We start from the raw sequence: 111,489 nt of genomic DNA on the forward strand, positions 1-111,489 counted from the left end.
TGTTCCATGCGCTGTTCGCCACCCAGGACCAGAAGGAAGGCATGGACGCGTTCATGAACAAACGCCCCGCGAACTTTACGCACCAATAAATTCTGTTCTATAATTTGCGGCTTCGGTGGTATAGCTCAGTTGGTTAGAGCGCAGCATTCATAATGCTGATGTCCCAGGTTCAAGTCCCGGTACCACCACCAGCTTCCAACCCACAGTGTCTGCACACTGTGGGTTTTTTTATTGGCCAACCTGTCAAAATTCATAGCTGGTAGCGCTCTTATCCATTGGCTTTGACTGCATAAACACTGTCAAAGTCAATAACAGCAAGCGCTGGCAGCTATCGTTTTTCAGCTCTTCTGCAGATACACGTACTTTCCAGGCACACCCGTGTCCTGGTCCCAGCGCAGCGGGGCGCTGTGGACGTGGGCCACCTGAAAGCCGTGCCGATCGGCCAGCGCGTCCACATAGCCAAGCGGGTGCGCATAGCGCAGGCTGGGCAACAACTGCGGCTCTCCGCCGCTGGCATGCGCTTCCTCGATGGTGAAGGCCAGCCAGCCGCCCAGGCGCATGCGCTGGGCCAACTGCGCAAACGCATCGTCCAGATGGCCCACGTAGATGAACACGTCCGCAGCCAGCACCAGGTCAAACCGGGCGGTCTCGCCGCGCAGCGCGTCCACCAGGTCGCCCTCGATCAGGCGGTCGTACACGCCGCGGGCACGGGCTTTGTCCAACATGGCGGGCGACAGGTCCAGGCCCACCAGTTGGTCAGCGCGCGGCCGGATGTAGGGGCCGCACAGGCCGGTCCCGCAGCCCAGGTCCAACACGTGGTCGAACCGGGGTGGGCAGGCGGCGGGCAGCTGCTCCACCAGCACCCGGTGCCCCTGGTAGCGCAACTGGCCCACCAGGTGGTCCTCAAACTCTTCGGCGTACTGGTCGAACAGGGTTTGCACGTACTGACGCGGCGCGTGCGCCACTGGTGCGCCGTGCTGCAAGGCCGCGAGATAGTAGCGGTGCAGCTCCGCATCCGCGCCTCTCTCCAGCGCGTTCTGATAACAGCGCGCGGCCTCGGCCGGCTGCTGCAGGTCGCGCCGCAGATGGCCCAGCTGGCTCCACGCCTCGGCCAGGTTGGCGTCCAGCGCCACGGCGGTCTCCAGCGCGGCCAGCGCCTCAGTGGTACGCCCTGCACGCGCCAGGCACTGGCCCAGGCGCATGTGGACGGCGGCGGTGCCGGCACCGCGTTCCACCGCGTTTTCATGGCTGCGCAGCGCGACCTCCCACCGCCCCAGCTCCATTTGGGACAGTCCCAGCGCCGCCCAGCCGTCTGCGAGCGAGTCGTCGGCCGCCAGGGCCTCCTGCAGCACAGGTTCCGCTTCTGCAAAAAGCTGCCGGTGCACCTTGGTCACCCCCAGGTTCAGCAGCACGGACGCCCGCCCCGGTGCCAGCGCCAGGGCCTCTGCAAACGCCCCGTCGGCGGCGTCGTACTGCCCGCCCTCGAACAGCGCTACGCCGCGCAAAAAGGCCTCCCGGGCCTGCTCCAATGCTGTGCTCATGAACGGTGCCTTGCGTGGTGGTTTGCCGCGCATCTTAGGGACCCCCGTAGAATCGCCCCTCCAGCCCCTGGATATAAACCAAGAACCGCTGCCCCATGAACGCTGCACACACACCCTCACCCTCCCGGTTTCTGAAGCATGCCCTCGCCCTTGGCCTGGGCTGCGCTCTGCTTGGCGGCATGCTGCCGGCCAGTGCCCAGGTGCAATCGGCCCTGGGCGGCATGCGCACCTTCCCCGACGCCGCACTGCGCGGCACGCTGACCATCACAGCCGCGTCGGACGCCACGCTCAATGGCCGCGCCATCCGCATGGCCCCCGGCATGCGGCTTTTCAGCCCGCAGAACACATTGGTCATGGCCCACACGGTGCTGGGCCAGAGCTTCCGGGTCAACTACCTGATCGAGCCCAGCACGGGCATGCTCCAGACCGCCTGGATCCTGAGCCAGGGCGAAGCCGACCAGCCCCGCAAGGGCAGCGACACGGTGGATCGCAACTACCGCTCCGAGTACGACGCGGTCCAGAAGTAACCCACCCCGTTCGAGCCGCTGAGCGCGGCCCGGCCTTTGCAACGTGCGGCGCCGCCTCGGGCGCGCCGCCGCATCCTTTTTCCGACAGCGACAGACCGCCATGGCCAAAAAAGTCTTCATCAAAACCTTCGGCTGCCAGATGAACGAGTACGACTCGGACAAGATGGCCGACGTGCTCAACGCCGCCCAAGGCTACGAGCCCACGCAGAACGTGGACGAGGCCGACCTCATCCTCTTCAACACCTGCTCGGTGCGCGAGAAGGCGCAAGAAAAAGTCTTCAGCGACCTGGGCCGCATCAAGCACCTGAAGGCGCGCGGCGTGAAGATTGGCGTGGGCGGCTGCGTGGCCAGCCAGGAAGGCGCCGAGATCATCAAGCGCGCCCCCTATGTGGACGTGGTGTTTGGCCCGCAAACCTTGCACCGTCTGCCCGAGATGCTGAATCAGCGCGAGCGCCTGGACAAGCCACAGGTGGACATCAGCTTCCCCGAGATTGAAAAGTTCGACCACCTGCCGCCCGCGCGGGTCGAAGGGGCTTCGGCCTTTGTGTCAATCATGGAAGGCTGCAGCAAATACTGCAGCTACTGCGTGGTGCCCTACACCCGGGGCGAAGAGGTGAGCCGCCCGTTTGACGACGTGTTGGTGGAAGTGGCCGGCCTGGCCGACCAGGGCGTGAAGGAAATTACCCTGCTGGGCCAGAACGTGAACGCCTACCTGGGCAAGATGGGCGGCACGGCCGAGATTGCCGACTTTGCCCTGCTGCTCGAATACGTGTCAGACATCCCCGGAATCGAACGCATTCGCTACACCACCAGCCACCCCAACGAGTTCACGCCACGGCTGATCGAGGCCTACGCCAAGCTGCCCAAGCTGGCCAGCCACCTGCACCTGCCGGTGCAGCACGGCAGCGACCGCATCCTGATGGCCATGAAGCGCGGCTACACGGCCATGGAATACAAGAGCACCATCCGCAAGCTGCGCGCCATCCGACCCGACCTGGCCATGAGCAGCGATTTCATCGTGGGCTTCCCCGGCGAGACCGAGGACGACTTCAACAAGATGATGAAGCTTATCGACGACATCCACTTCGACAACAGCTTCAGCTTCATCTTCAGCCCCCGCCCCGGCACGCCCGCAGCAGGCCTGCACGACGACACGCCGCACGACGTGAAGCTGCGCCGCCTGCAGCACCTGCAGGGCGTCATCAACGCGAACATCAAGTCCATCAGCGAAAGCCGCGTGGGCACGGTGCAACGCATTCTGGTGGAGGGCGCCTCCAAGCGCGACTCCACCGAGCTGATGGGCCGCACCGAGTGCAACCGCGTCGTCAATTTTGTGGGCCAGCCCCGCTTGGTGGGCCAGATGGTGGATGTGACCATCACCGAAGCCAAGGCCTATACCCTGCGCGGCGAGGTGGTCACGCGGGAACCAGCCCTGGCAGCCTGACGACTGACCACCTTACGACGTCTTTCTCCACGCAACCCACCGCATGTCGGCTGACAGCCTCCCACGCTCCCGCTCGCTGCCCGAAGGCGCCCTGCACGGGCTCTCTTTCCAGCAGCTGCTGCTGCTCGCCTTTTTGATGATCGCCGGGCTGCTGGGTGTGAGTTCGTTGCGGGCCCTGCACACGCTGGAACAGCTGATGGTGCAGAGCCGACTGGGCGCTACCCAGGCCACGGCGTTGAATGCCGCCGCGCAGTCGCTGAACCAGCGAGGGCAGGCGCTGGAGCGTTCGGCCCGCCAGTCTCTGGTGCTGCGCGACGCCACCTTGCGCCGGAGTTTCAACGACATGACGGGCGAAGCGCAGGCACTTCTGGAAAAACTGCAAGGCGGAGGCCTGCCACAGGATTTGGCCGACCAGTGGACGCGCCGCCTGGAGACGGTGAAGGCCCTGCTGGATGCGCCCCCCGAGCGCGCGCTGGAAAACGAGCGCCGTGTCGCCGATGAGTTTGCGGCGCTGGAAGTGCTCCATACGGTGATTGCCCAGGCCGTGCAGGACGTGAACGACCAGCGCAACAAGGCCCTGGAGGCTCGCGTGGAGGACAGCCGCCGCAGCGTGACGCACCAGGTGGTGGGCGCCATCGTGCTGGCGCTCACGCTGGCCCTGGCGCTGGGCATCTGGCTTGCGCGGCCATTCAAGCGGCTGGAGAACGCCATCCGCCGGCTTGGCGAGAACCAGCTCGACGAGGCCGTTGTCGTGAGCGGCCCCGACGACATGCGCCGCGTGGGCCAGCAGCTGGAATGGCTGCGGCTGCGGCTGCTGGAGCTGGATGCCGACAAGGCCCGCTTCTTGCGCCATGTCTCGCATGAACTCAAGACCCCGCTGGCCGCCCTGCGCGAAGGCGTGGCCCTGCTGCAGGATGGCGTTACCGGCGAGCTGACCGCCGGGCAGCGGGAGATTGCGCAGATCCTGCACCACAACACGCTGGTACTGCAAAACGAGATCGAGGCGCTGCTGCGCTTCAATGCAGCGGCCTTTGAGGCCCGCCAGCTGCAGCGGCGCGACACCCCGCTGCTGGCCTTGCTGGAGTCGCAAGTCGAAGCCCAGCGCCTGCAGTGGCAGGCCCGCGGGCTGCGCGTGCTTGCCGAAGGCCCCGAGCTGACGGTGGCGGTCGACCCGGACAAGATCGCGTCCGCCGTCAGCAACCTGCTGTCCAACGCGATCCGGTTCTCGCCCAAAGGCGGCACGGTGCGCCTCTTGCTATCTCGGCACCCGGGCACGGTGCGCATCGACGTGACCGACCAGGGGCCGGGCGTGGCCAGCGCCGACCGTGACCTGATTTTTGAGCCCTTTTACCGGGGCGAACGCCAGCCCGACGACGCCGTGCGCGGCACGGGGATCGGGCTGTCCATCGTGCACGAATACATCGTCGCCCACGGCGGCCGCGTGCAACTGGTGGACGAGGGCGTCCACTCCTTTTTTCGCATTGAACTACCGCATGCCTCCTAGCCCTCTGCAACCCTCCCCCGTGCTGCGTCGCCCTCCCGCCCTGTGGGCGGTCACGGGCTTGATGGCGTGCGCGCTGGGGGCGTGCAGCACCCCTCCGCCCGCACCCATGCCGCCGCCCGAGCCTCCTCGGCCTGCCCCGACAGAGGTGGTACAGCCGCCCGAGCCGCCCCGTGCAGACAGCGCCGAGGCCCCGGACGCCAAGCCAGGCAAGGTGGAAGCGGCAGACCCGGTCACCACCGTGCTCGCCCAGATGGATGCCACCCTGCGTCTGGCGCCGCCCGACCTGGCCCGGGAGATCGCGCGGCTTGCCGAGGCCGAGGAGGCGGCGGTAGAAAACCCGCTGCTGCTGGCCAGCGCCCTGGTGCAGACCCGCCAGCCTGTGGACACCGCCCGCGCCCTTGGCTTGGTGCAGCGCGTGCTGGGCAACAAGGGCCCGCAGGCGCAGCCGCTGCACCCGCTCGCACGCGTGCTGGAAGCCCGGCTGCTGCAACAGCGGCGGCTGGAAGAGCAACTGGAGCGGCAGAACCAGCAGCTGCGCGACGCGCAGCGCCGCAACGACCAGCTCAACGAACGCCTGGAGGCCGTGCGCGCCATTGAGCGCAGCCTGACCACCCGTCCTGCCCCAGCGCCCACCCCGCCCACCTCGGCCAACGGTGGCAGCAACAACGCCCCGCGGCCCTCGCCCTGATCGATGCCACCTTCCAAGCTTTCCATGGCCACGCAGACTTCTTCTTCCTCCCGCCCCCACGCTGGCGCCCGCATCCTGGTGGTGGACGACGATGCCGACATGCTGAGGCTGCTGTCCCTGCGGCTTCAGGGCGCGGGCTACGAGGTGGTGGCCGTGGGCTCGGCCGAGGCAGCCCTTGCGCAGCTGGACGTCGCACGGCCACAGTTGGTGCTGAGCGACGTGCGCCTGCCCGGCCGCGATGGCCTGGCCCTGTTCGACGACGTTCGGGCGCGCCACCCATCGCTGCCGGTGATCCTGCTCACGGCGCACGGCACCATTCCGGACGCGGTCGAGGCCACGTCCCGCGGCGTGTTCACCTACCTCACCAAACCGTACGACGGCCGCGACCTGTTGGAGAAGATTGCGCAGGCGCTTGCGCTGAGCGCTCCGGCCGTGACCCACGCCCATGCCAACGAGGCCTGGCGCGCCAGCATCGTGAGCCGGTCCACGCGCATGACCGACCTGCTGGCCGAGGCCTACATGGTGGCCCAGTCGGATGCCAGCGTGCTGCTGCAGGGCGAGAGCGGCGCCGGCAAGGAGTTGCTGGCCCAGGCCATCCACCGCGCCAGCCCGCGCGCGGCCAAACCGTTTGTAGCGGTCAACTGCGGGGCCATCCCGGAGGCGCTGCTGGAGTCCGAACTGTTCGGCCACGTCAAGGGCGCATTTACCGACGCGGTCAGCAACCACAAGGGCCTGTTCCAGGCGGCCGATGGCGGCACGCTGCTGCTGGATGAAATCGGAGACATGCCACCGGCCCTGCAGGTCAAGCTGCTGCGCGTGCTGCAGGAGCGCGCCGTGCGCCCCGTTGGGGCGAGCCAGTCGATTCCCGTGGATGTGCGCATCGTCTCCGCCACGCACCGCGACCTGGAAAGCGCCATGGGCACGGGGCAGTTCCGCGAAGACCTGTACTACCGGCTGAACGTGGTGACCCTGGTGCTGCCCACGCTGGCCGAGCGACGCGAAGACATTCCCCTGCTGGCGAACCACTTCCTCGACAAGTTGGCGCGCAAATACGACAAGCGCCTGTCGGGGTTTGCGCCCGAAGCCTTGCGCGCTTTGACCACCGCCGCCTGGCCCGGCAACGTGCGCCAGCTGTTCAACGTGGTGGAGCAAGTCTGCGCCCTGTCCACCACGCCCCTGGTGCCGCTGACGCTGGTGCAGCGCGCGCTGCGCACCCCGTCCACACAGGTGCTGAGCTTTGCCGAGGCACGCCAGCGCTTCGAACACGAGTACCTGGTGGGTCTGCTCAAGATGACGGACGGCAATGTGGCAGACGCTGCGCGCCTGGCCCAGCGCAACCGCACGGAGTTCTATCGCCTGCTGCAAAAACACGCCCTGACCCCGGGCAATTTCAAGGCCGACGGTGCGCCCGGCGACGACGTCGCCGATGAGCGACACGAGTAAGTGATTGATTTAAAAGGCGTTTCCAAATCGCCTACAAGGCCTCGTCGCTAAACCACGACAAAAAAGCCTTGTTTGAGGTGTTTGCCGCAGCCCGGCACAAAAACTTACAAGGCAAATGGCGCATAAGTCTTTGATTTAATTGGATTTTTTTATGCTGGCACAGGGTTTGCCCTAGATGTCGGCATGGACGCCTTTTTCCCTCGTTTTTCGACTACAGCCCGCTGTGCCCGGCAGGCTGTGGCAGCGCTTGCAGCCATGCTGCTCGCTGGCGCTGCCCAGGCCCAAGCACCTGTTCAGGCGCGGCTGGAGCCAGGCTTTGATTTCGAAAGCCTGACCCGCTTGGCCAGCGAGCGGGCCGCCAAGCCGTATCGCGCCGCCAACGACAAGCTGCCCGCAGACCTCGCCCAGCTCAACTACGACCAAGTGCGCGACATCCGCTGGCGGCCGGACCGCGCGCTGTGGCGCAACGAGAAGCTGCCGTTCGAGGCCATGTTCTTCCACCTTGGCCTGTACCAGACCGAGCCTGTGCTGCTGAACGAAGTGACGCCACAGGGCGCGCGCCACATCAGCTACAGCCGCGCCGATTTCGACTATGGCAAGAACCGGGTCAACCCGCAGGCCTGGGGCGATCTGGGTTTTGCGGGCTTTCGCCTGCACAACCACGTGAACTCGCCCGACTACAAGGACGAACTGGTGGTGTTCCAGGGCGCCAGTTACTTCCGGGCGCTGGGCAAGGGGCAGCAATACGGCCTCTCCGCGCGTGGTTTGGCGATCGACACCGTGGGCGGCGCGGGCGAGGAGTTTCCGCGCTTCACCGAGTTCTGGCTGGTCAAGCCCGAGCCGCAGGCCACGCAGGTGCGGGTGTACGCGCTGATGGATTCCCCCCGCGCCACGGGCGCGTACCAGTTCGACATCACGCCAGGCACCAGCACCACGACCACCGTGCGCAGCCGCGTCTTCCTGCGTGCCGGCACGGGCAAGCCGCCCGTCGCCACGCTGGGCATTGCGCCGCTGACCAGCATGTTCTTTTTTGGCGAGAACCAGCCCCGCAAGGAAGACTTCCGCCCCGAGGTGCATGACTCCGATGGCCTGATGGTGGCCACGGGCGAAGGCGAATGGCTGTGGCGCCCGCTGCAGAACCCCAAGCAGACGGTCGTCACCTCGTTTGCCACCAAGAACCCCAAGGGCTTCGGCCTGATGCAGCGTGACCGCCAGTGGGCCAGCTACGAAGACGTGGAAGCCCGCTATGAGCGGCGCCCCAGTGCCTGGGTGCGCCCCTTGCACGACTGGGGCGCGGGCCGGGTCGAGCTGGTGCAACTGAACACCCCAGACGAGACCCACGACAACATCGTCGCGTACTGGGTGCCCGCGCAGCTGCCACCGCCTGGGCAGCCCCTGGAGTTTGCCTACGAGCTGAGTTGGCAGGGCGATGAGCAGCAGCGCCCGCCCGGAGCCTGGGCCACGCAGTCGCGCCGGGGCATGGGCTACACCAAGCTGTCTGCCGACGCGCTGCGCCGCCAGACGCAGTACGTGGTCGATTTCGAGGGCCCGGCCTTGAAGGCCTTGCCCGACAACGCCGCCGTGAAGGCCGTGGTCACCAGCGATGCCAACGGCAAGGTGCTGGAAAACCTCGTCTACCGCAATCCGGCCACCAACCAATGGCGCATGACCGTGCGCATCGAGCGCCTGAAGGCCGATCGCCCGATCGAGCTGCGCGCATTTCTTCAACACGATAACCACGCAGTGAGTGAAACATGGACGCACATCAGTCTTCCCGAGTAAACCCTTCGGGCCCCCACCGCTCACACGCCACGGCAGCCCCTGCCGTGGTGGCGCGGCGTGGCGCCGCCTACCCACGCCCGGTGGAAAGCCGCCGCAGCCCGCTGCGTGAAGAGCGCCACCCCAGCGCCGTCACGGCACCGCCCATCAACCGCGGCTCCATGCCGCAGGTGCCGTGGCGCGGCTTCTGGAACAGCATTGGCACGGCGGTGCTGATGCGCCTGACGGGGCGCACCAAGTTGCCCGCTGCTGCATCACCCGCCGCCGGCCTGCCGAACGACCAGGCCTGGCAGGGGGCAGCCCAGCGCCGCCGCTGGACCTTTGCGCTGCTGACGGTGCTGACCACCGCCTTTGCCAGCACGCTGTTTGCCGGGGTGCAGCCCGACTACGACAGCGCTTGGCTGGGATACGGCCAGATCGCGCTGTTTGCGCTGCTCTCGGCCTGGGTCGTCACCGGGTTTCTGACCGGCCTCATGGGCTTCTGGGTGATGGTGCGCGGGGACAAACATGCGCTCTCGGTGCGCAGCGTAGCCGGGCACACGCTGGCGCCCGACGCGCGCACGGCCATCATCATGCCCATCTGCAATGAGGATGTGAACACTGTGTTCGCAGGCCTGCGCGCCACCTGTGAATCGGTCGCAGCGACCGGGCACGGCGCCACCTTCGACGTGTTCGTGCTGTCCGACAGCTACGACCCCGAGATCGCCCGCGCCGAGCGCGCTGCATGGGAGGAACTGCGCACCGCACTGGCCGGGCACAGCCAGCAGCCCCAGGTGCAGGTGTATTACCGCCTGCGCACGCGGCGCACACACCGCAAGGCAGGCAATGTGGCCGACTTCTGCCGCCGCTGGGGCAAGGACTACCGCTACATGGTGGTACTGGATGCCGACAGCGTGATGAGCGGCGACTGCATCGTCTCCATGGCCAAGCTGATGGAGGCCAACCCCAGCGCCGGCATAATCCAGACCGCCACGCAAGCCATCGGCCACGTCACGCTGCACGCGCGTGCGCAGCAGTTTGCATCCCGCGTTACCGGTCGCCTGTTCACGCTGGGCATGCAGTACTGGCAGCTGGGCGAGTCGCACTACTGGGGCCACAACGCCATCATCCGCGTCGCGCCCTTCATGCAGCACTGCGCGCTGGCCCCCATCAAGGGCAAGGGCGGCTTGGCGGGCGGAATCATGTCGCACGACTTTGTCGAAGCCGCACTGATGCGCCGCGCTGGCTACCACGTGTGGCTGGTGTCCGACCTGATCGGCAGCTACGAGCAGCAACCCCCCGACTTGCTGGCCGAGCTGCAGCGCGACCGCCGCTGGTGCCAGGGCAACCTGCAGAACGCGCGCCTCATGGCCGAGCCCGGCATCCATCCCGTGCACCGCTCGATGTTCGTGACGGGTGCCATGGCCTACCTGTCGGCCCCGCTGTGGCTCGCATTTCTGACCCTGGGCACCGCGCTGTGGCTGTCGGGCGCCAAGCTGGTGGCCGACTGGAACATTCTTCCCAGCGAGCTGATCGCGCTGTGGTCGTGGACGCTGTGCATGCTGTTCCTGCCGCGTATCCTGGGGGTGGCCGCCGTCTTCATGCGACGCGAGCAGCAGCAGTACGGCGGCGCCGCCAGCCTGCTCAAGAGCGCAGTCGTCGAAAGCGTAATGGCCGTTTTGCAGGCGCCCGTGCGTATGCTGGCCCACTCGCTGTTTGTGCTGATCGCTCTTACGGGCCTGAAGCTGGAATGGAAGTCGCCTCCGCGCGAAGCGCACGCGGTGCCTTGGAGCCATGCCATGCGCCAGCTTGCGCCCATGAGCGCCATCATTGCCCTGCTGGCTCTGGGCGTTTCGCTGATCGACAGCGGCGCGCTGCTGTGGCTGCTGCCCGTAGGCCTGCCGCTGGCACTGGCCATCCCCATGGCCGTGATCACCAGCCAGATCGCCCTGGGCAAGTCAGCGCGCGATCAGCGAATCCTGCTGATCCCCGAAGAGGCTTGGTCGCCGCCAGTGCTGCGCCGCGCCTGGCTGCATGCGCGCCAGTTGGCGAGCCCCGCGGCATTGTGACAATCTGAAAGAGCGTTCACAAAATGGGAGCCGGTGCATGCACCGGCTTCGTCTTATCTGCTTCTGTTTTGATAGCTATTAGCGCTTTCCAGATAAGCGCTAGACGGCAAAAACGCTTGAAATTTTGCAGCGAGCAACGGTCCACCACGCCTTCGGAGCACCTTTAGGATAGGGACCCTTTGCACACCCGCACCCAGTGTGCGGATCCTCTTGCTGCCCCGCCAGCACCGATCCTCCCGCGCAGCGCTGCGCGCCGACATTGATGCCACCGTTATCCATTGTCCCTGCCGCCGGTCGGCGGCTGCTGGTCCAGTCCAGCGCCATCGTTGCCCTGACCTCCCTGCTAGCAGGTTGTGGCATGTTCACCCCGCAGCCCCCTGCCCAGCCCCCCGTGGCCGAGGCCCCTGCCGCGCCGCCGCCGCCACCCGAGCCGCCGGGCCGCATCATTTTTGCGGGCCTGGCCATGCACTCGCAGGCCAAGGCGTTCCGCAACGACGTGGAGCTGGCCGAGAAATGGGTGAAGGACATCGACCCCAACGCGCTGTTGGTCAAGCTGGCGAATCCGGCGCGCGACCAGAGCAGCGACTGGCCCCAGGTCACGGTGGAGAACTTTGCGTTGGTGATGTCCAAAACCGCCGAAGTGGCCCAGCCGCGCGACCGGGTGCTGCTGTTCATCTCGACCCACGCCAATCCCGGTTTGCTGAACATCAATGCCGCCGGCAAGCACCTGCAGCCCCTCACGCCTCGCATGCTGAGTGAAGCGCTCGCGCCGCTCAAGGACGTGCCCACGCTCGTCGTGCTGTCCGCCTGCTACAGCGGCGCTTTCATCGAGCCCCTCAAGGCCGCCAACCGCGTCGTGCTGACGGCGACGGACGTACGGCGCACCAGCTTCAACTGCCGCTATCCCGGCAACCACACGCCGTTTGCCGAGGCGCTGTTCGGCCAGCCCGAGGCGGGCAGCCGCTCGGCCACGGAGTGGATGGAGGAGGCCCAGAAGGCCATCGCCGCGCAGGAGAAGCGCCGCAAGCTCCCGCCCTCACGCCCGCGCATCTTTGTGGGCGACGAGGCCAAGGCCTGGGCGGAGCAGCCGCTGGGCCAGTGGCTGCAACCGATCCCCAGTCCCTGAGCGCGCGGAGCTGGGGCCGCCCGGCGTGCCGGGCATGTGGCGTGCAGTGCGCCCCGCACCGGAGAAGGCAAAAGCCCCAGGAGAAGAGAACTCCGCCTGGGGCTTTTGGGGGTTGGCGGGGCCGCACTGTCCGGCCGCCGTGCTGAGGAGTTGACGGTCTTCAGAACGGCATCTTGGGCATGCCGCCGCCCAGGCCCTTCATGCCGCCCATGCGCTTCATCATTTTCATCAGGCCGCCACCCTTCATCTTCTTCATCATCTCCTGCATCTGCTCAAACTCCTTGAGCAGGCGGTTGACCTCCTGCACCTGAACGCCCGCGCCGCCAGCAATGCGCTTCTTGCGTGTGGCCTTGATGAGCTCAGGCTTGCGGCGCTCCAGCGGGGTCATGCTCTGGATAATGCCTTCCTTGCGCTTGATGTCCTTCTCGGCCTTGTCCATGTCCAGTGCGCCCGCTTTAGCAGTCAGCTGGGACGGCAGCTTGTCCATCAGGCTGGAGAGGCCGCCCATCTGCTTCATTTGCTGGATCTGCGCAAGAAAGTCGTTCAGGTCAAAGCCGTCGCCGCTCTTCACCTTGGCGGCCAGCTTCTGGGCTGCCTCCATGTCCACACCGGCAGTGACCTGCTCCACCAGCGCCACAATGTCGCCCATGCCCAGGATGCGGCCCGCGTGGCGCTCCGCATCGAACACCTCCAGGCCGTCGATCTTTTCGGATACGCCCGCAAACTTGATGGGCGCGCCCGTGATCTGCCGCACCGACAGCGCAGCGCCGCCGCGCGAGTCGCCGTCCAGTTTGGTCAGCACGATGCCGGTGAGCGGCAGCGCCTCCTTGAACGCCTTGGCGGTGTTGATCGCGTCCTGGCCCTGCATGGCATCGACCACGAACAAGGTCTCGACGGGGTTCAGCGCGGCGTGCAGGTCCTTGATTTCCTTCATCAAGGCTTCGTCGATGGCCAGGCGCCCGGCCGTGTCCACCAGCAGCACGTCGAAGAAGTGCTTCTTCGCATAGTCGATGGCAGCGCGGGCAATGTCCAGCGGCTTCTGGTCGGCCGTGCTCGGGAACCACTCGGCGCCGGCCTGCTTGGTCACGGTCTTGAGCTGCTCGATGGCGGCCGGGCGGTACACGTCGCCCGACACGGTCAGCACCTTCTTCTTGCGCTTTTCGATCAGATGCTTGGCCAGCTTGGCTGTGGTGGTGGTCTTGCCCGCACCTTGCAGGCCGGCCATCAGGATGACGGCGGGCGGCTGGGCGGCCAGGTTGATGTCGGCAACGCCCTCGCCCATGGTGGCAGCCAACTCGCGGTTGACGATGCTGACCAGCGTCTGCCCGGGCTTGAGCGAGCCCAGCACCTCCTGGCCCAGGGCCTTTTCCTTCACGCGGGCGATGAAGTCGCGCACCACGGGCAGGGCCACGTCGGCCTCCAGCAGGGCCATGCGCACCTCGCGCAGCATGTCCTGCACATTGGATTCGGTGATGCGGGCCTGGCCACGCATCTCCTTGACTAGGCGCGTGAGTTTGTCGGTAAGGGCGGAGGCCATAGAGAGATGTTCCGGTGTTGCCTGCGCGGCATCAACGCTGGGCGGAGCGCGCAAGCCCGCCAGGGCGCTGGCGGTGGGGCGAAAGGCTAAACTGTATCCATGATTTTAGCGAGTAGCTCCCCTGCCAGCTGGCTTCTTGCCCTGGCAGCTGCCATGGCCTACGCCGTTCCAGCTGCTGCGGCGTCCCGCCTGAGTGCCGCGGCATCCCGCAACGCGCTGCTGCTGGCCTGGACGCTGCACGGTGCCGTGCTGGTATGGGGCCTGTGGGGCGAGGCGCCCCGCTTTGGCTTTGCACCCGCGCTGTCGATGACAGCCTGGCTGGTGCTGACGGTTTATGCGGTGGAGCGGCAGCTGTTCCCGCAGATGCAGGCCCGCTGGGTGCTGGCCGCACTGGGCGCCGCAGCCATCGTGCTGGCCATGCTGTTCCCCGGCCAACCCCTGCATGTCGCAGCATCCGCCTGGTTGCCTCTTCACCTCGCGCTGGGCATCGCGTGTTATGGCCTGTTTGCCGCCGCAGTGGTGCACGCCTGGCTCATGACGCGCGCCGAGCGACACATCCGTCAGGCCGAGGATCCCCACAGCGGCATTCCGCTGCTCACGCTGGAGCGGCTGACCTTTCGCTTCGTGACGGCCGGCTTCGTGCTGCTCACGGCCACGCTGCTGGCGGGCTGGCTGTTTGGCGACACGCTCTACGGCCGCGCCTGGCGCTGGGACCACAAGGCCATCTTCTCGCTGCTGTCGTGGCTGACTTTTGCCACGCTGCTGCTGGGCCGAGCGCGATTTGGCTGGCGCGGCCGCAATGCCGTGCGCGTGCTGTATGCGGGCTCGACGCTGCTGCTGCTGGCCTATGTGGGCTCACGATTTGTGATGGAAGTCGTGCTGGGACGCGCCCCATGAAGTACCTGCTCCTGCTGGTGGTTCTGCTGGTGGCGTTCGGCATCTGGCGCAGCCGTAGGCCTTCGGACACTGCCGCCCCTCGGCAACATCCCCAGACGCCGGCCCTGCCGCAAGACATGCTGGCTTGCGCCCATTGCGGCGTGCACGTCCCCCGGTCCGACGCCTTGATGCTGGGCAGCGACGCCTACTGCTGCGCCGAGCACCAGCGCCTGGGCCCGGCCTGAGAACCATGCAGACACCGACGCCTGGACCCCTTTGGTCTGCGGCAGACGCATCATTCGTGCGCCTGTGGCGGGGATTCCTGAGCGCCCGGGTGATGGTGGCGCTGGCACTGCTGGTCCTGCAAGGCGTGGGGCAGATGGTGAACCAGGTGGCCGAACAGGGAGTGCTGGCGGTGTGCTTGGCCTACCTGGTGGCCACGGTGCTGCTGCGCGTGCTGGCGCGACACGCCCCGCCGTCGCCCAGTGCCGGCCCGCAATGGCTGCCCTCCATCGGTGTGGACTTGGCTGCGATTTCCGCCCTGCAGTTGCTGCAGGTGGGGGCCATGAACTTCACGCCCCTGTTCGGCCTGCCCATTCTTATGGCGGCCGTGCTGGGCACACTCACACTGGCTCTGGGCACCACCGCCGGCGTGACCCTGCTGTTGCTGGCCTGGGCTTGGTGGCTGGGTACGCGAGCCGGTGGTGACGACGCCCAACGGTACCTGCAGAGCGCGCTCACCGGCACGGGTTACTTTATCGTGAGCTACTTGGTGCACCAGTTGGCCACCCGCCTCACGCGGGAGCAGGAACTGGCCCAGCAAAGCCAGGTGGCAGCGCAGGTGCAGGCCCAGGTGGCCGCTCTTGTCATACAGAACCTGACCGACGGGGTCTTGGTGGTGGACGAGAACGACACGGTGCGCCTGGCCAACCCCGCAGGACTGCAACTGCTGGGCAGCGCCGCGCTGCCCGTACCCCCCTTTGCCCTGGCATCCGAAGCCCCGTGGCACCCGCTGGTGCTGCTGGCGCGCCGCACTTTCCGCCAGGAGCAGCCCCAGACAGCGGACGTGGATTTGCTGCATCCTGGGCAAAGCCCCACCGGCCTGCACGTGCGCACCTGGCTCACCTCCACCCGAGAAGCCGCCAATCACACCCGCAGCGAACGTCTGTGCGTGATGTTTCTGCACGACCTGCGCGAAATGGAAGCCCGCCTGCGCACGGAGAAGCTGGCCGCCATGGGCCGCATGTCGGCCGCCGTGGCCCATGAGATCCGCAACCCGCTCGCCGCCATCGTGCAAGCCAACGCACTTCTGGAAGAAGACCTGCACGACCCCGCCCAGAAGCGGCTAGCAGCCATGGTGCAGCAGAACGCGGACCGCCTTGCCCGCATTGCTGAGGAAGTGCTGGACATTGCCCGCGTGCAGCACCAAATCAGCCACGCCCCCGCGTCCGCCCTGGCGCTGGACGACACCGTGGCCCAGATATGGAACGACTGGCAAGCCCACGATACGTCCCGCCGCCGCGCTCAAGTGCAGCTCGACGCCGCTGGCGCCCACGTGGAGTTTGATGCCGAGCATCTACGCCGGGTGCTGGTCAACCTGCTGGACAACGCGTTGCGCTACATGGGCCCGGAGCCGGACTCCCTCGCCATCACCACCCGCACCACGCCCAATGGACAGGTGAGCCTGCAGGTCTGGAGCGATGGTGCCCCCATGGACAAATCCGTGGAACGCCATCTTTTCGAGCCCTTCTTTTCATCCGAGAGCCGCTCCAGCGGCCTGGGCCTGTATATCTGCCGTGAATTGTGCCAGCGCCACGGCGCCTCCATCAGCTACCAGCGGTTGAACCGCAGCACCACGCGCGGCGACACGGGCGGCAACGCCTTCACCGTCGCGTTCCGGCGCATCACCCGGCCCAGCGAGTCGGCCACGCTGTTTGACACCATTGTGGTGTAGGGATGCGCCCTGTGAGTCGCATTGCACCCTGGCCCTGTGTTTCAGGCTTGTCGCGGGACGATGGCACCGCCGTCGCCGCGCACGCCTGGGACGCACCGATCACATGCGCAACGCAATAGACAACTGATATGAGTACGTCCCCTTCTTCTCCAGCCTCCATTCTCGTCGTGGACGACGAGCCCGACCTGCGAACGCTGTACGAGCTGACCTTGCTGCGCGAAGGCTACCGCGTGGACACGGCTTCTACGGTGCAAGAGGCGCGCGAGCAACTCAAGGCACACCGGTTTGATGCCGTGATCACGGACATGCGCCTTCCCGATGGTTTTGGCATGGAGCTGCTGCAGGATCTGCGCGACCAGCAGCGCCGCGAGCGCTGCGTGGTGATGACGGCCTACGGCTCCGCCGAAAACGCCGTGGAAGCCCTGCGTGCAGGCGCTTTTGACTACCTCACCAAACCGGTGGATCTGAAGCAGTTCCGGCTGGTGGTGGCCTCCGCCGTACAGGGCACCGGGGGCGTTCCCGCGCCGCGCAGCGGGCGCGGCAACACCGCAGGACGCGCGGGCGCCGCCGCTACCTTAGAGCCCCTCGGCAGCAACCATGCGCTTGACCGCCTGGTGGGAGAGTCCGACGCCATGCGCAATGTCAAACAGCGTGTCGCGAAAGTGGCCCGGGGCATGGCACCCGTGCTGATCCACGGCGAATCCGGTACCGGCAAGGAGTTGGTGGCCCGCGCGCTGCACGCCAGCAGCCAGCGCGCCGACGGCCCGCTGGTCGCCGTGAACTGCGGGGCGATCCCTGAAAACCTGCTGGAGGCCGAGTTCTTCGGCGCTCGCAAGGGCTCATACACCGGCGCCGCACAGGACCGGGACGGCTACTTTCAGGCTGCGCGCGGAGGCACGCTCTTCCTCGACGAAATCGGAGACCTGCCCCTGGCCATGCAGTCCAAACTGCTGCGCGCCATCCAAGAACGCAGTGTGCGACCGCTGGGCTCCACGCAGGAAGAAACCGTGGACGTGCGCATCGTCAGCGCGACCCACCGCGACCTGGCGGCCGATGTTCAGTCCGGCCGGTTCCGGCAGGACCTGTACTACCGGCTCAACGTGATCGAGATCGTGATCCCACCGCTGCGAGAGCGGCGCGAGGACTTGCCCTCGCTGTGCAATGCGTTGCTGGTCCGCATCGCCCAGGAATCCGCCATCCCGGTACCCGCCCTGACCACGGCCGCGCTGGACGCCATTGCCGCGCACCCGCTGACCGGCAATGTGCGCGAACTTGAAAACCTGCTGCACCGTGCCGTGGCGCTGAGCGACGGAGAAGAACTTCATGTCGACCCGCCGCATGGCAGCGCAGATCCCACAATGCCGCGCTCACCCACAGCCGCGGCCGCGTCTGCGCAGGGAAGCACTGCTCCCCCGCCCCCATTGGCCCCATCCGCATCGCACGCGCCCTTCACGTTGGGCAGTACCGTGCCACTGCCCAGCGATCTGCAGGCCTGGCTGGACCAGCAGGAGCGCGACATCCTCATCCGCGCGCTGCGCGAGGCGGGATTCAACCGCACCGCCACCGCGGCGCGCCTGGGCATCAGCCTGCGGCAGATCCGCTACCGCATCGCGCGCCTGAACATTGCCGCACCGACCGATTCCGACGCCCATGAAGACATCGGCTGACGCGTGGGAAGGTGGTTGGCACCGGCGCGCCCACCGGCTTGTGTCACCCAACCAGGGCCCGCGCCCTGGCGGGGATACTGCGGTCGTCGATCTTGTCGTGATCCACTCGATCAGCCTGCCCCCGGGCCAGTACGGGACTGGCGCCGTGCAGCAGTTGTTCACCAACATGCTGGACTGGGACGACCATCCTTATTTTCAGAGCATTCGTGGGCTGCAGGTGTCAGCGCATTTTTTCATTGACCGCGGGGGGGTGCTTTGGCAGTTCGTGGACTGCGACCAACGGGCCTGGCATGCGGGGCAGTCCCACTACCGCGGGCGCAGCCAGTGCAACGATGACTCCGTGGGCATTGAGCTGGAGGGGCTGGAGGGCCAGCACTTCGAGCACGCGCAATACACCACGCTCATCGCGCTGTGCCAGGACCTCGCGCAGCGCTACCCCATACGCCACATTGCCGGCCATGAACACATCGCCCCCGGCCGCAAACAGGACCCTGGTGCTGGATTTGACTGGCAGCACCTGCAAAGTACCCTCGGCTGGCCGGCCGACCGTTTTCCGAGCAGCGTGCTGGTGCGGCCCTGAGCGAGAGCGTGCGTGGCCTGTAGTTGCGGCGCTGCATCTAAAAATCTTCGAAAAATCTTTGTGCGGATGCACAAAAATTCGGACGCGAGATACCACGCGGGTTCCCGGGCAAAACCCGCTGGCATCGCCCGCGATTGCGAGTCGCGCCGCGACTTTTCCAAGCGCCGACACGCTGTCCGCAGAGCGACGACCTCACCACATAGTCGCTTACATACCAGCTGTTTCATTTTTGCTGGCGTCTACGGCGGTACACTACCGGTAGTGTCTTGAACCGCCTCGACACACCATATATAGTGTGCGCCAGACTGAAGTCCGGTGCAGCACCCACACATTGCGGCGGCACTCCAGGCCGCACGCCCACCCAGACAGCCCACAGAAGAGGACACCCATGCAAGCTGCTTTGAACACGCCTTCCACATCGCCAACCGCCTCTGCGGATGTCGCCACGCACGCTGCGGCGGCCGCAACTTCCGGGCACCCGCTCACGCATTACCAGATCATTCGCCGCAACGGCGCGGTGGTGCCGTTCGAGCCCCAGAAAATTGCGGTGGCGATGATGAAGGCGTTTCTGGCAGTGCACGGCACGCAGGGCGCGGCCTCTGCCAGCGTGCGTGAGGTGGTGGACACGCTCACCCAGAACGTGGTCCGTGCCCTCATGCGCTCGCGTCCTGGCGGCGGAACCTTCCATATTGAAGATGTGCAGGACCAGGTCGAGCTGGGCCTGATGCGCGGCGAGCACCACGAAGTCGCCCGCGCCTACGTGCTGTACCGCGAGCGCCGGACGCAGGAGCGCGCTCACCACCAGGAACAGCTCGCCCCCGCCACCCCGGTGATGCACGTGATCGACAACGGTCAACGGGTGCAGCTGGACATCCTGCGCCTGCACGCATTGATCGAGTCGGCCTGCGCCAACCTGGGCGCCGACATCCAGGCTGCCCCCATCGTCGCCGAGACCATGCGCAACCTGTATGACGGCGTTCCCATGGACGAGGTCTACAAGGCATCCATTCTGGCCGCCCGCACCCTGATCGAAAAAGATCCCGACTACACCTACGCCACGGCCCGCCTGCTGCTGCACACCATCGTGCGCGAGGTGCTGGGACGCGATGTGGCCCAGAGCAACATGGGCCAGGCCTACAAGGACTATTTCCCCACCTTCATCCAAAAGGGGGTAGACAACGAGCTGCTGGACGAGCGCCTGCTCAAGCAATACGACCTGAACCGCCTGGGCGCTGCGCTCAAGGCCGAACGCGACCTGCAGTTCGACTACCTGGGCCTGCAGACGCTGTACGACCGCTACTTCCTGCACGTCAAGAAGACACGCATCGAGCTGCCCCAGGCCTTCTTCATGCGCGTGGCCATGGGCCTGGCACTCAACGAAACCGACCGCGAGGCACGGGCCATCGAGTTCTACGAAGTGTTGTCCAGCTTCGACTTTATGTCCAGCACGCCCACGCTGTTCAACAGCGGCACGCTGCGCTCGCAATTGTCAAGCTGCTACCTGACCACCGTGCCGGACGACCTGGACGGCATCTACGAGTCCATCAAGGAAAACGCCCTGCTTTCCAAGTTTGCGGGCGGCCTGGGCAATGACTGGACGCGCGTGCGCGCCCTAGGCTCGCACATCAAGGGCACCAACGGCGAATCGCAAGGCGTGGTGCCTTTCCTCAAGGTCGTGAACGACACGGCCGTGGCCGTGAACCAGGGCGGCAAGCGCAAGGGCGCCGTCTGCACGTACCTGGAAACCTGGCACCTGGACATCGAAGAGTTCCTGGAACTGCGCAAGAACACCGGCGACGACCGCCGCCGCACGCACGACATGAACACGGCCAACTGGATTCCCGACCTGTTCATGCGCCGCGTGATGGAGAAGGGCACCTGGACCCTGTTCTCGCCCTCCAACGTGCCGGATCTGCACGATCTGTTCGGCGCCGACTTTGAGAAGGCCTATGTGGCCTACGAAGAAAAGGCGGCACGTGGTGAGATCAAGCCCGCCAAGACCATCCAGGCCACGGACCTGTGGCGCAAGATTCTCACCATGCTGTTCGAGACCGGCCATCCCTGGATCACGTTCAAGGATGCCTGCAACGTGCGCTCGCCCCAGCAGCACGCTGGCGTGGTGCACTCGTCCAACCTTTGCACCGAGATCACGCTGAACACCAGCGACACCGAGACCGCCGTTTGCAACCTGGGTTCCGTCAACCTGCTGCAGCACATCAAAGACGGCAAGATCGACCACGAGAAACTCAAGAAAACCATCACCGTGGCCATGCGCATGCTGGACAACGTGATCGACATCAACTACTACGCCGTGAACAAGGCCCGCGACTCCAACCTGCGCCACCGCCCCGTGGGCCTGGGCGTGATGGCCTTCCAGGACAGCCTGTATGCGCTGCGGATTCCTTACGCCTCGCAGGAAGCGGTGGAATTCGCCGACAAGTCGATGGAAGCCATCTGCTACTACGCTTATTGGGCATCCACCGAACTCGCAAAGGAGCGCGGCCAGTACTCCAGCTACAAGGGTTCGCTCTGGGACCGTGGCATCCTGCCGTTTGACACGCTGGACATGCTTGCCAAGGCCCGTGGCGGTTATGTGGAAGTGGATCGCTCGTCCACGATGGACTGGGATGCGCTGCGCAAGAAGATTGCTCAGGACGGCATGCGCAACTCCAACTGCGTGGCCATTGCGCCCACCGCCACCATCTCCAACATCATCGGCGTGGATGCATCGATCGAGCCCTCGTTTGGCAACCTGTCGGTCAAGTCCAACCTGTCGGGCGAGTTCACCGTGATCAACGGCGGGCTGGTGCGTGACCTCAAGCGCCTCGGCCTGTGGGATGACGTGATGATCATGGACCTCAAGCACTTCAAAGGCTCGCTGCACCCCATCGACCGGGTGCCCGCCGACATCAAGGCGCTGTATTCCACCGCCTTCGAGGTCGAGCCGAAGTGGCTGGTGGAGGCTGCATCGCGCCGCCAGAAGTGGATCGATCAGGCACAGAGCCTGAACATCTACATGGCCGGCGCATCGGGCAAGAAGCTGGACGACACTTACAAGCTCGCGTGGATCCGTGGCCTCAAGACCACGTACTACCTGCGCACGCAAAGCGCCACTCACGTCGAGATGAGCACCGTGAACACGCGCCAGCTCAACGCCGTGTCTTCGGGTAGCGAAGGCGGCGCGCCCGTTGCATCGGCGCCTGCACAGGCCGCGCCGGCTGCACGCGAAGCGGTGGCCGCAGCAGCCGTTGCGCAGTCCTCCGTGCTCCCTGCCACGGATGTGCAATTCAGCGCAATCGACGATCCTGGTTGCGAAGCCTGCCAATAAGGACTTCGCGCGCAACACCGCGGATGCGTTCGAGGTGTTGCGCATGTGCTGTGAAGCAACAAAACGTTGCTGCACAACGCTGCAGTGCTTTCCTTTTTGCAGCACTGCTTTCATAATCCGAACACTGGAAAATCTATGTTGTCCTGGGACGAAGAAGTCAAGCCCTCATCGCAAAATCAACTGGACGGTGGACTGAACACGAGCCACCCGGCGGGACAGCCGCCCCTGCCTTTCCAAGCGCCTTCCTTGCAAGCCGTGCACGCAACGACGACGGCCTCTGCCACAACCCCCGCTTCCACATCCTCCCCCGCTGCAGCCACGCACCGTCGCGTCAACGCAGCCGACAAGCGCATCATCAACGGCCAGACCGACGTCAACCAGCTGGTGCCCTTCAAGTACAAGTGGGCGTGGGAAAAATACCTGGCTACTTGCGCCAACCACTGGATGCCCCAAGAGGTGAACATGACGCGCGACATCGCGTTGTGGAAGGACCCCAACGGCCTGACCGATGACGAGCGCCGCATCATCAAGCGCAACCTCGGCTTCTTCGTCACCGCCGACTCGCTGGCCGCCAACAACATCGTGCTGGGCACTTACCGGCACATCACCGCCCCCGAGTGCCGCCAGTTCTTGCTGCGCCAGGCGTTTGAAGAAGCGATCCACACCCACGCCTACCAGTACATCGTCGAGTCGCTGGGCCTCGATGAGAGCGAGATCTTCAACGCCTACAACGAAGTCCAGTCGATCCGCGACAAGGACGAGTTCCTGATCCCCTTCATCGAAGCGATCATGGATCCTTCCTTCAAAACCGGTACTCCCGAAACCGACCAGACCCTGCTCAAGTCGCTGATCGTTTTTGCATGCCTGATGGAAGGCCTGTTCTTCTACGTGGGCTTCACGCAAATCCTGGCACTGGGTCGGCAGAACAAGATGACGGGCGCTGCCGAGCAGTACCAGTACATCCTGCGCGACGAGTCCATGCACTGCAACTTCGGCATCGACCTGATCAACCAGCTCAAGCTGGAGAACCCGCACCTGTGGACGGCCGAGTTCAAGGCCGAGATCAAGGCGCTGTTCCTGAAGGCCGTGGAACTGGAATACCGCTATGCCGAGGACACCATGCCCCGTGGCGTGCTGGGCATGAACGCGTCCATGTTCAAGGGTTACCTGCGCTATATCGCCAACCGGCGCGCCACACAGATCGGGCTGGAAACGCTCTTCCCCAATGAAGAGAACCCTTTCCCGTGGATGAGCGAAATGATCGACTTGAAGAAGGAACGTAACTTCTTCGAGACCCGGGTTATTGAATACCAGTCTGGTGGTGCGCTGTCCTGGGACTAGCGCCGTTTCTTTGCAGGCCCACACCACCATGGATTTCTACACCACGCCCGACACACTGAGCGCCGCAACGGCGGCCGTGTGGGGCGTTCCCGTGTTCATGGAGATGGAGTTCTTCTCCATCTCCATGGATCGCTTCCTGCCCACTGCAGACAGGGAGTGCTCTTTGCATGCAAATTGACCCAAGGAGAACATGATGGCAACTGCGAAAAAACCAGCCGCTAAAAAAGCGACCCCAGCGAAGAAGGCTGCACCCGCCAAGAAGGCCGTAGCAGCGAAGAAGGCTGCACCTGCCAAGAAGGCAGCAGCACCGGCAAAGAAAGCCGCTCCCGCCAAGAAGGCCGTAGCAGCGAAGAAGGCCGCACCTGCCAAGAAGGCAGCAGCACCGGCAAAGAAAGCCGCTCCCGCCAAGAAGGCTGTAGCAGCGAAGAAGGCCGCACCGGCAAAGAAGGCAGCAGCACCGGCAAAGAAAGCCGCTCCCGCCAAGAAGGCAGTAGCAGCGAAGAAGGCCGCACCTGCCAAGAAGGCAGCAGCACCGGCAAAGAAGGCCGCTCCCGCCAAGAAGGCTGCAGCTGCCAAGAAGGCCGCACCTGCAAAGGCGCCAGCCAAGAAGGCAGCCCCTGCCAAGAAGGCCGCCAAGGCCCCTGCCCCTGCGGCCGCTGCTGCAGCACCCGCAGCGCAAACCACGCTCAACCCCCAGGCAGCGTGGCCTTTCCCCACAGGCAACAAGCCCTGATCGCGGCGCCCTTGTTGGCGCCCCAGCCCGGCATTTCGATGCCGGGCTTTTTTTATGGGCACACGCCGGGAACCGCTATCAATTGTGGAGCGCGCAGCGCAAGCCCACCCTTGATTTCAAGCAAAAATCCGCTGAAACTCTTATAAAACAAGCGCTAGCCGCTCTCATTTCGAGAGCGGTCGCCTCTATTCCGGGGTGAAGTCCAGCGTGTAGTTCTGGGGTCCTCGCTGGGCGATTTTGAGCGCACCTACCCGGTTGCCCAACGCCGCACAGCGCTCCAGCGGCCAGCCCTTTTCCAGGCCGTACAGCAGCGCACCGCGCCATGCGTCTCCGCAACCGGTGGGGTCCACCACGGCGGCGGGCACGGCGGGGGGAATGTGCGTTTTCTGGCCGTCCACCCAGACCTCGCAACCTTCTGCGCCCAGGGTGACCACGAGGCCGCGCACCTTGCGCGAGATGGCTTCGAGCGTCCAGCCGGTGCGGTCGCACAGCATCTTGCCTTCGTAGTCGTTCACAGCCACCCACGAGGCCTGCTCCACAAATGCCGCCAGTTCTTCGCCATTGAACATCGGCAGGCCCTGGCCCGGGTCGAACACAAACGGAATGCCCGCTGCCACGAACTGCGCGGCATGCTGGAGCATGGCGTCGCGCCCGTCCGGCGCGATGATGCCCACGGCCACAGAAGCCGCATCGCCTGCGGTAATCTGGTTCGCATGTGCCTGCATCATGGCGCCGGGATGGAAGGCGGTAATCTGGTTGTTGTCCCGGTCCGTCATGATCATGGCCTGGGCGGTGTAGGTGTCCTGCACCTGTCCGACGTGGCGGGCGCTGATGCCCAGCGCTTCCAGGCGCTGCAGGTAGTCTGCTCCGTCGCTGCCCAGCATGGCCATGGGCAGAGGCTCGCCGCCCAGCAGCTTCAGGCTGTAGGCAATGTTGCCCGCGCAGCCGCCAAAATCGCGGCGCAGCGATGGCACCAGGAATGACACATTCAGGATGTGCAGCTGGTCCGGCAGGATCTGCTCCGCGAACCGGCCCTCGAAGGTCATGATGGTGTCGAACGCCAGGGATCCGCAAATGATGGCAGCCATATGAATTGGATAGAAGTTAGGAAGTTGGAAAGTGGGCGTGGCCATGCGCAGCCCGCTGAGGCGCAGCCCCTGCGGTAGCGCAGCCCTGGCACCAGCTCATGGATAGAAGGCCAGCAGCCGGTAGCCCGCCACGCGTGCGCCCCCGGTGGTGACGATGACAGCGGCCGACGCGCTCCACTCGCCCCGCGCCGGCAGTTCTGCGGGTGCGGCCAGATCGGTGGGCAGCAGCACACGGCGCAGCACAGGCTGGTCCTGCGCATCGGTCAGCGTGAGCTCCACTGCGGGCATGGCCAGCGGAATGCTTGCCTGGTTCTTCATGGTGAGCGCCAACTGGTAGCTGTCGCCCCGGGCCTTGTTGAAGGATGAGCTGTCGATCACCACGTCCGCAATCTGGCGCGGCGGGGCAATCTCGCAGCGCAAAGGCTCGCACAGCTTCACCAGCCAGGGCCGCGCGCGCGGGTCCATTGCCGCGATGCGGTCACGCTCCTGTACCGCCACCTGCAAGGCCAGTGCCGCCAGCGACACCAGGACCACGAGCAGCAGCACACCGCGCACCCACCGCTGGCGCCAGAAGGCCTGGCGCCGCGCCGCGCGCACGAAGCTGACCTCGCTGGCGGGGTCCAGCTCCGCATCTTCATGATCAGCGTCCTGCGCAGACGCGGCCCGGCGCGGGTCCGCCCGAAGCACTGCAGCCGCCGAGTCGTCGGCCACCAGGCTCAGCGCATCCGGACTGAGCACGTCTGCCGCAGGGCTGGCATCGAGGGCGGGCACGGGGTGGCCTTCCACGGCCTCAGGCGAATTTCCAGTTGCGGCGGCCGTAGCCACACCCCGCATGCGGCGCGGGCGCATGGAGCCATCGACGGGCGCGGTGGACTTGGCAGTCGGCAACGCCACGTCGAGCGCGGGGAAGGAAATGTCCGGAATCTCGGCAGGCGGCGTCGCCAAAGCCGACACACCACCTGCATTGAGCACACCAGCCCCCGCTGTTGCGGTGTCCGGCTCCAGCAGGTCCGCAGGCCAGTCGGAATCCGGCAGGTCTGCCACCGGCAGTTCGTACCCTCCTGGCACGGAAGGTACCGAAGGCGAGGGAAATGATTCGTTCGCCAGGTTCTGGCCCGATGCGGTCGCGGTCTGCTGCGGCTTCGGCGCAGAGCGGGGCAGCTCCAGCGGTTCATAGGGCTCCAGCGCCTCCAACGCGTCCAGCGACGCGGGCACGGTGTCCATGAAGTTGGGCGGAGCGTCTTCCTCGTCATCGTCCGTGCGGCCCGCGACTGTCCCTTGCACCTGTGGCGCGGGCACTGCTGCAGCTGCAGGCGGTTCCTCCGGCCAGGGGCGTGGAGATGGGGGCGAGCGCCATGCGAAGGGCGTGTCAGGCTCCAGGCTCAGACCATCGGCCAGACCCGATTGCGCGCCGGTGGTAAGAAAGGCCGGCACCGCGGGGGTGGGCACTTCCATGACCGGGGGGTGGGCCACCTCGGGTAGCGCCGGCACGGCGGGCGGCGTCCACGGCGCGGGGGCGACGGTGGCTGCCGGCAAAGGCAGGGGCGGCGCCGCCGCGCGGGAGCCGGAAGGAGTCAGAGCCAGCGGCGCCGCACCCTGCTGGTCCTGGGATGCCACGCGCGCTGCCGCAGGTGGCGGCGCCCCCCAAGCGCGCCCCTCGTCGGACGCGCGCGCCACGGGCGCGGGCGGGGGTTTCACATCCGTGAGCGACACATCCGGCAGCAACGCAGGGGGCGCGGACGGCAGTAGGTGGGCCGCAGCGTCGAACACTTCCTTGCATTGGCCGCAGCGCACCCATCCTTCGGATATGCGCAATTGGTCGGCCACCACCTTGAACGAGGTGGCGCAGGCCGGGCAGCGGGTGATCTGGCTCATCAGCGGGCGATTGTAGGGGCCGCGGCGCAGGTGCTCGCGTGCGGACGCCGGTCTGGCTGCCCAGATGCGGGCGCCTTCCGGCCGACTGTAGTCAGCGCTGCGCCGTCATCAGGATCCAGCCGTCCTCGGTGTCGGCCACCTCCAGCCGAACCCAGGGCGCATAGGCCTCTTTCAGCTCATCCGCCTGGCGCTCCAGGATGCCGGCCAACACCAGATGGCCGCCCTGCGCCACGTGGGCGCACAACAACGGTGCCAGCACACGCAGCGGCGTGGCCAGGATGTTGGCCAGCACGGTCTGGTACTCGCCCTTCGCCTTGTCGGGCAGGCCCGCACGCAGCTGCACGTCATTGGCCTGCGCGTTCTGGGCGGTGGACTCCACTGCCGCCGGATCGATGTCCACAGCGTCAATGTCGGTCGCGCCAAACTTGGCGGCGCCAATGGCCAGGATGCCAGAGCCGCACCCATAGTCCAGAACGCGACCCAGCGGATTGCCCTGCGCCGGGTCGGTGGCGCCGTTGCGCGCAATCCAGCGCAGGCACATGCGGGTAGTGGGGTGCGTGCCGGTCCCAAAGGCCAGGCCTGGGTCGAGGCGGATGCTGCGCACGGCCTGCGCAGGCAGCTCGTGCCAGGTGGGCACGATCCAGAAATCGGGCGTGATGTCCACCGGCGCAAACTGCGATTGGGTGAGCCGAACCCAGTCCTGCTCTGCCACCTGAGCCACGCCCAGCACCTGGCAGCCCACAAAAAAGTCCTGCACCACCAGCAATTGCTGCGCTTCGCGGGCCGCCACTTCGCTGGGGAACAAAGCCACCACACGGCTGCGCTGCCAGCCATCCTTGGGGGGCGGCATGCCGGGCTCACCAAACAGCGCCTGCTCAGCATCGGTCTGGGCGTCGGCATCTTCGACCGACACGCTCAATGCATCGAGCGCATCCAGCGCGTCGCTGACCGGTTCGATACAGTCCTCGGGGCACATCAGACTCAGCTCAAACATGGAACGCCTCTCAGAAAAATGAAAATGCTGGTCCCTGTTGCCAAGGGCCAGCATGTGAATCAACGGCTGCCGTACCCACAAAGGTCCGACACAAATCCGCAGCCCGCAAAAACGCACCGCTCTGTGCCAGCGACCGCCGCGCAAGGGCCGCCCCGCCGCGCTGGCGGTGTCCCCCTTCCCGAACTACACAGTAGTTCGAGAGAAGGGGGATGGCGCGAAGCGACTCAGGGGGTTGTGCCCGGCCTAGCGCTTGTGCTGCGACAGCCACTCTTCCAAGTAGTGGATGTTCGTGCCGCCGGCCATAAATTTGGCGTCCACCATCAGCTCGCGGTGCAGCGGCACATTGGTGTTGATGCCTTCGATCACCGTCTCGGACAGCGCCGTGCGCATGCGGGCCAGAGCCTGCTCGCGTGTGTCGCCGTGCACGATGATCTTGCCGATCATGGAGTCGTAGTTGGGTGGCACAAAGTAGTTGGTATACGCATGCGAGTCCACGCGCACGCCCGGACCGCCCGGCGGATGCCACGTGGTGATGCGCCCCGGCGACGGGATGAACTTGTACGGGTCTTCCGCGTTCACCCGGCACTCGATGGCGTGGCCACGGATCTCGATTTGGCGCTGTGTGAAGGGCAGCTTCTCGCCCGCCGCCACCATGATCTGCGTCTTCACGATGTCCACGCCGGTGATCCATTCGGTCACGGGGTGCTCCACCTGCACGCGGGTGTTCATCTCGATGAAGTAGAACTCGCCGTTTTCGTACAGGAACTCGAACGTGCCCGCGCCGCGGTAGCCAATCTTCTTGCAGGCGGCCACGCAGCGCTCGCCGATCTTTTCGATCAGCTTGCGGGGGATGCCGGGGGCCGGCGCCTCTTCGATCACCTTCTGGTGGCGGCGCTGCATGGAGCAGTCGCGCTCGCCCAGGTAGACGGCGTTGCGGTGCTTGTCGGCCAGCACCTGGATCTCGATGTGGCGCGGGTTCTGGAGAAACTTCTCCATGTACACCGCCGGGTTGCCGAAGGCGGCGCCCGCTTCGGCCTTGGTCATCTGCACGGCATTGACCAGCGCCGCCTCGGTGTGCACCACGCGCATGCCACGGCCGCCGCCGCCGCCAGCGGCCTTGATGATCACGGGGTAGCCGATGGCCTTGGCGATGCGGCGAATCTGCACCGGGTCGTCGGGCAACTCGCCCTCGGAGCCGGGCACGCAGGGCACGCCCGCGCGGATCATGGCCTGCTTGGCCGACACCTTGTCGCCCATGATGCGGATCGACTCGGGCGTGGGGCCGATGAACTGAAAGCCGCTCTTTTCGACGCGCTCGGCGAAATCAGCGTTCTCGGACAGGAAGCCGTAGCCGGGGTGGATGGCCTCGGCGTCGGTCACCTCGGCCGCCGAGATGATGGCTGGCATGTTGAGGTACGACAGCGGCGAGGGCGCGGGGCCAATGCAGACGGCCTCTTCAGCCAGCTTGACGTATTTGGCGTCGCGGTCGGCCTCGGAATAGACCATCACGGCCTTGATGCCCAGCTCGCTGCAGGCGCGCTGTATCCGCAGGGCGATCTCCCCCCGGTTGGCGACCAGAATCTTTTTAAACATATTGTTTTTCCACAATGCGACGCAATGCACGCGGCGCGTGAAACCGACGCGGCGTCCACGCGCGACCACCACGCAAGGGCCGTCCCGTCGCGCTGGCGGTGCCCCCCTTTCCGCAGCGCGCGGCAATGCGAGAGAAGGGGGAAGCGCCGCAGGCGCTCAGGGGGTTGTTCTCTGTCATTCGATGACGAACAAAGGCTGTCCGTATTCAACGGCCTGGCCGTTTTCGCCCAGGATGCGGGTCACCGTGCCCGACTTGTCAGCCTCGATCTCGTTCAGGATCTTCATGGCCTCAATGATGCAGATGGTCTCGCCTTCCTTGACCTGGCTGCCCACTTCCACAAAAGGCTTGGCACCGGGGCTGGACGAACGGTAGAACGTGCCCACCATGGGCGACTTGACGATGTGGCCAGCAGGCGCTGCGGGCGCGGAGGGCGCGGGCAGTTCGGCCATCTGGGCAGCGGCAGCTGCCGGCGCAGCAGCGACAGGCGCTTGGGCCGGTGCGGGCACATACTGCTGCACGACGCCCGCCACACTCTTCACGATGCGGACTTTGCCTTCGGCCTCGGTGATTTCAAGTTCGGAAACGTTGGACTCGGAAACGAGATCGATGAGGGTTTTGAGTTTTCGCAGATCCATGGAAGCTCCAACGGCTATAAAACTGAATAGGGCGCGAATTTACTCCAATTTCGCCCTATCGCAGCCATCGATCATCAATTTTCATGAACTTCAACAAGGCCTGCGCACCGACAGGCGGCAGCTTTTAGAAGCATTTGGCTACAGATGATGCTCCGAACTTCACCGGAGAGCGGCCCACTGCTGGAGATCCTGGGGCGTGATCTGGCCCATTTTACGATGCAGCACTTTTCCGGCCCCGCCCAGCACCACGGTAAAAGGCAGGCCGCCTGTGAGGTTGCCCAGCGACCGCCCCAGGTCCGTGCCCCCCAGTCCCGCCAGCCCCACCGGAAAATCCAGCGGAATGCGCTGCAGGAACTTGCGCACGGCCGAGGGCTGGTCAATGGCCAGGCCCAGCACCTGCCAGCCGTTCGGCGACTGCTCGCGGTAGAAGGCATTGAGCATTGGCAGCTCGTCCACACAGGGTGGGCACCAGGTGGCCCAGAAGTTGAGCAACAGCGGCTTGCCCGCAAACGACTGCAGCGCCAGAGCACCGCCTTCGGGTTTGTCAAACTCCATGCCCCACAGCGCCTGCTCGGCACCGGGCTCCATGGCGTGGGGTTGGAACTTCCACCACGCTAGGCCTGCGCCGCCTAGCGCCGCAGCGCCCGCCACCCCCGCATACAACACGCGGCGGCGCGCGGTCAAAGGCGGCGCAACGGCGGTAGCCTCTGGAGCCTCGGTTGCGCGAGTTGAACCAGAAGGATCAGCGGGATTCGTCATGGGGGTCCGTATCGGTCTCTTGTAGAAGCAGGCGGCGCACTGCAGCCAAGTCACCCCGGGGGGTGCGGCCCTGGCTGTCGGGCCGCAGCGCGCCGCGCAAGTCGTCCAGGTCGTAGATGAGCAAGTGCACGCCGATCATCTCGGAAAGCTCTGGGCTCAGGCTGCTCAGGCTCAACGCCTCCACCGGCTGGCCGTTGAAACCGGTCACCGTGCGGGGCTCATAGTCCACACGGTGATCGATAAGCGCTATCTCGGCGGATTTGGGGTCATCACAAAACAACTGCACGTATATATCCGACAGCCGCGTGGCGGTGCCGTGCCAGACGGCGCCCGCCAGGTGTGGCCGGAAGTCCGCCATGCGCTCCATCCACACCAGCGCCAGCTGCCGCAGGGCGCGCAATTCGCGCGGCTGGGTGTCGGCACAAAAAATCTGGATGTATTCGCGCACCGCGGCTTCGACTTGGTCGTTGTCGGGCAGCGGGGTGCGGGCGGGCAAACCCAACTCGCGCACGGCACGGCGCTTGGCCGGGCCCCATTCCAGGCCCTCCTCCACCACCAAGCGTGCGGTGGTGTGGGCGATTTCGTCGCTCAGAGGTGTGTGCATGGGAATGGTGGGAAACGACGCGGAGGCAGAGGCAGCATTGTGGCCCCAGTCCTTGAACAAGGGTCGCAGCATCCCCCCATGGTCCCGCGGGTTGCTGGGTAACAGAAAGGCAAATGGTCAAATTTGATAGCTGTCAGCGCTTTCTGGTAAAGCGCTAGAGGCCATTTTTATTCAAAGTATTGCCCACAGGATGCCCGCTTAGAATCTGCGCCCATGCACATACACATACTGGGGATCTGCGGCACGTTCATGGGCGGGCTGGCGGCGCTGGCGCGCGAGGCGGGCCACCGCGTGACGGGCTGCGATGCCGGGGTCTATCCCCCCATGAGCGACCAGTTGCGTGCGCTGGGCATCGACCTCATCGAGGGTTACGGCGCCGACCAGATGGCGCTGAAGCCAGACATGTTCGTCATCGGCAACGTGGTCAGCCGCGCCCGGCTGGCGGACGGAGCGCCCAAATTTCCGCTGATGGAAGCCATCCTGGATGCCGGAGCGCCCTACACCAGCGGCCCGCAGTGGCTGGCCGAGCACGTGCTGCAGGGTCGACATGTACTCGCAGTGGCCGGCACGCACGGCAAGACCACCACCACGTCGATGCTGGCATGGATTCTGGAGAGCGCCGGCCAGCAGCCGGGTTTCCTGATCGGCGGCGTGCCGCTGAACTTCGGCGTGTCGGCGCGCCTGGGAGTCAGCGCCCCCACGCTCCCTGCTGCGCATGGTTCGCTGCCCCCTGAGGCGGCCCTCACCGCCTTGGGGCGGCCCGGCGGCGGTTCGACCGTGCAGGGGGCCGACGCAGCGCGGCCGCTCTTCGTGATTGAGGCCGACGAATACGACACCGCGTTTTTCGACAAGCGCAGCAAGTTTGTGCACTACCGGCCCCGCACCGCCGTGCTCAACAACCTGGAGTTTGACCACGCCGATATCTTTGACGACCTGGCAGCCATCGAGCGCCAGTTCCATCATCTGGTGCGCACCGTTCCCCCGACAGGGCGCGTTGTGGTCAATGGACTGGAAGAAAGCCTGGCGCGGGTGCTGCACACCGGCTGCTGGAGCGAGGTGACCAGCTTTGGCGCCACAGTGAGCGACTTCAGCGCCGAGGGCACGCACCAGGCGTTTGATGTGCTGCACCACGGCCAGGCTGTGGCGCGCGTGGAATGGGCGCTGACGGGCCAGCACAATCAGCTCAACGCGCTGGCTGCCATTGCCGCCGCGCACCATGTGGGCGTGAGCCCGGCGCAAGCTGCGGCAGCTCTCGGCACATTTCAGAACGTGAAGCGGCGCATGGAACTGCGCGGCACCGTGGCGGGCGTGGCGGTGTATGACGACTTTGCCCACCACCCTACCGCCCTGCGCACCACGCTAGATGGCCTGCGCCGCAGCCTGGGCAACGGAGTGCGCATCCTGGCGGTGTTCGAGCCCCGCAGTAACACCATGAAGCTGGGCTCCATGAAGAGCCAGTTGCCCTGGGCGCTTGAGCCTGCGGATCTGGTTTTCTGCCACACGGCCGGACTGGACTGGGATGCCGCCCAGGCGCTTGCGCCGCTGGGCGTGGGCCCGGGCCAGCGCGCGCAGACCGCCGCGGACATCGACACGCTCGTGGCCCAGGTGGCACAGGCCGCACGCCCCGGCGACCACGTGGTGTGCATGAGCAACGGCGGCTTTGGCGGCATCCACACCAAGCTGCTGCAGGCACTTCATAAATAATAGCTATCAGCGCTTACTGGATAAGCGCTAGAGCCATTTTTTATTGATATTTTGTCTTAGAAAGAGACAGTCATGGCCTCGACATCCACCCGCACGACGGGCTTGGCCAAGGCAGCACTGGCGGCGCGCGCAAAGTTGCGGGACCAGTCCGGATCGCCCAGCAGCGGCGCTCCGGCGGCACGCGCCACCGTCAGCACCTTGTCGGCCAGCAGCACCTTGCCGCTGGCGCGCAGGGGCTCGCAGTCCAGCGTGGTGAACTGGTCGTCCAGCCAGCGCCGCCCCTCCTCGTGCCCCATGGGCTCGGCGCCCTGCAGGTCAAAACGGAACTCCTGATGCCCGGCCAGCCGGACCGACACTTCGCTGTGCATGAGATGCCTTTCTGTGTGCTAGCGGGCCCGACCGCGCTGTAGTCAGCGAGCAAGCCCTTGATCAAACAAACAGGAGCTTACACGCCGGCGCCACCCACCATCGAACCACGCGCCGCGGCGAAAAGCGCGCGGCTCAGACCAGCGCACCCGCGCAAGGGCCGCCCCGCCGCGCTGGGGGCGTCCCCCTCCCGCATGGCGCAGCAATGCGAGAGAGGGGTAAAGCGCGAAGCGACTCGGGGGGGCTTCACATTCCACGGCGTGCCTTGACGGCGTTGGACAACTCGGCCAGCGCCACCAGCGACGGGTCCCAGCCCAGGCAGGCGTCGGTGATGCTTTTGCCATATTCCAGCGCGCTGGGGTCGTCCTTGCCGGGCGTGAACTTCTGCGCGCCTTCCGTCAGGTGGCTCTCGATCATCAGGCCGAACACGCTGCGCGAGCCGCCTGCAATCTGCGCCGCCACATCGCGGGCCACGTCCAGCTGCTTTGCGTGCTGCTTGCTGCTGTTGGCGTGGCTGCAATCCACCATCAAGGTGGCGGGAAGATTGGCCGCCTCCAGGTCCTTACAGGCAGCGGCCACGCTGGCCGCGTCGTAGTTGGGTGCCTTGCCGCCGCGCAGGATCACGTGGCAGTCCTTGTTGCCGCTGGTGTTGACGATGGCAACCTGGCCGTTCTTGTGCACCGACAGGAAATGGTGGCCGCGGCTGGCGGACTGGATGGCGTCGGTGGCAATGCGGATGTTGCCGTCCGTGCCGTTCTTGAAGCCGATGGGCGCTGACAGGCCCGAAGCCAGCTCGCGGTGCACCTGGCTTTCGGTGGTGCGCGCGCCGATGGCGCCCCAGGCGATCAGGTCGCCGATGTACTGGGGCGAAATAACGTCCAGGAACTCGCTGCCGGCGGGCATGCCCAGCCGGTTGATGTCGATGAGCAACTGGCGCGCAATGCGCAAGCCTTCGTCGATGCGGTAGCTCTCGTCCAGGTAGGGATCGTTGATGAGGCCCTTCCAGCCCACGGTGGTACGCGGCTTTTCGAAGTACACGCGCATCACGATCTCCAGCGTGTCCTTGTACTGCTCGCGCACAGCCTTGAGGCGGCGGGCGTACTCCAGCGCGGCGGCCGGGTCGTGGATGGAGCAGGGGCCGATGACCACCAGCAGGCGGTCGTCCTGCCCGGCCATGATGTTGTGGATGTTCTTGCGGGTCTGCGTGATCAGCGTCTCGACCGGCGTGCCGCCGATGGGGAAGAAGCGGATCAGGTGCTCGGGAGGAGGCAACACGGTGATGTCCTTGATACGTTCGTCGTCGGTTTCGCTGGTTTTGTCGACGCTGCGGTACCAGGCATCGCTGGTGGGGGTGTTGGGGACCGTCATGGTTGCTTCCTCGTGGTGTGAGTGATGAATTGAAGAATGGGAAAACGGGAGGGCAGAAAAACAAAAACCGCCGGGCTTTGCAGCGTCGGCGGTTGGTATGGGGAGGTTGTGTGTGCTTGCGCGTTTTCCTCTCATCCGCCGGGGACCGAGATAAAAAACCAAAAATAAAACGCGCTGCGAACTTGCATGGCAGGCAATGTAGCACAGGAGTGCGGCAGTGCAGCAAGCCGGAACTGTTGCGATTGCACTACAAAAAGAGGGCCACACGGGCATCCAAAGCGCGCAGCGGTGCGCCTTGTGAGGCCGGTTCAGCCCCTGCCGATCCCCAGCCAAGCGCGGATGCGCTGCAGCACCGAGCGCTTATTTCGCGGGGTCGAATCCGGCAGCTCACTGACGGGTTCACTCTGGTGCTCGTACATGTCGATGAGCAAAAGCGCCTCGCCCAGCGTGCGCCAGGCCAGAAGCTCGAACTGGTCGAAGCTGGCGCTCTCGCCCGGGCTGCGCTGCTCCAGCATCTGCTGCCACACGGCAATGGCGTTGCGCAGTTCGCGCAGCGCGCGCTGGTAGGCGCCAAACTCGTACAGCGCATGCCAGGCCGAGCCCAAGCCGGTGAGCAACAGCTGGTGCTCGCGCGCGCAGTGGGACAGGCTGACCACGCGGCGCGCGATGGCCGACGTGTCGGTACTGGTGCGGCGCACACGCACGGCCTCGTCGATCTGGGTAGACAGTGCGCTGAGACTGTCGCGCAGCTGGCGCGAGTCCTCGTCGGCCACGCCTTCGCGCAAAAAACGGCTGATGTCGCCAAACGACTGGAGCGTCATCAATTGGCTGGGGCGCGTAACAGGCATGGTGTCACCCATTGTGCGCCGGCTCGGGCCGGGTGCAAGTGTGGAAAAGGGGGGTAAAACGCGGACACCGCGCCTTCATGCGGGCCGCGCATGCCAGGATCCCCGCACCGGGGCCCAGCCGCCGGGGGGTCAGGCCGTGCCGCCCACCGTGAGGCCTTCGATGCGCAGCGTGGGCTGGCCCACGCCCACGGGCACGCTCTGGCCTTCCTTGCCGCAGGTGCCCACGCCGCTGTCCAGGCGCATGTCGTTGCCGATCATCATGACCTTCTTGAGCGATTCCGGCCCGCTGCCGATGATGGTGGCGCCCTTCACGGGGTACTGGATCTTGCCGTTCTCCACCCAGTAGGCTTCGCTGGCCGAGAACACGAACTTGCCAGAGGTAATGTCCACCTGCCCGCCGCCAAAATTGCTGGCGTACAGTCCCTTCTTGATGCTGGCGATGATCTCCTGCGGGTCCTTGTCGCCGCCCAGCATGTAGGTGTTGGTCATGCGCGGCATGGGGATGTGGGCATAGCTTTCGCGCCGGCCGTTGCCAGTGGGGGCGACACCCATCAGGCGCGCGTTCAGCGAGTCCTGGATATAGCCCTTCAGGATGCCGTCTTCGATGAGCACGTTGCGCTGGCTGGCGTGGCCTTCGTCGTCCACGTTGAGCGAGCCGCGCCGGTCGGCGATGGTGCCGTCGTCCAGCACCGTGACCCCCTTGGCCGCCACGCGCTGGCCGATGCGGCCGCTGAACGCACTGGAGCCTTTGCGGTTGAAGTCACCCTCCAGCCCGTGGCCGATAGCCTCGTGCAGCAGGATGCCCGGCCAGCCCGAGCCCAGCACGACGGTCATCTCGCCCGCCGGGGCCGGACGCGATTCGAGGTTGACCAGGGCGGCATTCACAGCCTCGTCCACGTACTTGCCCATCTGCTCGTCGTCGAAGTATGCCAGGCCAAAGCGGCCGCCGCCGCCGGCCGAGCCCATCTCGCGGCGGCCGTTCTGCTCAGCGATCACCGTGACCGACAGGCGCACCAGCGGGCGCACGTCGGCCGCCAGGGTGCCGTCGGCACGCGCCACCAGCACCACGTCGTATTCGCTGGCCAGCCCGGCCATCACTTGCGCCACACGCGGGTCTTTGGCGCGGGCCCGCTGTTCCAGTTTTTCAAGCAGGGCCACCTTGGCCGTGCTGTCCAGCGAGGCAATCGGGTCCACACCGGGATACAGGCTGCGGCCTGCCGCTACCTTTTTAGGAGCTACTCGCGCTTTACCCGCCTGCGCTGCGGCCGAAATTGACCTTACTGTACGGGCAGCATCCAGCAAGGACGCCTCGGAGATGTCGTCGGAATACGCAAACGCCGTCTTTTCACCGCTGACCGCGCGCACACCCACACCCTGGTCGATGCTGAAGGAGCCCGTCTTAACGATGCCTTCCTCCAAACTCCAGCCCTCGCTGCGGGTGTACTGGAAGTACAGGTCGGCGTCGTCCACCTGGTGGGCGCGGATCTCGCCCAGCGCGCGCGCCAGGTGGCTTTCGTCCAGGCCAAACGGGGTCAACAACAGTTCGCGAGCGACATCGATGCGCTGGCTGGTGGCCGCGCGCTGGGGCGCGGCGGTGGTGGGGCGGAAAGTCATCCAGGCATTTTAGGCGGGCGCCCTCGCCCTGGCAGGCGCAGGGGCACCCGCCCCGGCGCGGCTGTGCCCGCGCTACAGGGCCGCCCGCGCGTCCTTGCTGTCCTGCTTCTGGGCCCGGGCGACGGACATGAGGATGCCCAGCGCCAGCCCCAGCGTCACCATGGCCGTGCCGCCATAGCTGATGAAGGGCAGCGGCACCCCCACCACGGGCAGGATGCCGCTGACCATGCCCATGTTCACGAAGGCGTAGGTGAAGAAGATCATGGACACCGCGCCCGCCATCAGGCGGCCAAAAAGGCTGTTGGCGCCTGCGGCAATCGCCAGCCCGCGCCAGACCAGCAGAATGAACGACGCCACGAGAAAGAGGTTGCCCGCCAGCCCGAACTCTTCGGAGTACGCCGCGAAGATGAAGTCGGTGGTGCGCTCAGGGATGAACTCCAGATGGGTTTGCGTGCCGGCCATGAATCCCTTGCCCCACACGCCACCGGAGCCGATGGCGATCATGCCCTGGATGATGTGGAAACCCTTGCCCAGCGGGTCGCGCGTGGGGTCCAGCAGGGTGCACACCCGCTGCTGCTGGTATTCGTGCAGCACCACCCAGCGCACGCCGTCGGCGCACCACTGGTCGCCCATCAGCACCAGGGTGAGGATGCCGGCCCCGCCGATGAGCACGGGCGGCAGCACCAGCCTCCACGACAGGCCCGCAAAGAAGATCACCGACAGGCCCGCCGCCAGCACCAGCAGCGAGGTTCCCAGGTCGGGCTGCTTCATGATGAGGCCCACAGGGATGGCCAGCAGCAGCCCCGCGGCCACAAAATCGAGCGGGCGCAGCGTGCCCTCGCGCTTCTGGAACCACCAGGCCAGCATGAGCGGCGTGGCGATCTTCAGAATCTCGCTGGGCTGGATGACGATGCCGAGGTTGATCCAGCGCTGCGCGCCCTTCTTGGTGATGCCAAACAGCGCCACGGCCACCAGCAGCGCCACCCCGGCGGCGTACAGCGGCACCGCAAAGACCATGATCTTCTGCGGCGGCACCTGGGCCACCATGAACAGGATGGCGCCGGCAATCAGCACGTTGCGACCATGGTCCATGAAGCGCGTTCCATGGTCGTACCCGGAGGAATACATCGCCACCAGCCCGGCGCCGGCCAGCAGCAGCACCACCAACAGCAGCGGCAGGTCAAACCCGCGGAACAACGGGACAAAGCGCTGTGCAAGAGTGGGCTTTTCAAATACGACGGCCATCCCCCGATTATCGGGCCCCGCCGCGCCACGCCGCAGGCGGTCAACCCGCCTGGCGGAAGGCCATCACGGCCTGATTGCGCAGGGTGCGAAGCAGGCCCAGGGCCTTGTCGTCGACCACGATCCCTCCGGCGCTCGCCTGATCGGCGTAGATGAGCGCAAAAGTCTGCCCCTTGATCTGCAGCGGCAGCAGCAGAAAGGCGGGTGCATTGAGTCCCGTGCGGTACCAGTCGGGCAGCCGGGCCTGCAGGCGTGGTTCAGTGGCATCGTTGATGAGCGTGTCGGCGCCCCGCAGGCACACGGCGGCAAACAGGTCGCCCTGCACCTTGAGGGGCACGCGCATGGCCCGCACAGCGGCCTCGCTACCCTCGCCCAGGCCGAAGCGGCCGGTCAAAATCTCGGCCCTGGCGTCCCGCAGGCAGAACACCATGCGCCGGAACCCCAGGGCGCGGAACATGGTTTCCAGGATCATGCGCAGCACATCGTTGAGCTGAAAGTTCTCGACCATCGCGTTGGTGATGTCCTGAATCCCCGCAGCCAGTACCTCGTTGACCTGGGCCACCGACACCTCGCCACCCGCCTGCGACGGCAGCACAGCTGGCAGGGGGTCGGGGTCGCCAGCCCGCAGTTCGTGGTGCTCCAGCGCATCGTCGACCGGCGTGGCACCTTCGGGCGGTGGCAATGTCAGCAGCCGCGCGGCCGGCGTGCCGGGTTCCACGCGCAGGTCCAGCGCTTCGGCCAACGCCACCAGCTTGTGGCGGGCGCGCAGCGTGGCCTCGGCAATGTCAGGAACCGACAGCGCCAGGGGCCGCGCATAACGCGCCCCGATCTGGTCGAGCTGGGCGGCCTGCGGGGCCGGCTCGCTCCGCAAAAGGGCAGTAGCGACCTCGTTGGCGGCCATGGCAGCCCAGCGAAGCCGCTCCACGCCCTGCTCGGGCGGGCGCTGCATGGGCGACCCCAGCGGCTTGCGCATGCAGCGCTGCAGGCTTTCAGGCAGCGCCCAGACGCGGGCCACGCCCACGCCCAGGTCCTCAAATCCCAGCCCTAGCACCTGCAGGGCGGCCGCTTCTTCGCCGCCCTCGAGTCGGCCGGACGCGACCAGGCTGCGCACCTGACGGGCTTCCTCCGGGAAGTAGAACTCACACAGCATGCGCCCCAGGTTCTGGAACATGGCGCCGATAAACGCTTCTTCTGCCGCCTGCGCAGTGGCGCACAACTCGGACGCCACCGAACCGGCCATCATGGCGCGCAGAAACTCTTCGCGCATCTGGCTGGCGTGCTGCTTGTCCTGCATGTGGTCCAGCAGCACCAGGCTCAGCGCCATGTTGCGCACCGCGTTGAAGCCCACCAGACTCACTGCGCGCGACACCGTGCTGATGGTGCCGCGGCTGGCGTGCGCGTAGTGCACGCTGTTGACCAGACGCAGCAGCTTGTTGGTCAGCGCCACGTCCTTGAGGATCTCGTGCGTGAGGTCGCTGATGCTGTCGTCCTCGGAATTGGCCACGCGCTGGATGCGCGCCACCGAATCCGACAGCGCCGGGAAGTCGCTTTTGTGCCGCATGCGGCGCAGCAGGAAATCCAGCGTGGCATTGCTGGCCGCAGTGGGGGCGCTGGCGGGAGCAGCCCAGGCGCGCAGCGCGTCCCTGAAGTCCGCCGCCGACGCATACCGCTGGCCCGGGTCGCGCGCCATGGCGCGCTGCAAGATGGCCCGCAGGCCGTCGTCCACACCCGGGCCCAGGTCGTCAGGCAGCACCAGATCTTCATTGGCAATGCGGTACAGCGCCTGCCAAGTATCTTTCTGGTGGATCAAGGGCCGGCCGGTCAGCAACTCCACCAACACCAGGGCGGCCGAATACACGTCCATGGACGGGGCCGGCGCCGCACCCGCCACCGCCTCCGGCGCCAGGTAGGCGGGCGTACCGCTGGCCAGATGGGCATCGGGCTGCTGCGCCACCGGCGCTGCCATGCCGAAGTCCATGACCCGCGCATGGCGCTGGGTGTCCACCATGATGTTGGATGGCTTCAGGTCGCGGTGCACGATCCCTGCCTGGTGCGCGGCCTGCAGGCCGTCCAGCACATCCACCACCAGCGCCACAGCGTCGTGCGGGGGACAGCGGCCTTGCTGCGCCAAGTGTTCGGCCAGGGTACGCCCGGGCACATATTCAAAAACGATGTAGGGCTGGCGGCCCTGCACGTCGGCCTCGAACACCGGCACGATGAAGGGGTGGGCCAGCCGGCTCACATGGCGCGCCTCTCGCAGCCACTGCTCCAACACAGCCGCGTCCTCGCCTTCCACCGAGGGCAGCAGCTTGATGGCCACCTCCCGCTGCAGCCGCGGGTCCAGCGCCAGCCACACAGAGGCCTGCGCACCCCGCCCCAGCAGACGCTGAAGCTCGAAACGTCCCACCGTGGTGGGCGGCTTGCCGGGGGATCCCAGGGCCCGGCGTCTGGCGGAGGAAAGCGGGGCAGAATCGGTCATGGTGGGGATCTGGGGCAGCGGGCCCGCTGCGCGGTGCCCATGCGCACATCCTACGCCGCCACTCAGGCCACCCACAGCAGTGATTCCCCTCCCCCCCATGACCACCACCCACCTTCTCTACCTGCACGGTTTCCGCTCATCTCCACAGTCCGCCAAGGCGCAGCAGATGGCTGCGCATGTGGGGCGGCACCACCCGGAGGTGCACTTCTGGTGTCCGCAGCTGCCGCCCTCCCCCCAGGCTGCCATGCAGCTGGTGGCCCAGGGCATTGCCGACTGGCCACGCGGGCAGATGGCGGTGATGGGTTCATCCCTGGGCGGCTTTTATGCAAGCTGGGTGGCGCACCATGCGGGCTGCCCCAGCGTGATGCTCAACCCCGCCGTAAACCCCGCGCGCGATCTGGAGCGCTACATCGGCGAACAGACCACTTGGCAGAACCCGCAGGAGCGCTTTTACTTCCGCCCGGAATACATCGCAGAGCTGCACGCGCTGACGTGCCCCCCGGGACGCGCGCCTGCAGCACCGGAGCTGGTCATCATCGCCCAGGGCGACGAAGTGCTGGATTGGCGCGAAATGGCGGCGCGCTACCCCGCCGCACGGCAGATCTTGCAGCCGGGCGGCGACCACGCGCTCAGCAATTTCAGCGACTACCTGCCGGTCATCACCGATTTTTTGGCGCTGTCACCGCGCAGACGCTGAAGCCCCCTGCGCCGCCGCCGCGCTCCAACGCGCGTACTCCTTGGGATAGGCCAGACGGTAGCGCTTCAGATGGAAAGCCGCTTCGTCGTCGCGACCCAGCATCACCGCGCTCTCGATCACGACCTGGATGACGCGCGGCTCGGGAGAGTAATGCAGCAGGTCCTTGGCCATGCGGTTCAGTGCCGGCGCGTTGGCACGGGTCAGCGGCGTGGTGGTCAGCTGCGCAAACTCAAGCTGGCAGGTGAACAGCACGGAGCGCGTCACCTTGGCCTGGACGTTGTCGCGGTACGCGACCGCACGGGCCGTGTTGGCCTTGTAGAGCTGGCTCACCCGGAAATAGTCCCACGCCGCCAGCGCACACACGCCCCACACCAGCACCGCGGCCGCACCCAGCAAGCCGGCCAGCGGCCACGCGCGCCCTCCATGCGCTGGGCCCTGGCCGCGCTGCGCCGCCACCTGTGGCCAAGCCAGCACCAGTACGGCGAATAGGGCCACCAGCTGGAAGGGGCCGTACCACAGGGGGTACTCCAGCATGCTGTGCAGCCCGATGAGCGCCAGCACGCCCCAGGCCAATTGGCGCTCGGGCCGCACCTCGCGCCACGGCCGGGACCACAGCACCCAGCCCGCCACAGCCGTGCAAAGCAGCACTGCGGCTGGCAACCCCAGTTCCACCGCCAGATGCAGCGGCAGGTTGTGGGCGTTGTCCAGCAGCACACAAAAACGGTCGCCCGGGAACAACGTCACATAGTGCGCGTAGTCCAGCTCCCCCCAGCCCCAGCCCACCCACGGCTTTTCGCTGATCAGCGTCAGCATGTTGGACCACAGCGCCCTCCGGCTCGTGCAGGCCGGCGACGTATCGGTGAACCGGTGAAACAGCGCGTCGGCGCGCACGCCCTGCCAGCGCCACAGCAGCTCGGGCAGCACCCAGGCTGCCACCAGAAACACGCCCAGCCCCAGCACCGCCAGCAGCACGGACGAACCGCGCCCGGTGCGCCGCCACACCACGGCCAGCAGCAGTACCAGCGCCCACTGCACCGCGCCCGTGCGCGACGCCGTGGCCGCCGCAGCCACCGCCAGAAAAACAACGGCCGCCACCGCCAGGGGTGTGGCCAGCAACGCCTTTGCACCTTGGGAGCGTGCGCCTACCCCCGTTTGCGGCGAGCGATGCAGCCACCACCACAGCAAAGCCCAGGCCCCCATGGCCAGCAAGGTGGCCTGCTGGTTGCGCTGCCGCAAATTGCCCGCCGCCAGCCCGGGCTGCGAGGCATGGACCCAGGGCTGCAGTCCCACATCGCCCACCACATACTGCGCCAGCCCGATCGCCCCGGCCACCAGCGCCGCCAGCAGCAGCCCCGCCGCCAGCCGCTGTGCACGCGGCGCGTTTCCCGGAGCCCATCCCGCCGCACCTTCGGCACGCACGCGCCACGCCCAGGCTGCGAGCAGTACCCCGGCACACGCCCAAGAGGCCAGCATCGGCCAGAAGTTGGAGACGGGGGCGTCGGTGTAAGCGAACAGGAAGGGCAAGGCGACCGCGACCACGCCGAGCAAAGCGCCTGGAAAAACAAAAGACATCGCGCAGGAATCCCGTGCCTCAGTAGAGAAGGAGGCGATGATAGGACTCGCAGAGCGAGTGAACATCTTGATGCAGTCTCAACACCGACACAGCACTACCCCGCCTTTAGACTCTCGCGTCGCACGCGCAGCCCTTTCCCCATGCTCCTTAAGCCTCTACGTACCCAACGTGGGTTCACCCTCATCGAACTGATGCTCGTGGTGAGCACCATCGGCATCCTCGCGGCCGTTGCAGTACCGGCGTACGCCGACTATATGGCGCGCGCCCGAGTCGCCGAAGGTCTGGAACTGATGGCGCCGGTCCAAAGGAGCGTGGCCGAGTACTACGACCGTTGGGGAGCGCTGCCCGAAGACAATCAGGCTGCTGGCTTGCCAGCTCCCGAATTGATTCGCGGCAACGGGGTGATGGGCATCCAGGTGATGCAGGGCATGGTGCTGGTTCGATTTGCTGACTTGCACAACAAAAAGTCTTCGCCCGCCCAATATTTGACGGTGCGGCCCGCCATCAACGCCAGCCAGCCGACGGCCGCCCTCACCTGGGTCTGCCAATACGCTCCCGCAGCGGAGACTGTGCTCGTCGCGCCCCTGCCCACCATGGATGAGGTCAACCCCATAGCGGATAAATTGCTGCCCCGCGCCTGCCGGTCACGCACATGAGCTGGCGCCCCGACTGGTTGCGTCAGCGGCACGCCGGACTGGAGTTGCTGTTCTATTTTTCGATTGTGGTGACAACCATCACGCTGTGCGCGCCATGGATCAGCGTGATTCTCGACAAAGCACGCATGCTGGACGCGATCTCGCTCCTTTCCGCAGCACGCGGCGAGGTGGTTCTCGACTACGCACACAGCGGCGAGTTGCCCAGGCCCGACCCAGCAAACTCCGGCGGCCAGCCTTTGGCCGAGACGACCAAAGGAATGGAGTATGTGCGGCAACAAAGCCGCCTGGTCGCGCGTGGCACCCTCTCCCCAACAAGCGGTAAAAGCTTTGAAACGTTCATCGAGAACGACGCACCGCCGTCACGCCCCATCGCCCTGTCCTTTCGACCCGCAGTCCCCCAGTCCAGCCCGGCCTGGTCCGTGCTTTGGTTGTGCGGCGAGAAGGCAACGCCCACTGGATGGATCAGCCCGGGCGAAGGCCTTGTGGTGGGATTGACGCGTGACCAGACTCCATTTGTATGCAGAAACACAACCATCACCCCATGACCGCGCCCCGCGTGACCCTCCCGCGCAGCAATATGTTTGCAATCCCGTGTTCTTCAAAAGGAGCCGCTGCATGCGTTTAGCCTCTGACAGGCGCGACGCCCTGCTGTTGCATCAGCTTGCAGCAGCTGTGCAGGCAGGCGCGCCCCTGGCACCCGTAACCCAAGCGCTGGCAGGTGACACCACACTCACCACCACGCAGCGCCTGTCCTACGAAGCGCTGTCCCGACGATTGACGGAGGGGTTGCCGCTTGGCAAGGCACTACCGACAGGCATGGAGTCCTTCACGGCCGAAGCGGGCGCCTGGCTGGATGGTACAGCCCATGCAGCAGACAAGGCGGCTATCTTGCGAGCTATTGCAGCTGACCAGGAACTGCGGTCGCGTGGCCGTGCCCGGCTGCGCTTGGCGCTAATCTGGCCCACGTTCCTCGCGGCAGTCGCTTGTTTTTTATTTGCCGTGATCTCCATTTTTGTTGCACCCGCTCTGCGTGCGGCCTTTGAAGCCATGGGCTCGCCACTGCCCCCCATCACCCAGCAGATGTTCTCCGGGGAGTCCGATCAGTGGCTCTTCGTAGGCTGGCAGCCCGGCTTTCTGCTTGGCGTCCTGCTGTTGTGCGTGCTGCTGACCTACACGCGTGCTGAAGTCAACCGGCCGCTGGTGCGCGCCGGCTACAGCGTGGGCCTGCTCAAGCGTACTGAGCGCGCTGCTTTCACAGCACGTGTGCTTGCATTGATCGGCCAAGTGCCTGCTCGCATGGCAGGGCCAGCCCTCGCCCATCTAGCTGCGGCAGGTTTGGTTGCACCATTGCATCCCAAGGCGTTGGCGCTGCGCACCGCACTGGAGTCAGGCCAGCCCTGGGGCAAGGCGCTGCAGGTCTCGGAGGCGGTTGCTTTGCACATCAGCCTTCACCTGCAACTTGCGGAGCAGGCAGAGGCTGCTTCGGCGTCCGTCCTGCAGACGCTGCAACATCAGGCACTGGAAGATTGGGACGACGCGCTGGCGCGCTTCGAACGCAATGTGGTCGGGCTCGTCTACTTCGGTGTTGCGTCGCTGATCGGCACGTTAACTGTCGCCGTTTACCTGCCGATCTTCAAGATGGGGCAGCTCATATGACTCCTATGAAAAACAACACCATGTCCATGCATCGCACGACCGCCCGAGGATTCACCTTGATCGAGTTGATGGTAGTGATCTCCATCATCGGCATTCTGGCGACCATGGCCATGCCTTCCTTTCAGGATCGCATCATCCGCACCCAGGTGGCCGAAGGCCACGCACTCGCGGACTTTGCACGCCAGGCCGTAGCAGCGCACTACAGCCGCACCAAAACCCTGCCCAAGGACAACACTGCTGCCGGCCTGCCACCAGCGGACCGCATCGTGGGTAATTACGTGACACAGGTCTCCGTGGAGTCCGGCGCGCTGCACATTCGCTACGGCAACCTGTCCAATCGCCATCTGGCGGGCAAGACGCTCACACTGCGCCCTGCTGTGGTCGAGGGCTACCCCCAGGTGCCAATTGCCTGGGTGTGCGGCTTGGCCCAGGTGCCAGACAAAATGAAAGCCCAGGGCAGCAACGCGACCGACCTGCCTGCGCCCTTTCTCCCGCTGGACTGCCGTACAGGCCCACCGCCTGCTGCCTGACCGCACGGCGGCCCTCCCTGCCACCCATGGGACAATCCCCGCCATGCATGCACTGTTTGAAGAAGCCGGCAAGTTCCTCGCCGGCCGTATCCTGTCCGAAGCCGATACCTCTGCCCAGGTCGAGCTGGACTCCGGCAAGCGGGTCAAGGTTAAGGCCGCCAACATCCTCCTGAAGTTTGAAAAGCCCGCCCCTGCCGAGCTGATCGCCCAGGCCCAGGCCGTGGCCGAGACCATCGAGCTGGACTTGGCCTGGGAATTCGCGCCCGAAGACGAGTTCGGCTTTGCCGACCTGGCGCGCGACTATTTCTCCGACAACGCCACCCTGGCCCAGCAGGCCGGTGCGCTGTTTCGCCTGTACGACGCGCCGCACTACTTCCGCCGCGCAGGCAAGGGCCGTTTCAAGAAGGCCTCGGCCGAGATCCTGCAGCAGGCGCTGGCCGCCATAGAGAAGAAAAAGGCCATCCTCGCGCAGATCGACGAGTGGGCCGCACAGCTGGGCCGGGGCGAATGCCCGCAGCCCATCCGCGACCAGCTCTACAAGATCCTGTTCAAGCCCGACAAGAACGCGCCCGAGTACAAGGCCGTGGTCGAGGCCAGCCGCGCCACGCACACAGCGCCGCTGGACCTGCTGCAAAAGGCCGGCGCCATCGATTCGGCCTACCAGTTCCACTGGAAGCGGTTCCTGTTCGAGAATTTCCCCAAGGGCACCGGCTTTCCGGCCGTCACTGCGCCCGTCATTGCCGACGAGCTGCCCCTATCCACTGCGCAGGCGTATTCCATCGACGACTCGCAGACCACCGAGATCGACGATGCCCTGTCCGTGCAGGGCCTGGGCACAGGCACCGTGGTGCTGGGCATCCACATCGCCGCGCCGGGCTTGGCCATCCAGCCCGGCAGCGCGATTGACCAGCTCGGCCGTGCGCGGCTGTCCACGGTGTACATGCCGGGCTACAAAATCACAATGCTGCCCGACGACGTGGTGCAGACCTACACGCTGGACGAAGGCCGCGCCAACCCGGCCGTGTCGCTGTACGTGACCATTGATGAGGCCACGCTGGAGTTCAAGGGCACCGAGACCAAGCTCGAGCGCGTGCACGTGGCTGCCAACCTGCGCCACGACCAGCTCGACAGCGTGGTGACGGAAGAATGGCTGTCCAACCCGGCGCTTGAGCATCAAAATGACCCGCAGCTCTTGTCCAGTCTGCGCGAGCAGCTATCATTTTTATATCGCCTCGCCAAGGACCTGAAGGCCCGCCGGGAGGTGGTGCGCGGCAAGCCCGAGAACTTCAACCGGCCGGACTACAACTTCCGGCTGGTCGGTAACCACGGTGCCGAACCCACGGGCGACGAGCAGGTGCAGATCAGCGTGCGCCAGCGGGGGGCGCCGCTGGACCTGATCGTGGCCGAGGCCATGATCGTGGCCAACAGCACCTGGGGCCTGATGCTGGCCGACCACGGCGTGCCCGGCATCTACCGCAGCCAGGCCAGCATGGCGCCGGGCGTGAAGGTGCGCATGGGCACCAAGGCGCTGCCGCATGCGGGCATTGGTGTGAAGGCGTATTCGTGGGCCACCTCGCCCCTGCGCCGCTACACCGACCTCGTCAACCAATGGCAGATCATTGCCTGCGCCCGCCACGGCAAGACTGCTGCGCTGGCCGCGCCCTTCAAGCCCAAGGACGCCGACCTGTTCTCCATCATCAGCAGCTTTGACGCGGCCTACAGCGCCTACAACGGCTACCAGGCTGGCATGGAGCGCTTCTGGACGCTGAAGTACGTCGAGCAGAACGGCATCACCGAGCTGAACGCCACCGTGTTCAAGGAAGGCCCGGGCGGCAGCTTTTTGGTGCGGGCGGACGACATTCCGCTGGTTTTCCCCGTGCTGGGCGCACAAAACCTGCCGCGCGGCGCGCGCCTGAAGGTCAAGCTGGGCGAGGTGGACGAGATCACCCTCGACATCCACGGCACCGTGATCGAGCGCCTGGACGACCCGGCCGACCCGAGCGACGACGGCCCGGTGGAGGATGCGGAAGAAGACGACGACACCGTGGCCGGCCCCATCGCCATTGCGGTGGATGTGAACGAACCGGAACCTGCCGCTGCGGCGGCCACTCCATAATCGGCTCTTTGTCCACCACCGCCGCCTCTCAAGCGCTTATGCAACCCGCGTGGCCGCTGCCTGCATTGCGATGAAACTGCCCACCTTCCTCCGCACCTTTAGCACGCTGCAACTGGCGCTTGGCGTCTCTGTGGCGGTGCATGCTGCGCTCATCACCGTGCGGTTCGTTGACCCGGCGGGCTTCAACCGCGTGTTCCAGGACACACCGCTGGAAGTCATCTTGGTCAACGCCAAGTCCAACGAACGCCCCGAAAAAGCCCAGGCCATCGCCCAGGCCAACCTGGCCGGGGGCGGCGAGGCGGCCAAGGGCCGCGCGACCAGCCCGCTGCCCTATTCGGCACTGACCACCGTGGGCGACGACTACGAGGAAGCGCAACGCAAGATGGACGCGCTGCAGGAGCAGCAGGCCCAGATGCTGGCCCAGCTGCGCAAGCAACTGGCCACCATGCCCGAGCCCGACCCACGCAAGCCCAGCCAGAGTGCCGACCAGGCCAACGAGCAGGAGAAGCGCCGCCAGCTCGTCAAACTGCTCGCCGAGATCGAAAAGCGCATCAACGAAGAAAACGCGCGCCCCAAGAAGCGCTACATCAGCCCCGCCACCCGCGAAGAGGCCTACGCCATCTACTACGACGCGCTGCGCCGCAAGGTGGAAGACAAGGGCACCGAGAACTTCCCCGAACAAGGCGGCCGCAAGCTGTATGGCGAGCTGACCATGATCGTCACCGTCAACCACGACGGCCGCGTGCTGGACACCGAGGTGGTGCAGGGCTCGGGCAACGCCACCCTGGACCGCCGCGCCGAGGCCATTGCCCGCGCCGCCGGGCCCTTCGGCGCGTTCAATGCCGACATGCGCCAGAAGGCCGACCAGATCGCGATGGTGGCGCGCTTCAAGTTCACCCGCGACCAGACACTAGAAACCGTGGTGAGGTAGCCGAGAGTGCGGCACCCTCCCTATTTCGACGATGGCCGTCCGCCCTTTGACGACGCATTCGCACGCGAGCTCATCGGAAAGTGCGTATTGGTTGGGATGACGATTGAGGACAAAAGGGGCAACGTAAAACGACAGGAGCAGTTTTATGGTGTTGTCACCTCAGCTGCCGCCGACGTCGGAGTCCAGCTCAATTTGCGAGGCTCTCGGTCTGGCGAAGTGAAATGGCTACCGCCTGCGACACACGTATTCAGCCCGGCCACACCGGGAATCTACCGCCTTCGCAGTACAGGTGAAGAAGTCGTTGATCCGGATTTCACAGCCATGTGGACGGTTGCCCAGCCTGACTCATAGTTCATCCTGCCATTGGTGTTGAGTTGGGCAACATCGTTAACTCCCTTCCAGTGGCGCACGTCGGCCATGACGGCGCACGAAGGCAGACTCACACATTGCTACCAGATCCGTCCGGGCTCCCGCACTCACCTCGGACCAAAACTCTACTATGAGCCGATCCTTTGATCTTTACTGCGTGATGGGCAACCCCGTGGCCCACAGCCGCTCGCCCGCCATTCACGCCCGCTTTGCCGAACTGACGGGCCAGAACCTGCGCTACGAGCGCCGCCTGATTGCACTGGACGGCTTTGCCGACGGCGTGCGCGCGTTTGCGGCCGAGGGCGGGCGCGGGTGTAACGTGACGGTGCCCTTCAAGTTTGAAGCCCCCGCACTCGCCGCCGAATGCAGCCCGCGCGCGCAACTGGCGGGCGCCGCTAACACGCTGGTATTTCGTCCCGATGGCAGCATTTATGCCGACAACACCGACGGCCTGGGCCTGGTGGCCGACATCACCCGCAACGCGGGCGTGGCGCTGCAGGGCGCACGCGTGCTGCTGGTGGGCGCAGGCGGCGCCGCAGCGGGCGTGCTGGGCCCGCTGCTGCAGGCCGGTGCCTCCCACATTACCGTGACCAACCGCACGCTCGCCAAGGCCGAAGCCCTTGTGCAATCGCACAGCGGCCTTGCTTTGCTACAAAAAACAGAGCTTCTAGCGCTTACCCCACAAGCGCTGGATGCCGATTTTGACGTGATCGTCAACGCCACGGCCAGCAGCCTGGCTGGCGCCGAGGTGCCCGTGCCCGCCAGCGTGTTGTGCCCCGGCTGCCTGGCATACGACATGATGTACGGCCCCGCGGCGCAGGGCTTTCTGAACTGGGCCCGTGCGCATGGCGCCGTACCGCGCGATGGCCTGGGCATGCTGGTGGAGCAAGCCGCCGAGGCCTTCTTGGTGTGGCGCGGCGTGCGCCCGCCGTCGGCGCAGGTGCTGCAGGAAATGCAGCAGGCCCTCGAATCCAAATAGCAACACCGAACAAGAGAGAGAGACACTGCGATGAAAGCCGTGCTGCGCTGGCTGGGCCTGGTGGCGCTCGCCTTCTTGGCGCTGCAACTGTTCTTTGTGGTGCGCATTGCGGCCATGGCGGCCATCGACCCAGAATCCACCAGCTTTCAGCGCTCCGAAGCCTGGGCGCAGATCGCCAGCACCGGCCGCGTGCGCTGGCGCCAGCAATGGGTGCCGTACACCGATATCTCCGACCACCTCAAGCGAGCCGTCATTGCATCGGAAGACGACAGCTTTGTGAACCACGACGGCGTGGACTGGAACGCGATTGAAAAGGCCTGGGAACGCAACGCCAAGGCCGAAGCCCAGGCCAACAAGGCCCAGGCCCGAGCCCCCGACCGCCCCGTGCGCACACCCAAAATCCGCGGCGGCTCCACCATCACCCAGCAGCTGGCCAAAAACCTGCTGCTCTCGGGCGAACGCACCCTGCTGCGCAAGGGGCAGGAGTTTGTACTGACCCTGCTGCTGGAGCAGTTGCTGAGCAAGCAGCGCATCCTGGAGATCTACCTCAACAACGTGGAATGGGGCGAGGGCGTGTTCGGCGCCGAAGCCGCCGCGCAGCACTACTTTCGCAAGAGCGCCAGCAAGCTCAGCACCGCCGAAGCCGCCCGCTTGGCCGTGATGCTGCCCGCGCCCAAGCGGTTTGAGAAGACGCCCGGGTCGGCGTATCTGGCGGGGCGCACGCGGACGATTTTGGGTCGGATGGGAAGTGCGGAGCTGCCGTGAAGGATCCAGTGCTCAACGGAAGGATTTGCTGATGAGATTCTCGCGAGCCGAGCGTTGGGCGGCCGCCGCGAACATCGTACTGGTTGTTGTCTTTGGCGCCTGGAGCCTCGGGGTCGCCTATGGCGAGATTCCACTTTCAGCATGCTGTGGCGTCCCGAGTTATGTAGAGGCCGTGCTGGCAACACTGAACTTCCCTTCGTGGTTGCCAGCCGCACTTGCCGCGAAAGCTCTCTATGGTCAGGACTTCACCGCATTCATTGCCATCAAGCAACTGGTGTGGACACCCTCTGCGGGCCGCAATGGTGGGCCTACATTTCCATCTATCGGTTTTTGAGAAATCGGCAACGCTCCTCTCCGTAGCAGTACCTCAGCATCAGTCTGGGGAGCAAATTGCCAAGCTAAATGCGTCCACCCCCTTCGCGCTAGTAGCAGCGTTACCGGTTCCTCCGGCCGTAATGTCACCAGCTGCTTCGGCGCACACACCACCGTCCCTTCCGGCAACCGCAGCCGGCACCGTTGCAGCGGCATCGCCGCCAGCAGCGTCATCTCTAGCATCGCAAAGTGCTGGCCAATGCAGACGCGCGGCCCCACACCAAACGGTATCCACGCCTTTGGGGATGGCTAGGGCATCATCCAGAAAACGTTCCGGCACAAACCGGTTTGCCTGGACAAACCAGCGTTCATCCCGGTGCAGCACCCAGGGCATGATGCGCAACATGGCGCCCTTGGGCACCTCCACGCCGCCCAGCGTGATAGGCGCGGTGGTGCGCCGGGTCATCAGCGCGGCAATGGGTGGGTACCGGCGCAGCGCCTCCTTGAGAGTGGCAGGACCTCGGGGCCGGGCATCTGGCGTCAGACTGCTGCCGAAGCCGTTGCCTTGCGGTGATGCGGCCCACCCCACAGCGGTTTGAGAAGACGCCGGGGTCAGCGTATCTGGCGGGGCGCACGCGCACGATTCTGGCGTGGATGGGGAGTACGGAATTGCCGTGACACACGAACGAATCAAAGTCGCTCCTTGGACCGAGCGATAGATATGGCAACAGGTAAGGCCGCGCCGCTGTAGGCGCGCTTGCGGTCTATATCTGAAAGCACTGTCACCGGAACAACAGGCGCTGCCCCTTCCAAGTCAAAGAACGGGGTTTGCCGATAAGCCCCGTTGATTGAACTCAGCATGACCCGTGGCACAAAGCCAGCAAGCGAAAACGCCGTACCCCAACGCATGGGTGGTGGCGCTTGCTTGGCACTCCCGGTGTTGACACGCATTTGCACACGGGGGAAGGACTGCTCGAAGGCGACGGGGTCGGTCTTCATGCAAGCGCCAATCAAACCCACGTAAGGCACTTTCCAGTTTCTTGTGGTGTTGCAGATTGGTGTGTTGCAGCATGTGGCATACCAGCGCAACAACCCGTTTTCTGCCAGAGACAGGCAAGCAAGGTGTTCGACACCCGAGGTGAACGAGACGTGCTGGGCTTGCGCTGCCACAAAATCAGCTCCGCCCAGAGCATCATGGGTCCAGCCCGCCGCGCCCAGATGGTGCGCGTAAGCGCGGCAGTCTTTGCAATAGCACACGCCGCGAAGGGCTCGGTGCGGTTGGCTGAGAAGTCCATTGAGGGTGCCACACCGGCATTGAAAGCGATGGTTCATGGGGGTGATTTGCGCCATGGGGCGCTCTTGCGGTTGAAAGGTGGGGAATCCGTGGCGCGATGTTGAAGCGCGGCATCTTCACGGTATTGAACGAATGCGACATCGCCCCTGCTCTACACTCGCCGCCCATGGCAACCTTGGTCTCACCTTCCCCGCGGCATTCGCGGGGCTTGATCCCCTCGGGCCATCTGTGGCTGCCGCGTGCCAATCTGTCAGCCTGCCTGCGCGGCACCATGGTGCGCAGCACGGTGGGCCACCCGCTTCGTGATGAGCAACGCATCAACCGCTTTCCGGCCACGCCCCTGTGCAGCCTGAGCTGGTGGTTTGAAGGCCGCAGCGAAGTCCTGGTGGCAGACCGCCCCGACACCCTGCCCGGCCTGCACAGCCCGCGCGAGGACTACCCCGGCCGCTGGGTGTTGTCCGGCCCACACACCCGGCCCAGCACAAGCTATTGCGCCGATCCCACCCACGCCATGATGGTGATGTTCATGCCCGACGCACTGCACCTGCTGACGGGCCTGGAGCCCGAGGCGTTGACGAACCGCTTGGTGGACGCGCAAACCGTGCTGCCGCCCGACTGGATTGCCATGTGCGAGGCCGTGCAGCATCAACCCGATGACGCCGCGCGCATGGACTGCCTGGAGGCATTTCTGGAGCCCCGCTGGCAAGCCTGTCGCCCCACGCAAATGCTACAGACTCAGCGCTATGGCGACTGGGCCATGCACTTGGCGCAGCGCGCCGCTGTGTCAGCCCCCGGCCGCAGCCTGCGCCAATTGGAGCGCCGCATCAAGCGCTGGGCAGGACTGCCGCTGCGCGAGCTGCGCGGCTTTGGCAAGGCGGAGCAGGCGTTCTTCGACACCATCGCGGCCGATGCCCGTCAAGGCACGGTGAGGTGGGCGGATGTGGCCGCAGGCGCGGGTTATTCGGACCAGGCGCACCTTTGCCGCGTGACGCGGCGCATCACCGGTTACGCCCCACAAGCGCTGTATGAAGGTATCTACGGCGACGAAGCATTCTGGGCGTATCGCCTGTGGGTGTAGTGGCCGCAGGGACAGTATCTGCCCGGCGGGGGCACGCCGCAGCACACGTCCGGCAGAACATGCATCGCCCCGTATCATCGCGCCCATGCTTGCCAAGTTGATGAGTCTTCTCCTGCTGGGGATCGTGCGCTTTCTCACCGGCTCCCAGGCGCGCTGGTACGGCTGTCCGCCCAAGGCCGAGCAGCGCATCTACTTTGCCAACCACCAGAGCCACGCCGACATGGTGCTGATCTGGGCCGCGCTGCCTGAAGAGCTGCGCACCATCACCCGGCCGATTGCCGCCAAGGACTACTGGACCAAGACGCCCTTCCGGCAGTGGATCACCACGGCCGTGTTCAACGCCGTGTATGTGGACCGCCAGGCCACACCCGCGCGCCCCGCGGCCCCGGCAGCGGCCACCGACGCCGTGGGCGTGCTGGACGCGATGGCGCTGGCATCGGCCGAGGCGGACACCGCCATGGCGGGCGGCCCCGACCCGTCACCCGAAGCACCGCCGCGTGCGCCCTCGCCCGAGGAGCTGCGCGCCGCGCTGCCCCCGTCCGACCCGCTGGCGCCGCTGGTGCGGGCGCTGGAGAGCGGCGACTCCATCGTGATCTTTCCGGAAGGCACGCGCGGCCATGGGGACGAGCCGCAGCCGTTCAAATCCGGCCTGTTCAAGCTGGCGCAGATGTTTCCGCAGGTGGTGCTGGTGCCCGCCTGGATCAACAACGTGCAGCGTGTGATGCCCAAGGGCGAAGTGGTGCCGGTGCCCATCCTGTGCTCGGTCACGTTTGGCGCGCCCATCCAGCTGGAGGCCGATGAGGAGCGCCGCCCGTTTCTGGACCGCGCACGCCGCGCCGTCATTGCGCTGAGGGACGTCTGAGCATGGCCGCACCCGCATTCATCATCCAGCCCATGGCTTGCCTGCCCGCTGTCCACCAACGCACCCTCGCCCGCCGCACGCCAATTTGCGCAGCCACTTGGTCTTGGGGCAGCGGAGTGGCACTGACATGAACGACTTCCTTCGCAATCTCACCGCCACCCAGCAGATCGGGGCGCTGTTCATCGTGATGTTCGGCATCCTGTCGAGCGTCACTATCTGGTCCTTTGTGCGCAATCTGCGCGAGCACGCCAGCGACGACCCGCAGGCCGAGGCCGATGCGCTGGAGGCCAAGCGCTTCTGGGGCTTGCTCAAAACGTCATGGGCCATGGCCACCGTTTTCTGGGTGGGATGGGTACTGGGCGACACCGTGGCAACGGTGCTGTTTGCGATCGTCGCGTTTTTTGCGCTGCGCGAGTTCATCACGCTGTCGCCCACCCGGCGCGGCGACCACCGCAGCCTGGTGCTGGCTTTCTTCGTGGTGCTGCCGCTGCAGTTCTGGATCGTGGGCTCCAGGCACTTCGACCTGTTCACCGTGTTCATTCCGGTTTACGTCTTCCTGGCGCTGCCCGTGGTGAGCGCGCTGGCCAACGACCCGCAGCGCTTTCTGGAGCGCAATGCCAAGCTGCAGTGGGGCATCATGGTCTGCGTGTACGGCATGAGCCATGTGCCCGCGCTGCTGCTGCTGGACTTTCCGGGCTACCGCGACAAGGGTGCCTTCCTGGTGTTCTTCTTGGTGTTTGTAGTGCAGACCTGCATGCTGGTGCAGCACCTGTTGGGCCGGCGCTTCTCGCACAAGCCCGTGGCGCCGCAGGTGAGTCAGAGCTTTCAGTGGACAAGCTGGCTGGCGGGCGTGGCGGCCGGTGGCCTGGCCGGCGGGCTGCTGTCGTTCATCACCCCGTTCAAGCCCGGCCAGGCGCTGGGCATGGCGCTGCTGGCCTGTGTGGCCGGCAGCCTAGGGCACCTGGTGATGAAGGCCCTCAAGCGCGACCGGGGCGTGACGAGCTGGGGCATGCAAGGCATGTCGGTCACCGGCGCGGGGGGGCTGCTGGACCGCGTGGATGCGCTCTGCTTCGCGGCGCCGGTGTTCTTCCACTCGGTGCGGTGGTACTTCGGACTTTGAATAAAATTGGCCTCTAGCGCTTGTCCATCAAGCGCTAGCAGCTATGAAAAAGAGAGCAAATGCGCATTCTCGGAATTGACCCTGGCCTGCAAACCACCGGCTTCGGTGTGGTGGATGTAGACGGCCACAAGCTGAGCTACGTGGCGAGCGGCACCATCCGCACCACCACACTCGCGCTGGGTGACCTGCCGGGGCGCTTGAAGATTCTGTTTGACGGCATCAGCGAGGTGGCGGCGCGCTACGAACCCGATGTGGCCTCGGTCGAGATCGTGTTCGTCAACGTCAATCCGCAGTCCACCTTGCTGCTGGGCCAGGCACGCGGCGCCGCCATCACCGCGCTGGTGGCCAGCAACCTGCCCGTGGCCGAATACACCGCCCTGCAGATGAAAAAAGCCGTGGTCGGCCACGGCCGCGCCGCCAAGAGCCAGGTGCAAGAGATGGTGCGACGGCTATTGCATCTGCCCGGCCTGCCCGGCACCGATGCAGCCGACGGCCTGGGCCTGGCCATCACCCACGCGCACGCCGGTGCGGCCATGGGGCGGCTGGGCGAGGCTGCCACGCTGAACCGGCGGCAGCATGCGATGTACAAGGGGGGGCGGAGTTATTGAGGCTGGCCGACGCACAGTAGCGCAGAAGCAGGCGGGGCGGCCCCGATCGCCCGCTAGCTAGTCGCAGTAAGCAAACTTACCCGACTTCGGCCCCGCCGCTTGGGCAGAGGCTCGCGCCAAAGCCAGCAGTTCGCGGGTCGCCGCAAAGGCTGAGCCAACGCCCGCCCCGTAGTAGCCCTTCGGACCTCGGCACAACATCACGATCTGCGGACCGCTGGAGAGCGAGATGCTGTCGCCCCGATCCACCACCACCTCATACCGCACGCGCTGCATCGCAGGCCCGCGCAGAGTCTCCAGCACCTGCGCCTCGTAGATGTGGCGCTCTTCGGTCATCACGGGCATTTCGCCCTCGCCCAGTCGGCGGGGCTTCTCGCCACTCGGGATGTGTTCGATTGTGGCGCGCGTGTGCACCACCAGCAGGGCATGCGGCGTCTCCGTCACCGCGTGGCGCAGCGCACTGGTGAGCTCTTCCGCCATGGGGCCGGGCTCAGAGGGGATCCAGCGCACCTCTGCGGGCACGCGCGGACCCGCGTGCCCCACCGCGCCCCAAGCCACGAGGACAAGCGCTGCCACGCATCGCACCCGCTTTACGGCCACGCCGCATCCTGGCGTGCGGCCTCGGAGGATGGCGGAAATGGCTTGCACGCCGATGTCATTGCGCATTCATCGCCCCGTGCGCTGCAGGCCCGACTCGGCGGTTTCCGAGTTATTGCACATGCGCAGTGCCTCGCGGTACAGCTCGCGCGCTGCGGCTTTGTTGCCGACGATGGCTTCCTGGTTGCTGGCCTTGGTCATCACCAGGTTGAAGCGAAGGTAGTTGACCTGCGCTTCCGGCAGGCGGGCCTGCTGCGCTTCAGTGACAATGCCCTCCACCTGATCCATGGAACCACCCCAGCGCGGCTCCAGGTAGCTCATTGCGGCTACGCGCGCAGACAAGTTCTTGGGATCGGCCTTGTTGGCTGCCTGCAGTACCGGTACCACCGCATAGCCCCCTTCGCGCGTGCCGGCCATCACGATGAGGCCGCCAAACGGCAAGGCGGAGTCTGGCTTGAGTTTGCGGGCGGCTTCCAGATACTGCAGCCCGCGCTGCTGGATCGCCTGCATGGCCGCCAGCTGCTGCTTGCTGGTCCGTGCGGCAGACTGGTAGCCGCGTGCTTCGTGCGCCTGCTCCATCAGCTGGCCACCGTAGGCAAGGTTGGCGAAGAACGAGCCGGGGGTTTTCTCGGCCCATTCTTTGAGCAGTGCCATGTCACGGCCGGACATCTGGAACATCTCGTACAGGTCGCGCACGATCATCAGGTCGGACCGGCGCCCCTTCTGGTGCTCGCGCCACAGCGCCTCCAGCTCGGTATCAAGTTTGGCGTAGTCGCCCAGTTGCAGGTATTTGGTGCGCTGCGCCCCGGCCATCGATGCCGTGCCGTTGTAGACCAGTTCACAGCCGGCGGGCATTTTGGCGCTGGCGGCATGGGTAAAGAGCGCCATCACGGTGGCCAGAAGAATCTTGTTCATCAAAATAGAAAATTGAAGTCAGCACGCACCCAGGCAAGGAGCGCGTCGCAGGACTTTGCCGCGACGTTCTTTTCGGGGTGCGATCCGGGCGCGCCCAGGTCGCGTCGCACGGGCAGCCGTGCGAGGGGAGATCTGAGGCAGCTCTCGCGGTGCGTGCGAAGGGACTGAAAAGGGTCTGAAGAAGTGGCGGCCGGGGACGCCGAAGGGGGGGCGCCAAGACTGCGTGCCGAGCGCCCCCGATCCAAGAACGCAGACCGTCAGGCCAATTGCGTCTTCATCCGATCCGCCCGCTCGCGCGGCGAGGGATGCGTGGACAAAAAGTTGCTCGAATCCCCACCCGACATCGCGACCAGCTTCTCCAGCGCGGTCACGCACGCTTTGGGGTCGTAGCGCTTGGCTTTCATGAAGCCCATGGCGTAGTCGTCGGCCTCGCGCTCGTTGCTTTGCGAGTGCTGGGCGCGCACCACTTTTTCAAACAGGTCGCCCAGTTGCGAATTGGCAATGGCGCCGGCGCGGCTGTTGCTGGCCGATACGGCGTTGCGCAGGGCGCTGGTGCGCAGGGCAGCCTGGATGCGGGCCTTGCTGTGGCCCTTCTTGACGTGGCCGATCTCGTGGCCGATGACGTAGCGCACTTCGTCGTCGGTGAACTTGTCCATCAGGCCCGAGTACACGCGGATGGTGCCGTTGGCCATGGCAAAGGCGTTGATCTCGGGCGTCTGGTAGACCTTGAAGTTCATCTTCAGGCCGTCGTAGGACCCCAGGCCCGCGGTCAGCTTGGACAGGCGCGCTGCGTAGGGGCTGCCAGCCGGGGCGATGCGGTTCTGGCGGTCCATCTCGGCGGCCATCTGGTCGAAGGCGGACTTCACTTCCTCATCCGTCAGCGATTCGGACTTGGCCAGGTCTTTGCCCGCATCCAGCATCTTGCCCAGATCGAACTGCGCCCATACGGGCGATACGGCGCTTACGCCTGAGGCCAGGGTGACGAGCGTCAACAATTTGCGGCGGTCCATCGGGGATTCCCTCTCATTTTTCGGTGGTTGGTTGAATGATTTTTTTGTTGCTTTGAGCAACCGACTGCAAGCATCGGTTGTCAAGTGCGGCGAAATATAGCCACGCATCCGACCGTTTCCGGGGGGTGCCAGTGTCTGCAGATGTAAGAGCTGTGTGCCGATGCTGGCGGCGGCGCAGGGGAAATGGCGCGGGTGAAGCTGCACCCCACGGCGGGCAAAGACGGGGTCCGTTGCGCGTCCTAAAAATCAAGCAAAAAGAGGCTCTGGCGCTTAACCATCAAGCGCCAGAAGCTATGAAATGTGTAGCACAACCCGTGAAAACCCACTGCTGCAAGGGCAGGGCATTCACCCCAGACACTGCGCGAGAGAAAAACCTCAGCGCCCCAACCCGCGCTTGAGTTCCTTCAGCAGCAACAGCACCTGGTTGGACGCATGGCGGCAGCTGCTGTTGAGCAGTTGCACTGCTTTTTGCTGCTCCCCCGTCTGGAACAGCGTCACGACCTCGGCAGCCTGCTGGTGAAAGTATTTGTGCCGTGCCACCAGCATCGAAAACGCAGGGTAGTGCCCCAGGCGTACGCGGCCTGTACCGTAGAGCCAGCGGCCCAGATCGCAGCGGTCGTCCTGGCACACACGCTCGGGCCGCATCACCTCGTTGGAGCGGCCGTTGACCATGTCCTGCAACTGCAGCCGCCAGCCTTCATGGCTGGCAATGGCTGCGTCGATATCGATTTCTGTCATGAGGGTCGCGGCGTACTCGGCGTCCAGCACCAGTTCGCTGCCGTTGTCTTCCACGGCCCAGGTGGTGTCCTGGCTCTCGGGGTCCTGGTCCTTGATCCTGAACAGTCGGCTGAAAAAACCCATGCGTGATCCCTCGTTTGGAGTGCGTTCCGGGTCGTCCGGTGGGGCGAGCGCGGAAAACTCTTGAAACATTTTGTGGGGTCCGCCCGGTTTTGGCTATCAAAAAATCGCCGTAAGGTGAAGATGGCGGAGGACGACCCTTCTGCCTCTGCCGCCAATGGATAGGGGGCCTGCCAAAAAAGCAGCCGGGCAGGACAATCCGCCCATGACCGCTGCATCCCCCTCTCGTCCCGCCCTCTCCATGCTTGACCTGGTCGCCGTCCGCGAAGGCGGCACGGTGGCCGATGCCCTGCAGATCGCCCTGCGCACCGCCCAGCATGCTGAAAAGCTGGGTTTTGTCCGTTATTGGCTGGCCGAACACCACAACATGGCGGGCATTGCCAGCTCGGCCACGGCTGTACTGGTGAGCCATATCGCGGGCGGCACCCAGCGCATCCGCGTGGGATCGGGCGGCATCATGCTGCCCAACCACGCGCCCCTGGTGGTGGCCGAGGCCTTTGGCACGCTGGCCGAGCTGTACCCTGGCCGCATCGACCTGGGCCTGGGCCGCGCCCCGGGCACCGACCCCGCCACCATGCGCGCCCTGCGCCGCAATCGGGTGGAGACGGAAGAAGACTTTCCGCGTGACGTGGCCGAACTGCAGCGGCTGCTGGCGCCGGCCGAGCCCGGCCAGCGCCTGATCGCCATGCCCGGCGCGGGCACCAACGTGCCCATCTGGCTGCTGGGCTCCAGCCTGTTCTCGGCGCAGCTCGCGGCGCAGCAGGGCCTGCCGTACGCGTTCGCGTCGCACTTTGCACCGCGCATGCTGCACCAGGCCATCGACCTGTACCGCAACCTGTTCCGCCCGTCGGCCGCCTGGCCCAAGCCCTATGTGACCATTGGCGTGCCGCTGATCGCAGCCCCCACTGACGAAGAGGCCGAATACCTGGCCAGCAGCACCTACCAGCGCGTGCTAGGCATCCTGACGGGCGACCGGCGCCGCTTGCTGCCGCCGATGGAGAACTTTGCCGCCCAGTTGCAGCCGCAGGAGCGCGCAGCCATCGGCGACTTTTTGGCGGCGGGCGTGATCGGCGGACCTGACACCGTGCGCGCAGGACTGCAGCGCCTGGCCGACGCCACGGGCGCCGACGAGTTCATGCTGGTGAGTGACGTGTACGACCCCACGCTGCGCCTGCGGTCGCTGGAGATTGCGGCCCAGGCCCATGCGGCACTGGCGCCCACCACCGCCACCGCATGACTCCCGTCCTTGCTGGCTACCGCGCCAGGTAGCCGCCGTCCACCGGGTAGTACGCGCCGGTGATGAAAGAGGCCTTGTCCGAGGACAGCCAGGCCACCAGCTCAGCCACCTCTTCAGGCTGCCCCAGGCGGCCGATGGGGTGGGCGCCCACCAACATGGCATGAATGGCGGCGTCCTGCTCCAGCCCGCTGATCATCGGCGTGTGGATGAAGGCGGGGCCCACGGCATTGATGCGAACACCTTGCGCGCTGTATTCCAGCGCCGCCGCCTTGGTCAGCCCCAGCACTCCGTGCTTGGCCGCCGTATAGGCCGGCGCCGTGGCAAAACCCACGGCCCCCAGGATGGAAGCCATGTTGATGATGGAACCACCACCGCTGCCGTTTTTGAGCATGGCCGCGATCTGGCACTTCATGCCATAGAACACACCCGACAGATTGATGTTGATGACCTGCGCCCAGCCGTCCAGCGGGTAGTCCGCCGTGGGCGCCTGCGGGCCACCAATGCCCGCGTTGTTGCAGGCCACATCCAGCCGCCCATAGTGCGCGACGGTGCGGGCCACCAGCGCTTCGCAGTCCTCCGGCTTGCCCACATCGGCCGCCACAAACAGCGCATCGCCCCCGGCCGCACGCACCAGCGCGGCGGTCTCTTCCCCGCCTGGTACGTTCACGTCCGACACCACCACCCGGGCACCCTCACGGGCCCACACCAGCGCAATGGCGCGGCCAATGCCCGACGACGCTCCCGTCACCAGCGCAACCTTGTTCTTCAGCATGAAGGACTCCTTGTTCAGAACGCCTGCAACCCGGTGCCGCAGGTCGAATTTGATTGTGCGCAGCGGGCTGGGCGAAGCCTTGACGTGGGTCATGTGGCGGCCAATGCGCCCCACGGCACCTTGCCGCCGCAGGTAGCGGCTACCATCACGGGCTGCCGGTGCTGTATGCCCCACTCCACAGCCCGATCGTTGTGATTGTTTTGTTGTGACCCTCTCAAGCCCACGCCCGCATGCCCGCCTTTTCCTTTGAAGCCCTGGACGCCCAGGGCCAGACCCGCAAGGGCCTCATGGAGGCCGATACGGCCAAGGCGGCACGCAGCCTGCTGCGGGCTCAGGCGCTGGTGCCGCTGGCGGTTGAGCTGGTGCAGACTGGCCAGACGGTCGATGGGCGCCCGGCCGGGTGGGGCCAGCGGCTGTTCACGCGGCCGGTGTTCAACGCCACGGCGCTCGCGATCTGGACGCGGCAGATTGCGGGGCTGGTGTCCTCGGGCCTGCCGCTGGAGCGCGCACTGACGGCCCTGGCCGACGAGGCCGACGACGAACGCCAGCGCCACCTGGTGGCGGCGCTGCGGGCCGAGGTGAATGCGGGATCCACCTTCGCACGCGCCTTGGCGCAACACCCGCGCGAGTTCTCGGACATCTATTGCGCGGTGATCGGCGCGGGCGAGCACAGCGGCAACCTGGGCCTGGTGCTGGAGCGCCTGGCCGACGACCTGGAAGAGCGCCAGGCCCTCAAGGCCAAGCTGGTGGGCGCCGCGCTGTACCCGGCCATCGTCACCGTGGTGGCCATCGTGATCGTGCTGTTTCTGGTGGGCTATGTGGTGCCGCAGGTGGCCAGCGTGTTTGCAGGCACCAAGCGCGCACTGCCCTTTCTCACCGTGGTCATGCTCGGCATCAGCGCCTTTGTGCGCAACTACGGCTGGGCCATGCTGATTGCTACTGTTTTGATAGCTTTTGGCGCTCGATGGGCCTTGTCTTTTGAGCATTTTCGTGAAAAGTTCGATGCCACCTGGCTGCGGTTGCCCGTGGTTGGCAAACTGGCCCGCGGCTACAACGCGGCCCGGTTCGCGGGCACGCTGGCCATGCTGGCGGGTGCAGGTGTGCCCATCCTCAAGGCCTTGCAGGCCGCTGCTGAAACATTGAACAACCGCGCCCTGCGCGCCGATGCGCTGGAGGCTCTGGTGCTGGTGCGCGAGGGAGCGCCGCTGGCATCAGCCCTGGCGCAGAAAAAGCGATTTCCGGGCCTGCTGTCCATGTTTGCGCGCCTGGGCGAGCAGACCGGCCAGTTGCCCGTGATGCTGCAGCGCGCCGCACGCCAGCTGTCCACCGAGGTGCAGCGCCGCGCCATGCAGCTGGCCACCATTCTGGAACCGCTGCTCATCGTTGCGATGGGCTTGATCGTCATGATGATCGTGCTCGCGGTGCTGCTGCCCATCATCCAACTCAACCAGTTCGTGAAGTAACCCTGCCATGGCCGTGACGCTGGACGACAAGCTGGTGGTGGCGATCTCCTCGCGCGCCCTGTTCAACTTTGAAGAGGAGAACCTGCTCTTTGAATCCGGCGACGAAGAGGCGTATATGCGCCACCAGCTGGCGCTGGTGCACCAGCCCGCGCGGCCGGGCGTGGCGTTTTCGCTGGTGCGCAAGCTGCTGGCGTTCAACACGCCCGAGGCGCAGCGGGTGGAGGTGGTCATGCTCTCGCGCAACGACCCGGCCAGCGGCATGCGGGTGTTCGCCTCGGCCCAGGCAGCGGGAATGCGCATCGAGCGCGGCGTGTTCACACGCGGGCGGGACCCGTTTGCCTACCTGCGGCCGCTGGGCGCGCACCTGTTCTTGTCGGCCAACGAGGCTGACGTGCGCCAGGCGCTGTCCATCGGCTTTCCGGCGGCGCGGGTGATGACCGACTCAACGCCGGCGGGCGACCGGTTTCCGAACGAGGTGCGCATCGCGTTCGACGGCGATGCCGTGCTGTTCTCCGACGAAGCCGAGCGCGTGTACCAGGAGGGTGGCCTTCCCGCTTTTCAAGAAAACGAAGTGGGCAAGGCCCGGCTGCCACTGGCGGGCGGGCCGTTCAAGCCGCTGTTGGCCGCCCTGCACCGGCTGCAGGAGCAGGCCCACGCCTCGCACACCATGCGCATCCGCACTGCGCTGGTCACCGCCCGCAGCGCGCCGGCGCACGAGCGCGCGGTACGCACGCTGCTGGACTGGGGCATCAGCGTGGACGAGGCGATGTTTTTGGGCGGGCTGGAGAAGGGGCCCTTTCTGCGCGAATTCGAACCCGACTTCTTCTTTGACGACCAGACAGGCCATGTGACGTCCGCCGCGCGGCATGTGCCTGCCGGCCATGTCAGCAGCGGAATTTCCAACCCCGTTTGACATGTAGCCCGATGGATGGCAAAAGTTCTGCAAAGCCTTGCAACCGCGGGTGAAAGACTGCAAAGCCTGCGTTGCAATCCCCTAGCAGACGCCCACCTGTGCCAGCATCATCACCTTGCCTGCACGCACTGGATTGACCAATGAGCTTCGGTTTGCACACGCCCACTTCCCACACCCCACCACCATTTGCCGCTGGCCGTGCGCAGCTGCCGCGCTGGGCGGTGGTGGGCAGCGCGCTGGTGCTGGCGTGCTCACTGGCCAACGCCCAGGCGACCGGGGTTGGCCCAGCAGCCACTCCATCGACGCAGGCCGCCACTGCGCCTGCCGCCACGCCAGAGGGCGGCCTCACCAAGGGCGAGATCAAGGCCCAGCGCGAGTTCAAAATGCTGGACTTCAACGGCGACGGCAAGCTGAGCCGTACGGAGGTGAAGCTGTTCCCGCGTCTGGCTGCAGCTTTCGACGACGCGGACACGGATCGCGACGGCTATGTGTCGTACGAGGAAGTGCGTGTTTTTGCCGCCAAGTACCGCGCGGAGCGCGACCGGCAAAAAGCAGAGCAGGCTGCCGCTGCGGGCGCCGCCGCTGCGCCAGCCCCGGCACGTAAATAGGATTGGCTGGGGCCGGCGAGCGCCCGGGCGTGCATCCACGCAGCCAGAAATATCAGTTTAATAAGGCTCTAGCGCTTATCCAGCAAGCGCTAACAGCTATAAATTCAGGAGTAATTCCAGCGGAGTGTGCAAGCCCCTGAACGGCTTGTAAAAGCTGTTTACAGCCCGCCCGTGCGCTTGACCTTGGGGTCGGTGTAGGTCAGCGGTTCGTTCTTGGCCTGCTGGGCCAGGCGTTCTTGCAGCGTCATCTTGTTGACCTCCTGGGCCGCCTCAATGGCGCTGCCGCTGGCCCGCCACATGGACTGGATGAATTCCAGCAACTGCTTGTACAGAGGCTCCTTCGGAGGCTCCGGCGGCTCCTCCACCGTTTCCTTTTTCTTCACCTCGGTCCAGTCGCGGTTGGGTGCATCGGGCGCCGAGGGCTTCTCGGGCGTTTTCACGATGGCCCCGTCGCCGAGGCGGTCCATGGACTCGACGGGGTTGGCCGAATTGATGGGGCGCACAGGCGGCGCGCCGGAGGCGCCAGTGGAATACAAATCAGCGCCCTGAGGACGCCAATTTGGCGATCGATCGACAGGTGGCATTTGCATGGCGGTGGCCCTGTGGGTGAATAGGAAGGGTGGGTGCAGAGGCTTTTTCAGCGTCTTCGTAATTCATAACGGCAAAAAGAAGGGGAAATTTAGGTCTTTTTGCAGGATTGACTGAAAACCAGGGTTTTCACTGATGAAGAAGACGTTGTCGGATCTAAAAACAGATCACGCACGCGACCAATGCCCCGCACACGACAGCATTGAATCGGATTCCATGACCAAACGGAGCTCCCGGCCCGCGCGCGCAGCAAAGCCCCGGGTGGGTTGGACACCACACGGGGACGCAAAAACCCACACAAACAGCGGATACCGACCAAAACCACCGCCGCCCGGCGGACTGATTTCAGAGAAAACGCTCGAGCAGCTTGCGCGAGTGGCGGTCCAGCGCCGTCGTGTCACGCACGCGGAACTGCAGGCCGTCGCCTCCGGCGATCAGCAGGTGCGTGCGGGTTCCCAGGCGGCGGATGTCTTCCTCGCCCTTAAGTACCAGGCGTGCGGGGCCGCGATCAGTCTCCACCTGCCAGGTGCTGGGGGTGGAGAAGCTCGACACGGCAACGATTCTTTCGATAGTGGGCACAAACTCGCGCGCCTGTAGCTCCTCATCGATCAGCTGGCGCGCGGGGCCCGCCACCGCGTCCAGCCGGGGAACCCACAACAGCTCGTGCCCATCGGTGCCCACCAGAGAGAGCCCCTCGCCCGGCGCCGCGATGGGGAATGCGCGCACGGGCGTCACGCCCTCGTGCACGGTGCCGTCGGGCAGTGTCAGCACCAGGCGGCCGTGGGCGTTGCGCGCCAGATGGAACCCCTCCGAGGGATCGGCACGAAAAGAAGAAGCTGCGTCAGTCATGGCGGAAGGTCTCACGGGTTGCCGGCGGGGTGGGCCGGATGCAGCAGACTGCTGTCGATGATGACGCCCGCTGCCTGTGCGTCTTCCTCTGCACGGCGTGCCTGGGCTTCGTACAGCCGCCAGTAGGCGCCCTCTTTTTCCATCAGCTCGTCGTGCGGGCCCACTTCCACTACCTCGCCCCTGTCCATCACCACCAGGCGGTCGGCCTTGCGCAACGTGGACAAGCGGTGGGCAATGGCAATGGTGGTGCGGCCTTGCACCAGGTTGTCGAGCGCCTTCTGGATTTCTTTCTCCGTCTCGGTGTCCACGGCCGAGGTGGCCTCGTCCAGGATCAGGATGCGTGGATCGATGAGCAGCGCGCGCGCAATGCTGATGCGCTGGCGCTCGCCGCCCGACAGGCCCTGGCCGCGCTCGCCCACCAGCGAGTCGTAGCCATGCGGCAGGCGCAGGATGAACTCATGCGCATGGGCAGCGCGGGCGGCTGCCACGATTTCCTCGCGCGTCGCTTCGGGCTTGCCGTAGGCGATGTTCTCGGCAATGGTGCCGAAGAACAAAAATGGCTCCTGCAGCACCAGGCCTATGTGGCGGCGGTAGTCGGCCACGGCAAAGCGGCGGATGTCGATGCCATCCACCTGGATGGAGCCGTCGCTCACGTCATAGAAGCGGCTGATCAGGTTGACCAGCGTGCTCTTGCCTGAGCCGCTGTGCCCCACCAGCCCAATCATCTCGCCAGGGCGGATGTCCAGATCCAGCCCCTTGATGACCGCCCGGCTGCCGTAGCGGAAGCCCACACTCTGCATGCTGATGGCACCCTGCACCTTGTCCACCTTGACGGGCTGGGCGGGGTCGGGCACGTTGCTCACGTGGTCCAGAATGTCAAAAATGCGCTTGGCACCAGCGGCGGCCTTTTGCGTGACCGAGACGATGCGGCTCATCGAATCCAGACGCCCATAGAACCGCCCGATGTAGGCGATGAAGGCGGTGAGCACCCCCACCGTGATCTGGTTGCGTGACACCAGCCAGATGCCGAACGCCCAGACCACCAGCAGGCCAATTTCAGTCAGCAGCGACACGGTGGGGGTGAACAGGCTCCAAGTCTTGTTGAGCTTGTCGTTCACTTCCAGGTTGTGCTGGTTCGCGTCGCGAAAGCGCTGGGCCTCGCGCTTTTCCTGTGCAAAAGCCTTCACTACACGGATGCCGGGGATGGTGTCGGCCAGCACGTTGGTCACCTCGGACCACACGCGGTCGATCTTTTCAAACCCGGTGCGCAGGCGGTCGCGCACAGTGTGGATCATCCAGCCAATGAAGGGCAGCGGCACCAAGGTGACGAGAGCGAGCCACGGGTTGATGGAGAACAGGATGGCAGCCGTCATGACGATCATGAGCACATCGGTGACGAAGTCGAGCGCATGCAACGACAGGAACACGTTGATGCGATCCGTCTCAGACCCGATCCGTGCCATCAGGTCGCCGGTGCGCTTGCCGCCAAAGTAGTCCAACGACAGGCGCAGCAGGTGCTCGTAAGTCGTGGTGCGCAGGTCGGCGCCGATGCGCTCGGACACCAGCGCCAATATATAAGTGCGCGCCCAGGAGAGGCCCCAGGCCAGCAGGGCCGACAGCAGCAACCCGCCCAGGTACATCAGCACCAGCATGGGGTCGATCTGCTTGCCGTTCTGGAACGGGATCAGGATGTCATCCATCAGCGGGATGGTGAGGTAGGGCGGTACCAGCGTGGCGGCGGTGGATGCCAGCGTGAGCGCAAAACCGGCAGCCAGCTGCTTGCGGTAGGGCCTGGCAAAACGCCACAGGCGCAGCAGCACCCAGGTGGACGTTTGTGGCGGCTGGGCGCGGGCGCACGCGGGGCACTCGTCGGTATCTGGCGGCAGGGGCGTGTGGCAGGTAGGGCAGGCCGGTTCGTCGTCGTCCGTGGACACGTTACCCGCGCCCAGCGCCCGTTGTTGCTCGAACCGCTGCACCAGGCGCAGGGCTTGCGTGTGGTGGGTGAGCGTGAAACGCCACAGTGCCTGGCGCGCGGCGGGCGTGTGCAGCTCCAGCGCACCCACGCCCCCATGGTCGTGCAGGCGCAGGGCCAAGCCATCACCCAGGGGCCAACTGCGCCAAGCGGTGGTGCCGGCATCGCAGGCCAGCAGGCGCTCGGATGTCACCACCACCCAGCCCTGGGCAAACCGCAGGTCGGCGCTCAGGTCAACCTGCAACGTGGCCAGCACGTTCTCTTGAGGTGCGAGCATGGCCCGCAAATCGGCCCCCACGGGGCCAGTAAAGACACCCGAGGCGTCCACAGAATGGTGATGTTGCATTTTTGGTTGGTTGTACCGCCCGTGGCGGCTGGCGCCGACCCGGTCCGCGCAAGCGCGAATTCTCCCCGATCTGCCCGGGGCTACATGCCCGGGCTGGGGTGCATCCACCACTAACGCCCAAGCCCCGTTTCTGGCTGACACTGCCGAAACCGCTCCGTCTGACGCACAATCTCCGGCGACCTCTTTCACTGCACCGGCGCCGTCCGGCGCAGGCCACCCAACCGCTGAAATCCATGGCGAAACTCAACGACATCCAACTGCTTCGCATCAACTACCTGCGTGGCCCCAACATCTGGACGTACCGGCCCGTGCTGGAGGTCTGGCTGGACCTGGGCGAGCTGGAGGACTACCCCTCGCACACCATTCCGGGCTTCAATCAGCGCCTGACCACCTGGCTGCCCGCGCTGATCGAGCACCACTGCGGCGTGGGCGAGCGCGGCGGCTTCCTGCAGCGGCTGGAAGAAGGCACCTGGTGCGGCCACGTGCTGGAACACATCGTCATCGAACTCCTCAACCTGGCCGGCATGCCTACGGGCTTTGGCCAGACGCGCTCGACTTCCCAGCGCGGCGTGTACCGCATGGTGTTCCGCGCCCGCGACGAAAGCGTAGCCCGCGTGGCGCTGGCCCAGGGCCATGCGCTCATCATGGCGGCCATCAACGATGAAACCTTCGACGTGCAAACCGCCGTGGCCCGCGTGCGAACCGAGGTGGACGACCAGTACCTCGGGCCTAGTACGGCGTGCATCGTCACTGCCGCCACCGATCGCGGCATTCCCCACATCCGTCTGAACGACGGCAACCTGGTGCAGCTGGGCTACGGCGCCAGCCAGCGCCGCATCTGGACGGCAGAGACCGAATACACCAGCGCAATTGCCGAAGGCATTGCCAGCGACAAGGACCTGACCAAGACCCTGCTCAAGTCCTGCGGCGTGCCCATCCCCGATGGCCAGGTGGTGAACAGCCCCGAGGAAGCCTGGGAAGCCGCGCAGGACATCGGCTTGCCTGTGGTCGTCAAACCGTCCGACGGCAACCACGGCCGGGGCGTTACGCTCGACCTGCGCAAGAAGGAAGACATCGAGGCGGCGTACCACGTGGCCTACCCCGAGGGCAGCGACGTGATGGTGGAGCGCTTTATCCCGGGTGACGAACACCGCCTGCTGGTGGTCAACGGCAAGGTGGTGGCTGCCGCGCGCGGTGAGGTGGTCAGCATCACCGGCAACGGCCGCAGCACCGTGAAAGAGCTCATCGACAGCCAGCTCAACTCCGACCCGCGCCGCGGTTACGAGGAGGAGTACCCGCTGGAGATCATCGACATCGCCACCAACCTCAAGGTGCAGCTTGAACTGCAGCGCCAGGACCTTGCCGCAGACGCAGTGCCTGCCGCCGGCCGGCAGGTGGTCATTGAGCGCAACGGCAATGTCGCGGTGGATTGCACAGACGACGTGCACCCCGAGGTGGCCTATATCGCCCAACTGGCCGCCAAGGTCGTAGGCCTGGACATCGCTGGCATCGACATGGTGGCGCAGGATATTTCCAAACCCCTGCACACCCAGGGCGGCGCGATTGTGGAGGTGAATGCCGGCCCCGGCCTGCTGATGCACCTGAAGCCTGCCGTGGGCGCGCCCCGGCCTGTGGGCCAGGCCATTGTGGAACACCTGTTTCCCAGCGACGACAGCAACGATGCCGGCCATGCGGGCCGCATCCCGCTGGTGGGCGTGGCCGGCACGCGCGGCACGTCCACCATCACCAGGCTGGTGGGCTGGCTGCTGCATCTGGGCGGGCACCACACGGGCCTGGCCTGTGGCGAAGGCCTGTTCCTGGACCGCCGCTGCATGGACACCACTGACTGCACGCATTGGGAGGCATCGCACCGCCTGCTGATGAACAAGATGGTGCAGGCCGCCGTCATCGAAAGCAACGCCCGCACCATCCTGCGAGACGGCCTGGCCTACGACCGCTGCCTGGTGGGCGTGGTGACCGACATGGACGGCGCCGACACCCTGGCCGAGTTCGACGTGCATGAGCAGGACCAGATGACCAAGGTCATGCGCACGCAGGTGGACGTGGTGCTTTCCGAAGGCGCTGCAGTTCTCAATGCCGCCATCCCGCAGGTGGCCGACCTGGCCCCGCTGTCGGATGGCGCCGTGGTGCTGTACGCACAGGACAGCACGCTGCCAGTGATCGTGGAGCACCGCGCCAAAGACAACGGCCGCGCTGTCTTTGTGAAGAACGGCCGCGTGGTGCTGGCCACCGGCAGCGCCGAGCACGTGCTGGGTGCGCTGGCCGACCTGACCTTCGGCCGCAATGCCGTGGTGCCCGACACCGACGCATTGTTGGCCGCCATCAGCGCCGCGTGGGCGCTGGACATTGCCCCCGACCTGATCGGCGCAGGCATCAAGACCTTTGAGCCCGACCTGCCCGCCCCGGTGGGCCTGCCCTCCTGATGCGCTGCCCCACACACCGCGCCCCGCACTGAACGATCACTGAGAGAGACACCCATGGATGTATCCCGCACCCGGGCCCTGCGCGGCCCCAACCTGTGGAGCCGCCACATGGCCATCGAGGCTGTGGTGGCTTGCGCTGAAGACGAACGCGCCATGGCGCAGATCGACGGCTTTGAAGCGCGGCTGCGCGCCCTCTTCCCCGCCATCGGCGTGCTGCACCCCGAAGGTGGCGATGCCGACATCTCGCTGGCCCACGTGCTGCAGGCCGCTGCGCTGGCGCTACAGGCCCAGGCCGGCTGCCCCGTGACCTTTGCGCGCACCACGGCCACCACCGACGCGGGCGTGTACCAGGTTGTCGTCGAATACAGCGAAGAGGCCGTGGGACGCAAGGCGTTTGACTACGCGCAGCAGCTCATCCAGGCCGCATTGGGCAACGGCAGCTTTGACGCCGACGCCGTCATTGCCGAGCTGCGCGAGCTCGACGAAGACGAGCGCCTGGGCCCGAGCACCGGCTCCATCGTCGACGCTGCCGTGGCACGGGGCATTCCGTACCGCCGGCTCACGCGCGGCAGCCTGGTGCAGTTTGGCTGGGGGTCCAAGCAGCGCCGTATCCAGGCGGCGGAGATCGACTCCACCAGCGCCGTGGCCGAATCCATCGGCCAGGACAAGGATCTGACCAAGCGCCTGCTGCACGCCGCCGGCGTGCCCGTGCCACTGGGCAAGCCGGTGGAGACGGTGGACGAGGCCTGGGAAGTTGCCCAGAAGGTGGGCCTGCCCGTGGTCGTCAAGCCGCAGGACGGCAACCAGGGCAAGGGCGTGACGGTCAACATCACCGACCGCGCGCAGCTGGAAGAAGCCTTCCGCACCGCTGCCGAATACGGCACCGTGATGGTGGAGCGCTTTCTGCCCGGTCACGACTTCCGCCTGCTGGTGGTGGGGGACCAGCTGGTGGCCGCTGCGCGCCGCGAGCCGCCCCAGGTGCTGGGCGACGGCCAGCACACGGTGCGCGAGCTGGTGGACCTGGTCAACCTCGACCCGCGCCGGGGCGAAGGCCATGCCACCTCGCTCACCAAGATCCGCCTGGACGACATTGCCGTCGCGCGCCTGGCCATGCAGGGCCTTACGCCCGATGCCGTGCCGGCCAAGGGCCAGCGCGTCATCCTGCGCAACAACGCCAACCTGTCCACCGGCGGCACTGCCACGGACGTGACCGACGACGTGCACCCCGAAGTGGCCGCGCGCGCCGTGGCCGCCGCCCAGATGGTGGGCTTGCACATCTGCGGCGTGGACATGGTGGCCGAAACCGTGCTGCGCCCGCTCGAAGAGCAAGGCGGCGGTTTTGTGGAAGTGAACGCCGCCCCCGGCCTGCGCATGCACCTGGCGCCGAGCTACGGCAAGCCCCGCAACGTAGGTCAGGCCATGGTGGACAAGCTGTTTGCCCATGGCGACGACGGCCGCATCCCCACCGTGGCCGTGACCGGCACCAACGGCAAGACCACCACGGCACGCCTCATCGCCCACCTGTTCACTGCACAAGGCCTGCGTGTGGGCATGACCAACACCGACGGCGTATACGTGAACGGCCGCCAGATCGACAGCGGAGACTGCAGCGGCCCCAAGAGCGCGCGCAACGTGCTGCTGCACCCCGAGGTCGATGCAGCCGTCTTCGAAACCGCGCGCGGCGGCATCCTGCGGGAAGGCCTGGGCTTTGACCGCTGCACGGTGGCCGTGGTCACCAACATTGGCGCGGGCGACCACCTGGGCATGAACTACATCACCACGGTGGAAGACCTGGCGGTGGTCAAGCGCGTCATCGTGCAGAACGTGGCGCCCACGGGCTACGGCGTGCTGAACGCGGCCGACCCCATGGTGGCCGCCATGGCGCCATCATGCCCCGGCAAGATCATCTTTTTTGCTGCCGACCGCCATCACCCCGTGATGGCCACGCACCGCGCCCAGGGCCACCGCACCGTGTATGTGGACGGCGACACCATCGTGGCGTCCGAAGGCTCGTGGCGCGAGACCATCCACCTGCGCGACGTGCCCATCACGCGCAACGGCAAGATCGGCTTCCAGGTCGAGAATGTGATGGCCGCCGTGGCCGCCGCCTGGGGCGTGGACATGCCCTGGCAAACCATCCGCCGCGGCCTGTCGGGCTTTGTCAACGACAGCGACAATGCACCGGGCCGCTTCAACGTCATGGACTACCGGGGCGCCACCGTGATTGCCGACTACGGCCATAACCCCGACGCGATGCGCGCCCTGGTGCAGGCCGTGGACGCGCTACCTGCCAAGCGCCGCAGCGTGGTCATCAGCGGCGCGGGCGACCGCCGCGACGAAGACATCCGCGAGCAGACAGTGATCCTGGGCGCCGCGTTTGACGAAGTCATCCTGTACCAGGACGCCGCCCAGCGCGGCCGCGCCGACGGCGAGGTGATGGCCCTGCTGCGCGAAGGACTGGCTGGCACGCCCCGCACCACGCATGTCGAAGAAATTCGCGGCGAGTTCATCGCCATCGACACCGCCCTGGCGCGCCTGCAGCCCGGCGACCTGTGCCTGGTGCTGGTGGACCAAGTGGAAGAAGCCCTGGCCCACCTGGCCCAGCGCTGCACCGAAGGCGAGGCCACCGCATGAAGGCGCTACTGGCCTCGGCGGCAACGCTGGTGCTGGCGGGTGCGGCCCATGCCGCCGGCGAGAAGATCGGCACCGTGGACACCGCCTTCCAGTGGATCGGCCGCGACCACGACATCATCGTGGAAGCGTATGACGACCCCGCTGTGCAGGGTGTGACCTGCTACGTGTCCCGCGCGCGCGTGGGCGGCATCAAGGGCACGCTGGGCCTGGCCGAAGACCGCGCCGAGGCCTCCATTGCCTGCCGCCAGGTGGGCCCTATCAGCATCCCTGCACCCCTCAAACAGCAAGAAGAAGTGTTCAGCGAGCGCATGTCTATCCTGTTCAAGCGCCTGCGCATCGTGCGCATGGTGGACGCGCCGCGCAACACGCTGGTGTACCTGACCTATTCCGAAAAGCTCATCGACGGATCGCCCCAGAACAGCGTGACAGCAGTGCCGGTGGACCGGGCCACCGCCATCCCGCTACGCAAGTAGCGGGTGCACAGGCAAGCCGACAAGGTGCGCCGCCAAAAGCCAGGGGGCCCCACAGGGCCCCTTGGTCATTTATATGCGTCAAAATGGCCTCCAACGCTTATCCGTCAAGCGCTAGAAGCTATCAAAAACATAGCATTTCTCAGCCCTCGCCGGCAATCTGCCGCAGCGCCTGCTCGAACACTTCCACCGGCTGCCCGCCCTGGATCAGATGGCGGTCGTTCACGATGATGGCCGGCACTGAATGGATGCCATGCTGCAGGTAAAACTGCTCGCGCTCGCGCACCTCGTCGGCATAGCGGCCCGACACGAGCACCTCCCGCGCCTCGGCCGCATCCAGCCCCACCTCGCCCGCCACACGCACTAGCACATCGTGGTCGCCGGGGCTTTGGCCGTCGGTGAAATACGCCTTGAACAGAGCCTTCTTCAACGCGGGCTGCACGCCCTTTTCTTCGGCCCAGTGCAGCAGCCGGTGGGCATCAAACGTGTTGTAGATGCGGCTGCGCTTGTCCATGTTGAACGTGAACCCCAGCGCCGCCCCGCGCGCCGCAATGGCCTCCCGGTTCTTCTGGCTCTGCTCGGGCGTGGCGCCATACTTTTCTTGCAGGTGCTCGCCAATGTCCTGGCCTTCGGGCGCCATCTGCGGGTTCAGCTCGAAGGGCTGGAAATGCAAATCCAGCGCCACTTCGCCCTTCAACCGATCCGCCGCCTGCTCCAGCGCGTTGAGGCCGATGATGCACCAGGGGCAGGAGACATCAGAGACGAAATCGATTTTGAGGGTGGTGGGCATGGGAAGGTCTTGATGGACGAAAAAGCAGGATGGTAGGCGCGGCTGGGTAACCGTGGAGCGAGGGGGACTACTGGGTGGGGATGCCAGTGCCTTGGCGACCCGCTGCAATGTGGGCGGATCGTTGTGCACCAGCGCAGCCTGAGGCGATCGTCCTTCTAATACGATGACCCCCTCAAGACGTTGCATCGGTTCGCGGTTGCAGCGCGAAAACGGTCAGCATTCGCCAGATCGGCAACGGGAGACAGCAGTTGTCGGTCGAACTCCTCAAGCTCAAGCTGCTTCTGGACCCGCTGCGGCCAGTCCGCATGGGCAAGGGCTCCCCGGCCGAGTGATACCACGTCGGCATCACCCCGCTCCAGCATGGCGATGGCTGCATCCGGTTCATGCAGGGAGCCGTTGGCAATCACGGGAACCGAACCATGTCTGCGCGCAAGGGCCGACAGGCTGGGACCGTTGCTGAACGCCGGACGCCAAGCTTCGAACTCTGTCGTGTGCAGGTAGTCAACGGGTGCGGCGGACAGTGTTTCGAACACCAACGCTGCCTCCGATTCGCCACCGGTCCACTTGTGCTGGAAGTCGTTAACCTTGCCTTGAGAGACCCGGTAGCCAACCAAAAAATCGCGTCCTACAGCGGCACGTACGGCATAGATCGCCTCGACACCGAGCCGGAGACGACGCTCCAGCGAGCCGCCATACACATCGGTGCGTTGGTTGGTGTAGTCGGTCAGGAACTGGTCTAGCAGGTAGCCGTTGGCACCGTGGATTTCCACTCCATCGAACCCGACTTCTTTGGCACGAGACGCTGACAGCGCGAACCCCTCCAGTACTTCTTCTATCTCAGAAAGTGATAACTCCTCCGGGAGGCGATATCGGCCCTCGCCGCGATAGAAATTCATCTGCATTCCCTTGGGCTGGACTGCCGAGGGACCTTTTGCAGTCGATGCGTAGGCGCTGCCCTGGGATATCGCCCCGGCGTGCATCAACTGGGCGACGATCTTTCCACCGGCAGCGTGCACACGTTCCACCACTGCCCGCCAGGCCGCAGCTTGGCGGTCGTCTGCGATACCCGGCTGATGGAGGTAACCCTGCGCATACCGCTTGTCCGTGTAAACGCCCTCGGTGATCACCAAACCGAACCCACCAGCTGCGAACTCACCGTAGTACTCCGCCATACGCGCTGTTGCGTGGCCATAGGCCGTGGCGCTCACGCGGGTCATCGGCGCTACCGCCAAGCGATTCGCCAAGGACACAGAGCCCAGCGCGATCGGTTCGAAAAGCTTTGAGTTTTTCATCTCATCGCCCCCCGGGATCCGGTACAACGGCGATCGCTTCGATTTCGATCATCGCCTCGGGCGTGTAGAGAGCCCTGATCTCGGCGATTGTGTCAGCAGGGTAAGGTGCGGAGAAGAATTCGCGACGCAGGGTCACCACATCGTCAAAGTGCCCCATGTCGGTAACGAAGATGGTGACCTTGACAACGTCTTTCAGACTAGCGCCACCAGCCTTGAGGGCTCGGCGCAAGTTCGCGAACGCTTGGCGTCCCTGCGCCAGAAACCCTCCGGGAACCATCTTGCCGTTGTCACCGGCACCGGCCTGCCCGGAGATAAACAACCATCCATTGGATTTGATGCCCTGCGACAGCAGGAAAGGCTCGTAGGGGTCTGGATGCGTGACGACACGTTCGATCATGATGAATACCTCTCATTTGTTAATCCCCCGCGACCGTACGCGGCGAATGAGAGAAATTTATTGGTTCGACGCGCCAATGACAAAGGTTCATTTGTCAGCTGTAAGATGAGTCAATCTCATCCTTTTAGCGCAACGTACTTGCCTTTGACTTGCCATGCATCGTCGTGCACTCCCACTTTCAGCTCTGCGCGCGTTCGAGGCAGCGGCTCGCCTTGGAAGCTTCAAGGCGGCGGCCGAGGAGCTTTCGGTCACACCCACGGCGGTCAGTCACCAGATACGCGGGCTCGAAGAACTGATCGCCATTGCGCTTTTCAGCCGCCAGGCTCGGCGTGTTTCGCTGACCGAGGCTGGCGCCGGCCTCTACCCTGTGCTGCGCGAGGGCTTTGACTCCTTTCAGGCGGCGCTTGAGCGCCTCAACAAGGCTCGCCAGCGACCTCAGGTGGTCATCTCTGCGACCAACGCCTTTACCGGGAAGTGGCTTCTCCCGAGGATGGCCTCGTTTCGACGTGACCTTCCAGGGCTGGACCTGCAACTGCACGCCTCTGACGAAACCGTCGACCTGAACTCAACAGCCGTTGACGTCGCCGTCCGGTATGGCCGGGGCCCTTACCCGGACCTGTCGGCCGAACCGCTCTTCACGGACCGGTTTGCACCCGTCGCAAATCCCCACCTGGGCGTGCGCTCAGTGCGGGACTTTGCCCGTTGCCCGCTCATCCATTTCACTTGGCGGCGGGCTCATCCGCGCAATCCGACCTGGAAGCGCTGGTTCACCGAAGCACATCTGGCAGAAGAATCAGCCGCTGGCGAGTTGCGTTTCTCGGACGAGGGCCACGCAATCCAGGCGGCCGTCGCGGGGCAGGGAATTGCCCTGGTCAGCCTCGCCCTGGTCGAGGATGAATTGGCGTCAGGCCGCCTCCACCAGCCGTTCGGTCCCTCCATCGAGGGCCACACCTACCACCTGGCTGTGAGCAACGAGCGGCCGATATCGCCAAGTGCTCAAGCCGTGCTGGCCTGGCTCAAAGCGCAAGCGGCATCGCAACGTGAGACCACCGGCTAGGCGCCGAGGATGAACCCGGCCGCACTCCGGCAATACAACATCTCGGTCATCTCGTCAGGCAAAACAGCGGCGATCACTTCAAGTTTCGCAACTCCGTCTTCAACACCTTCCCATAGGCGTTCTTCGGCAGCGCCTCCACCCACCGGTATTCCTTGGGCCGCTTGAACCGCGCAATGTGCGCGAGGCACAGCGCATCCAGCTCCGCCCCTGCCACTGCACCGCCCTCCCCTGCGACCAGGTAGGCCACCACCACCTCGCCCCATTCGGCATCGCGCTGACCCACCACGGCGACCTCGCGCACCTGGGGGTGGAGCAGCAGCACCTCTTCGACCTCACGCGGGTAGATGTTGCTGCCGCCAGAGATGATCACGTCCTTGGACCGGTCCTTGAGGGTGAGGAAGCCATCGGCATCCAGCGCGCCCATATCGCCGGTATAGAGCCAGCCGCCCTGCAGCGTCTGCGCGGTGGCGGCAGGATTGTTCCAGTACCCGGGCATCACGGTGTCGCCGCGCACCACTACCTCACCCGTTTCGCCGGTGGGCACGGGCTGGCCTGCGGCATCGACGACACGCACCTCGACCAGCGACTGCGCCACGCCCACCGACACCATGCGTTGGGCCCAGCGCGGGTGGTCGCGGTCGGCCAGCTGGGAGCGCTGCAAGGCGGTGATGGTCATGGGGCTTTCGCCCTGGCCGTAGATCTGTGCAAAGCGGTTGCCCATCACGGCCAAAGCGTTGCGCAGGTCATCAGCGTACATGGGGCCGCCGCCGTAGACGATGGTCTTGAAGCCCGACACATCGGCGCCCGTGGCGCGCACATGGTCCACCAGGCGGTGCACCATGGTGGGTGCGGCAAACAGCGTGAGCTGGCCCACGCTGGCCGCCAATTGCACCAGTTCGGCCGGCTCGAACCCGCCCGACTGCGGCACCACATGCCGCTCGCCGCGCAGCACCTGGGCGTAGTTGTAGAGCCCCGCGCCGTGCGACATAGGAGCGGCGTAGACCATGGCGTCGCCGGGCAGGATGTCATCCACATCGGTGAAGTAGCAGGCCGTCATGGCCAGCAGGTTACGGTGCGTCTGCATCACGCCTTTGGGGCGGCCAGTGGTGCCCGAGGTGTAGAACAGCGAGGCCACGTCGTGCGGCGCGCGGTCGCACACGTCCATGGGCGCGTGGGCGACTGCGGCGCGGTATGCGTCGGAGCCAAAAACCAGGACGGCGTCCTGCGGCGCCCCGGCCTCGCGCACGGCGGGGGCCAGCGCTTCAGAGGTCAGCACCACGCGCGCGCCCGAGTCGGCCAGCACGTAGGCGAGTTCTTTGGCATGCAGCTTGTAGTTGACGGGTACCGACACGGCCCCAGCCCACAGGATGGCGTGCAAGGCCTCCAGGTATTCGGGCGCATTGGCGGCGTAGATGGCCACGCGGTCGCCCGGGGCCACGCCACAGCGCGTGCGCAGATGAGCGGCCAGCGCGGCGGTGCGGGCGGCCAACGTGCCGTAGCTCCACAGCACCTGATCGCCATGCAGCAGCGCGGGCCGGTGGGCGTGCAGCAAGGCGCTGCGGCGCAGCAGGTGGGCAATGTTCATCGGGCGCGCTCCAGAATGCTCACGTAGTTGGCCACTGCCGATCCGCCCATGTTGAACACGCCCGCCAGGGTGGCGCCGGGCACCTGCAAATCTCCTGCCTCGCCCATGAGTTGCATGGCCGACACCACATGCATCGACACGCCCGTGGCGCCAATCGGATGCCCCTTGGCCTTGAGCCCGCCTGACGCGTTGACGGGCAGGCGGCCGCTGCGCAGCACCGTGCCGTCTTCCAGCAGACGGTGGCCCTGGCCTGCGGGCGCCAGGCCCATGGCCTCGTACGTGAGCAGCTCGGCGATGGTGAAGCAGTCGTGCACCTCGGCCAGCGACAGGTCGTGCACCGCGCACCCGGCCTGCTGCAGCGCCTGCGCCCAGGCGCGCCGGGGGCCTTCAAAGTCCACCACGCGGCGGCGCGCCATGGGCAGGTAGTCGTTGACCTGGACCCGCGCCCGCAGGCGCACGGCGCGGGGAAAGTCGCCCACCGCATCATCGGCCGCCAAGATGATCGCCGCCGCGCCGTCGGACACCAGAGAGCAATCCGTCTTGCGCAGGGGCGCGGCAATCATCGGGTTGCGGTCGGACACGGTGTTGCAGAACTCGAAGCCCAGGTCCTTGCGCATGTGGGCCCAGGGGTTGAGCGCGCCGTTGGCGTGGTTCTTGGCGGCGATGCGCGCCAGGGTGGCCGAATGGTCGCCATGCGCGGCAAAGTAGTGCTGCGCGATGGACGCAAAGATGCCCGGAAAGCCACCAGGCGGGTTCCCCGCCTCGGCGGAGTAGCCGCAGTCACCCAGGATGCGCGTGGTCTCGGCGCCGGAGACAGCGGTCATCTTTTCGGCGCCGATGACCAGGGCGACCCGGGCGCGGCCGGCCTCAATGGCGTCGCACGCGGCATACAGGGCGGCCGAGCCCGACGCGCAGGCGTTCTCCAGCCGGGTTGCGGGCTTCCAGCGCAAGGCGTCGTCGCACTGCAGAGCCAGCGACGAGGCAAACACATCCGGCGTAAAGCCGCCGTTGAGGTTGCCCAGCCACACTCCATCCACGGCCCTGCCGTCCACGCCCGCATGCTGCAAAGCCTGGCGCCCGGCGCGGATGATGAGGTCTTCCAGCCCCATCCCGTCCAGCCGGCCAAAGGGCAGGTGTGCCCAGCCCACGATTGAAACGCCCATGTGCGTCCTCCGTCAAAGAAACCACGATGGGGCCACTGTAGGCATGGCGCGCGCTGTCGCACAGTCGCCCAACTACCCAAGGGAAAACCCGGTTGGAAGGGCACGTGCTGCCCCTGGCTGGCAAATCCCCCACGACCTGTGGCGTTGAAACCGGGTTGCCTAGACTGCATATGCCCCATCTACGCCGCCGTGGCTTCTGCGCTTGACGGCTTCATGGACTTTTCATCGCACGCCCTCGCGGGCCCCACCTATGACACTGGACCAGCAAAAATCCATCCTCACCATTGCCCTGCTGGCTGCGTTTGCAGACGGCCACAAGGACGACACGGAGCGCGACGAGATCCGTCGCATTGCGCAGTCCTTGGCCAGCGACGCGGGTATGGCCGACCTGCCGCGCATCTATCAGGACGTGCTGCTCAAGCGCACCACGGTGCAGGCCGCTGCCGCCGGGCTCACCGACTCCGCGCTCCGCCAGCTGGCCTACGAGATGGCCGTGTGCGTGTGCGACGTGGACGGGCGTCAGAGCCCCGCCGAGCGGGAGTTTCTGTCGCACCTGAAGTCGGCCCTGCAACTGGGCGCCCCGCAGACGGCCGCGTTTGAGCACGAGGCCGATGCCCTGGTGGAGGTGGCCGAGACAGCCGTGCCGATGGCGGTGCCGGTTGCTGCAGCTGCTGGTACTGCCACCGCCTCCGCCACCGCCGCTGCGGCGCCCACGGTCGCCACGGCCTCCAGCGCGGAGCTGGACAAATCCATCCTCAACTACGCCCTGCTCAACGGCGCGCTGGAGCTGCTGCCGCAGTCTTGGGCGTCGATGGCCATCATCCCCATGCAGGTGAAGATGGTGTACGGCATTGGCAAGGCCCATGGCGTGGAGCTGGACCAGGGCCACATCAAGGAGTTCATCGCCGCTGCCGGCGTGGGCATGACGTCGCAATACCTGGAGCAGTTTGGCCGCAAGCTGCTGGGCGGCCTGCTGGGCAAGGCGGCGGGCAAGACCATCGGCCGCATGGGCAGCGCAGCCACGGGCATGGCGTTTTCGTTTGCCACCACGTACGCGCTGGGCCAAGTGGCCAAGCGCTACTACGCGGGGGGCCGGGTGATGAGCACCGCCATGCTGCGCGAGACTTTCCAGAACCTGCTGGGCCCCGCCAAGCAGATGCAGACCCAGTACCTGCCGCAGATACAGCAAAAAGCCGCCACGCTGGATGCGGGCCAGATCATGGCGATGGTGCGGGGTGGGTAAGGCCACGGCAAGAACTATCAATTTGATAGCTGCTAGCGCTTGATGGATAAGCGCTACAGGTCATTTTTATTAAAACTTTTCCGCTCAGCAGTCAATACTTGGCAGCACGCTGCTGTGTGCGAGCAACACGACCTGTGATGTCTCAGCGCCGTGGCCTCACACGCCGCGCTGGCGCGGCGGTGCTGCGTGACAGAATCGGGCCATGCGCGCCACCACGGACCCTGCAGACTCCCTGATCCCGGCCATGTCGCGGAACTCCCCTTCCGACAACGCCATGACGGCGCTGTACCGCGTGGCGCTGGGGCCCGTCAACACCGACCGCTACCTGCCCATCTTTGCGCGCTTTGACGCCACCGGCCGCACGACCACCAGCTGGAACTGGGCAGCCTGTCTGGTGACGCTGAACTGGATGGTGTTCCGCCAGCTGTGGAGCGCGGCGCTGGTGTACGTGGCCGCGGCGGAGGGCCTGGCGCTCGTGGTGTTTGGCCTGGGCCGCTCTTTTCTGCAGTGGCCGCAAGGGGTGGAATGGGGTGTGCTGGGCGCGTTTGCGCTGTTGGCCTTTGCAGTGCCCGGGCTGTATGGCAACGCGCTGCTGCATGCCGACATCCGCAGGCGCATAGCCCGCGCACTGGCCGCGTCTCGCACGGTGCCGGAGGCCTGCACGCTGCTGAACCAGCAGGCCAGCTCCCGCAAACGCCTGACCACGGTGGTGCTGGCCAACGTGGTGATCGCCGCTGCCGCTGCGCTGGCTTATCTGATGCTGCCCCGCGCAGGCTTTACGCCGCCGGCCTGGGAGCAGCGCGCGGTGACGGTGGCCGATGCAGCGTCGGCAGCCCTGCCGGCGGCGTCCTTGCCAGCGTCACCAGCCGCACCTTCACTCACGGTGTCGAACGAAGCGTCTGTACCGTCCACGCCTGCGTCATCGGCGGTGCCGGAGCCCTCGGCCCTGCCCGCTCCGCCGCCCTCTTCGCTCGCCGCTGGCCCAGTGCCAGCTGCCTCCGCACCGGCCCTTGCAACCGCGTCCGCGCCCGCGGCTGCAGCGCCTTCCAAGCCTGCACCGCCGCCCGCGCCCAAATCGCCCGCGCCAACGGGCGCAGCCGCGTCCACCCCCCCGTCGCCTGCGACCTCTGCCTCGACCAAAGCCCCTGCTGCCAATCCCGACGCTCCACGCACCGCCGCGCCACGCACCGCAAAAGCACCGGCGGCCCCTGCGGCCGCATCTTCGTCATCGCCAGCCTCATCCGCCGCCGCCGAGGCCCCAGCGTCCGCACCTGCGCCCGTGGGCAGCACGCCGGGCTACTACATCAATGTGGGCCTGTTTGCAGACGAAGCCAACGCGCGCAAGGCGCAGGCGCGGCTGCTGAACGAGGGCCTGCCGGCTTTTCGCCAGGAGCTGAATAGCGCAAGCGGCCGCCGCATCCGCGTTCGGGTGGGCCCGTACGACACGCGCGCCAAAGCCGACGCGGCGGCGGCTTCCATCCGCGCGATGGCACTGGACGCAGTGGTGTTCCGGCAGCAGCGCTGAGCCGCAGCACCGCGCGCTGCTGAGCAGCTTGCGCCTGCGCCCGCGTCCTACGCCAGCGCACCGGCCATGCCGACACGCCGCGCACGGCCCTGGCTCGTACGCTGTGCGAGCGCGCCGCCTTGAACCCCAAACACACCGGTGGCGCTGTGCATACCATGCCTCAGAGACCACCTGCTTCATCCTCCGCGCCCCGCTTGATCACCCCCCGCCACGTTGCGCTTGTCGCCGCCGTGGCTGCGGGAGCCCTGCTGACCACGGCCTGCGCACCGTGGCGCCTGTGGAGCACCGCCGAACTGGCGCGCGACGCGCAGCCCTACACCGCCCATCCGGCCAATCCCACCCGCCGCGTGCTGGTGGTGGGTGACAGCACCGCCGTAGGCACCGGCGCCACATCGCCCGTGCAGAGCCTGCCGGGCCTGATCGGCCAGCACCACCCGCAGTGGCACATCGATAACCTGGCTGCTAACGGCGCCAAGTTTGCCGACGTGGTGCAGCAGCTGGAGCGTGCCGAGGCCGGCTACGACCTGGTCCTGGTGCTGGCTGGCGGCAACGATGTGATCCGCTTCACGCCGCCCGACACGCTGCGCCCGCAGGTGCAGCGCACGGTGGCATTGGCCCGCCAGAAAGGCGAGCGTGTGGTGGTCATGCCCTGCGGTGACGTGGGGAACGCGCCGTTTTTCAAGCCCCCGCTGTCGTGGGTGATGTCGCGCCGCTCCGAGACACTGCACACGCTGGTGCAGCAGGCGGCAGCCGGGCAGCAGGTGCGCTATGTGCGCCTGTTGCGCCCCCGCAGCCAGGACCCGTTTGTGACGCGCAGCAAGGAGTTGAACGCAGCAGACGGCCTGCACCCCAGCAGCGCAGGGTACGAAGAGTGGTACCGCGAGTTGGTGGCGCAAGGCGGGCTGGCAGGCATGGGGCACCGGTAGGCGCCCGCCCTGCAAACGCAGCCCTTAGCGCATCAGCCGGGGCCGGCATGCCCCAGCCACCCACACACTCCGTCGATGACCCATTGGGGGTCGTCCAGCGGCAGGTCGTGGCCCGCGAAGGGGTGCATTTGCAGAGGGCAGCCCCAGGCCCGCGCAAGGGCTTGCGAACATCGGCTTGCCACCAACTGGTCATGCTGGCTGGCCAGCAGCAGCACGGGCACGGGGGGCGCCTGGATCGGCGCGCGGTAGCTGGCCGCCGCAATCAACTGGCACATCGCGTTGGCGGGCGACACCGGCCTCTGCGCGCGCACTGCGGCCCACGCCTCCAGCACCGCTCGGCGCTCGTCCACGCGGTTGCTGGTCAGGCGCAGGATGATGTCCTCTGCCGCCAGGCCGCTCGTTTGCCAATGCCACGCCAGCCGCAGCAGCGTCCCCAGGTTGCGTACGCGCAGCCGGTGGTGCACGGGGCTGAAGGGCCGCATGCTGGTGTTGATGAGCACGCAGCCCGCCACCTCGTGCGGCGCGCTGTGGGCCCATTCGGCAGCGACCATGGCGCCCAGCGACATGGCCAGCAGGTGGTAGCGCGGCGGAGGCTCCGAGGCGGCCGCCGCACCACCGGCGCTGGCATGCGGGCGCCCATGTGCGCGCTGCGCAAGCGCGCTGCGGCAGGCCTGTACCATGCCGTGCACCGTCGTCGCAGACTGCTGCCGGTGCCATGCGCCGTTGCCGGGCAGGTCCAGCGTGCGCACGGTGTCGCCGGGCAGCGCCTGCTGTAGCCGCTGGGCGAAGTCGCCCCAGTGCGCGGCCTCGCGCGTCAGACCGCGCAGCAGGATCCAGTGGCGGGGGGTGTGCTGTGGCGTCATCACGTGATGCAGTTGGCAGGTCAGTACCAGGCTGCCAGCGCCTCGGCCCGGCGCTGCGCGCGCTCTTCGGGCGCTGGCAGCCAGCGCGCGTGGCTGCATGCCGCACGCGACAAAAAGTCCAGCAGTGAAAGGTGGCGGCGCAGCACGCGCTGCTGGCGGTGGCTGATGAGCGGGTTGAAGATACCGTTGCGCGAGAACAGCTGCCGCGGGTTCTTCTTGATCCACAACCACGACCCCATCTCCAGCGTCAGCGGCAGGAAGGTGTGCGCAGGCAGATCGTTGCAAGCACGCAGGTACAGGTGGTCCCACAGGTCGCCGTGCGCCAGGTACTGCGCGCTTTGCGGCTCGATGACGTACTGGTGGTTGCTGTAGGCCTGCAGGTAGATCTCCTGCAGCGCATGCAGCTCGGCCAGGTGCGGGATGGGCTTGCGCGTGTGGGCGTACGGAAACCACAGGCGGTCTCGCGCGCCAAAACCCGAGTGGCAGTCCAGCGCCATGCTGAAGGGCCGCGCCAGCAACTCGGCCTCCACCACCTCGCACAGCGCCTGGCTCTCCTGCTCCATCGGGTCGCCCAGCCCCCCGCGGTACCACGGCAGCCCGGCGCTCAGGCGCTGCCCGCCAATGCCCAGGGGCACCCGATCCACGGCGTCCACGGGCGCATTGCGCATCAGGTCCACGCCACGCAGGTTGGCGCGCGTGCCCGCCCACATGCCTCCCGGGTTGACCACCGGCATGAAGACTAAGCGCACGCGTTCGAGCTGCTGGTGCAGTGTGGTGTCCCACTGCAGGCGCATGACCAGACTCTGCAGATAGGCCAGCACCACCTGCGCGCCAATGCGCTCCAGCCCATGCACACCGCCGAAGAAGCCCACCGCCGGCACGTCCAGCGCCGCGTTGCCAATGCCAATGGCGTACACGGGCAGGCGCGCGCCCGTGGCCAGCTCCACGTGGCGCACGGTGTGCACCTGCAGGTGGGGTCCGCCCAGCTCAATGATTTTTTCCAGCGCCTGAAGCTCGGCCAACATGCAAAGTGGGTGGGGTAGATGGCGTGAAGGCCGGTGGACGAAGGCGGTGTGCGTGGTCGCGGCCGCGCAAGGATAGCCCTGGCCTGTCTGCACGGGAAGCCCCGTGACGCAGGTGTGTGGATTCAGCGAAACGACGCGAAACCGTCACACAAGCGCGCTACCTTGCGGGCAGTCTCAACCTTCCGAAAAGAGGTGCGCCATGCTCTGGAAATTGCTCGGATTGCAGCGGCTTTTGGACGAGCTGTTCGACGAACGCGGGTGGCTGAGCCTGGACCTGCCTCGCACCCACGAGTGGACGCACGACGATGTCCCGGCCGCTGCGCAGGACTGAGGCCTACCGCTGGGCCGTAGGGCTGGGCCTGCTGGCCTGTGCCGCCACCTGGGGCTTGGTAGAGCTGGTGGCGCTGCAGCGCTCGCGTTACCAGCTGTGGCGCGCGCGGCAGCCCGCTGCACCACTGCGCTGACGCCACTGCCTTGCGACTTTTGGCGGAATCCGCACCGCAGCCGCCACCCACCGCGCAAGCTGCCTGCGCGACAACAACAGCCGCCTCTTCGGTTGCTCACGCCAGGCCCGCAATGGGCCCGCAGCGCATGGGGCTAGGGCGTTCGCGGCATCGCCCCTAAAATCCGGTGCCCCTCCCGAAAAATCGGGCGGGCACCTTTCAACCCTGAACAACGAAAAACTTCCATCACCATCATCATGGCAACTGCAAAGAAGACCCCTGCTGCACCCGCAAAGAAGGCCGCTGCTCCCGCAGCCAAGAAGGCCGCCCCCGTGGCCAAGAAGGCCGCCGCACCTGCAAAGAAGGCCGCCGCCAAGCCTGCTGCCGCCGCACCCGCAGCACTCAAGCCCATCAAGGCTGCTTTCAACAAGACCACGCTGGTGGCCCACCTGGCTGAACAGTCGGGCGTGGAACCCAAGGCCACCAAGGCCGTGCTGGCTGCACTCGAAGCCGCCATCCTGGGCTCCGTGCACAAGAAAGGCTCCGGCGAGTTCACTCTGCCTGGCGTGCTGAAGATCGGCCTGCAGCAAGTGCCCGCCAAGAAGAAGCGCTTTGGCAAGGACCCCTTCACCGGTGAAGAGCGCTGGTTCCCCGCCAAGCCCGCATCGGTCAAGATCAAGACCCGCGCGCTGAAGAAGCTGAAGGACGCAACGGTCTGACCCGGCTGCGCTCCCAAGCGAGAAGGACCAGATGCCTCCGGGCCTCTGGTCCTTTTTGTTTGTCCGCCAGCTGCCGCTACTGTGCCGCGATGTGGACGACACCTTCTCCCACCGGGCTCGCCTGCAGGCGGGCTACGTCGGCGGCGCGGCGTGCCAGCACCGCACCCTGGTTGACATAGCCCTTGTCCGTGATCTCGCCGCTGTCCGGGTCGGGGGGCTGCACCATCACCAAGGCGCGCGTCGGGCACTGCGACGAGCCCGCGCCGGACTGGCGCCGTGCCTGCATGGCACCGAGCAAGGCATCGGCCAGCCGCGCAGGGTCTGCCGCCCCGGCAGCAGAGGGAAACACCAGCATGCCCACTTCGTCGTGGTTGTGGCCAGTGAGCACGATGTCCTGCACCAGAGGCGCCAGTTGCGAGATCAGCTCGATGCGCAGCGTGCCCACCGACACCCAGCTGCCGCTGGACAGCTTGAAGTCTTCGGCCACCCGGCCGTTGAACACCACGCCCTGCTCGGGCCGCTCGGCATCCACCAGATACCCCGCATCGCCGATACGGTAGAAGCCTTCTTCATCAAACGCCGGCGCGGTGTCGCGCGGGGCGTTGCGGTAACCGCAGAACACCGACACCCCCTTTACCCGCATCTCTAGCTTGCTGCCGTTGGGTACCAGCTTGAGCTCCAGTCCCGGCAACGGTGCGCCAATGCAGCCCGCACCGTCGAGCCCCCAGTGTGCGGTCGTCACGGCGGGAGCGGTTTCAGTGGCGCCCCACGACGTGGTCAGCCACAGCGGCTGCGCAGGGCGCACGCGCCGGGCCACGGCCTGCAGGCGCTGCCAAGTGGAAGGAGCCAGCGCCGCCGCAGCATAAAACGCAAGCCGCATGCGCGAGAACACCTCGGCAGCCAGCGTGTCGTCGGCCTCCAGCAGCGGCAGCAGCATGTCGAACCCGCGCGGCACGTTGAACAGCATGGTGGGCTTGACGTCGCGAAGGTTGCGCACGGTCTTCTCGATCAGGCCGGGCACGGGCCGTCCTTCGTCGATGTAGAGCGTGCCACCGTGGCACAGCACCGTGTTCAGGTTGTGGTTGCCACCGAAGGTGTGGCTCCATGGCAGCCAGTCCACCAGCACGGGCTTTTCACGCTCCAGAAAGCGCCAGGTCTGCGCCATCATCTTCTGGTTGGCACACAGCATGCGGTGCGTATTGATGACCACCTTGGGCCTGCCAGTGGAGCCGGAGGTGAGCAGGTATTTGGCATGGTCGTCCGGCAGCAGCGCCTCAAAGGCCTGCCGCACGGCCGGGGTTTCACGACCTGCCTGCAGCTGCGCAAGCGGCAGACTGCCGGGGCAGGCGTGCGCATTGCGGCTGAACACTTTCACCACCCCGTCCACGCCGGCCAGCGCGCGCGCATACACCGCAGCGTCCGACGCGTACACCAGGCTGGGCTGCAAGGCGGCCAGCATGCTGTGCAGCCGGCTCGGGTCGCTGGAGCGCGCATAGGCGCTGGACAGCGAACAGGGCGTGATCCCCACGTGCATGGCGGCCAGCATGAGCACGGCATGGTCCAACGCGTTGTCCGACACGATGGCAATGGGCTGGCCCGCTGGCAATTGCAGATCAAGCAGCGACTGGGCCACGGCGCCCAGCTGGGCGCGCAACTCTGCATAACTCAGGCCGCGCCAGCGCTCGCCCTGTTCGTCACGTTCGGCCAGCGCCAGCGTGTGGGGCGTTTCTCGCACCCAGCGCTCCAGCCAGTCGCCAATGCAGCGGGCATAGGGACGCAGGGCCATGGGCGAACGCAGGGTGAAGGAGCCATCGTCGAACCGCGTGAGCACGGTGCGCGGTGGCGCGATCTGGGTCTCATCGTCAAGAAAAGCGGGGTGCATGGAGATTCTCGTGGGATGGGTGAATGCTGGGCCGGTGTGCCCGGCACACAAATACGGGCGAGAGCGCAAGCGCTCCACTCAGTCCAGCGCGCTGGACTGGCGTTTGGCCTGCAGCAAGCCAGTCAACAGGGCATCTCTTGCCTGGGTTATGTCTTGTGTGGTGCGGTCTCCCAGTGCGTGCGCAACGCCTTCGATCACCTGGCGCTGCAGGGCGGCGTCCATGGACGGGTTGCCCAGGTCTCGCCACCAGTCTTCAATGGGGCCGCCGAGGTGGGCAAGCAGGTGTTCGATTCCGCCCTCGCCGCCAGACAGATGGAGGTTCATGAACGGTCCCATCAGCGCCCAGCGAGGCCCCGGGCCATGGGCCATGGCGGCGTCCACATCGGCCACGCTGGCCACGCCTTCGCGGACCAGATGAAACGCTTCACGCCACAGGGCTGCCTGCAATCGGTTAGCAATGTGGCCCTTGATCTCGCGCCGCACGTGGATGGGCCGCTTGCCCAGGGCCGTGTAGAACGCCATGGCATCGGCCACCGCCTCGGGGGGGGTCTGCTGGCCACCGCCCACCTCCACCAGCGGAATGAGGTGTGGTGGATTGAAGGGATGGCCGAGCACCACTCGCTGCGGGTTGCGGCAGGCGCGCTGTATGGCGGTGATGGGCAAGCCCGAAGTGCTGGACGCGAGCACGGCGCGGGCGGGAGCCGCCGCATCCATGCGGGCAAACAGGTTCACCTTGGCCTCCAGCTTTTCGGGCCCGCTCTCCTGCACAAAGTCGGCGTGCTCCACGGCGGCCTCCAGTTGTGCATGAAAGCGCAGGCGCTCCGTGCTGGCGCCTGGTGCCAGGCCTTGCTGAACCAGGGCGGGCCAGTGGGCCTGCACCGCGTTCCGCAGGCGCTGTTCCGCCCCGGGCGAAGGATCGGTCGCGTCCACCTCCAAACCCCGCGCCAGGAACAGCGCAGCCCAACTGGCGCCGATCACCCCCGTGGCCACCACGGCCACACGCTCAAAGTTCAAAGCCATGGCCGATCCTCAGGATTCGGCCGTGAAGCCCACCTTCTTCACCAGCGGACCCCAGCGCTCGAACTCGGCTTGCTGCGATGCCGCCATCTCGGCCGCAGTGGAGCCTTTCGCGATCAAGCCCACCACGGCCAAGCTGTCGATCACCGATTTTTCCTTGATCGCGGCGTTGATGGCTGCGTTGGCGGCCGCCACCACTTGCGCAGGCGTGCGGGCCGGGGCGTAGAAGCCGAACCACTCCTCGGTGGTCAGCTCCGGAAACCCTTGCTCGGCAAAGGTCGCAACCTCCGGCGAGAACGGCGAGCGTGCGCTGCCCGACGTGGCCAGCAGGCGCAGCTTTCCGGCCTTGTGGTTGGGGATGAAGTCGCCGCTGGGCGTGACCATGGATGCGATCTGGCCGCCCACCACATCGGTCACGCCCGGTATGGAGCCCCGGTATGGCACATGCTTGAGGTCCACACCGTTGTTCAGCCCCAGCAGCGCGCCGATGAAGTGCGGCGTGGAGCCCGCTGCAGGTGAGCCGTAATTGGCCTGGCCAGGGTTGGCTTTGGCCCACGCCAGAAAGTCCTTCACCGTTTTGACCGACGCGGGCACCAGCGGACCCACCGCCAGTCCATGGTGCATGACGGCGGCGATGGACACCGGTATGAAGTCTTTGACCGGGTCGTAGCTCAGCTTGCTGTAGATGTGCGGGTAAATCGACGTGCACGAGAAAGGCGACAGCGTCAGCACGCTGCCATCCATGGCCGAGCCCTTGAGGGATTCGAGTGCGATGCGCCCGCCCGCGCCGGGCCTGTTCTCGACCACGGCCGCATTGCGCGTGTAGGCCGATCCCGCGAGCTTCTCGCCCACACGGCGCGCCACGCTGTCCCCTGCGCTGCCGGCCGGAAAGCCGTAGAAGATCTTCACCTGTTCGATTGCCGGCGCCTGCGCCCAGGCGGTGAGCGGTACCAGCGGCGCGAGGGCACCTGCCATGGCGGCTCCCGCAGTGTGGCCCATGAACTGGCGGCGTGTCGGTGTCATCAACATCATGTGTCTCCTCTTTGGGGATGGTGAGCAGAAGGCGTCTGCCGTTTCAACGGTCTCTCGGGTGCACCGCGGCCCTTCGGGTTTCACGGCCCGCCGCGCGCTATTTACACAGCACTGCAACGGGTCCTTTTCACACCTGCACGCTGGTGGAAAATGACGCAGGTCATTATTTTTTTTGCGCCTGGCGACTCAGTCATCGCGATGACATTTGCACTCAGGGTATACGCGGGCCTTGCACCGCGCAGCCCTCCGGGCGGGAGAACTTTTTCACCATGCTGGTCACACCGGGCTCCGCCACCCTTTCCGATCTGCTGGGCACCTCTGCCTGGTTTCCGGCGCTGGACGCGGCGGCGCAGCAGCGGGTGCTTGACGATCTGCGCGAGGTGCATGTGCCGCAGGGCGCCGGCCTGTGCCACCGCGGCGAGGCGCCCGTGCACTGGTACGGCGCGATCGAAGGTTTGCTCAAGTGGAGCGTGACGTCGGACGACGGCCGGTCCGTCACGCTGGGCGGCTTGTCGGCGGGCAGTTGGTTTGGCGAAGGCACGCTGCTGCGGGGCGTGCCCCGCACGGCCGACATCATTGCGCTGCGCCCCAGCCGTGTGGCCCTGCTCCCGCTGGAGACCTTTGAGTGGCTGCACGCCACGCAGCGCAGTTTCGACCACTTCCTGCTGCGGCAGATCAACGAGCGCCTGCACTGGTTTCTGGGCAACTTCACGGCGCACCACCTGCTGGATACCGACAGCCAGGTCACGCGTGCGCTGGCGGGGCTGTTCCACCCCTGGCTGCACCCGGGCAGCGACCCCCACCTGCAGGTGTCGCAAGAGGAAATCGCCAACCTGTCTGGCGTGTCGCGCCAGCGCTGCAACGCGGCACTCAAGCGGCTGGAGGCACAGGGAATCCTGCAGATTCAGTACGGCGGCATCACCGTGACGGACCTGCAGACCTTGCGCGCACGCGTAGAGTGAGTGATTCCGCGCACAGCACTGCCAGACGCCCTCAACACGCAGCGTGCATCAACGGCGCGGGTCGCTGTTCTTTAGGACAAAGTCCACCGTTTCTGCCACCACCGTACCACCCTGCTCGCGGTGCGGCGAATGCCCGCAGTGCGGCAGCTCCATCAGGCGCGTGCCCGGCACACGCTGCGCAATGCCTCGGATTTGCGCGAGCGTGCCATATACATCGTCCAGCCCTTGTATAGCCAGCACGGGCACGCGGATGGCGCTGATCTCGGCCTCGATGCTCCACGACCGGAAGGCCGGGTCCAGCCAGATGCGGTTCCAGCCCCAGAAGGCAGAGTCCGAGCTGTCGTGGTAGCGGCCAAGGCGGGCGGGCAGATCGGTCTGCAGATAGGCGGTGCGGGCCTGTTCGATGTTGTGGATCGTTACTTCTTCTACCAGGATGTGCGGAGCCAGCAACACCAGACCGCGCACCCGCTGCGGGAACCGTGCCGCAAACAGCAGGGCAATCGACGCCCCATCGCTGTGGCCGAACAGCCAAGGAGCTTCGGTGATGCCCAGCGCCTCCAGCAGGGCCGGCAGCACCTCGTACGCCTGCCGGTGCATGAAATCCGTGCCCCAGGCCTCGCCCTCTTCGCGAGGTGTGGACCGGCCGTAGCCGGGCCGCGAGAACACCAGGCCGCGGAACCCGCCGGCATCGCACAGCTGGCGGGGAAAGTCCTTCCACATGGCCACCGAGCCCAAACCTTCGTGCAGGAACACCACCAGCGGCGCCTCCGCGCGCTCGGGTGCTATCCACTGCGTCTCGATCTGCACCGCGCGGCCCCGCCATACGATCGGCACCCGCTGCGATGCAGCCTCAAGGGTTCCGGCGCTCATGCCTGGCGCTCCAGCTCGCGCAACCGAAAGCGCTGGATCTTGCCCGTCGCGGTCTTGGGCAGGTCGTCCACAAACGCGATGAGGCGCGGGTATTTGTAGGGCGCCAGGCGCTCCTTCACAAAGCCTTTGAGATCGTCCTCCGATGCCGAATGGCCGGGCTTGAGTACGACAAAGGCCTTCGTCTTGGTGAGCCCCTCGGCATCCTGCGTGCCGATCACCGCCGCCTCCAGCACGGCGGGGTGCTGCATCAGCGTGGCCTCCACCTCGAAGGGCGACACGTAGATGCCGCTGACCTTGAGCATGTCGTCACTGCGGCCCGCATAGGTGTAGTAGCCCTCGGCGTCGCGCACGTACTTGTCGCCGCTTTTGGTCCAGCCGCCCTGGAAGGTGTCGCGCGTCTTTTCGCGGTTGTTCCAGTACATCAGCGCGGCGCTGGGGCCACGGATGTAGAGGTCGCCGATCTCTCCGTCCGCCACGGCGCGGCCGTCCTCGCCGCGCAGTTCGATCTCGTAGCCTGGCACCGGCTTGCCAGTGCTGCCGTAGCGCACGTCGCCAGGGCGGTTGGACAAAAAGATGTGCAGCATTTCGGTGGACCCGATGCCGTCGATGATCTCGCAGCCATAGTGCGCCTCAAAGCGCCTGGCGATATCCGCAGGCAGCGCTTCGCCGGCAGACGAGCACATGCGCAGCGCCACCGCGTCGCGCGGGGGCAGGCGCGGCGATGCCAGCATGCCCGCAAAGCCCGTGGGCGCACCGAAGAACACTGTGGGTTGATGCTCTTGCCAGCGCGCAAAGGTCGCATCGGGCGTAGGGCGCTCCGCCATCAGCACCACCGTGGCGCCCACCGACAGGGGGAATGTGAGCGCATTGCCCAAGCCATACGCAAAGTAGAGCTTTGCAGCGGAAAAGCAGGTGTCCTGCTCGTCCAACCCCAGCACCGGCTTGCCATACAGCTCGGCCGTCCACCACAGGTTGGCATGTGTGTGCACCGTGCCCTTGGGCTTGCCGGTGGACCCTGAGGAGTAGAGCCAGAAGCCCGGGTCGTCCGGCGCAGTGGCCGCCGCGGGGGGCGCCTGGGGCGCGTGGGCCAGCGCCTCGGCCATGTCGCGGGCGCCTGCGGGCAAGTTCTGGGTGCCCGGCTGGGACACCAGCAGCGTGTGCACTTCATGCGGCGCCCTGCCCATGGCGTCACACAGCACGGGAAGCAACGCCCCCGACACCAGCGCCGCCTGTGCGCGGCTGTGGCCCAGCATGTAGGCGTAGTCGTCTGCCGTCAGCAGCGTGTTCACGGCCACGGGCACCACCCCGGCGTACAGGCACCCGAGGAATGCCACGGGCCAGTCGTTGGTGTCCAGCATCAGCAGCAGCACCCGCTCCTCTCGGCGCACGCCTGCTGCGGCCAGTGCGGCCGCCATCTGCTGCGCGCGCGTTTGCAGCTCGCCGTAGCCCATGCGTCCGTGGTCGTCGATGTAGGCGGTCTTGGCCGCACGGTGCCGGTTCAGGTCGAACAGGTGCTGCGCAAAGTTGAAGCGCTCGGGCAGGGCAGGCATGGGTGTGTCTCCGTCTTTGGATGTTCAGGTCGCCGGGCAGCCAGCATGGAGTCGGCCAATGCCGTGTCTTCGCCGGAACGCGTCTGCCCGCACGTGGCTGCGCAGCTGGCAAGAAGGTCGGGGGTCATCTGCGGCCTTAGCGAGCGCGTAAGTGTCGAACCACGGAGGTGTCAGCGCGTAAAGGTGATCTGCCCCTCGGGCAACAGGTAAAGCACCAGCGCACGGCCCCGGGCCACCGTTGGGCTGTGAGCGCTACCTGGCGGGTACACGCACCAGCCTGCAGGGTGGCCATCGAATTGCGCGTCGCCTTCCAGCGGCATGATCAGGTCGATCTCTCCCTGCGGATGGGTGTGGTGTGGCCCCGCGATGTCGCGCATGTCCACCACGTCCACAGAGAACCGCTGCAGCGCGTCCTCCGGCCGGAAGACACGACCGTAGCGGATGCCGCCACCTTCGCGGTTGCACAGCCATCCTTCTTCCATGCCCTGCAAGCAGGCCGCCTTGAGCGCCCGGTACGAAACCGAGGAGGGGCCGTGTGCTTTGTTCAGCCAGTCGGCCAACGCATCATCCAGCGGGCGCCCGGCCAACTGTGCGGTCAGATCCGCCAGGGCGTCGTGGAATGCCGCTTGTGTGCTCATGGCAATCTCCTGCGAATAGGCTGCGGCACTGGAAGATGCACCGTTTGATCTGGAAACTTGCGCGCTGATGCGATGTGCAGTATTTTGCATTTGTATAAACCATAGTTTTTCAGCACCCGCATGTCAAGCACTATAGTGCATGTTTTTTGTCGCACGGTATCGAGACCGGCAGCACGTGGACAATGGCACCCCGCAAACAAGGATGGGTATGAACCAACAGGATGACGCCGGCACGCTGGCATCCCCCGCGCTTGTCGGGGAGGCCGCCCCGGGCATGGCCGACGAGGCCAAGAACCCCGTGCTCGTGGCACTGGGTGAGCGTGTGCGCAATCTGCGTGCGCAGCGCGGCCTGACGCGCAAGGCCGTGGCGCTGGCGGCCGATGTGTCCGAGCGTCACCTTGCCAACCTGGAATATGGCACCGGCAACGCGTCCATCCTGGTGTTGCAGCAGGTGGCCGCCGCCCTGCACTGCTCGCTGGCCGAGCTGGTAGGCGACTTCACCACACGCTCGCCCGAATGGCTGCTCATTCGCGAACTGCTGGAACACCGCAGTGAGGCCGATTTGCGACGCGCGCGCCTGGCCCTGCACGAGCTGTTGAGCGGTGGCGCGCACGACACCGCGCGCCACCGGCGCATTGCGCTGGTGGGGCTGCGGGGCGCGGGCAAGTCCACGCTGGGCCCCCTGCTGGCGCGCCAGTTGGATGTGCCCTTCATCGAGCTGAGCCGCGAGATCGAAACCCTGGCGGGCTGCAGCGTGCGGGAGATCCACGACCTGTATGGCACCACCGCCTACCGACGCTACGAGCGCCGCGCGCTGGAGGAGATTGTCCAGATCCACAGCGAGGTCGTGATCGCCACGCCCGGCGGCATCGTGTCAGACCCGGCAACCTTCAACGAACTGCTGACCCACTGCACCACCGTCTGGCTGCGCGCCGCGCCTGAGGAACACATGGGCCGCGTCGTGGCCCAGGGCGACATGCGCCCCATGGCCGCGAGCAAGGAGGCCATGGACGACCTGCGCCGCATCCTGGACGGCCGCGCGGCGTTTTATTCCAAGGCCGACATCACGGTAGACACCTCCGGCCAATCGCCGGAGCAAAGCCTCCAGACGCTGCTTGCCCGTGTTCGGGCATCGATGGCCCTGCCCGCCTGAGGCACCACCGGTTACCCGCCCCTCTCCCCGTTCTCCCAAGCGCTCCCACCGCGGGACTCTCAGCGCCCGCACTGTTCTCAGGCAAGTCTTCATGCACTAGGGTGCATTGACTTACTGGCAAATACGCATCATGATGCACATCATCACCCATTGACATGCATTATTATTCATGTTTACTACAGAATGGAGCCTCCGCTGATGACCGACACCCCTCTTGCCCCGGCACGCGTTGACTACCGAACCGACCCTGCGCAATACCGCCACTGGAAGCTGACCGTGGACGGCCCGGTGGCCCGCCTTGCGCTCGACATCGCCGAAGACGGAGGCATCCGGCCCGGCTACAAGCTCAAGCTCAACAGCTATGACCTGGGCGTGGACATTGAACTGCACGACGCCCTCAACCGCATCCGCTTCGAGCACCCGCAGGTACGCTCGGTCATCATCACCAGTGCCCGTGACCGCATCTTCTGCTCGGGCGCCAACATCTTTATGCTGGGTGTCTCCAGCCACGCTTGGAAGGTGAACTTTTGCAAGTTCACCAATGAGACGCGCAACGGCATCGAGGATTCGTCCAGGCACTCCGGCATCAAGTTCGTGGCCGCAGTCAACGGCGCCTGCGCAGGCGGCGGCTATGAGCTGGCCCTGGCCTGCGACGAGATCGTGCTGGTGGACGACCGCTCGTCGGCCGTGTCTTTGCCCGAAGTGCCGCTTTTGGGCGTGTTGCCTGGCACGGGTGGCCTGACGCGCGTGACCGACAAGCGCCATGTGCGCCACGACCTGGCCGACATTTTCTGCACCAGTGTGGAAGGCGTGCGCGGCCAGCGCGCGGTGGACTGGCGCCTGGTGGACCGCATTGCCAAGCCCGCGCAGTTTGCCGCCGTGGTGAACGAATCCGCAGCACGCCTGGCCGGAGGCAGCCCCCGCCCCACCCATGCGCAGGGCATCGCGCTGACCCGTGTGGAACGCGAGGAATCGGCAGACAGTCTGCGCTACGACTATGTAGCCGTAGACATCGACCGCACCCGCCGAACCGCCACGCTCACGCTGAAGGCCCCCACCGACGCGCAACCCACAGACCTCGCCAGCCTCGAGGCCGCTGATGCCGCCTGGTGGCCCCTGGCCCTGGCGCGCCAGCTGGACGACGCCATCCTGAACCTGCGCACCAACGAACTCGACATCGGCACCTGGCTGCTCAAGACCGAAGGCGACGCCCAGGCCGTGCTGGCCAGCGACGCCACGCTGCTGGCGCACCAGGACCATTGGCTGGTGCGCGAAACCATCGGCGCACTGCGCCGCACCCTCGCGCGGCTGGACGTCTCCTCGCGCAGCCTGTTTGCACTGGTGGAACCCGGCTCGGCCTTTGCCGGGTCGCTGGCGGAACTGGCCTTTGCGGCCGACCGCACCTATATGCTGGCGCTGCCGGACGACGCGGACCGCGCGCCGCGCCTCACGCTCAACGAATTCAATTTCGGCCTGCTGCCCATGGTCAATGACCAAAGCCGCTTGCAGCGCCGCTTCTACGAAGAAGCCGCACCGCTCGAAGCCGCGCGTGCGGCCGCCGGCAAGGCGCTGGACGCCGACGCGGCGCTGGCGCTGGGTTTGGTAACGGCCGCCCCGGACGACATCGACTGGGACGACGAGATCCGCATCGCCATCGAGGAGCGCGCCGCCATGTCGCCCGACTCGCTCACCGGGCTGGAGGCCAATCTGCGCTTTGCCAGCAAGGAAAACATGAACACCCGCATCTTTGGCCGCCTGACCGCCTGGCAAAACTGGATCTTCAACCGCCCCAACGCCGTGGGCGACAAGGGCGCGCTCAAGGTCTACGGCACCGGCCAGAAAGCCGGCTTCGATTTGAATCGGGTGTAGCCCCCTGAGTCGCCCGCGGCGCCTTCCCCCCTCAGGGGACGACGCCCTCGGTGCGGGGCGGCCCTTGCTCGGCGTCTCTCGCCCAGACCGTGCCAGTTGCGGGAGGCGTGGGTTGCAAGCAGCACCAATGGATCACTGAATTCCCATTCCAAGGAGACCTCCATGAGCACGATCAACTACAGCGAGAAGATCCCCAACAACGTCAACCTGGGAGAAGACCGCACCTTGCAGCGCGCGCTTGAAGGATGGCAGCCCAACTTCATCAACTGGTGGGACGACGTGGGCCCCGAGGGATCGACCAACCACGAGGTCTACCTGCGCACCGCCGTGAGCGTGGACCCCAACGGCTGGGCGCAGTTCGGCCACGTCAAGATGCGCGACTACCGCTGGGGCATCTTCCTCAACCCCGGCGACACCAACCGTGAAATCCACTTTGGCGACCACAAGGGCGAGAAGGCATGGCAGGACGTGCCCGGCGAGCACCGCGCCAACCTGCGCCGCATCATCGTGACGCAGGGCGACACCGAGCCCGCGTCGGTGGAGCAGCAGCGCCACCTGGGCCTCACGGCGCCCAGCATGTACGACCTGCGCAACCTGTTCCAGATCAACGTGGAGGAAGGCCGCCATCTGTGGGCCATGGTCTACCTGCTGCACAAGCACTTCGGCCGCGACGGGCGCGAAGAGGCCGAGGCGCTGCTGCAGCGCCAGTCCGGCGACGTGGACAACCCGCGCATCCTGGGCGCCTTCAACGAGAAGACGCCCGACTGGCTGGCGTTCTTCATGTTCACCTACTTCACCGACCGCGATGGCAAGTTCCAGCTCTCGGCCCTGGCCGAAAGCGCGTTCGACCCGCTGGCGCGCACCACCAAGTTCATGCTGACCGAAGAGGCGCACCACATGTTCGTGGGCGAAAGCGGCATCTCGCGCGTGCTGTCGCGCACCGCGCAGGTGATGAATGACCTCAAGACCGACGACCCCGCCCAGGTGCGCGCAGCCGGCGCCATCGACCTGCCCACCATCCAGCGCTACCTGAACTTCCACTACAGCGTGACCATCGACCTGTTCGGCGCCGACCAGTCGAGCAACGCCGCGACCTTCTATAGCTCCGGGCTCAAGGGCCGGTATGAAGAAGGCAAACGCGACGACGACCACATCCTCAAGGGCCAGACCTACAAGGTGCTGGAGGTCAAGGACGGGCAGCTGCTGGAGAAGGAAGTGCCCATGCTCAACGCGCTCAACGAGGTGCTGCGCGACGACTTCATCAAGGACTCCATGGCCGGTGTGGGCCGCTGGAACAAGGTGCTGGAAAAAGCCGGCGTGCCCACACGCCTGGCCGTTCCGCACAAGGCCTTCAACCGCCAGATCGGCGCCCTCGCAGGCATCAAGATGTCGCCCGACGGGCGCGTGGTGAGCGAGGCGGAATGGACCGCACGCAAGGCCGAATGGCTGCCCACGCCGGAGGACTTTGCGTTTGTGGCCTCGCTCATGGGCCGCGTGGTGGAGCCCGGCAAGTTTGCAGGCTGGATTGCACCGCCGGTGATGGGCATCAACCGCCAGCCGATCGACTTCGAGTACGTCAGATTCAATTGAGCCCCCTGAGCCGCCGCGCGGTGTCCCTCGTCCCAGCCCGCGGCAGCGCCAGAGGCCGCTCCTGTGTATGACGGGTGACCTTTTGAAGAAAAACATGGATACCACCACCACGCTGATCGACAACGGCATCCTGAAGCAGCACCTGATCGACCCCGAGATCTGCATCCGCTGCAACACCTGCGAGGCGACCTGCCCGGTGGGCGCCATCACGCACGACGACAACAACTATGTCGTGCGCGCCGACGTGTGCAATGGCTGCATGGCCTGCATCGCGCCCTGCCCCACGGGCTCCATTGACAACTGGCGCAGCGTGCCCGTGGCACGGGCCTATTCGGTGGAAGAGCAACTAGGCTGGGAAGCTCTGCCGGCAGAACTTCCGCCCGAACAGTGGGGTACTGCAGACAGCGCCCACTCCGGCAGCGCGGCCACCGCCGTGCAGGCGGCGCCCGCCCCGGTGCCTGCAGAGCCCGGCACGCAGACCTTCCGCTCGGCGCAATACGGTGCCACGGTGCCACCATGGTCGGCCGCGCACCCCTACACCAACCTCTTTGGCCCTGCAAAGCCGACCACAGCCACCGTGGTGGGCAATTTCAATTGCACCGAGGCAGGCTTTGACAGCCAGACCCACCACGTGGTGCTGGACTTCGGCAGCATGCCGTTTCCGGTGCTGGAGGGCCAGTCCATCGGCATCATTCCGCCCGGCACCGACGCTCTGGGCAAGGCGCACCATGCACGGCAGTATTCGGTGGCCAGCCCGCGCAACGGCGAGCGCCCGGGCTACAACAATCTGGCTCTCACCGTGAAGCGCGTGACGCAGGACTACGACGGCCACCCGGTGCGCGGCATTGCCTCCAACTACGTGTGCGATTTGAAGGTGGGCGACCAGGTGCAGGTGATCGGCCCCTTCGGCAGCTCGTTCCTCATGCCCAACCACCCGCGCTCGCACATCGTGATGATCTGCACTGGCACAGGCAGCGCCCCCATGCGCGCGATGACCGAGTGGCGCAGGCGCCTGCGCAGCAGCGGCAAGTTCGAGGGCGGCAAGCTCATGTTGTTCTTTGGTGCGCGCACCCAGCAAGAGCTTCCCTACTTCGGCCCACTGCAAAGCCTGCCCAAGGATTTCATCGACATCAACCTGGCCTTCTCGCGCACGCCCGGCCAGCCCAAGCGCTATGTGCAGGACCTGATGCGCGAGCGCGCGGCCGACCTGCTGGCACTGCTGCGCGACGGCAGCAGCCATTTCTACGTATGCGGCCTCAAGGGCATGGAGGAAGGCGTGGTGATGGCACTGCGCGACATTGCGCAGGACGCCGGGCTGGACTGGGAGACGCTGGGTGCCGCCCTCAAGCGTGAGGGGCGGCTGCACCTGGAGACGTACTGAAGAGATCCGGCACGCGGGCAGCCCGCCTACCGCGCAAGCGGCACCGCCGCAGCCCCGTACGGCGAAAAGCCGCTCTGGTTCTCGTCCACCGCCAGCGCGCGCCCCACAAACGGAAACGCGCGCTGCGGGCAGCCCTCGCGCTCGCACACCTTGCAGCCCATGCCGATGGGGGTCGCGGCCTCCGGGTCGCTCAGGTCCAGGCCTTTGGCATAGACCAGCCGGCTGGCATGGCGCACGTCGCAACCCAGGCCGATGGAGAACACCTTGCGCGGCGCGCCATAGCCGCGGGATGAGCTTCCGACCACTGTGCGCGCAATCCACAGGTAGGCACGACCATCCGGCATGCGCGCCAGTTGCGGCAGGATGCGCTCGGGCTGCGCAAAGGCTTCGTACACGTTCCACAGCGGGCAGGTGCCGCCCGTCCGGCTGAAGTGGAAATGGGTGGCCGACTGGCGTTTGGAGATGTTGCCCGCGCGGTCCACCCGCACAAAGAAAAACGGCACGCCCGGCGCGCTCGGCCGCTGCAGCGTGCTCAGCCGGTGGCACACCGTCTCGAAGCCCACGCCAAAGCGCTGGCCCAGCAGGTCGATGTCGTAGCGCAAGGCCTCGGCCGCTTGCAGAAAGGCTGTGTACGGCAGCAGCAGCGCACCGGCAAAGTAGTTGGCCAGCCCGATGCGCGCGAGCTGGAGCGTGGGAGCATCGTGCGCAAACGGCGAGGCCTGCGTGAGGGCGTTGATGTGCGCATCGGCCTCCAGCAGCGCCAGTTGCGTGGCCAGCTGAAACGCCAGCTGGCCCGCATCCAGCGTGCGGGCAAGGTGCAGAGTGCGGGTGTGCGGGTCGTACTGACGCTTGGCGGCCTGCGCGCCTTCGGTGGGCTGCAGTTGCACGCCGTGCCGCGCCTGCAGGCGCGCCTCGATCCATCCCCCCATCGCGGCACCTTGCAGGCCTGCCTCTGCCGCCAGCGCCTCGGCCGCGCGGTCCAGAAGGTCGAAGTGGTTCTGGTGCGCAAAGAAAAAATCGCGCACCGCCTCGAAAGGCATCACGCGCGGCACGACGGCGTCTGAGCGGTCATCGCCTACGCGCAGGGCCATGGCCTCCAGTTGCGCAGTGGCCTCCATGTTGCGGCGATACAGCGCCACGATGGCGCGGCCCAGGCCGGGCATCTGCGCCGCCACCTCCTGCAACTCGGGCAGCGACACCGGCTCGGCCGCGTCGGCCAACGCCTCGCGCATGCCGGCAATCAGGCGGGCCTCTTCGTCTTCGGAGAACTGCTGGATGTCCACCCCCAGCGCGCGGTTGAGCTTGAGCAGCACGCTCACCGTGAGCGGCCGCTGGTTCTGCTCCACCTGGTTGAGGTAGCTGGGTGATATGCCCAGCGCCTGCGCCAGCGCGATCTGCGACATGCCGCGCTCGGCCCGCAGGCGGCGCAATTTCACGCCCATGAAAGTCTTTCTTGCCACCCTGGGGCCTCCTTTGCCCGATGTTGTTGCGCCACACGGCAGCGCATGACAACTTCGCAAAATTCGCAGTTTGCGCGCATGCCATTCGCACAAATTCGCCTTTTCAGTGCTGTTGCACGCCTCGCATTTTGCGTAAATTGCGAAGCATGACAACACCGCCCGGAACCACGGAACTGCATGAACTTGTGCTGCCCGCGCATGCCAACCACCACGGCACGCTGTTTGCGGGCCAGGGGCTGCAGTGGATGGCGAAGGCGGCCTTTTTGGCAGCCCGCAGCTTCGCGCAGCGCGAGGTGGTGATGGCCGGCGTGACGGGCGTGGACTTTTTGGCGCCCGTGCCGGTGGGGTACCAGCTGGTCCTGCGCGGCTGGGTCAGCCGTGCGGGCCGCAGTTCCATGACCGTGTGCGTCACTGGCCTGGCCGACAGGCCCGATGTGCCTGCCGAGGAAGTTGTCAAAGCGGTGTTTGAGATGGTGGCGGTGGATGCCGCAGGCCGTCCCGTCGCCATCGGCCGTTCTTACCTGCACAAGGAGTCCACTCCATGACCACCAACCTGAGCCACGCTGTCGCCCCCGAAGCTGCGACCGCGGCCTTCAAGCCCAAGAAATCCGTCGCCCTCTCAGGCGTGACTGCGGGCACCACCGCACTGTGCACCGTGGGCCGCACCGGCAACGATCTGCACTACCGCGGCTACGACATCCTGGACATGGCCGAGGTCTGCGAGTTTGAGGAAATCGCCCACCTGCTGGTGCACGGCAAGCTGCCCACCCGCGCCGAACTCAGGGCCTACAAGCACAAGCTGCGTGCCATGCGCGGGCTGCCCGCCAGCGTGAAGGAGGCGCTGGAGCACCTGCCCGCCAGCGCGCACCCCATGGACGTGATGCGCACCGGTGTCTCGGCACTGGGCTGCATCCTGCCCGAGAAGGACGACCACAACCTGGCAGGTAGCCGCGACATTGCCGACCGCCTGATGGCCAGCCTGGGCAGCATGCTGCTGTACTGGTACCACTGGAGCACGCAGGGCAAGCGCATCGCGGTGGAGACCGACGATGACTCCATCGGCGGCCACTTCCTGCACCTGCTGCATGGCGAGAAGCCCAGCGACGAATGGGTGCGCGCCATGCACACGTCGCTCAATCTGTATGCCGAGCACGAGTTCAACGCCAGCACGTTCACGGCCCGCGTCATTGCCGGCACGGGCAGCGACATGTACTCGAGCATTGCGGGCGCCATCGGCGCGCTGCGCGGGCCTAAACACGGCGGTGCCAACGAGGTGGCTTTCGAGATCCAGAAACGCTACGACACGCCCGACCAGGCCGAGGCCGACATCCGCCGCCGCGTGGAGGCCAGGGAGGTGGTGATCGGCTTCGGCCACCCGGTGTACACGGTGAGCGACCCGCGCAACGTCGTCATCAAGGGCGTGGCCAGGCGGCTGTCTGAAACGGCAGGCTCGACCAAGATGTTCGACATTGCCGAGCGGCTGGAAACGGTGATGTGGGACGTGAAGAAGATGTTTCCCAACCTCGACTGGTTCAGCGCGGTGAGCTACCACATGATGGGCGTTCCCACCGCCATGTTTACGCCCCTGTTCGTGATTGCGCGCACCAGCGGCTGGGCCGCGCACGTGGTGGAGCAGCGGCTGGACAACAAGATCATCCGCCCCAGCGCCGAGTACACGGGGCCGGAGGACCAGATGTTTGTGCCCATCGACCAGCGCAGCTAGCACTGATTCAAAAATCATAGCTGCCAGCGCTTGCCATCAAAGGGTTTCAAGCCATTTTTATTTGAAATCCTTCAACAGCAAGCGCTACCAGCTATCAAAACAATAGTAGAAGCCCTGCGACATGACGAACACTGCTCACCGCAAACCCCTTGCTGGCACCCCGCTGCACTACTTCGACGCCCGCGAGGCGGTGGACGCGCTGCAGCCCGGCGCCTGGGCCCGCTTGCCGTACACCGCCCGCGTGCATGCCGAGAACCTGGTGCGCCGCGCCGACCCCGCTCTGCTGGATGCTTACCTGCGCCAGCTCATCGAACGCAAACGCGACCTCGACTTTCCCTGGTACCCCGTGCGCGTGGTGTGCCACGACATCCTGGGCCAGACGGCGCTGGTGGACCTGGCGGGCCTGCGCGATGCGATTGCGAAGGAAGGCGGCGACCCGGCCGCCGTGAACCCGGTGGTGCCGGTGCAGCTGGTGGTGGACCATTCGCTGGCCGTGGAGTGCGGCGGTTTTGACCCCGACGCCTTTGCCAAGAACCGCGCCATTGAAGACCGCCGCAACGAAGACCGCTTTCACTTCATCGAGTGGACGAAGAAAGCGTTCACCAACGTTGAGGTGATCCCGGCGGGGAACGGGATCATGCACCAGATCAACCTGGAGAAGATGTCGCCCGTGGTCTGCGTGGAGGATGGCGTGGCGTTCCCCGACACCTGCGTGGGCACCGACAGCCACACGCCCCATGTGGATGCGCTGGGCGTGATCGCCGTGGGCGTGGGCGGGCTGGAAGCCGAGAATGTGATGCTGGGCCGCGCCAGCTGGATGCGCCTGCCGGACATTGTGGGCGTGGAGCTGACGGGCCAGCGCCAAAGCGGCATCACGGCCACAGACATCGCCCTGGCGCTGACGGAGTTTCTGCGCAAAGAGAAGGTCGTGGGCGCGTACGTAGAGTTCTTTGGCGAGGGCGCAGACAGCCTCTCGATTGGCGACCGCGCCACCATCAGCAACATGTGCCCCGAATACGGCGCCACCGCCGCGCTGTTCTACATCGACACGCAAACCACCGACTACCTGCGCCTGACCGACCGCGCACCTGAGCAGGTGCGACTGGTGGAGACCTATGCCCGCGCCGCAGGCCTGTGGGCCGACACGCTGCGCGAGGTGCAGTACGAGCGTGTGCAGCGTTTTGACCTGGGCGGCGTGGTGCGCAGCATGGCCGGCCCCAGCAACCCGCACCGCCGCCTGCCCACCACGGCACTGGCCGAGCGCGGCATTGCCGCCCCCTGGGTGCAAGAGCCCGGCCGCATGCCCGATGGGGCCGTCATCATTGCGGCCATCACCAGTTGCACCAACACCAGCAACCCGCGCAACGTGATTGCCGCCGCGCTGCTGGCGCGCAACGCCCGCCGCCTGGGCCTCACGCGCAAACCGTGGGTCAAGACCTCGCTGGCGCCGGGCTCCAAGGCGGTGGAGCTGTATTTGAAAGAGGCCGGCCTGCTGGCCGACCTGGAGGCGCTGGGCTTTGGCATCGTCGCCTTTGCCTGCACCACCTGCAACGGCATGAGCGGTGCGCTTGACCCCGCCATCCAGCAGGAGATCATCGACCGCAACCTGTACGCCACGGCCGTGCTCTCGGGCAACCGCAACTTTGACGGGCGCATCCACCCGTACGCCCAGCAGGCTTTTCTGGCCAGCCCGCCGCTGGTGGTGGCCTATGCGATTGCGGGCACGGTGCGCTTTGACATCGAGAACGACACCTTTGCCGTGGTGGATGGCCAGCCCGTGCGGCTGAAGGACCTGTGGCCCAGCGATGAAGAGATCGACGCCATCGTCGCCCAGGCCGTCAAGCCCGCGCAGTTCCGCGCCGTGTACGGGCCCATGTTCGCCATTCGCCAAGACGACGGCGAGGCCGTGAGTCCGCAGTACGCCTGGCGCCCCCAGTCCACCTACATCCGTCGCCCACCGTATTGGGACACCGAAGGTGTGGGCGCGCTGGCAGCCCGTGCCCGCACGCTGAAGGGCATGCGTCCGCTGGCCCTGCTGGGCGACAACATCACCACCGACCACCTCTCGCCGTCCAACGCCATCCAGGCTGGCAGTGCAGCGGGCGAGTACCTGGCCCGGATGGGCCTGCCCGAAGAGGACTTCAACTCGTATGCCACGCACCGCGGCGACCACCTGACGGCCATGCGCGCCACGTTTGCCAACCCGCAGCTCGTCAACGAGATGGCCGTGGTGGACGGGCGCGTGCAGACAGGTTCGCTCGCGCGCATCGAACCTGAGGGCCGCGTGGCGCGCATGTGGGAGGCCATCGAGACGTACCTGCACCGCCGACAGCCGCTCATCGTCATTGCCGGCGCCGACTACGGCCAGGGATCCAGCCGCGACTGGGCCGCCAAAGGCGTGCGGCTGGCGGGGGTGGAGGCGGTGGTGGCCGAGGGGTTCGAGCGCATCCACCGCACCAACCTGATCGGCATGGGCGTACTGCCGCTGGAGTTTGCGCCGGGGGTGAGCCGCCTCACGCTGCAGCTCGACGGCACAGAGACCTACGACGTGGACGGCGCATGGGCGCCGGGTGCCACCGTCACGCTCGTCATTCGCCGCAAGCAAGGCGAGGTCAACCGCGTGGCCGTGGCTTGCCGGCTGGACACGGCGGAGGAGGTGTCGGTGTATGAGGCAGGCGGAGTGCTGCAGCGGTTTGCGCAGGATTTTCTGGCCCGGAAAATTTAAGCAAAAATAGGCCTCAGCGCTTATCCATAAAGCGCTGCAAGCTATCAATTCAGAAGCATATTCATGACAGACCCACGGCCTCCCCAGGTTCGGATCCCAGCCACCTACCTGCGCGGCGGCACCAGCAAGGGCGTGTTCTTTCACCTACCCGACCTGCCCCCCGCCGCGCAGCAACCGGGCCCCGCGCGCGACGCCCTGCTGCTGCGCGTGCTGGGCAGCCCCGACCCCTACGGCAAGCAGATCGACGGCATGGGCAATGCCTCGTCCAGCACCAGCAAGGCCGTCATCCTGAGCCGCAGCACACGCCCGGGGCACGATGTGGACTACCTCTTCGCGCAGATCAGCATCGACCAGCCCCTGGTGGACTGGAGCGGCAACTGCGGCAACCTCTCGGCCGCCGTGGGGCCGTGCGCCATTCACCTGGGGCTGATCGACGCAGCGCGCATCCCCAATAACGGCGTGTGCACCGTGCGCATCTGGCAGGCCAATACGGCCAAAACCATCGTGGCGCACGTGCCCATCCGCAATGGGCAGGTGCAAGAGACGGGTGACTTTGAGCTGGACGGCGTGGCCTTCCCCGCTGCCGAGGTGCCCCTCGAATTTCTGGACCCGGCGGAGGACGGCGAGGACGGCGGCGCGATGTTCCCCACCGGCAACGTGGTCGATACGCTGGAGGTGCCGGGGGTGGGCCGATTCCAGGCGACCCTGATCAACGCAGGCATTCCCACCCTGTTCCTCAACGCCCGCGACCTGGGCTACACCGGCACGGAGCTGCAGAGCGACATCAACGAGGACCCTGCGGCGCTGGCCCGGCTGGAAAGCATCCGCGCCTGGGGCGCCCTGAAGATGGGCCTGATCCGCGACGTGGCCGAGGCTGCCACGCGCCAGCACACGCCCAAGATCGCGTGGGTGGCGCCACCTGCGGCCTACACCGCGTCCAGCGGCCGGGCCGTGCACGCGGGCGATGTGGACCTGCTGGTGCGCGCCCTGTCGATGGGCAAGCTCCACCACGCCATGATGGGCACGGCGGCTGTGGCGATTGGCACGGCAGCGGCAGTGCCCGGCACGCTGGTCAACCTGGCTGCGGGCGGCGGCGTGCGCAACGTAATACGCTTTGGCCACCCCTCCGGCACGCTGCGGGTGGGGGCCGAGGCGGTGCAGGTCCATGGCCAGTGGACGGTGACCAGGGCGCTGATGAGCCGCAGCGCGCGCATCCTGATGGAAGGCTGGGTGCGGGTGCCGGACGATCTGGCATGACGCCCCGACACTAATACTCCTGATTTGATAGCTACTAGCGCTTGTCTAGAGAGCGCTAGAGGCACTTTTTATTGAAACTTCAATCTCCATGTCCACCCGCAAGCAACTCAAGCAACTCGTCGAAGCCCGCAATGGCCTGCTCGTACCCGGCGCCTTCAACGCCCTGTCCGCCAGGGTGATTGCCGACCTCGGATTTCAGGCCCTGTACGTGACTGGCGCGGGCGTCACCAACATGTGGTTTGGCATGCCCGACCAGGGCTTTATGGGCTTGCACGAAATAGCCGACCACACCGCCCGCATCCGCGATGCGGTGGAGCTGCCGCTGATCGTGGACGCCGACACCGGCTTTGGCAATGCACTCAACGTCTACCACACGGTGCGCACGCTGGAGCGCGCAGGCGCCGACTGCATCCAGCTGGAGGATCAGGTCGCGCCCAAGCGCTGTGGGCACTTTGCGGGCAAGGAGGTCATCAGCACCGAAGAGGCCGTCAGCAAGATCAAGGCCGCAGTGGATGCGCGGTGCGACCCGGACCTGCTCATCCTGGCGCGCACCGACGCCGCCGCCACCCACGGCTTTGAGGCGGCCGTGGAGCGCGCGCAGAGATTTGCCGAAGCCGGGGCCGACATTCTCTTCGTGGAGGCCGTCACCCACGCCGAAGAGGTGCGCACCCTGCCCCTGCGCCTGTCCACGCCCCAGCTCATGAACATGGTGATCGGCGGCAAGACACCCCTGTTCAACGCGGACCAGCTGGGCGAGCTGGGCTACGGCATCGTGCTGTACGCCAACGCCGCGCTGCAAGGCGCAGTGATGGGCATGCAGAACGCATTGACCACGCTGCGCGACGCCAAGGAAGTGCGTGAAGACAGCGGCCTGGTCACCCCCTTTGCCGAGCGGCAGCGCCTGGTGGACAAGCCGCGGTGGGATGCGCTGGAGCAGCGCTACCGCTGAAGCGGGCGGGCAGCGGGCGCGTCTGGTATGGTCCCCGCCATGCCGAATCCGCCCAATCCGCACGGCCTGCCCGATACGCACCACACCACGCCGGTGCCCAGCGCCCGGCGTGGTGTGCGCGCGCTGTACGCAGCGGCCGGGTGTGCGTCGCTGGCGCTGGGCGTGCTCGGCGTGTTCCTCCCCGGCCTGCCCACTACACCCTTCGTGCTGCTGGCTGCCGCGTGTTTTGCCAAGGCCTCGCCCCGGCTGCACGCCTGGCTGCTGGCCCACCGCCTGTTTGGACCCATGGTGCGCGACTGGGAAACCCACCGCAGCCTCACGCCCCGCACCAAGGCCCTGGCGGTGGGCTCCATGTCGGTGATGGTGGCCGTGTCGGCCCTGTGGGGTCTGGCCGGCCGCCCGCTGGCGCAGGCCGCCGTGGTGGCAGCCGGTGCCGTCGGGGCCATCGTGGTGCTGCGCATTCCCACCCGGCGCTGACCTGCCTGGGCGCACCGTTGCACGCAGGCCCGCGCGGGCCGCTCGCTGTCCATCAGACGGCCGCGCCGCGGGCCAGCTCCACAAACGCGCGCAGGTAGTCAATGTCCACGTCAGCCTCGCGCGCGCCCAGGTGGATCTGCTTGGCAATGCCCTGGCGGCCCAGCTTGACGGGCACCACGCCCATCTTCCCGGCATATTCCATCGCCAGCCAGCGCGGCAGCGCCGCCACGCCGCGGCCACTGGCCACCATCTGCAGCATGATGTCCGTGGTCTCGATCGTCTTGTGCCGGCGCGGCGCAATGCCGGCAGGCGCCAGGAACTGGGTGTACACATCCAGCCGCTCGGGGCTGACGGGGTAGGTGATCAGCGTCTCGCGCGTGAGCTGAGCGGGCTTCACATAAGCCTGCTGCGCCAGCGGGTGGCCGCTGGCCACCACCAGCACCTGCTCGTAGTCAAACACGGGCTCGAAACGCAGGCCGGGCTTGTACAGCGGGTCAGGCGTGACAAGCAGGTCGATCTCGTACCCGAACAGCGCACCAATGCCGCCAAACTGGAATTTCTGCTTCACGTCCACATCCACATCCGGCCAGCTGGCCAGGTAGGGCGAGACGATCTTCAGCAGCCACTGGTAGCAGGGGTGGCATTCCATGCCGATGCGCAGCGTGCCGCGCTCGCCCTGCGCAAACTGGCGCAGTTGGCTTTCCGCCAAGTCCAGCTGGGGCAGCACGCGGCCCGCCACCGCAAGCAGGTACTGCCCGGCCTGCGTCAACCGCAGGCTGCGGCCCTCGCGCAGCCAGATGTCGGTGCCCAGCTGCTGCTCCAGCTTCTTCATGCTGTGGCTCAGAGCCGACTGCGTGACACAGAGCACATCGGCCGCGGCGGTCAGTGAGCCCTGCTTTTCGACTTCATGAACGATGGCGAGGTGTACGCGTTCCAGCATGCTTTGAATGAGCAAAACTCATTGATCCGTGAAATAAGACCATTTTACTTCATGCATCTGGTTGCCTACGATCGCGCCTCGTTGCTAACCCATCCACCGCTTTGACCGCGATCCCATCATGACCATCACACTGCACAACCTTGGCTTTCCCCGCATCGGCGCACGTCGCGAACTCAAGTTCGCGCTGGAGTCGTATTGGAGGGGCGACACCCCGCGCGACGCGCTGCAAGCGGTGGGCGCGCACCTGCGGCAACAACACTGGGCAGACCAGCGCGGCCTGGACTTGGTGCCCGTGGGCGACTTTGCGTTCTATGACCAGGTGCTGGACATGAGCTTCACGCTGGGCAACCTGCCCGAGCGCGTGCAAGGCTTTCCCGGCCACCCGCTGGACAACTACTTCCGCGTGGCGCGCGGGCGATCTGCCCAGCGCGCGCACGACCACGGCAGCGACTGCTGCGGCGGCGTGGCCGCTGGCGAGATG

At 66.1% G+C, this 111,489-nt stretch carries 100 protein-coding genes, 1 tRNA gene and 2 pseudogenes (2 of these 103 cut by a window edge); 61 read left to right on the forward strand and 42 right to left on the reverse strand.

The genetic code is table 11. The annotated features are described in order from the left end of the window. Positions 1–89 carry the 3' end of an enoyl-CoA hydratase gene (locus ACK4HJ_RS01500; protein ID WP_409827040.1) on the forward strand. The gene continues 691 nt to the left of window position 1, outside the view, so 89 of the gene's 780 nt are visible here — the last part of the coding sequence; its start codon lies beyond the left edge, outside the window; it ends in the stop codon at positions 87–89. Between the two features lie 25 nt (positions 90–114). Further along, positions 115–191, forward strand: a tRNA-Met gene (locus ACK4HJ_RS01505). Positions 192–338: 147 nt separating this feature from the next. Here the strand turns inward: ACK4HJ_RS01505 and ACK4HJ_RS01510 are convergent. Beyond that, complete coding sequence (locus tag ACK4HJ_RS01510; RefSeq protein ID WP_409827042.1) at positions 339–1,541, reverse strand: tetratricopeptide repeat protein; 1,203 nt, start codon at positions 1,539–1,541, stop codon at positions 339–341. Between the two features lie 95 nt (positions 1,542–1,636). Between ACK4HJ_RS01510 and ACK4HJ_RS01515 the strand changes: the two genes are divergently transcribed. The 8 genes from ACK4HJ_RS01515 (at position 1,637) to ACK4HJ_RS01550 (ending at position 12,100) form a co-directional block, all read left to right on the forward strand. Next, a complete protein-coding gene (locus tag ACK4HJ_RS01515) occupies positions 1,637–2,068 on the forward strand; it encodes a hypothetical protein (RefSeq protein ID WP_409827044.1) in 432 nt (143 codons plus the stop codon). 100 nt (positions 2,069–2,168) lie between these two features. Beyond that, a complete protein-coding gene (gene miaB / locus ACK4HJ_RS01520) occupies positions 2,169–3,512 on the forward strand; it encodes a tRNA (N6-isopentenyl adenosine(37)-C2)-methylthiotransferase MiaB (RefSeq protein WP_409827046.1) in 1,344 nt (447 codons plus the stop codon). Between the two features lie 43 nt (positions 3,513–3,555). Next, positions 3,556–5,016: a sensor histidine kinase gene (locus ACK4HJ_RS01525; protein WP_409827048.1), complete on the forward strand. Its 1,461-nt coding sequence runs from the start codon at positions 3,556–3,558 to the stop codon at positions 5,014–5,016. Positions 5,017–5,035: 19 nt separating this feature from the next. Beyond that, on the forward strand, positions 5,036–5,704 hold the full coding sequence (locus tag ACK4HJ_RS01530) for a hypothetical protein (RefSeq protein ID WP_409827050.1): 669 nt from the start codon (positions 5,036–5,038) through the stop codon (positions 5,702–5,704). 24 nt (positions 5,705–5,728) lie between these two features. Continuing rightward, entirely contained in the window at positions 5,729–7,147 is a 1,419-nt protein-coding gene (locus tag ACK4HJ_RS01535; RefSeq protein ID WP_409827388.1) for a sigma 54-interacting transcriptional regulator, read from the forward strand. A 255-nt stretch (positions 7,148–7,402) separates the two neighbouring features. After that, complete coding sequence (locus ACK4HJ_RS01540; protein WP_409827052.1) at positions 7,403–8,929, forward strand: glucan biosynthesis protein G; 1,527 nt, start codon at positions 7,403–7,405, stop codon at positions 8,927–8,929. After that, on the forward strand, positions 8,902–10,974 hold the full coding sequence (gene mdoH, locus ACK4HJ_RS01545) for a glucans biosynthesis glucosyltransferase MdoH (RefSeq protein WP_409827054.1): 2,073 nt from the start codon (positions 8,902–8,904) through the stop codon (positions 10,972–10,974). Before ACK4HJ_RS01540 ends, mdoH begins: the two co-directional genes overlap by 28 nt. Before the next feature lie 358 nt (positions 10,975–11,332). Then, positions 11,333–12,100, forward strand: coding sequence for a C13 family peptidase (locus ACK4HJ_RS01550; RefSeq protein ID WP_409827055.1), 768 nt, complete (start codon positions 11,333–11,335; stop codon positions 12,098–12,100). A 160-nt stretch (positions 12,101–12,260) separates the two neighbouring features. Here ACK4HJ_RS01550 and ffh read toward each other — a convergent pair whose 3' ends face one another. Further along, on the reverse strand, positions 12,261–13,637 hold the full coding sequence (ffh, locus tag ACK4HJ_RS01555; protein ID WP_409827057.1) for a signal recognition particle protein: 1,377 nt from the start codon (positions 13,635–13,637) through the stop codon (positions 12,261–12,263). A gap of 99 nt (positions 13,638–13,736) precedes the next feature. Between ffh and ACK4HJ_RS01560 the strand changes: the two genes are divergently transcribed. From ACK4HJ_RS01560 to ACK4HJ_RS01600, 9 genes are all read left to right on the forward strand, one after another. Next, entirely contained in the window at positions 13,737–14,534 is a 798-nt protein-coding gene (locus ACK4HJ_RS01560) for an inner membrane protein YpjD (RefSeq protein ID WP_409827059.1), read from the forward strand. Beyond that, positions 14,531–14,758, forward strand: coding sequence for a PP0621 family protein (locus ACK4HJ_RS01565; protein WP_409827061.1), 228 nt, complete (start codon positions 14,531–14,533; stop codon positions 14,756–14,758). The genes ACK4HJ_RS01560 and ACK4HJ_RS01565 overlap by 4 nt, the downstream gene beginning before the upstream one ends. Positions 14,759–14,763: 5 nt before the next feature. Continuing rightward, positions 14,764–16,467, forward strand: coding sequence for a two-component system sensor histidine kinase NtrB (locus ACK4HJ_RS01570; RefSeq protein WP_409827063.1), 1,704 nt, complete (start codon positions 14,764–14,766; stop codon positions 16,465–16,467). Positions 16,468–16,595: 128 nt separating this feature from the next. Continuing rightward, the gene (locus tag ACK4HJ_RS01575; protein ID WP_409827065.1) at positions 16,596–18,134 is read left to right on the forward strand and encodes a sigma-54-dependent transcriptional regulator; all 1,539 of its coding nucleotides are present in this window, start codon (positions 16,596–16,598) and stop codon (positions 18,132–18,134) included. Beyond that, positions 18,118–18,714, forward strand: coding sequence for a 1,6-anhydro-N-acetylmuramyl-L-alanine amidase AmpD (ampD, locus tag ACK4HJ_RS01580; RefSeq protein ID WP_409827067.1), 597 nt, complete (start codon positions 18,118–18,120; stop codon positions 18,712–18,714). Before ACK4HJ_RS01575 ends, ampD begins: the two co-directional genes overlap by 17 nt. 388 nt (positions 18,715–19,102) lie before the next feature. After that, positions 19,103–22,042, forward strand: coding sequence for a ribonucleoside-diphosphate reductase subunit alpha (locus ACK4HJ_RS01585; RefSeq protein ID WP_409827069.1), 2,940 nt, complete (start codon positions 19,103–19,105; stop codon positions 22,040–22,042). Between the two features lie 135 nt (positions 22,043–22,177). Further along, positions 22,178–23,383: a ribonucleotide-diphosphate reductase subunit beta gene (locus ACK4HJ_RS01590; RefSeq protein WP_409827071.1), complete on the forward strand. Its 1,206-nt coding sequence runs from the start codon at positions 22,178–22,180 to the stop codon at positions 23,381–23,383. A gap of 28 nt (positions 23,384–23,411) precedes the next feature. Beyond that, positions 23,412–23,561, forward strand: coding sequence for a hypothetical protein (locus ACK4HJ_RS01595; protein WP_409827073.1), 150 nt, complete (start codon positions 23,412–23,414; stop codon positions 23,559–23,561). A gap of 15 nt (positions 23,562–23,576) precedes the next feature. After that, on the forward strand, positions 23,577–24,116 hold the full coding sequence (locus tag ACK4HJ_RS01600) for a histone (RefSeq protein WP_409827074.1): 540 nt from the start codon (positions 23,577–23,579) through the stop codon (positions 24,114–24,116). A 185-nt stretch (positions 24,117–24,301) separates the two neighbouring features. On the opposite strand, the gene ACK4HJ_RS01605 is transcribed toward ACK4HJ_RS01600, so the two are convergent. The 7 genes from ACK4HJ_RS01605 to ACK4HJ_RS01635 all read right to left on the reverse strand — a co-directional run bounded on the left by ACK4HJ_RS01605 (position 24,302) and on the right by ACK4HJ_RS01635 (position 31,665). Beyond that, positions 24,302–25,204 carry a carbohydrate kinase family protein gene (locus ACK4HJ_RS01605; protein WP_409827076.1) on the reverse strand — a complete coding sequence of 301 codons (903 nt, stop codon included), beginning with the start codon at positions 25,202–25,204 and terminating at the stop codon, positions 24,302–24,304. Positions 25,205–25,300: 96 nt separating this feature from the next. Beyond that, positions 25,301–27,079, reverse strand: a complete 1,779-nt coding sequence (locus ACK4HJ_RS01610) for a DUF3426 domain-containing protein (protein WP_409827078.1) — start codon at positions 27,077–27,079, stop codon at positions 25,301–25,303. Between the two features lie 91 nt (positions 27,080–27,170). Further along, entirely contained in the window at positions 27,171–28,073 is a 903-nt protein-coding gene (gene prmA / locus ACK4HJ_RS01615; RefSeq protein ID WP_409827080.1) for a 50S ribosomal protein L11 methyltransferase, read from the reverse strand. Positions 28,074–28,316: 243 nt separating this feature from the next. After that, complete coding sequence (accC, locus tag ACK4HJ_RS01620; protein WP_409827082.1) at positions 28,317–29,666, reverse strand: acetyl-CoA carboxylase biotin carboxylase subunit; 1,350 nt, start codon at positions 29,664–29,666, stop codon at positions 28,317–28,319. Positions 29,667–29,840: 174 nt separating this feature from the next. Further along, the gene (gene accB, locus ACK4HJ_RS01625; protein ID WP_409827084.1) at positions 29,841–30,302 is read right to left on the reverse strand and encodes an acetyl-CoA carboxylase biotin carboxyl carrier protein; all 462 of its coding nucleotides are present in this window, start codon (positions 30,300–30,302) and stop codon (positions 29,841–29,843) included. A gap of 159 nt (positions 30,303–30,461) precedes the next feature. Beyond that, a complete protein-coding gene (locus ACK4HJ_RS01630) occupies positions 30,462–31,061 on the reverse strand; it encodes a TlpA family protein disulfide reductase (RefSeq protein WP_409827086.1) in 600 nt (199 codons plus the stop codon). Further along, positions 31,045–31,665 carry a hypothetical protein gene (locus tag ACK4HJ_RS01635; RefSeq protein WP_409827088.1) on the reverse strand — a complete coding sequence of 207 codons (621 nt, stop codon included), beginning with the start codon at positions 31,663–31,665 and terminating at the stop codon, positions 31,045–31,047. The genes ACK4HJ_RS01630 and ACK4HJ_RS01635 overlap by 17 nt, the downstream gene beginning before the upstream one ends. A gap of 213 nt (positions 31,666–31,878) precedes the next feature. On the opposite strand from ACK4HJ_RS01635, the gene mpl reads away from it, so the two are divergent. Beyond that, entirely contained in the window at positions 31,879–33,369 is a 1,491-nt protein-coding gene (gene mpl / locus ACK4HJ_RS01640; protein WP_409827090.1) for a UDP-N-acetylmuramate:L-alanyl-gamma-D-glutamyl-meso-diaminopimelate ligase, read from the forward strand. 56 nt (positions 33,370–33,425) lie between these two features. Here mpl and ACK4HJ_RS01645 read toward each other — a convergent pair whose 3' ends face one another. The 6 genes from ACK4HJ_RS01645 to ACK4HJ_RS01670 all read right to left on the reverse strand — a co-directional run bounded on the left by ACK4HJ_RS01645 (position 33,426) and on the right by ACK4HJ_RS01670 (position 41,286). Then, complete coding sequence (locus ACK4HJ_RS01645; RefSeq protein WP_409827092.1) at positions 33,426–33,737, reverse strand: hypothetical protein; 312 nt, start codon at positions 33,735–33,737, stop codon at positions 33,426–33,428. Positions 33,738–33,981: 244 nt separating this feature from the next. After that, on the reverse strand, positions 33,982–35,103 hold the full coding sequence (locus tag ACK4HJ_RS01650) for a 3-deoxy-7-phosphoheptulonate synthase (RefSeq protein WP_409827094.1): 1,122 nt from the start codon (positions 35,101–35,103) through the stop codon (positions 33,982–33,984). A 308-nt stretch (positions 35,104–35,411) separates the two neighbouring features. Beyond that, positions 35,412–35,951 carry a hypothetical protein gene (locus ACK4HJ_RS01655; protein ID WP_409827096.1) on the reverse strand — a complete coding sequence of 180 codons (540 nt, stop codon included), beginning with the start codon at positions 35,949–35,951 and terminating at the stop codon, positions 35,412–35,414. Between the two features lie 129 nt (positions 35,952–36,080). Next, a complete protein-coding gene (tldD, locus tag ACK4HJ_RS01660; protein ID WP_409827098.1) occupies positions 36,081–37,565 on the reverse strand; it encodes a metalloprotease TldD in 1,485 nt (494 codons plus the stop codon). 72 nt (positions 37,566–37,637) lie between these two features. Further along, on the reverse strand, positions 37,638–38,810 hold the full coding sequence (gene rodA / locus ACK4HJ_RS01665) for a rod shape-determining protein RodA (RefSeq protein ID WP_409827100.1): 1,173 nt from the start codon (positions 38,808–38,810) through the stop codon (positions 37,638–37,640). A gap of 40 nt (positions 38,811–38,850) precedes the next feature. Beyond that, the gene (locus tag ACK4HJ_RS01670) at positions 38,851–41,286 is read right to left on the reverse strand and encodes a protein kinase domain-containing protein (RefSeq protein WP_409827102.1); all 2,436 of its coding nucleotides are present in this window, start codon (positions 41,284–41,286) and stop codon (positions 38,851–38,853) included. 97 nt (positions 41,287–41,383) lie between these two features. On the opposite strand from ACK4HJ_RS01670, the gene ACK4HJ_RS01675 reads away from it, so the two are divergent. Next, positions 41,384–41,983, forward strand: coding sequence for a YqiA/YcfP family alpha/beta fold hydrolase (locus ACK4HJ_RS01675; protein ID WP_409827104.1), 600 nt, complete (start codon positions 41,384–41,386; stop codon positions 41,981–41,983). Here the strand turns inward: ACK4HJ_RS01675 and ACK4HJ_RS01680 are convergent. Next, a complete protein-coding gene (locus ACK4HJ_RS01680) occupies positions 41,966–43,555 on the reverse strand; it encodes a Wzy polymerase domain-containing protein (RefSeq protein ID WP_409827106.1) in 1,590 nt (529 codons plus the stop codon). The genes ACK4HJ_RS01675 and ACK4HJ_RS01680 overlap by 18 nt on opposite strands. Positions 43,556–43,696: 141 nt before the next feature. Here ACK4HJ_RS01680 and ACK4HJ_RS01685 point away from each other — a divergent pair, with 141 nt between their 5' ends. The 9 genes from ACK4HJ_RS01685 (at position 43,697) to ACK4HJ_RS01725 (ending at position 51,892) form a co-directional block, all read left to right on the forward strand. Continuing rightward, entirely contained in the window at positions 43,697–44,212 is a 516-nt protein-coding gene (locus tag ACK4HJ_RS01685) for a pilin (RefSeq protein ID WP_409827108.1), read from the forward strand. Then, positions 44,209–44,757, forward strand: coding sequence for a hypothetical protein (locus tag ACK4HJ_RS01690; RefSeq protein ID WP_409827110.1), 549 nt, complete (start codon positions 44,209–44,211; stop codon positions 44,755–44,757). The genes ACK4HJ_RS01685 and ACK4HJ_RS01690 overlap by 4 nt, the downstream gene beginning before the upstream one ends. A gap of 70 nt (positions 44,758–44,827) precedes the next feature. Beyond that, complete coding sequence (locus ACK4HJ_RS01695; protein WP_409827112.1) at positions 44,828–45,868, forward strand: type II secretion system F family protein; 1,041 nt, start codon at positions 44,828–44,830, stop codon at positions 45,866–45,868. Positions 45,869–45,888: 20 nt separating this feature from the next. After that, positions 45,889–46,398, forward strand: coding sequence for a pilin (locus ACK4HJ_RS01700; protein WP_409827114.1), 510 nt, complete (start codon positions 45,889–45,891; stop codon positions 46,396–46,398). Between the two features lie 43 nt (positions 46,399–46,441). Beyond that, the gene (locus ACK4HJ_RS01705) at positions 46,442–48,514 is read left to right on the forward strand and encodes a ribonuclease catalytic domain-containing protein (RefSeq protein ID WP_409827116.1); all 2,073 of its coding nucleotides are present in this window, start codon (positions 46,442–46,444) and stop codon (positions 48,512–48,514) included. 70 nt (positions 48,515–48,584) lie between these two features. Beyond that, positions 48,585–49,445: an energy transducer TonB gene (locus tag ACK4HJ_RS01710; protein WP_409827118.1), complete on the forward strand. Its 861-nt coding sequence runs from the start codon at positions 48,585–48,587 to the stop codon at positions 49,443–49,445. 499 nt (positions 49,446–49,944) lie between these two features. Further along, the gene (gene aroE, locus ACK4HJ_RS01715; protein ID WP_409827120.1) at positions 49,945–50,793 is read left to right on the forward strand and encodes a shikimate dehydrogenase; all 849 of its coding nucleotides are present in this window, start codon (positions 49,945–49,947) and stop codon (positions 50,791–50,793) included. 30 nt (positions 50,794–50,823) lie between these two features. After that, positions 50,824–51,558 (forward strand): monofunctional biosynthetic peptidoglycan transglycosylase, encoded by a 735-nt coding sequence (gene mtgA / locus ACK4HJ_RS01720; protein WP_409827122.1) that lies wholly within the window; start codon positions 50,824–50,826, stop codon positions 51,556–51,558. Positions 51,559–51,589: 31 nt separating this feature from the next. Continuing rightward, complete coding sequence (locus ACK4HJ_RS01725) at positions 51,590–51,892, forward strand: hypothetical protein (RefSeq protein WP_409827396.1); 303 nt, start codon at positions 51,590–51,592, stop codon at positions 51,890–51,892. Here the strand turns inward: ACK4HJ_RS01725 and ACK4HJ_RS01730 are convergent. Further along, complete coding sequence (locus ACK4HJ_RS01730) at positions 51,796–52,113, reverse strand: hypothetical protein (RefSeq protein WP_409827124.1); 318 nt, start codon at positions 52,111–52,113, stop codon at positions 51,796–51,798. The genes ACK4HJ_RS01725 and ACK4HJ_RS01730 overlap by 97 nt on opposite strands. Positions 52,114–52,246: 133 nt before the next feature. Next, positions 52,247–52,336, reverse strand: a pseudogene (locus tag ACK4HJ_RS01735) (hypothetical protein); the annotation flags it as partial. A 98-nt stretch (positions 52,337–52,434) separates the two neighbouring features. Between ACK4HJ_RS01735 and ACK4HJ_RS01740 the strand changes: the two are divergent. After that, positions 52,435–52,548: pseudogene (locus ACK4HJ_RS01740) on the forward strand (monofunctional biosynthetic peptidoglycan transglycosylase); the annotation flags it as partial. A 12-nt stretch (positions 52,549–52,560) separates the two neighbouring features. On the opposite strand, the gene ACK4HJ_RS01745 reads toward ACK4HJ_RS01740, so the two are convergent. Then, positions 52,561–53,220 (reverse strand): DUF6151 family protein, encoded by a 660-nt coding sequence (locus ACK4HJ_RS01745; RefSeq protein WP_409827125.1) that lies wholly within the window; start codon positions 53,218–53,220, stop codon positions 52,561–52,563. Between the two features lie 110 nt (positions 53,221–53,330). Between ACK4HJ_RS01745 and ACK4HJ_RS01750 the strand changes: the two genes are divergently transcribed. The 4 genes from ACK4HJ_RS01750 (at position 53,331) to ruvC (ending at position 56,832) form a co-directional block, all read left to right on the forward strand. Then, positions 53,331–54,242, forward strand: coding sequence for an AraC family transcriptional regulator (locus tag ACK4HJ_RS01750; RefSeq protein ID WP_409827127.1), 912 nt, complete (start codon positions 53,331–53,333; stop codon positions 54,240–54,242). A gap of 85 nt (positions 54,243–54,327) precedes the next feature. Then, positions 54,328–55,104: a lysophospholipid acyltransferase family protein gene (locus tag ACK4HJ_RS01755; protein ID WP_409827129.1), complete on the forward strand. Its 777-nt coding sequence runs from the start codon at positions 54,328–54,330 to the stop codon at positions 55,102–55,104. 127 nt (positions 55,105–55,231) lie between these two features. Continuing rightward, the gene (locus ACK4HJ_RS01760; protein WP_409827130.1) at positions 55,232–56,224 is read left to right on the forward strand and encodes a phosphatidate cytidylyltransferase; all 993 of its coding nucleotides are present in this window, start codon (positions 55,232–55,234) and stop codon (positions 56,222–56,224) included. A 59-nt stretch (positions 56,225–56,283) separates the two neighbouring features. Further along, the gene (gene ruvC, locus ACK4HJ_RS01765; RefSeq protein ID WP_409827132.1) at positions 56,284–56,832 is read left to right on the forward strand and encodes a crossover junction endodeoxyribonuclease RuvC; all 549 of its coding nucleotides are present in this window, start codon (positions 56,284–56,286) and stop codon (positions 56,830–56,832) included. A gap of 57 nt (positions 56,833–56,889) precedes the next feature. Here ruvC and ACK4HJ_RS01770 read toward each other — a convergent pair whose 3' ends face one another. The 4 genes from ACK4HJ_RS01770 to ACK4HJ_RS01785 all read right to left on the reverse strand — a co-directional run bounded on the left by ACK4HJ_RS01770 (position 56,890) and on the right by ACK4HJ_RS01785 (position 60,212). Beyond that, the gene (locus ACK4HJ_RS01770; RefSeq protein WP_409827134.1) at positions 56,890–57,309 is read right to left on the reverse strand and encodes a hypothetical protein; all 420 of its coding nucleotides are present in this window, start codon (positions 57,307–57,309) and stop codon (positions 56,890–56,892) included. Between the two features lie 186 nt (positions 57,310–57,495). Then, positions 57,496–58,341 (reverse strand): DUF4034 domain-containing protein, encoded by an 846-nt coding sequence (locus ACK4HJ_RS01775; protein WP_409827136.1) that lies wholly within the window; start codon positions 58,339–58,341, stop codon positions 57,496–57,498. Between the two features lie 257 nt (positions 58,342–58,598). Further along, positions 58,599–59,351: a M48 family metallopeptidase gene (locus ACK4HJ_RS01780; RefSeq protein ID WP_409827138.1), complete on the reverse strand. Its 753-nt coding sequence runs from the start codon at positions 59,349–59,351 to the stop codon at positions 58,599–58,601. A gap of 375 nt (positions 59,352–59,726) precedes the next feature. After that, entirely contained in the window at positions 59,727–60,212 is a 486-nt protein-coding gene (locus tag ACK4HJ_RS01785; protein ID WP_409827139.1) for a CZB domain-containing protein, read from the reverse strand. Positions 60,213–60,414: 202 nt separating this feature from the next. Between ACK4HJ_RS01785 and ACK4HJ_RS01790 the strand changes: the two genes are divergently transcribed. Next, the gene (locus ACK4HJ_RS01790) at positions 60,415–61,446 is read left to right on the forward strand and encodes an LLM class flavin-dependent oxidoreductase (RefSeq protein WP_409827141.1); all 1,032 of its coding nucleotides are present in this window, start codon (positions 60,415–60,417) and stop codon (positions 61,444–61,446) included. A 16-nt stretch (positions 61,447–61,462) separates the two neighbouring features. Here the strand turns inward: ACK4HJ_RS01790 and ACK4HJ_RS01795 are convergent, their stop codons facing one another. Further along, complete coding sequence (locus ACK4HJ_RS01795; RefSeq protein ID WP_409827390.1) at positions 61,463–62,218, reverse strand: SDR family NAD(P)-dependent oxidoreductase; 756 nt, start codon at positions 62,216–62,218, stop codon at positions 61,463–61,465. 230 nt (positions 62,219–62,448) lie between these two features. Here ACK4HJ_RS01795 and gspF point away from each other — a divergent pair, with 230 nt between their 5' ends. The 3 genes from gspF (at position 62,449) to ACK4HJ_RS01810 (ending at position 65,202) form a co-directional block, all read left to right on the forward strand. After that, positions 62,449–63,681, forward strand: a complete 1,233-nt coding sequence (gene gspF, locus ACK4HJ_RS01800) for a type II secretion system inner membrane protein GspF (RefSeq protein ID WP_409827143.1) — start codon at positions 62,449–62,451, stop codon at positions 63,679–63,681. 7 nt (positions 63,682–63,688) lie between these two features. Then, the gene (locus ACK4HJ_RS01805; RefSeq protein ID WP_409827145.1) at positions 63,689–64,594 is read left to right on the forward strand and encodes a 5'-nucleotidase; all 906 of its coding nucleotides are present in this window, start codon (positions 63,689–63,691) and stop codon (positions 64,592–64,594) included. 140 nt (positions 64,595–64,734) lie between these two features. After that, positions 64,735–65,202: an EF-hand domain-containing protein gene (locus tag ACK4HJ_RS01810; protein WP_409827147.1), complete on the forward strand. Its 468-nt coding sequence runs from the start codon at positions 64,735–64,737 to the stop codon at positions 65,200–65,202. A gap of 158 nt (positions 65,203–65,360) precedes the next feature. Here ACK4HJ_RS01810 and ACK4HJ_RS01815 read toward each other — a convergent pair whose 3' ends face one another. The 3 genes from ACK4HJ_RS01815 to ACK4HJ_RS01825 all read right to left on the reverse strand — a co-directional run bounded on the left by ACK4HJ_RS01815 (position 65,361) and on the right by ACK4HJ_RS01825 (position 68,957). After that, positions 65,361–65,792, reverse strand: a complete 432-nt coding sequence (locus ACK4HJ_RS01815; RefSeq protein ID WP_409827149.1) for a hypothetical protein — start codon at positions 65,790–65,792, stop codon at positions 65,361–65,363. A gap of 343 nt (positions 65,793–66,135) precedes the next feature. After that, on the reverse strand, positions 66,136–66,639 hold the full coding sequence (locus tag ACK4HJ_RS01820) for a DUF1854 domain-containing protein (RefSeq protein WP_409827151.1): 504 nt from the start codon (positions 66,637–66,639) through the stop codon (positions 66,136–66,138). Positions 66,640–66,650: 11 nt separating this feature from the next. Further along, entirely contained in the window at positions 66,651–68,957 is a 2,307-nt protein-coding gene (locus ACK4HJ_RS01825; protein ID WP_409827152.1) for an ABC transporter ATP-binding protein, read from the reverse strand. A gap of 233 nt (positions 68,958–69,190) precedes the next feature. On the opposite strand from ACK4HJ_RS01825, the gene cphA (ACK4HJ_RS01830) reads away from it, so the two are divergent. From cphA (ACK4HJ_RS01830) to ACK4HJ_RS01840, 3 genes are read left to right on the forward strand one after another with little or no spacing between them, the layout of a single operon-like run. Continuing rightward, complete coding sequence (gene cphA, locus ACK4HJ_RS01830; protein WP_409827154.1) at positions 69,191–71,401, forward strand: cyanophycin synthetase; 2,211 nt, start codon at positions 69,191–69,193, stop codon at positions 71,399–71,401. 54 nt (positions 71,402–71,455) lie between these two features. Further along, a complete protein-coding gene (cphA, locus tag ACK4HJ_RS01835) occupies positions 71,456–74,035 on the forward strand; it encodes a cyanophycin synthetase (protein ID WP_409827155.1) in 2,580 nt (859 codons plus the stop codon). Beyond that, positions 74,032–74,508, forward strand: a complete 477-nt coding sequence (locus ACK4HJ_RS01840; protein WP_409827156.1) for a CreA family protein — start codon at positions 74,032–74,034, stop codon at positions 74,506–74,508. The genes cphA (ACK4HJ_RS01835) and ACK4HJ_RS01840 overlap by 4 nt, the downstream gene beginning before the upstream one ends. Before the next feature lie 139 nt (positions 74,509–74,647). Here the strand turns inward: ACK4HJ_RS01840 and ACK4HJ_RS01845 are convergent, their stop codons facing one another. The 3 genes from ACK4HJ_RS01845 to ACK4HJ_RS01855 all read right to left on the reverse strand — a co-directional run bounded on the left by ACK4HJ_RS01845 (position 74,648) and on the right by ACK4HJ_RS01855 (position 76,984). After that, positions 74,648–75,295, reverse strand: a complete 648-nt coding sequence (locus ACK4HJ_RS01845; RefSeq protein WP_409827158.1) for a DsbA family oxidoreductase — start codon at positions 75,293–75,295, stop codon at positions 74,648–74,650. A 155-nt stretch (positions 75,296–75,450) separates the two neighbouring features. Then, the gene (locus ACK4HJ_RS01850; protein ID WP_409827160.1) at positions 75,451–76,587 is read right to left on the reverse strand and encodes an NADH:flavin oxidoreductase; all 1,137 of its coding nucleotides are present in this window, start codon (positions 76,585–76,587) and stop codon (positions 75,451–75,453) included. A gap of 1 nt (position 76,588) precedes the next feature. Further along, positions 76,589–76,984, reverse strand: coding sequence for a RidA family protein (locus tag ACK4HJ_RS01855; protein WP_409827162.1), 396 nt, complete (start codon positions 76,982–76,984; stop codon positions 76,589–76,591). Positions 76,985–77,138: 154 nt separating this feature from the next. On the opposite strand from ACK4HJ_RS01855, the gene ACK4HJ_RS01860 reads away from it, so the two are divergent. Then, positions 77,139–78,041, forward strand: coding sequence for a LysR substrate-binding domain-containing protein (locus ACK4HJ_RS01860; RefSeq protein WP_409827164.1), 903 nt, complete (start codon positions 77,139–77,141; stop codon positions 78,039–78,041). A gap of 73 nt (positions 78,042–78,114) precedes the next feature. Here the strand turns inward: ACK4HJ_RS01860 and ACK4HJ_RS01865 are convergent, their stop codons facing one another. Next, the gene (locus ACK4HJ_RS01865) at positions 78,115–79,626 is read right to left on the reverse strand and encodes an AMP-binding protein (RefSeq protein WP_409827166.1); all 1,512 of its coding nucleotides are present in this window, start codon (positions 79,624–79,626) and stop codon (positions 78,115–78,117) included. After that, positions 79,623–80,789 (reverse strand): acetyl-CoA acetyltransferase, encoded by a 1,167-nt coding sequence (locus ACK4HJ_RS01870; protein WP_409827168.1) that lies wholly within the window; start codon positions 80,787–80,789, stop codon positions 79,623–79,625. Before ACK4HJ_RS01870 ends, ACK4HJ_RS01865 begins: the two co-directional genes overlap by 4 nt. Before the next feature lie 250 nt (positions 80,790–81,039). Here ACK4HJ_RS01870 and ACK4HJ_RS01875 point away from each other — a divergent pair, with 250 nt between their 5' ends. The 3 genes from ACK4HJ_RS01875 to ACK4HJ_RS01885 all read left to right on the forward strand — a co-directional run bounded on the left by ACK4HJ_RS01875 (position 81,040) and on the right by ACK4HJ_RS01885 (position 84,483). After that, the gene (locus ACK4HJ_RS01875) at positions 81,040–82,032 is read left to right on the forward strand and encodes a YcjF family protein (RefSeq protein ID WP_409827170.1); all 993 of its coding nucleotides are present in this window, start codon (positions 81,040–81,042) and stop codon (positions 82,030–82,032) included. Positions 82,033–82,234: 202 nt separating this feature from the next. After that, the gene (locus tag ACK4HJ_RS01880; RefSeq protein ID WP_409827172.1) at positions 82,235–83,557 is read left to right on the forward strand and encodes an SPOR domain-containing protein; all 1,323 of its coding nucleotides are present in this window, start codon (positions 82,235–82,237) and stop codon (positions 83,555–83,557) included. Between the two features lie 194 nt (positions 83,558–83,751). Beyond that, positions 83,752–84,483 (forward strand): SGNH/GDSL hydrolase family protein, encoded by a 732-nt coding sequence (locus ACK4HJ_RS01885; RefSeq protein ID WP_409827173.1) that lies wholly within the window; start codon positions 83,752–83,754, stop codon positions 84,481–84,483. A 32-nt stretch (positions 84,484–84,515) separates the two neighbouring features. Here ACK4HJ_RS01885 and ACK4HJ_RS01890 read toward each other — a convergent pair whose 3' ends face one another. Then, positions 84,516–85,346, reverse strand: coding sequence for an alpha/beta fold hydrolase (locus ACK4HJ_RS01890; protein ID WP_409827176.1), 831 nt, complete (start codon positions 85,344–85,346; stop codon positions 84,516–84,518). A 20-nt stretch (positions 85,347–85,366) separates the two neighbouring features. Further along, positions 85,367–86,371 (reverse strand): M14 family zinc carboxypeptidase, encoded by a 1,005-nt coding sequence (locus ACK4HJ_RS01895; protein ID WP_409827177.1) that lies wholly within the window; start codon positions 86,369–86,371, stop codon positions 85,367–85,369. Between the two features lie 199 nt (positions 86,372–86,570). On the opposite strand from ACK4HJ_RS01895, the gene ACK4HJ_RS01900 reads away from it, so the two are divergent. The 3 genes from ACK4HJ_RS01900 (at position 86,571) to ACK4HJ_RS01910 (ending at position 87,533) form a co-directional block, all read left to right on the forward strand. Then, entirely contained in the window at positions 86,571–86,702 is a 132-nt protein-coding gene (locus tag ACK4HJ_RS01900) for a hypothetical protein (protein ID WP_409827178.1), read from the forward strand. After that, positions 86,677–86,835 carry a hypothetical protein gene (locus ACK4HJ_RS01905; RefSeq protein ID WP_409827180.1) on the forward strand — a complete coding sequence of 53 codons (159 nt, stop codon included), beginning with the start codon at positions 86,677–86,679 and terminating at the stop codon, positions 86,833–86,835. Before ACK4HJ_RS01900 ends, ACK4HJ_RS01905 begins: the two co-directional genes overlap by 26 nt. A gap of 236 nt (positions 86,836–87,071) precedes the next feature. After that, positions 87,072–87,533, forward strand: coding sequence for an HU family DNA-binding protein (locus ACK4HJ_RS01910; RefSeq protein ID WP_409827182.1), 462 nt, complete (start codon positions 87,072–87,074; stop codon positions 87,531–87,533). A gap of 76 nt (positions 87,534–87,609) precedes the next feature. Here ACK4HJ_RS01910 and ACK4HJ_RS01915 read toward each other — a convergent pair whose 3' ends face one another. The 3 genes from ACK4HJ_RS01915 to ACK4HJ_RS01925 all read right to left on the reverse strand — a co-directional run bounded on the left by ACK4HJ_RS01915 (position 87,610) and on the right by ACK4HJ_RS01925 (position 91,455). Then, positions 87,610–89,415 carry a feruloyl-CoA synthase gene (locus tag ACK4HJ_RS01915; RefSeq protein WP_409827184.1) on the reverse strand — a complete coding sequence of 602 codons (1,806 nt, stop codon included), beginning with the start codon at positions 89,413–89,415 and terminating at the stop codon, positions 87,610–87,612. A gap of 78 nt (positions 89,416–89,493) precedes the next feature. Further along, positions 89,494–90,435, reverse strand: a complete 942-nt coding sequence (locus ACK4HJ_RS01920; protein ID WP_409827186.1) for a 3-hydroxyacyl-CoA dehydrogenase NAD-binding domain-containing protein — start codon at positions 90,433–90,435, stop codon at positions 89,494–89,496. A 9-nt stretch (positions 90,436–90,444) separates the two neighbouring features. Then, entirely contained in the window at positions 90,445–91,455 is a 1,011-nt protein-coding gene (locus ACK4HJ_RS01925; protein WP_409827392.1) for a Bug family tripartite tricarboxylate transporter substrate binding protein, read from the reverse strand. A 278-nt stretch (positions 91,456–91,733) separates the two neighbouring features. On the opposite strand from ACK4HJ_RS01925, the gene ACK4HJ_RS01930 reads away from it, so the two are divergent. After that, entirely contained in the window at positions 91,734–92,426 is a 693-nt protein-coding gene (locus ACK4HJ_RS01930) for a Crp/Fnr family transcriptional regulator (protein WP_409827188.1), read from the forward strand. Positions 92,427–92,474: 48 nt separating this feature from the next. On the opposite strand, the gene ACK4HJ_RS01935 is transcribed toward ACK4HJ_RS01930, so the two are convergent. The 3 genes from ACK4HJ_RS01935 to ACK4HJ_RS01945 form a co-directional block, all read right to left on the reverse strand. Beyond that, positions 92,475–93,296 (reverse strand): alpha/beta fold hydrolase, encoded by an 822-nt coding sequence (locus ACK4HJ_RS01935; protein WP_409827190.1) that lies wholly within the window; start codon positions 93,294–93,296, stop codon positions 92,475–92,477. Then, positions 93,293–94,846 (reverse strand): benzoate-CoA ligase family protein, encoded by a 1,554-nt coding sequence (locus ACK4HJ_RS01940; RefSeq protein WP_409827192.1) that lies wholly within the window; start codon positions 94,844–94,846, stop codon positions 93,293–93,295. The genes ACK4HJ_RS01935 and ACK4HJ_RS01940 overlap by 4 nt, the downstream gene beginning before the upstream one ends. A 170-nt stretch (positions 94,847–95,016) precedes the next feature. Next, on the reverse strand, positions 95,017–95,484 hold the full coding sequence (locus tag ACK4HJ_RS01945; protein ID WP_409827194.1) for a DUF4863 family protein: 468 nt from the start codon (positions 95,482–95,484) through the stop codon (positions 95,017–95,019). 208 nt (positions 95,485–95,692) lie between these two features. On the opposite strand from ACK4HJ_RS01945, the gene ACK4HJ_RS01950 reads away from it, so the two are divergent. From ACK4HJ_RS01950 to boxA, 4 genes are all read left to right on the forward strand, one after another. Beyond that, the gene (locus ACK4HJ_RS01950; RefSeq protein ID WP_409827196.1) at positions 95,693–96,637 is read left to right on the forward strand and encodes a helix-turn-helix transcriptional regulator; all 945 of its coding nucleotides are present in this window, start codon (positions 95,693–95,695) and stop codon (positions 96,635–96,637) included. 198 nt (positions 96,638–96,835) lie between these two features. Next, complete coding sequence (gene boxC / locus ACK4HJ_RS01955) at positions 96,836–98,506, forward strand: 2,3-epoxybenzoyl-CoA dihydrolase (RefSeq protein WP_409827197.1); 1,671 nt, start codon at positions 96,836–96,838, stop codon at positions 98,504–98,506. A gap of 162 nt (positions 98,507–98,668) precedes the next feature. Next, entirely contained in the window at positions 98,669–100,096 is a 1,428-nt protein-coding gene (gene boxB, locus ACK4HJ_RS01960; RefSeq protein ID WP_409827199.1) for a benzoyl-CoA 2,3-epoxidase subunit BoxB, read from the forward strand. A 94-nt stretch (positions 100,097–100,190) separates the two neighbouring features. Further along, positions 100,191–101,477: a benzoyl-CoA 2,3-epoxidase subunit BoxA gene (gene boxA, locus ACK4HJ_RS01965; protein ID WP_409827201.1), complete on the forward strand. Its 1,287-nt coding sequence runs from the start codon at positions 100,191–100,193 to the stop codon at positions 101,475–101,477. Between the two features lie 26 nt (positions 101,478–101,503). On the opposite strand, the gene ACK4HJ_RS01970 is transcribed toward boxA, so the two are convergent. Then, positions 101,504–102,919: a short-chain fatty acyl-CoA regulator family protein gene (locus tag ACK4HJ_RS01970; protein WP_409827202.1), complete on the reverse strand. Its 1,416-nt coding sequence runs from the start codon at positions 102,917–102,919 to the stop codon at positions 101,504–101,506. A gap of 164 nt (positions 102,920–103,083) precedes the next feature. On the opposite strand from ACK4HJ_RS01970, the gene ACK4HJ_RS01975 reads away from it, so the two are divergent. The 6 genes from ACK4HJ_RS01975 (at position 103,084) to ACK4HJ_RS02000 (ending at position 110,068) form a co-directional block, all read left to right on the forward strand. Then, complete coding sequence (locus ACK4HJ_RS01975) at positions 103,084–103,482, forward strand: acyl-CoA thioesterase (protein ID WP_409827204.1); 399 nt, start codon at positions 103,084–103,086, stop codon at positions 103,480–103,482. Further along, positions 103,479–104,660: a 2-methylcitrate synthase gene (gene prpC, locus ACK4HJ_RS01980; protein ID WP_409827206.1), complete on the forward strand. Its 1,182-nt coding sequence runs from the start codon at positions 103,479–103,481 to the stop codon at positions 104,658–104,660. The genes ACK4HJ_RS01975 and prpC overlap by 4 nt, the downstream gene beginning before the upstream one ends. 121 nt (positions 104,661–104,781) lie before the next feature. Continuing rightward, positions 104,782–107,385 (forward strand): Fe/S-dependent 2-methylisocitrate dehydratase AcnD, encoded by a 2,604-nt coding sequence (gene acnD, locus ACK4HJ_RS01985; protein WP_409827208.1) that lies wholly within the window; start codon positions 104,782–104,784, stop codon positions 107,383–107,385. Positions 107,386–107,448: 63 nt separating this feature from the next. After that, on the forward strand, positions 107,449–108,642 hold the full coding sequence (gene prpF / locus ACK4HJ_RS01990; RefSeq protein ID WP_409827210.1) for a 2-methylaconitate cis-trans isomerase PrpF: 1,194 nt from the start codon (positions 107,449–107,451) through the stop codon (positions 108,640–108,642). 88 nt (positions 108,643–108,730) lie between these two features. Beyond that, complete coding sequence (locus ACK4HJ_RS01995; RefSeq protein ID WP_409827212.1) at positions 108,731–109,591, forward strand: oxaloacetate decarboxylase; 861 nt, start codon at positions 108,731–108,733, stop codon at positions 109,589–109,591. 39 nt (positions 109,592–109,630) lie between these two features. After that, the gene (locus ACK4HJ_RS02000; RefSeq protein WP_409827214.1) at positions 109,631–110,068 is read left to right on the forward strand and encodes a YbaN family protein; all 438 of its coding nucleotides are present in this window, start codon (positions 109,631–109,633) and stop codon (positions 110,066–110,068) included. Positions 110,069–110,120: 52 nt separating this feature from the next. Here ACK4HJ_RS02000 and ACK4HJ_RS02005 read toward each other — a convergent pair whose 3' ends face one another. Then, positions 110,121–111,008, reverse strand: a complete 888-nt coding sequence (locus ACK4HJ_RS02005; RefSeq protein WP_409827215.1) for a LysR family transcriptional regulator — start codon at positions 111,006–111,008, stop codon at positions 110,121–110,123. 118 nt (positions 111,009–111,126) lie between these two features. Between ACK4HJ_RS02005 and metE the strand changes: the two genes are divergently transcribed. Beyond that, on the forward strand, positions 111,127–111,489 hold the start of the coding sequence (gene metE, locus ACK4HJ_RS02010) for a 5-methyltetrahydropteroyltriglutamate--homocysteine S-methyltransferase (RefSeq protein ID WP_409827217.1). 1,935 nt of this gene lie beyond the right edge of the window; only the first 363 of its 2,298 coding nucleotides appear in the window; its start codon is at positions 111,127–111,129; its stop codon lies beyond the right edge, outside the window.

Source organism: Acidovorax sp. (genome assembly GCF_046294525.1).
In the GTDB taxonomy this organism is placed as follows: domain Bacteria; phylum Pseudomonadota; class Gammaproteobacteria; order Burkholderiales; family Burkholderiaceae_C; genus Acidovorax.

Excerpts from the sequence above, each read along its gene's own strand:
- ACK4HJ_RS01510 (WP_409827042.1), bottom strand. The coding sequence starts at position 1,541 with ATGAGCACAGCATTGGAGCAGGCCCGGGAGGCCTTTTTGCGCGGCGTA.
- ACK4HJ_RS01515 (WP_409827044.1), top strand. The coding sequence starts at position 1,637 with ATGAACGCTGCACACACACCCTCACCCTCCCGGTTTCTGAAGCATGCC.
- miaB (WP_409827046.1), top strand. The coding sequence starts at position 2,169 with ATGGCCAAAAAAGTCTTCATCAAAACCTTCGGCTGCCAGATGAACGAG.
- ACK4HJ_RS01525 (WP_409827048.1), top strand. The coding sequence starts at position 3,556 with ATGTCGGCTGACAGCCTCCCACGCTCCCGCTCGCTGCCCGAAGGCGCC.
- ACK4HJ_RS01535 (WP_409827388.1), top strand. The coding sequence starts at position 5,729 with ATGGCCACGCAGACTTCTTCTTCCTCCCGCCCCCACGCTGGCGCCCGC.
- ACK4HJ_RS01540 (WP_409827052.1), top strand. The coding sequence starts at position 7,403 with ATGCTGCTCGCTGGCGCTGCCCAGGCCCAAGCACCTGTTCAGGCGCGG.
- mdoH (WP_409827054.1), top strand. The coding sequence starts at position 8,902 with ATGGACGCACATCAGTCTTCCCGAGTAAACCCTTCGGGCCCCCACCGC.
- ACK4HJ_RS01550 (WP_409827055.1), top strand. The coding sequence starts at position 11,333 with ATGTTCACCCCGCAGCCCCCTGCCCAGCCCCCCGTGGCCGAGGCCCCT.
- ffh (WP_409827057.1), bottom strand. The coding sequence starts at position 13,637 with ATGGCCTCCGCCCTTACCGACAAACTCACGCGCCTAGTCAAGGAGATG.
- ACK4HJ_RS01560 (WP_409827059.1), top strand. The coding sequence starts at position 13,737 with ATGATTTTAGCGAGTAGCTCCCCTGCCAGCTGGCTTCTTGCCCTGGCA.
- ACK4HJ_RS01565 (WP_409827061.1), top strand. The coding sequence starts at position 14,531 with ATGAAGTACCTGCTCCTGCTGGTGGTTCTGCTGGTGGCGTTCGGCATC.
- ACK4HJ_RS01570 (WP_409827063.1), top strand. The coding sequence starts at position 14,764 with ATGCAGACACCGACGCCTGGACCCCTTTGGTCTGCGGCAGACGCATCA.
- ACK4HJ_RS01575 (WP_409827065.1), top strand. The coding sequence starts at position 16,596 with ATGAGTACGTCCCCTTCTTCTCCAGCCTCCATTCTCGTCGTGGACGAC.
- ampD (WP_409827067.1), top strand. The coding sequence starts at position 18,118 with ATGAAGACATCGGCTGACGCGTGGGAAGGTGGTTGGCACCGGCGCGCC.
- ACK4HJ_RS01585 (WP_409827069.1), top strand. The coding sequence starts at position 19,103 with ATGCAAGCTGCTTTGAACACGCCTTCCACATCGCCAACCGCCTCTGCG.
- ACK4HJ_RS01590 (WP_409827071.1), top strand. The coding sequence starts at position 22,178 with ATGTTGTCCTGGGACGAAGAAGTCAAGCCCTCATCGCAAAATCAACTG.
- ACK4HJ_RS01595 (WP_409827073.1), top strand. The coding sequence starts at position 23,412 with ATGGATTTCTACACCACGCCCGACACACTGAGCGCCGCAACGGCGGCC.
- ACK4HJ_RS01600 (WP_409827074.1), top strand. The coding sequence starts at position 23,577 with ATGGCAACTGCGAAAAAACCAGCCGCTAAAAAAGCGACCCCAGCGAAG.
- ACK4HJ_RS01605 (WP_409827076.1), bottom strand. The coding sequence starts at position 25,204 with ATGGCTGCCATCATTTGCGGATCCCTGGCGTTCGACACCATCATGACC.
- ACK4HJ_RS01610 (WP_409827078.1), bottom strand. The coding sequence starts at position 27,079 with ATGAGCCAGATCACCCGCTGCCCGGCCTGCGCCACCTCGTTCAAGGTG.
- prmA (WP_409827080.1), bottom strand. The coding sequence starts at position 28,073 with ATGTTTGAGCTGAGTCTGATGTGCCCCGAGGACTGTATCGAACCGGTC.
- accC (WP_409827082.1), bottom strand. The coding sequence starts at position 29,666 with ATGTTTAAAAAGATTCTGGTCGCCAACCGGGGGGAGATCGCCCTGCGG.
- accB (WP_409827084.1), bottom strand. The coding sequence starts at position 30,302 with ATGGATCTGCGAAAACTCAAAACCCTCATCGATCTCGTTTCCGAGTCC.
- ACK4HJ_RS01630 (WP_409827086.1), bottom strand. The coding sequence starts at position 31,061 with ATGACGAATCCCGCTGATCCTTCTGGTTCAACTCGCGCAACCGAGGCT.
- ACK4HJ_RS01635 (WP_409827088.1), bottom strand. The coding sequence starts at position 31,665 with ATGCACACACCTCTGAGCGACGAAATCGCCCACACCACCGCACGCTTG.
- mpl (WP_409827090.1), top strand. The coding sequence starts at position 31,879 with ATGCACATACACATACTGGGGATCTGCGGCACGTTCATGGGCGGGCTG.
- ACK4HJ_RS01645 (WP_409827092.1), bottom strand. The coding sequence starts at position 33,737 with ATGCACAGCGAAGTGTCGGTCCGGCTGGCCGGGCATCAGGAGTTCCGT.
- ACK4HJ_RS01650 (WP_409827094.1), bottom strand. The coding sequence starts at position 35,103 with ATGACGGTCCCCAACACCCCCACCAGCGATGCCTGGTACCGCAGCGTC.
- ACK4HJ_RS01655 (WP_409827096.1), bottom strand. The coding sequence starts at position 35,951 with ATGCCTGTTACGCGCCCCAGCCAATTGATGACGCTCCAGTCGTTTGGC.
- tldD (WP_409827098.1), bottom strand. The coding sequence starts at position 37,565 with ATGACTTTCCGCCCCACCACCGCCGCGCCCCAGCGCGCGGCCACCAGC.
- rodA (WP_409827100.1), bottom strand. The coding sequence starts at position 38,810 with ATGGCCGTCGTATTTGAAAAGCCCACTCTTGCACAGCGCTTTGTCCCG.
- ACK4HJ_RS01670 (WP_409827102.1), bottom strand. The coding sequence starts at position 41,286 with ATGACCGATTCTGCCCCGCTTTCCTCCGCCAGACGCCGGGCCCTGGGA.
- ACK4HJ_RS01675 (WP_409827104.1), top strand. The coding sequence starts at position 41,384 with ATGACCACCACCCACCTTCTCTACCTGCACGGTTTCCGCTCATCTCCA.
- ACK4HJ_RS01680 (WP_409827106.1), bottom strand. The coding sequence starts at position 43,555 with ATGTCTTTTGTTTTTCCAGGCGCTTTGCTCGGCGTGGTCGCGGTCGCC.
- ACK4HJ_RS01685 (WP_409827108.1), top strand. The coding sequence starts at position 43,697 with ATGCTCCTTAAGCCTCTACGTACCCAACGTGGGTTCACCCTCATCGAA.
- ACK4HJ_RS01690 (WP_409827110.1), top strand. The coding sequence starts at position 44,209 with ATGAGCTGGCGCCCCGACTGGTTGCGTCAGCGGCACGCCGGACTGGAG.
- ACK4HJ_RS01695 (WP_409827112.1), top strand. The coding sequence starts at position 44,828 with ATGCGTTTAGCCTCTGACAGGCGCGACGCCCTGCTGTTGCATCAGCTT.
- ACK4HJ_RS01700 (WP_409827114.1), top strand. The coding sequence starts at position 45,889 with ATGTCCATGCATCGCACGACCGCCCGAGGATTCACCTTGATCGAGTTG.
- ACK4HJ_RS01705 (WP_409827116.1), top strand. The coding sequence starts at position 46,442 with ATGCATGCACTGTTTGAAGAAGCCGGCAAGTTCCTCGCCGGCCGTATC.
- ACK4HJ_RS01710 (WP_409827118.1), top strand. The coding sequence starts at position 48,585 with ATGAAACTGCCCACCTTCCTCCGCACCTTTAGCACGCTGCAACTGGCG.
- aroE (WP_409827120.1), top strand. The coding sequence starts at position 49,945 with ATGAGCCGATCCTTTGATCTTTACTGCGTGATGGGCAACCCCGTGGCC.
- mtgA (WP_409827122.1), top strand. The coding sequence starts at position 50,824 with ATGAAAGCCGTGCTGCGCTGGCTGGGCCTGGTGGCGCTCGCCTTCTTG.
- ACK4HJ_RS01725 (WP_409827396.1), top strand. The coding sequence starts at position 51,590 with ATGAGATTCTCGCGAGCCGAGCGTTGGGCGGCCGCCGCGAACATCGTA.
- ACK4HJ_RS01730 (WP_409827124.1), bottom strand. The coding sequence starts at position 52,113 with ATGCTAGAGATGACGCTGCTGGCGGCGATGCCGCTGCAACGGTGCCGG.
- ACK4HJ_RS01745 (WP_409827125.1), bottom strand. The coding sequence starts at position 53,220 with ATGGCGCAAATCACCCCCATGAACCATCGCTTTCAATGCCGGTGTGGC.
- ACK4HJ_RS01750 (WP_409827127.1), top strand. The coding sequence starts at position 53,331 with ATGGCAACCTTGGTCTCACCTTCCCCGCGGCATTCGCGGGGCTTGATC.
- ACK4HJ_RS01755 (WP_409827129.1), top strand. The coding sequence starts at position 54,328 with ATGCTTGCCAAGTTGATGAGTCTTCTCCTGCTGGGGATCGTGCGCTTT.
- ACK4HJ_RS01760 (WP_409827130.1), top strand. The coding sequence starts at position 55,232 with ATGAACGACTTCCTTCGCAATCTCACCGCCACCCAGCAGATCGGGGCG.
- ruvC (WP_409827132.1), top strand. The coding sequence starts at position 56,284 with ATGCGCATTCTCGGAATTGACCCTGGCCTGCAAACCACCGGCTTCGGT.
- ACK4HJ_RS01770 (WP_409827134.1), bottom strand. The coding sequence starts at position 57,309 with ATGGCGGAAGAGCTCACCAGTGCGCTGCGCCACGCGGTGACGGAGACG.
- ACK4HJ_RS01775 (WP_409827136.1), bottom strand. The coding sequence starts at position 58,341 with ATGAACAAGATTCTTCTGGCCACCGTGATGGCGCTCTTTACCCATGCC.
- ACK4HJ_RS01780 (WP_409827138.1), bottom strand. The coding sequence starts at position 59,351 with ATGGACCGCCGCAAATTGTTGACGCTCGTCACCCTGGCCTCAGGCGTA.
- ACK4HJ_RS01785 (WP_409827139.1), bottom strand. The coding sequence starts at position 60,212 with ATGGGTTTTTTCAGCCGACTGTTCAGGATCAAGGACCAGGACCCCGAG.
- ACK4HJ_RS01790 (WP_409827141.1), top strand. The coding sequence starts at position 60,415 with ATGACCGCTGCATCCCCCTCTCGTCCCGCCCTCTCCATGCTTGACCTG.
- ACK4HJ_RS01795 (WP_409827390.1), bottom strand. The coding sequence starts at position 62,218 with ATGCTGAAGAACAAGGTTGCGCTGGTGACGGGAGCGTCGTCGGGCATT.
- gspF (WP_409827143.1), top strand. The coding sequence starts at position 62,449 with ATGCCCGCCTTTTCCTTTGAAGCCCTGGACGCCCAGGGCCAGACCCGC.
- ACK4HJ_RS01805 (WP_409827145.1), top strand. The coding sequence starts at position 63,689 with ATGGCCGTGACGCTGGACGACAAGCTGGTGGTGGCGATCTCCTCGCGC.
- ACK4HJ_RS01810 (WP_409827147.1), top strand. The coding sequence starts at position 64,735 with ATGAGCTTCGGTTTGCACACGCCCACTTCCCACACCCCACCACCATTT.
- ACK4HJ_RS01815 (WP_409827149.1), bottom strand. The coding sequence starts at position 65,792 with ATGCAAATGCCACCTGTCGATCGATCGCCAAATTGGCGTCCTCAGGGC.
- ACK4HJ_RS01820 (WP_409827151.1), bottom strand. The coding sequence starts at position 66,639 with ATGACTGACGCAGCTTCTTCTTTTCGTGCCGATCCCTCGGAGGGGTTC.
- ACK4HJ_RS01825 (WP_409827152.1), bottom strand. The coding sequence starts at position 68,957 with ATGCAACATCACCATTCTGTGGACGCCTCGGGTGTCTTTACTGGCCCC.
- cphA (WP_409827154.1), top strand. The coding sequence starts at position 69,191 with ATGGCGAAACTCAACGACATCCAACTGCTTCGCATCAACTACCTGCGT.
- cphA (WP_409827155.1), top strand. The coding sequence starts at position 71,456 with ATGGATGTATCCCGCACCCGGGCCCTGCGCGGCCCCAACCTGTGGAGC.
- ACK4HJ_RS01840 (WP_409827156.1), top strand. The coding sequence starts at position 74,032 with ATGAAGGCGCTACTGGCCTCGGCGGCAACGCTGGTGCTGGCGGGTGCG.
- ACK4HJ_RS01845 (WP_409827158.1), bottom strand. The coding sequence starts at position 75,295 with ATGCCCACCACCCTCAAAATCGATTTCGTCTCTGATGTCTCCTGCCCC.
- ACK4HJ_RS01850 (WP_409827160.1), bottom strand. The coding sequence starts at position 76,587 with ATGAAAAACTCAAAGCTTTTCGAACCGATCGCGCTGGGCTCTGTGTCC.
- ACK4HJ_RS01855 (WP_409827162.1), bottom strand. The coding sequence starts at position 76,984 with ATGATCGAACGTGTCGTCACGCATCCAGACCCCTACGAGCCTTTCCTG.
- ACK4HJ_RS01860 (WP_409827164.1), top strand. The coding sequence starts at position 77,139 with ATGCATCGTCGTGCACTCCCACTTTCAGCTCTGCGCGCGTTCGAGGCA.
- ACK4HJ_RS01865 (WP_409827166.1), bottom strand. The coding sequence starts at position 79,626 with ATGAACATTGCCCACCTGCTGCGCCGCAGCGCCTTGCTGCACGCCCAC.
- ACK4HJ_RS01870 (WP_409827168.1), bottom strand. The coding sequence starts at position 80,789 with ATGGGCGTTTCAATCGTGGGCTGGGCACACCTGCCCTTTGGCCGGCTG.
- ACK4HJ_RS01875 (WP_409827170.1), top strand. The coding sequence starts at position 81,040 with ATGACACTGGACCAGCAAAAATCCATCCTCACCATTGCCCTGCTGGCT.
- ACK4HJ_RS01880 (WP_409827172.1), top strand. The coding sequence starts at position 82,235 with ATGCGCGCCACCACGGACCCTGCAGACTCCCTGATCCCGGCCATGTCG.
- ACK4HJ_RS01890 (WP_409827176.1), bottom strand. The coding sequence starts at position 85,346 with ATGACGCCACAGCACACCCCCCGCCACTGGATCCTGCTGCGCGGTCTG.
- ACK4HJ_RS01895 (WP_409827177.1), bottom strand. The coding sequence starts at position 86,371 with ATGTTGGCCGAGCTTCAGGCGCTGGAAAAAATCATTGAGCTGGGCGGA.
- ACK4HJ_RS01900 (WP_409827178.1), top strand. The coding sequence starts at position 86,571 with ATGCTCTGGAAATTGCTCGGATTGCAGCGGCTTTTGGACGAGCTGTTC.
- ACK4HJ_RS01905 (WP_409827180.1), top strand. The coding sequence starts at position 86,677 with ATGTCCCGGCCGCTGCGCAGGACTGAGGCCTACCGCTGGGCCGTAGGG.
- ACK4HJ_RS01910 (WP_409827182.1), top strand. The coding sequence starts at position 87,072 with ATGGCAACTGCAAAGAAGACCCCTGCTGCACCCGCAAAGAAGGCCGCT.
- ACK4HJ_RS01915 (WP_409827184.1), bottom strand. The coding sequence starts at position 89,415 with ATGCACCCCGCTTTTCTTGACGATGAGACCCAGATCGCGCCACCGCGC.
- ACK4HJ_RS01920 (WP_409827186.1), bottom strand. The coding sequence starts at position 90,435 with ATGGCTTTGAACTTTGAGCGTGTGGCCGTGGTGGCCACGGGGGTGATC.
- ACK4HJ_RS01925 (WP_409827392.1), bottom strand. The coding sequence starts at position 91,455 with ATGACACCGACACGCCGCCAGTTCATGGGCCACACTGCGGGAGCCGCC.
- ACK4HJ_RS01930 (WP_409827188.1), top strand. The coding sequence starts at position 91,734 with ATGCTGGTCACACCGGGCTCCGCCACCCTTTCCGATCTGCTGGGCACC.
- ACK4HJ_RS01935 (WP_409827190.1), bottom strand. The coding sequence starts at position 93,296 with ATGAGCGCCGGAACCCTTGAGGCTGCATCGCAGCGGGTGCCGATCGTA.
- ACK4HJ_RS01940 (WP_409827192.1), bottom strand. The coding sequence starts at position 94,846 with ATGCCTGCCCTGCCCGAGCGCTTCAACTTTGCGCAGCACCTGTTCGAC.
- ACK4HJ_RS01945 (WP_409827194.1), bottom strand. The coding sequence starts at position 95,484 with ATGAGCACACAAGCGGCATTCCACGACGCCCTGGCGGATCTGACCGCA.
- ACK4HJ_RS01950 (WP_409827196.1), top strand. The coding sequence starts at position 95,693 with ATGAACCAACAGGATGACGCCGGCACGCTGGCATCCCCCGCGCTTGTC.
- boxC (WP_409827197.1), top strand. The coding sequence starts at position 96,836 with ATGACCGACACCCCTCTTGCCCCGGCACGCGTTGACTACCGAACCGAC.
- boxB (WP_409827199.1), top strand. The coding sequence starts at position 98,669 with ATGAGCACGATCAACTACAGCGAGAAGATCCCCAACAACGTCAACCTG.
- boxA (WP_409827201.1), top strand. The coding sequence starts at position 100,191 with ATGGATACCACCACCACGCTGATCGACAACGGCATCCTGAAGCAGCAC.
- ACK4HJ_RS01970 (WP_409827202.1), bottom strand. The coding sequence starts at position 102,919 with ATGGGCGTGAAATTGCGCCGCCTGCGGGCCGAGCGCGGCATGTCGCAG.
- ACK4HJ_RS01975 (WP_409827204.1), top strand. The coding sequence starts at position 103,084 with ATGACAACACCGCCCGGAACCACGGAACTGCATGAACTTGTGCTGCCC.
- prpC (WP_409827206.1), top strand. The coding sequence starts at position 103,479 with ATGACCACCAACCTGAGCCACGCTGTCGCCCCCGAAGCTGCGACCGCG.
- acnD (WP_409827208.1), top strand. The coding sequence starts at position 104,782 with ATGACGAACACTGCTCACCGCAAACCCCTTGCTGGCACCCCGCTGCAC.
- prpF (WP_409827210.1), top strand. The coding sequence starts at position 107,449 with ATGACAGACCCACGGCCTCCCCAGGTTCGGATCCCAGCCACCTACCTG.
- ACK4HJ_RS01995 (WP_409827212.1), top strand. The coding sequence starts at position 108,731 with ATGTCCACCCGCAAGCAACTCAAGCAACTCGTCGAAGCCCGCAATGGC.
- ACK4HJ_RS02000 (WP_409827214.1), top strand. The coding sequence starts at position 109,631 with ATGCCGAATCCGCCCAATCCGCACGGCCTGCCCGATACGCACCACACC.
- ACK4HJ_RS02005 (WP_409827215.1), bottom strand. The coding sequence starts at position 111,008 with ATGCTGGAACGCGTACACCTCGCCATCGTTCATGAAGTCGAAAAGCAG.